This is a genomic window from Phyllobacterium sp. P30BS-XVII (assembly GCF_014138335.1).
Taxonomy (GTDB): domain Bacteria; phylum Pseudomonadota; class Alphaproteobacteria; order Rhizobiales; family Rhizobiaceae; genus Phyllobacterium; species Phyllobacterium meliloti.
Map to the genome: position 1 here is coordinate 1 of NZ_JACGXO010000010.1, position 112,745 is coordinate 112,745.

Below are 112,745 nucleotides of genomic sequence, written 5' to 3' on the forward strand. Positions count from 1 at the left end.
GTGGGCGATCCGCAGATACCAATCCTGTCAAAGCCCATCCGCCCGGCCGAACTGCGCTCAACCATTCTGGCGCTGAAACTTCAGACAGAGCAACAACCCATCCACGCGTGAGTATCAGCCAATTCATGCTCCTTTGAAAAGCTGAGATTCTGTCGCGATCCAAGGCAAGTGTGTCGACATCTGAATCGACGCGCCGTCCGAGATTGTTCCAGTCCTGCCGGTTTAGACAATCAATATAGGCGCGGTAGAGTTACGAGCAGGCGCAAGCTGCCATTTCATTGGATAGGGTGGAATTTATTTTTTCAATGAATGTCGGATTGAGGGATTCTCAAACGTCCTTTGCAAGTTAATGGATCAAAGGAGGTTGCAATGACCATTCGCACGCGCATTTCGCCGAATCTCTGGTTTGATTTCAACGCGAAAGAAGCGGTAGATTTCTACGTTTCAATTTTTCCCAATTCTAAAGTGTTGCGCACGTCGCATTATCTGAAGGACAGTCCGGGGCCGGAAGGCGAAATCATGACTATTGAGTTTCAACTCGATGGTTTGATCTTCACGGCTATCAATGGTGGACCGCAGTTCAAATTCAACGAGTCCGTGTCATTCCTGATCGAGTGCAAGGATCAGGCCGAAGTTGATCGCTATTGGAATGCTCTTCTTGCCGATGGTGGTGAGCCGAGTGTTTGCGGCTGGCTAAAGGATCGCTTCGGTTTGTCATGGCAGGTCAACTGGTCACCGATGATAGATATGCTGCTCGATGCCGACAAACAGAAGGCCGGACGCGCAATGCAGGCGATGCTCAAAATGCGCAAACTGGATGTTGCGACCCTGCAGAAGGCCTATGCCGGAGACTAAGGTCAGATATCACGGATGCCCCGCTGTGCTCAGGGATGGCGGGGCGTTACCGTAATGGCAGCTTTAGGAATCCACATCACACAGCACATCGGCTTTAGATGCGGCTGGATTGTTCCACGTCAATTGGCCGAGCGTCTTTCGTGCGGCGTATATCGACAAGAGCGCACCATGCTTGTTTGCAATGTGTATCCGCAGGACCCCGTTTTCCAACACTGTGCGAACAGTCCATTCGGGGTCCTTTAAATCCTCAAAAAGTGTAATCTCTGGGCCCACAAGTTGGGTCAGCGTTGCATTGCCCTTATCATCGAGCGAAAACTCAAGGCGATTGCCGCCCTCCCAGCATTTCAAAGTGCGAACCGGGTTCTTCGTTTGCGCAAGAGCGGGGCCTATCGATCCGAACGTGACGGCCAATATGAGAGTGACGGACAAAGAGGTATACATTCTCATGTGCGCTCCTCATTGACGGGAAAGCGAGAAGGAAACCCAGACTATCAGCTTCGCTGCAACCTGAGTTCAGGCCGAGCCATCATCCAGAAATACGTTGTCCGAACCGGTCTGGGCAACGCCGCCGCAATCAATAGCGTCACCTATACGGCCTGCCGGTCTGCCATTGATGAATACCGTTGGTGAGCCCACCGCCAATGCGCGCCCATGGGATGGCGCTGGGCATGACGGACACCCGTGCGGCGCATAGGCGTCACCAACGCGCACCGCATTCTTGCCGTTGATAATAACATCAGGACTGCCCTCAATCGCATTGGTCGGAGGGAAATGGCAATCATGGCCGGAACCGATGTCGTCTAAACGCGCTTGTGCTGGCATTCTGTTTCCATCGTGTAAATTGTAGTTTGACAATTGCCAATTGGCATAATGACGTTTGCGCTTCTATGGCCAATCCGTTCAGTTGAAGACACGGCACCCCGCTCGCATTTATGTGAGCGTACATATACAGAATTTAGGGCAAACGTTCTCAATCATTGGCAACTTCTATGAAGCTCTCAACTTTAGTGAGCTTCCAAAAAAGATAATGAGCAGCTTCCGTAAACTGGTCGAACTTACATACCCTCTTTTGCACGCCTCTTTCTTCATAATATACGTGCCACCATACTTCATCATACTTTCTCAAAACGTACTGATCTTCGCCAAATACGTCTTGTCCGACTATATCAATTTTATACTGCTCTTTACGCACATTTTTTAAATCTAGCGCTTTTATAAGCAGATCAAAGTCATCATCAATCACGGAAGGGACTCCCTGTTTCTTTCAGATATTCTTTTTGAATCAAGTAATCTATATCCTTGTTGTCGGGAACCATAAATTGCTTTCCACCACCAATCTGGTCAAACCACGGCTGAGCGGGACCAGACCACAAATCAAGAGGCTTGAGAACTTCGTATTGACGTAATGTTCGGTTTACATCGTTTGCGGGCAATGCTCGTTTTCCAAATGGTGTTCCAGATGGTGCTAAATACCCACCATTATTGTCTCCGTAACGATCAAGCATTGTTCCTTTGGGCATAGTCTCCATAATTTTTGGCCCATCAAAGCCGTCATTGGGCGGCCAGTTAATCCTGCCATCCGGTTTAACCCATTTTGGATCGATGCCTTTTTCCTTGGCCGTTGCTAGTTGCTGGTCTGTATATTTACCATTGGGCTTTGCACCCGGCTCGTCTTTATCAGTCTTTCCCTTAATTCCGTTTTGTGTGTCATCCATAAGATTACCGGCATGAACATCATCCAGCTTGAATTCAGCATGCAGATCGCCGGCCCGATAGGTACGCTCCAGCTTACGCATAGCAGAGCCTGCAACGCCGATAGTTGCTCTTACAGTGACGAGTGTGTCTTTTGTAACCCTTGCGCCAGTTTTAGCTGCGCTACCTACGGCTTTTGTGATCGCTGGAAGACTAACGTGGGCTGTGAATTTGACGGATTTAAGCAGCGCCATCGCCCCGGCTGAAAGGCCCGCCCCAAGCGCCAGTTCTCCAACTAGAAACACCGCATCCGTTGCCGTCGTGGCAACGGCATAAAGGATCCCGCATTCACGCCAACGCTTCTCTATGGCTTTCCATAGGGATACAAAAAACTCTTTAGCCTTTTCTTTTGCCAAAGCATATTCAAAATCTGCGGCTTTTTGGGCGGTTGCAGCACGTTGGGTTTCGTCTGCAGCCAAGCGTTTGTGATAGATTTCCCGACTGCCATCTTTTGCCCATGGCAGGGTATACTCATTGGAAAACCAGTCATGCCCGAATTGGTTGATTGTATCTTCCCAAGATCCATTGACGGCAGCATCTGCATGGTCGGCGGCTCTTGATCTAGCTGTCTTGGCGATACCGGAAAGAACGTCACCCTTAATGAGATGCCCTGCGGCGCTATCCATAAAACCATCAAAAAGCGATTGGCGCGCTGCCTCGCTCGTCGCAAGCTCCTTGATCAACTTAATAACGGCAACGTACTCATAAAGCTTGTTGCCGACATAATCGACATAAGAACAGTTGGACGGCAATTGGCTGCCATCCATTGTAATGTCAGGATTAACCATATTCTTTGTCAGCCGATCTTTGTCAGGTCATATGTCGGGACGACATCGGAAACGAAAAATGCCTTACGGGCAGATGCAATTAGGTCTGTAATGTAAATCGGATTGATCAGACTGGAAAAATCCATCGATCCTGGGCCAATTGCATTCAAAGTTACCAATGCCGTAGCAGCAATGGACAGAATTTCTGCATCGTCGGTTCTGTCCCCAGCTTTACTAAGCAGCGTTGCGATATTGGCAAGGCGTTCTTGCGGGGCAATATCGATATCCGCCATGTCCCGGCTTCGCGTAACAGCAAGTCCTGACCAGAATTCTTCGCGCTTTACATTGCGCAGTGCCTTGTTTTCCTGTTCTGCCGCCAGCCATTCCTCAGACAAAAGCTTCATCACGATCAAATACCTCTGTCAGTTTAGATTGATCTTGCCTGCTTTGACAGTCAGTTCGGCCTCTTCCTTGATGAGCAATTTAACACCTTCTATAGTGATCGTCCCATCGCGCTCCATCAGAATCCGAGACTTGCCGCATACGATTTCGTATTTATGGCCAATAACTGTAACCTTGGTTTGGCCAACTTCTTCCCAAGAACCTATGGCAACGCTTTCATTTTTGACACCGCCAACGGTAAGTTGATAGCCGCCGCCAACAGTAGTCGCTTTTGCTGCTCCCACCACTTCCGTCGAACTCACCATCACGGTCTCAGCCTTGTTCTTACCCACACCAATAACGAGATTGCCCTCGCCCATGGTGGCGTCGGAGAGGAAGCCCAGCTTGTCGGTGAATGCACCAAGATTGGATGACAGCAGATCGCGGGCCTTGGAACGCAGAACCTGCATGGCTGCCGTTACACCCTTTTGAAGGATATTCGGCCCGACCATCAACGTCATATTGCCGCCGATCACCTCGTGATGGTTGTTGCCAACCTCGATTGTTTTATTGTGACCGACACTTTCAGCCTGATTGTTATCAACGCGCTTCGAGCGGCTGTTACCCACATGGATTCGGTTATCCCGCTGGGCATGCATATAAATTTCTTCCTGACCATTCTCATCTTCAAAGCTCAGTTCATTGAAGCCGTCACCCTTATGGGTGTTTGTCCTGAATGTGCTCTTGGTTTTGTTGTCAGGTAACGTATACGGCACTTTCGTGCTCGGATTAGGCACGATGCCTGTGACGACGGGTCTGTCCGGGTCGCCTTCGAGATAGGTAACCATCACTTCCATGCCGATGCGCGGGATCACCTGTGCGCCGAAACCGCCGCCCGCCCAGGATTGCATCACGCGAATCCAGCAGGTGTCGGAACCGTCTTTCTTGGCGCGGTTGCGCTGCCATGGGAACCAGACTTTGATGCGTCCATATTCATCCGGATGGATTTCTTCACCCGGCGGACCGGCGACGATGGCAACCTGCGAGCCATCGATCCGCGGAGTGGTAGTATGGCGATGCGGTGTTGCCGGTAATCGGCTGGGAAGGGCTATGAACGAATTGGCGTATTCCAGCTTGCCATCGCCCGTCTCGTAGGATGAATCAACGATCTGGTGGACGATGGCGGTGACAACATATTCTTCGTGCTGGTGATCCGCATGCGCCACCTCGTAAGGCTTGAATCGCCGACCCGCCGCCAGCGTTCTGACCGTCGATGATCCTTCGATCTGCTCATGACCCGCTTCCACCGCCTGCATGCGCAGTCTGGAAGCTTGATCATTGGCCGATTGATCCATCGCTTTTGATGGATAGTGGAACAGCTCATATTCGGCATTTTTGGGCAGCGAGACAAGCGAGGGCGTCGTTGCCCCCTGCGGTCCTTGCGGCTTTTCAAAGTTCCAGTCGCCGCCAGCACGTTTTCCCGGCGTGAACTGATAATTGCGGGCAAACTCGCTGATGTGGTTTCTGTCCGTGGAACCCGCTGCAAACCTGACATCGGTATCAGGACCCTTCGTATAACCGAAGGGATGGCTTGCCACATGCAGCGTATGCTGGCCTTCCTCATGTTCAAACCAGTAGAACAGGCCGTCGGCTTCCAGCCGCCGGGTGAGATAGGCAAGGTCAGTTTCGTTCCATTGCACCGAGTAGTGCATCGGAGCGGGCGGCGTGACAACGCCGCCTGTGACCGCGGCCTTGATGCCGTGTTCGCTCAAAAGCGTTTCCACGATCTGCACCGTGGTCATGTCCATGAAGATGCGGCAGTCGGAGCGTTGCGACAGCAGCCACAATTGCGGGCGGATGATCAAGCTGTAGGACCGCAACCCACGCGAGACAGGCGGGCCTTCCTTCAACCCCGTGACAAGACCATTCCACGGCCGCCGCTGGCCATAGGCGATTTCCAGCGATAGATCGATAAGCGTTCCCACAAGCTCTTCCGGCTTGATGTCGGTACGTTTGGATTTGACGTCGACCGCGATCTCGAACAGGCCGTTGATTTCCTCGCGGATATTCATTTTCTCGGCCAGAAGAACATCTGTCCCCAGTGACGTTGAAATGCGAAGAATGCGGTCGGCTTGAATCAAGCCTGCGTCGGTGAAGTCAAATTCCATCCATTCCTCAACTGTAATTGGTCTCGAACCCACAACCTTTTATTGTTTTTAAGTTGCTTGAAAAGCGACGTCGAGTGTTTATTCGTCTATAGTGATTATTAGGCTGGTATAAACCTTCTATTCTTGAATAATCACCAGGTGAATTCAGTATCATTTTGAACAAATGCTGTTTTGGATATGGGTGTGTTCCACCGCGACCATCTTGAAACCGACAATCCAATTGCTTGAACCAGATCGCTAATCGCCATATGTGAAGGGGATCGCAGCTGTTGCCGCCCTATCACCGGAGTATCGATGTCAGACAATATAAACCGTTTTCTGGGAGACACGCCCGGCCGCATCTTGCTCAAGCTCGTTGTCATCTCGCTTTTTGTTGGCGTGGTCATGAGTGCGTTCAACTGGTCGCCACTCGATATTCTCTACGGTTTTGAGAACTTTGCCCGCCGCATCTGGAATCTTGGCTTTGGTGCCATTGAGCGTTTCGCTGACTATTTCTTGCTTGGTGCCGTCGTGGTCATTCCCTGTTTCATCATCCTGCGGTTGTTAAGCTTTCGACGCTGAGCGCAAAAATATCTCTCTGGCCTGAATGAGCCACAATTGCTGGGTATCGGCAGTGTGTCTCATTCAGGAATTGCCTATGCCAGCTTCAGAATTTCGTTTGTCACGCCGCAGCTTTCTTGGTTTTGCAACTGTCTCGGTACTCTTGCCGTTGGCAGCGTGCCAGACGGTGACAAGCCCGCCCGGAAAGGGAGAAGGCGTTTCGTCGTCAGCTACTTCTCTCGTTCAGAATATACGGTCTTCAAATGGCCTTGCCGGTTTGACTGCGGATTCCACTCTGGAGAAAGCCGCCTTGCAGCAGGCGGGTTTTATGGCAAGCGCAGGCCGGATGTCGCATACGACGGGCTGGGGTCGCGATTTTGCAACTCGGGTGAGAAATAATGAAATTCATGGTCTTGCTGCAGAAAATATTGCGGTGGGACGTATGGAATTGGACCGGCTCTTTGCGATGTGGATGGCTTCGCCTCCGCATCGCCGTAATATGCTTGATCAAAAATTCACCCGGTTTGGTCTTGCCTATTCCGAAGCATCAAGCGGCAGTACCCAGCGCTATTGGGCGCTCGTTCTTGCAAGCTAATCTTTCGGCTGCAATTGGCCGATAGTGCTGGAAAAGAACGGCGTCCAATGGCATAGAACACCGCTAGCCTTCTGGCCTCTTTCTCCGGTGTTTCCATGTCAACGCAAGTGTCAAATCCTGATGGATCAAAGATTGTTCGCCCATTCGAGGTGACCAATCGCTTGATGCTGGCGATTACGATTCCGGTGATGCTGGCATCGCTGACGACACCTTTGCTTGGCCTTGTCGACACAGCTGTTATTGGCCAGCTTGGCGATCCGCATTTGCTGGGCGGGCTTGCGATCGGCGCATTGGTCTTTGATTTTCTGTTTTCGACTATGAATTTTCTGCGTGCCGGAACGACAGGGTTGGTGGCGCAGGCCATGGGACGCCATGACAATGTCGAGCAGCAAGCCGTGTTCTGGCGGGCAATCGGCATTGCAGTGGTTGTCGGCTTTGTTTTTATCGCTATCACGCCTTTGGTTCTGACCGGGACAATCAGGTTTATGAACCCGGATTCAGCCGTCGCCAACGCCATGTCGACTTACGTGTCGATCCGGCTTTTTTCTTCGCCGATGGCGCTCGGGAATTTCGTCGTGCTTGGTCTGTTGCTGGGGCAGGGAAAGGCGATGCAGGGGCTTTACCTGCAATTCCTGCTGAACGGTGTCAATGTCATCATGACTTATTGGCTGGGCCTCGTTCAGGGTTGGGGTGTTGCGGGCATTGCCTGGGGAACAGTTCTCGGCGAAAGCGTGGCGCTTCTGGTTGGCTTGACGATGGTCTACTGGCAGTTTCGCGCGGTGCCCAACCCCTCTCTTGCGCGTATCCTCGATATGCATGCCATTCGACGGATGTTTGCGGTCAACCGCGATATCATGTTGCGTTCTTTCTTTCTGCTTATCGCCTATGCCTATTTCACCCGCGCTGGTACCGAAGCGGGTGCAGTAACATTGGCGACGAACGCCGTTTTGATGAATTTTCTGCTGATTTCAGGCTATCTGATCGATGGCGTAACCACGGCCGCAGAGCAGATTTCCGGCCGTGCCGTAGGCGCACATTATCGCCCGGCCTTTGATCGCGGCATCAAGCTGTCATTCCTGTGGGGACTGGTTCTGGCTTCGCTGATGGCACTTTTCTTCCTGACCTATGGCAACGCCATCGTTGCCCTGCTGATCAAGTCGGCCGATGTTCAGGCCATGGCAGCACTTTACATGCCATGGGCAGCTTTGGCTCCTGTCACCGGCCTGTTGGCCTTCCATATGGACGGCGTCTTCATCGGTGCCACATGGTCGCGCGACATGCGCAACATGATGATCCTGTCACTCCTCGGTTATTTCGCCGCCTATTACGTCCTGCCGCAATTTATGGGCAATCACGGTCTCTGGCTGGCGCTGCACCTTTTCCTCGGATTGCGGGGACTGTCGCTTCTGGCAATCCTGCCACGGCGGGCAAGGTTGCAGTTCGCCAACTAGATCAATGAGCTGGTTTGCCGTTCAGCGCGATCAATCGCATGCTGGATCAATCGGTCCACAAGTTCGGGATAGGGGATGCCAGTCGCTCCAAGCGCCTTCGGATACATGCTGATATTGGTGAAGCCCGGTATGGTGTTGACCTCGTTGACGACCATGCTCATATCGGGCCGAACGAAGAAATCAACGCGGGCCATGCCTTCACAGCCCAAGGCCCGGAATGCGCGTCCCGCCATATCCTGCAACTGCCCTGCGACAGCGGTCGGGAGATTGGCTGGAATAGACAGGGCAGCACCATCCGCGTCGATATACTTGGCTTCATAGGTATAAAACCCGTGGCTTGCCGCCGGAGCGATCTCGCCGGGGACTGAGACAGTCAATGATCCATCGCCATGTTCCAGCACGCCGAATTCAATCTCGCGCGCCTGAACGAATTCTTCTACGATGAGCTTACGGTCGTGCTTGAAGGCCTCTTTGATGGCCGCATCAAAGGCTTCCGCAGTCGCTGCCTTGCCGACACCGACGGATGAGCCCTGCCGGGCAGGTTTGATAAAGACCGGCGTCCCCAGATCGCGTGCGATATCGTCGAAAGAGGCCGCTTCGCCAAACTGGATCGTCACGCCTCGCGCGACTGGCAGTCCTGCCTCTTTGAGCAGGCGCTTGGCAATGTCCTTATCCATAGCCGCAGCGGACCCGAGAATCCCGCAGCCAACATAGGCCACATCAGCGACTTCGGCCAATCCCTGCACAGAGCCGTCTTCACCATAGAGGCCATGCAGCACTGGAAAAACCACATCGACAGGCGGCAGTTCATGCGGCGCGCCACTTGCCGGAATAACCAAAAGACGACCTTTACCACCCGGCAGCAGGCTGACCTCTGGTCCGGTTGTCGGCACTACCTTTGGAAGGCCACCATCTTCAAGCTCAACCAGCAGCCACCGCCCGCTGCGTGTAATGCCGATAGGCACTATTTCGTATTTTGACGTATCGATGGCCTTGACGACATTGCTGGCAGAAAGAAGGGAAACCTCATGTTCGGCTGAACGTCCGCCAAAGAGAACTGCAACCCGTCTTTTGCTTGTCATCAATCTGTTTCCATGTGGTTGGGAATATCGCTGCTCCTTTGGATTGAGGAACAATGGCAAAATTACGCTTCAAGATCAGGCTGGGATGTCTTTGACAGCCCACTCTGCAACATCGCGGTCACGCAGTTCAGCAATGTTGCTCACGCCGTCGCGTTTTAGTGCCGCTGACATATCCTTGATAATCTCGGCAGCAAGCCCGGGGCCGCGATAGATCATACTCGTGTAGAGCTGGACAAGATCAGCGCCCGCGCGGATTTTTGCGATTGCCGTCTTGGCGCTGTCAATGCCACCAACACCGATGATTGGCAGATCAGGTCCAACGCGCTGGCGCATTTTAGCCAGAACAATTGTTGAGCGGGTAAAGATCGGTGCACCTGAAAGTCCACCAGCCTCGGCTGTGTTTTTCGCGCTGCGCAAGCCAGTGCGTGATAGCGTGGTATTGGAGATGATCAGACCATCAAGCGGATGTAGTCCAACCTCGGCCGCAATATTGTCAAGGCTTGCATCAGGCAGGTCAGGTGCGATCTTCAGAAATACGGACCGCCTTGCACCCGATTGTGCAGCAACTTCATCGCGCGCTTCCAGCACCTTGCCGAGCAATTCCTTGAGGCTGTCGCGCGCCTGCAGGTCACGCAGACCGGGCGTGTTCGGCGAAGAAATGTTGACGGTGAAGTAACTTGCAAGCGTATGGAATTTGCGGATACCGGCGACATAGTCTGCCACGCGATCAGCCGAATCCTTGTTGGCTCCGATATTGACCCCGACAATTCCCGGATGGTTCTTGCGTGATGAAAGGCGCTGGAACGCAGCCTCATGACCTTCATTGTTGAAGCCGAGACGATTGATTACAGCATTGTCTTCAACCAGACGGAAAATGCGTGGTTTCGGATTACCGGATTGCGCCAGCGGCGTGAGAGTGCCGATTTCAGCGAAACCGAAGCCAAGTTTCAATAAAGCGTCCGGCACCTCAGCATTCTTGTCGTAACCCGCAGCCATACCCAATGGATTTGGAAACTTCAGTCCCGCAATCTCGACACGCAAGGCTGGATCCTTTGTTGAGGCACAGGACGGAACGAGTCCCGTTTTCAAGGCCTTGATCGACATGCCGTGGGCATCTTCCGGGTCGAAGGTGAAGAGAACTTTGCGGCCAATCGACTGAAACAGCCCGCTCATGCATCCATCTCCGGAAACTGGTGTTTGCCGTCGGCATCCAGCGGCAGAGGCTTGACCCATAGAACGGCATCCATGGGGAGCGATGCATAGAGATGCGGGAAAAGATCACCGCCGCGAGAAACTTCGTACTTCAAGGCTTCGCCAAGTCGGTCAGCCTCGACTGCAATCAGCAGCAGGTCATTCTGTCCAACAAAGTGTTTGGCTGCCGTTTCCACCGCCTGTGCGGCGGTCGAAAAATGAATATAGCCGTCGGCATGGTCAATCGGTGCGCCATCAAACACACCGGCAGCTTCTGCCGCCTGCCAAAGTGCCCTTGGGGCAATCTTGTAAATCAATTTGCTCATGCGGTTTTACTAGACGCAAAACCGCAATGCGCAAAGAGTAGACTGACATCGGTAACAGAAATCTCGACCCGAATTCCTATTTTCGGCGTATTATCCGCTCAAGGTGGATGTTCTGCATTTCGGAGGTCAGTCATGTCACGCACACGAACTCTCTTTGCCGCCGTTACGGCTGTACCACTTCTGGCTATTGCTGGCTCAACGAGCGCTTTTGCTGAAGACACGGTGAGCTATTCGCTGGAAAAGACCGAAACCGGTTATATCAGGCTGAACAATAAAACAGGCGAGATGTCCATCTGCCAGGAAAAATCCGGCCAGCTGGTCTGCAAGCTCGCTACGGAAGAGCGCAAGGCTTATGAGGAAGATCTGGCTGATCTGAAAACCCGCGTCGCCAAATTGGAAGAGGCGGTGGCGAGTATAGGCAAAATCCCGCCTGTTATACGCGATGCGCTGCCTTCCGATGAAGAATTTGAAAAAGGCTTGAGCTACATGGAGAAATTCATGCGTCGTTTCATGGGCATTGCCAAGGAATTCGAGAACGACGACAAGGGCTCGAAGGCAGAACCACAAAAGACCTGAACCCCACGAATTTCCGCATGATTTTCCGGGTCTGTTTTCCACGGATAATAGCAAATCCTTGCCTCTCCGCATCATTTTGTTCTTGATTTGTTCACGCAATTATACGACTTTAGTCGTTCAATAATTGACGCTGGAGGGACAGGATGAACGAGGGCCCAAGATTGATCGGTGAGATTTCCATCCGGCTTTTTGTGCGCCACGGCGACCAGCAAATGGCCCTGGATTTCTATGAGAATGTGTTTGGTGCGCGGATTGTCGGGCGACCTTATCTGCACAATGGTGAATTGATTGCAGCGGAAATGCGCATGGGCGCATCCGTGATCATGATTGTGGGTGCAAATCCGAAACGCGATGCGGATGCTTCAATGGGCGGCCCGCGCTCTGTTCACGCCATTGGTGCGACGCCTGTCATGCTCGACATCCATGTGGATGATGTGGATCGTGTCATGCACCATGCCACGTCGGAAGGCGGCCATGTGCGCAATGCCGTTGAGGAACTTGACAATGGTGATCGTGTCGGCGTGCTTACCGATCCGTTTGGCCATTTGTGGGTGGTTAAGTCACGGCGCAAGCATCTGGCTGCGTAACGCACGCATCTGCCGCGTGAAGTGGCAACCGGCAATTCTGCTATGCCGGTTGCCAAAGTGGAATATCAGGCAGCGAACCTCTTGGTTGCTGCAATGAGTTCATGAACAATGCCCGGCTCCGTGACTGAATGACCGGCATCTTCAACAATCCGCAAATCGGCTTCGGGCCAGACCTTTTTCAAATGCCAGGCGTTCAGCAACGGCGTACACATATCATAGCGGCCATGCACCAGAACGCCCGGAATCTCGCGGATCAGATGGGCATTGCGCAGGAGATGATCATCCGTGTCGAAAAAGCCCTTGTTCTGGAAATAGTGGCACTCGATCCGCGCAAATGCGATGGCAAAGTGGTCTCCGGCAAAAGCCTCTTCTCGCGCTGGATCTGGCAGAAGGGAAAGCGCCGAGCCTTCCCAGCGCGCCCACAATTTGGCCGCAGCCAAGCGAACGGCCGGGTCCTCGTCGGTAAGGCGTTTGTAATAGGCGGCAATCATGTCGCCGCGCTCTGCCTCCGGAATATGCTCCTGATAGGCCTCAAAACGGTCTGGATAGATGATGCTCGCGCCGTTTGAGTAGAACCATTCAATCTCAAATCGACGGATCATGAAGATGCCGCGCAAGATCAATTCGGTGACGTGTGCCGGATGCGTCTGGGCATAGGCGAGTGCAAGGGTCGAACCCCATGAGCCACCGAAAACCTGCCATTTCTCGATACCGAAATGCTCGCGGATGCGCTCCATATCGGCCACAAGATCCCATGTCGTGTTCTCACGCAGTTCAGCATAAGGCGTTGATTTTCCACAACCACGCTGGTCAAAGAGAATGATGCGGTAAAGCTCCGGATCATGCAGGCGGCGCATGGTGGGATTAATTCCGCCGCCTGGCCCGCCATGGATCATGATGACCGGTTTACCATTGGGATTGCCGCATTCCTCCACATGAATACTGTGCAAATCGGACACAGCAAGCATCTGCTCGGAATAGGGCTGAGTCTCGGGGTAAAGAGTATTGGTGATCATGCATCTTTCTTTCGAAGATTGTGCGTCATGTACGTATGATTGCGCGGGATTATGGTTTTGCCAAGTCAATTCATGTGTTTAGCAGATATCAACGAACATGCCGCACGGGTTTGGAGCTTTTATGTGGACTAAATTTGTCTTGATATATCAGGTAAATACGCTTTAGTCGAAAGCATTAAAATCAATAAATTACAGTTGCTGATATTTTTCGAAATAAGGACTTTTCAATAATGAAATTTAAGTTTGTCATTGTGGACGATCATCCACTTTTCCGCGGCGCATTGAAAGCAGCTCTTGGCATGCAGCCATGGGATGCGGAAATTATTGAAGTGGGCGATCTGGAGAGCGCCAAGAAATTGTTGCTCGACATATTTGATGTTGATCTGGTGCTTCTTGATCTTGCGTTGAATGGGGTTAGTGGCCTGACTGGCTTGATCACCTTGCGCGCGCTGTGTCCAGCCATTCCGATTGCAGTCGTTTCGGCAACTGATGATCTGTTCACCGTTCGCGCAGCTCTTGCACTGGGTGCATCGGGTTTTATTTCCAAATCATCGACGCCGGATAAAATTGGCCTTGCGGTCAGCAAAATATTTGACGGTGAAATCTGGTCGCCGCCCGCGTGCGAGGATGAAAGTTCTCTTGATGCTGAGCATTATGAGTTGATTGCTTGTTTGCGCCGGCTCACGCCCCAGCAGGCGCGCGTTCTCGGTATGATGGCTGGCGGTATGCTGAACAAGCAGATCGCCCACGAGCTTAATGTATCGGAGGCGACCATCAAGGCGCATGTGTCGGCTGTTCTGAATAAGCTCGGTGTTGAAAGCCGGACACAGGCAGTCATTCGTTTTTCGCGTTTCAAGTCCGACACGGCGACCTTGAACACTGAACTTGTTGAATTTTAGCAGACCTGAATGCAATTCAACCGCAGCTATCAGTTAGCTGAAAGTGCGAAAGGAGCGCTCTGAGGGCTGCGGGTTTGACGGGTTTGTTGATAACAGAAACATTGGCGGACATGGCGTCGTCGCGCAACTGGTTGGATCGCTCGGCGGTAACGAGCGCAGCCCTTATCTGACAATCATAATGGCTACGAGCATATTCAACGAGATCAAGACCGGTTGCATCACCGAGATTGTAGTCAGCAAGGATGACATCTGGCGGCGCCGTGTGATTTTGGCAAAAGCTGCTTAAAGCGCCGCTGTGGCTCAACATGTCCACTTTGCATCCCCAGCTTTGCAAGAGCGCTTTCATCGCGGAAAGCGAATGCTCATCATCGTCAATGCAAAGAATTGCCAGGCCATCCAATGAACTGGGGTGCCGTAGGGCTGGGATCTCATTGACAGGCGTTGATGCTCTGGTTTTTGACACCGGCATCTGCACCGAGAAAACCGAGCCTTTTCCAAGGCATGAACGAACCTCGACGGACATGTCCAGAGTTTTGGCTATGCGTTCAACGATCGATAGACCAAGGCCAAGACCATCCGATTCCTTCATGCCCTCGCAGAGCCGGGAGAATTCACGGAAGATGATGTCCAGCTTTGATCTGGCAATACCAATACCCGTATCAAGGACCTGAACCTCAAGCATTTGGCCCCGGCGGCGCACCCCGACCAGTATCTTGCCGGACTTACAGTACTTGATCGCGTTCGAAACGAGGTTCTGAAGCAAGCGGCGCAGGAGGTTGCGATCTGTCGCAACGATGGCCGAACTCTCGACCAGTTTGAGTTCAAGACCCTTCCGGAGGGCCGCAGGCAAAAAATCCCCTATCACCTGCTGTAAAAGCGTGTTCAGCGCAAAGACAGAGATAGCAGGCTTCACAGCACCCGCGTCCAACCGTGAAATGTCCAGCAACGTGTTGAAAATCGACTCTACGGCCTCGAGAGACGAATCGAGGCTGGCCGCCAAGGATCTCTGATGCGGATCGCCCAATTGCTCGGTCAGTGCGGACGCATAAAGACGGGCAGCATTGAGCGGTTGCAGGATATCGTGCCCCGCATCCACCAGAAAACGTGTCTTGCTGATATTGGCTTCCTCGGCCCGGCGCTGTGCTTTTGCCAGTTCCTCATTCGCATGCGTAAGCTCTGCTGTCCGTTCGCGAACACGTGCATCGAGATGCTCATCTCCCCGACGTAAACCCAAGGCACGGATGAGCGGTCGGCCCCTGCTGTTTTCGCTGTCAGCATGCCGGTCAATTGTCTTGGTACGCACATAGTGTGCCATGAGATATAAAAGTGCGACGAGCGCGCCAGTCCAGCCCACCATGGGCCTCAACCTTCCGTTAAATAGCGGCAAATGCCTTCATGAAAATGGATCGATCTCAAAATGGGAATGCGGAAAAATCTGCGGTAATGAATGCGTATCTACTTATAAAACAAAACTTTTTGTTAATAATTTAGGAACATCTGTTACTGTCAATCTGTGTTGCACGTCGCATCACTGGGGACTGACAGCTTCCAATTAACACGGAATACTGGAGAGTGGTATATCATGCTAAAGGAATTCAAAGAATTTGCCTTGAAGGGAAACATGGTCGATCTCGCCATTGGTGTGATCATCGGCGGTGCTTTTGGCAAACTGGTTGACTCGATTGTTAACGACATCCTGATGCCGATTATCGGGCTTATTACAGGTGGCGTAGACTTTTCCAACATGTATATCCAATTGGCGGGAGCGCCCGCTGCTACACTGGCTGCCGCACGCGCCGCCGGCGCAACGCTTGCTTACGGCAACTTCATCACCCTGGTGATCAACTTCCTGATTATCGCCTGGGTTCTCTTCATGGTGGTGAAAGCCATGAACAGGCTCAAGAAGAAGGAGGTGGTTGCTCCTGAAGCCCCTGCTGCGCCGACCAAGGAAGAAGTATTGCTTACTGACATCCGCGATCTGCTCGCCAAACGCTAAGGCGTTTCGCACATATTTTAAAACCCCGGCCCCGTGCCGGGGTTTTTGTTTATACCTGTCGGTAAGTCGTCAGCAGACTATCAGCGGCGGTGATGGGAACATCACAAATATCCACGTGATTATTAAGTTTCGTTGCGTTACGTCTGGCCTCTGGCATTGGAGAAAATCATATGGGTCTGATCGAACATTTGCGCCACGAAGCGGCTGTCGCTCCCGAAAGCGGCATTGTTGCCGTGATGAACCACGGGAGGCGACAGGAGGGTGTCATCCCTTTATGGGCAGGCGAAGGCGATCTGCCCACGCCGGATTTCATCCGTGACGCCGCAAGTGCTGGCTTGGCCAATGGCGAGACCTTTTACACCTGGCAGGCAGGCATTCCGGAATTGCGGCAGGCGCTGGCTGATTATCACAAGCGCCATTTCAATGTTGATCTGCCTGTAGATCACTTTTATGTCACGGGCTCCGGCATGCAATCGATCCAGCTTGCGATTCAGGCCACTGCGGGGGCAGGGGATGAAGTGATCTATCTGTCGCCCGCATGGCCGAATTTTGCCGCCGCAGCCGGTATTGCCGGTGCAACGCCGGTTCCTGTCATTCAGGATTTCACCGGAAATGGCTGGACACTTGATCCCCAGAAAATCCGCGATGCAATCACGCCAAAAACAAAGGCGCTGTTCATCAATTCTCCATCCAACCCATCAGGTTGGACTGCCGATATCGAAACACTGAAAGAGATATTGCAGATTGCGCGCCAGCATGGTCTGTGGATCGTTGCCGATGAGATCTACACCCATTTTTATTACGGTGCGCAGCGGTCGCCGTCTTTCTTTGACGTCATGGACGCGGATGACCGCATCATTTTCGTCAACAGCTTTTCCAAGAACTGGGCCATGACGGGTTGGCGGGTAGGCTGGATGACCGTCCATCCTTCCCTTGGCAAAACTGTAGAAAACCTCATTCAATATTCAACGTCGGGCGTCGCGCAATTCATGCAGCGCGGTGCCGTTGCTGCGCTTGATCATGGTGACGAATTTATCCGAATGCAGGTTGATCGTGCGCACAAGGCCCGCGACATTCTCTGTGCCAAACTTGCGGCCACCGGCAGGGTGCGGCTGTCGCCGCCCGCAGGCGCTTTCTACCTGCTCTTCGGTATTGAGGGTGTCATGGATTCATACCGTGCCGCCTTTGATATTGTCGATCAGGCAAAGGTAGGCCTTGCGCCCGGCACAGCTTTTGGGGATGGTGGTGAAGCCTTCCTGCGACTGTGTTTTGCCCGGCGAATCGATCAGGTCGAGGAGGCTGCCGATCGCCTCGCAGACTGGATTCGGAAACGTTGAATCGCATACATCTCAATAATACCCAGGCCACCATTCTTTCCCTATTCATTGCCTCGGCTGGCGCTTTCAGCGCCGGTTTTGTCGGTCTGCCTATCCCCTTTCTGCTTGGATCAACGCTCGCGGTTACGGCCGCATCGCTGTCGGGTGTTCGTATTCATTTGCCCGACTGGCTGCGGGTCTTCGTCTTCTTCATGCTGGGTATTCAGGCTGGTTCCGGTGTTTCGCCTGATACGATCAACCAGATGGTGCTGTGGCCGGTGAGTTTTTTCATGCTCTTTGTCGCGCTGGTCGCTGTGACGGGGCTCACCTATCTGATGCTGCGTAAAGGGTTTGGCTGGGATGGGCCCACAGCCCTGTTTTCGTCGCTGCCGGGTGCGCTTTCCTTCGTGCTGGTTGCGGCGATGGGAACGCAGGCCAATATGGTCAAGATCACCGTGGTTCAATGTATCCGCCTGTTATTGCTGATCGGCTTTCTCGCGCCACTGCTGGCGATCATCGCAAAGAACGCGCCGCACGTTGTTGTTGAGATGAATTATAACTGGACGGTGCAGGAGGCACTTATCCTGTTTGTCTGCGGCCTTGGGGGTGCGCTTCTTGGTCACTTCACCCGTGTGCCCGGCGGCATGATGCTGGGGGCTCTGCTGGCGAGCGCCTTGCTGCACGGGGCATCCTTGGTGACAGCCGTAGTGCCACGCTCCATCGCTGATATCGGATTGATTATTCTGGGTGTTCTGATTGGCTCGCGAGTCGGAGCGGAGCATCGCACCCAACTCGTGCGCTATCTGCCCGCAGCTCTCTGTGCGTTCGTCATTGGAACCGTCGCATCATTTCTTGCCGCCTTTGCCGTCTGGTACATGCTGGATATCCATCCGGCCCAGATCGCGCTTGCCTTCGCGCCCGGCGCGCTGGAAGCTTTGACCGTGATCGCCTTCTCTCTGGGTGTTGACCCTTCCTATGTGGCATCTCATCACGTGGCGCGGTTCCTGATGATTGCGCTGGCTGTCCCATTTCTCGCTCGTTGGTTGAGTAATGCCGACGCAAATAAATAAGCCCGCCATATCGAACGAAATGACGGGCCTCTTCTAGCTTCAGAAAATGGGGTTTTAGCCGCCCGCCTTGGATACGGCGAGTGTGACCACGCGCTCATCTTTCTTGACCAATGGTGCGCTGTCCTTGGCAAAGGGGATGCCAAGAGCCGTCCAGACTTCAACCAAGGCGTCCTTCAACTCAAGCACCAGCTCATCGGAATGGAACGGTGTTGGAGTGATGCGCAAACGTTCGGTTCCGCGCGGAACAGTGGGGTAATTGATCGGCTGGATATAGATGCCATGAACTTCAAGCAGCCGGTCGCTTGCCATCTTGCACAACTCGGGATCGCCGACATGGATCGGGACGATGTGCGTTTGCGAGTGCATGACAGGCAGGTTTGCCGAAGCCAGAATATCTTTGGTAAGCTGCGACTGACGCTGATGCAGTCTGCGCTCTTCCTGCGATACTTTCAGATGGCGAATTGACTGGGTGGCAGCCGCCGCAATGACCGGGGGCAAGGCCGTGGTGAAAATGAAGCCGGGCGCATAGGAGCGAACCGCATCAATCACTGTCTTGGCTCCAGTAATATAGCCGCCGAGTGTGCCGAAAGCCTTGGCCAGTGTTCCTTCAATAATATCAATACGGTCTGAAAGGCCTTCCTGATCGGTGATGCCGCCGCCACGATTGCCATACATGCCAACCGCATGGACCTCATCGATATAGGTCATGGCGTTGTATTTTTCCGCCAGATCGGCAATCGCTGCAATCGGCGCGATATCGCCATCCATCGAATAAACAGATTCAAACACGATCAGCTTGGCGCGCTCCTTGCCTGCTGCTTTCAACAGGTCTTCGAGGTGCGCCACGTCATTGTGACGGAAAATCTTCTTCTCTGCACCGGAGCGACGAACGCCTTCGATCATCGAGGCATGGTTCAACTCATCGGAAAGAATCAGGCAATTGGGCAGAAGCCGTGCGATGGTTGAGATCGACGCTTCGTTGGATACAAAACCTGACGTAAAGACCAGACCAGCTTCCTTGTTGTGAAGATCGGCCAGTTCGTTTTCAAGCTCTACAAGCGGATGGTTATTACCTGAGATATTACGCGTGCCACCAGCGCCGGAGCCCATGCGGCTGGATGCATCATGCATGGCAGCGATAACGGATGGATGCTGACCCATTCCGAGATAATCATTGGAACACCATACGGTTATTTCGCGTGTGGCATCAGCGGTACGCCAAAGCGCACGCGGAAATTTTCCCACGATCCGTTCCAGATTAGCAAAGACCCGATAGCGCTTCTCAGCGTGCAATTGGTCGATCGCGTCTTCGAAAAACCGACGATAGTCCATGTACTGCTCCTGTATCACAAACTTACTACCGTTTTTGCTGCTTAAAATCCATGACGGGAAGGTGGGCAATTTGCCACGCTTGGTAAATGACAGCGTTCAAGTTCAGCATGCCCTATAGTGCCAAGGATTTGCGGAACACGGACGCCGTCGTTCGCGATGATGTTCAGTCTGAGGTTTCCTTGCTGCATAAAGCGTTTTGGCTGAAGAATTTTTATGCTGTCGCTTCAAGGCTTTGCACTCTTGCCGAAATACGGCAAGATGATAGCTGAGAGCTGTATTCATGGTTCAGAGGTTAACAGATGACAGTACTCGTAACCGGCGGCGCCGGATATATTGGCAGCCACATGGTCTGGGAATTATTGGATTCGGGGGAGTCTGTTGTTGTCATCGACCGGCTATCCACCGGATTTGAATGGGCAGTGCCCCCGGAAGCCAAACTCATAGTCGGCGATATTGCGGATCAGCACCTTGTCCGTGAAACCATCGAGCGCAATTATGTTGATGCGGTCATTCATTTTGCTGGTTCGGTCGTCGTGCCGGATTCGGTTCGCGACCCGCTCACATACTATGAAAACAATACCTCAAAATCCCGCTCCCTTATCGCAGCGGTCATAAAATCGGATGTGCGGAATTTCATTTTTTCATCGACGGCAGCTGTGTATGGCGACGGCGGTATGGAGCCCGTCACCGAGGATACGACGCTTCAGCCGCAATCACCCTATGGTGTTTCCAAACTGATGACCGAATGGATGTTGCGTGACACGGCAGCAGCCCATGATTTCCGCTACACGGCGCTTCGCTATTTCAATGTTGCTGGCGCTGACCCCAAGGGCCGGTCCGGCCAATCCACGAGAGGGGCAACCCATCTGATCAAGGTTGCTTGTGAAACAGCGCTTGGCAAACGGCCCTATATGGAAATTTACGGCCACGACTTTCCCACGCCCGATGGTACGTGCGTGCGTGATTATATTCATGTGAGCGACCTCGTTGCAGCCCACCGCCTTGCACTTGATCGCCTGCGCACAGGCGCCAGCAGCCTCACCGCCAATTGCGGTTATGGCCGGGGATATTCCGTGCGTGATGTGATTGAAAGCGTCGAGCGAGTTCACGGTGCGCCTATTGACGCTCGCCTCACGGATCGGCGTCCAGGCGATGCGGCGTCCATCGTCGCTGACAGCGCACGAGCCAGAAAAGATCTGGGCTGGGAGCCGCGTCTCGACAATCTAGATGCCATCGTCGAATCGGCCCTGATGTGGGAAAAAGCTCTTGGAAGCCGCAACTCGGGCCGCTAGTTATTTTCCCTTGGTTTCCTTTTTGAGTGGCAGCATTAATCTCAATGTCAGGAAGGTGACAAGGGAGATGATAAAAGCCACATCATAACTCTCCAGGCCAACCGCAACGCCGATGGCCCCTGTCGCCCAAATGCTGGCGGCGGTAGCCGTGCCGCGCACGGAATCTTTCATTTGCAGGATCGCGCCGCCGCCGATGAAGCCGACGCCAGTGATCAATCCTTCGATGATGCGCGCCGTGGCTTCCGGGTGCTCTCCCATGACACCTTCGGTGCCCTGAATAAAGCCGCAGCTGGCAAGTGCGACAAGGGGAAATGTGCGCATGCCTGCACTACGCTCTTCGATTTCCCGTTCCCACCCGATTGGAAAGGCAAGCACATAGGCAACTGCAAGAGTGATCACGTGCTGCACGATGGGCAAGGAATTAAGATATTGAAATATTTCGTACAAAACATACCCCATTGGCCGGAGGAAAGGTTGCTTTACAACGCCTGCCGACGCGGACAGTTCCCGATGGGGTCACGACATTTGTCCTTCCGGAGGCCATGCGGCGGAGAGACACATTGTCTTAACGCACATAAGTCTAGAAAAGGGGAACCTTCTTCGCTGGGAAGGTGTTTAAGACCACGAAGTAGAGTTGGAGTAATGCGATGGACGGCGCCAACCGGACCAACGAAAAACAGTTATCAAGAATCTTGCGACGACAGATATCGCAGTCGTCCTACAGGACGGCAATACGTGCTGCAGGTATCTACAAGGTGGAAGACACCGTGCCTGAGAGCTTGCTTGATCAGCTCCGCCGGCTTGACGAAGCCGAACACAAGGCATTGAAGTAGCAGATCGCTGATAAGCGGATCGCTCTTCTGTTCCAAAAATCCATATCATTACATGGGAAAAGAGGTGGATTGCTATCCACCCCCTTACTGGTTTGATCCGTTAGGCCGCAAGGGCCAAATGGCTGGTTTGTTCTTCGGCTGTCGCAATCGCCTTGGCTGCTGCTTCTGGCCCCATGCCAACGCCTTCGATACGAACAACGTCAACATCCGTCATACCAAGGAAACCGAGCACCGATTTGAGGTACGGCGTAGCATAATCCATACCTGAAGCTGGTCCTTCCGAGTAAACGCCGCCGGATGCGATCACAAGGTAGACTTTCTTGCCTGTAACAAGGCCCTTGGGGCCATCTTCGCCATAGCTGAATGTCTTGCCCGCACGGGCGATGTGATCAATCCATGATTTCAGCGTTGAAGAGATGCTGAAATTGATGAAGCCTGTCGAAATTACAATGCTGTCTGCTGCAAAAAGCTCGTCGACCGCCTTATCCGAGATAGCAACAGCGCGCTGCTGCTCAAGTGTGCGTGCCTCAACCGGTGTATAGATACCAGCCGTGTATTCGGCATCAATATGCGGCAACGGATGGCTGGCAAGATCGCGGGTGACAATCTGGCTACCGGGCGTTGCCCGCTGCAGCTTGTTTGCAAACTCTTTGGCAACCGCGGTTGAATGCGATGCCGCACCGCGAGGGCTGGATGTAACGAGAAGAATGGATGACATGATCTAAGTACCTTCTAAAAGGATGATTGATTTCGTGCCTGCAATTTGGCCCTCGACATCCATTTAGAAAACTGGGAAAATATCTATCAAACTCATCTAAAAAGTAGATAGATCATGCAGCCGAACCCAACACTCGATCAGCTCCAGGTGTTTCTGGCCGTTGCCGACACGGGCAGTTTCTCCGCCGCTGCCCGGCTCCTCAATCGCTCCCAATCGGTTATCAGCTATACGATTGCCAATCTTGAATCCCAGCTCGAACTGCAGCTTTTTACCCGTGTGGGAACCAAACAGCCGCGATTGACCGATGCGGGTCTCGCCATGCTTGAGGATGCGCGGCGCATGGCGTCAGCCCTGCAAAGCTTGAGGGCGCGGGCTGAAGGCCTCAAAGCGGGCCTCGAAGCGGAAATCTCGATTGCCGTTGATGTGTCCGTACCTTCTCCGGTTCTCATCCATGTTTTGAAGGCCTTTCAGCAGCACTTTCCGACCGTCAGTCTGCGTCTGCATGTTGGCGCGCTGGGTATGGTGTGGGACCTTGTGTTGAAGAAGCAGGCAGATATCGGCATTGGCGGACCGCCGCTTCAACCAAGCGATGATCTGGTGACGATGAAGGTTGGGGAAATGGCTATGACGCCCGCCGCTGCGCCTGATCATCCGCTTGCCCTGTACAAGGGACCAGTTCCCTTATCATTCATCCGCGATCACGTTCAGCTTGTTGTCACCGATCTTTCCGAGCAAACGAAAGGCCGGGATTTCGGTGTTTTCGCTTATAAGACGTGGCGGATGACCGATGTCGGCATCAAACACAACTTGATGGTCGCTGGTCTGGGGTGGGGCGGTCTACCCAAATGGATGATAAGCGATGATGTTGCCGAGGGTCGGTTGGTTAAGCTTGATCTCGAACCCTATCCCGAGGGGAGTTATCCGCTTTTTGCGCTTCATATGGCAGACAGGCCCCTCGGGCCCGCCGCTACATGGTGGATCGAACGCTTCAAGCAGGAAATGGATTCGTGCAACTATTGATCTAGGAAGATCTGTCGGATCACGCCTTTTTTCCGATGCGCCCGAGATGCGTGTCCTGAAACGCGCTGTAGAATTTCAGGCCGTACCCAAGAGCGCGATCAATGGCGATGTGGAATACCCATATCAAACCAATGGACAAGACGAGTTTGGAGCCGGACCACCAGCCAGCCGCCAGAAGAATGATAGGCAGAGCATAAAGATGCACCGCATTATAGCAGATCGCACCAATCTTCGGACCTTTGAGATAGGCCAGCATTGAGATATCGGGCACGAGGAAGAGCACAATAAAAAGCCACCAGCTAAGGCCAAAAAGCGAATAAGCTGTTATGGCAAGCACAGCCACCATTGCTCCTTCAATCCGCAGCAGAATGGTCATAATGGTATGTGGCTCCCTTGCACTGCGTCAATTTATATCCCGAATTTTGGCGGCGGCAATCCAGCCATCATCTTGGAGATGTATCTGATTGCCGAGAATCAGATTATTTCAGACATTCGGTGATTATTGCGCTGAAAAAGGCACAATTGATATGTCCACTATACGGGAAGCAGGCCTGCTATATCCCACTTGTTTCAGAGATTTCAAAATGCCCCGATTTTCATTTGAGCTTATGTAAAATGCCAATACCCATATTGATGTACCATCAGATCGATAAGCCAGCAGGACGGGGCAGCCCATTCCGCTATTTGACCGTCGACCCCGGCAATTTTCAGCGCCAGATGAAATGGCTCAAACGCATGGGCTATACGGGGTTGTCGATGCGCGATTTGCAGCCTTACCTCGCAGGTGAAAAGACCGGAAAGGTGGTTGGCGTTACCTTTGATGACGGTTTCCGGAATGTCTATCTCCACGCACTGCCCGTCCTTAACGAACTTGGCTTCACCGCAACGAATTACTTCGTCAGTCGGCAGATCGGGGGCTTCAATCAATGGGACGTGCCCGTAGGCGTTCCTCATGCGCCGTGCATGTCCAAAGCGGAAATGCTGGAATGGGCCGCAATGGGGCACGAAGTTGGTGCTCATACGCTTGATCATGTGCATCTGGCACAGGTCGATCTTGATGAAGCCCGGCGCCAGATTACCGGTTCACGACGCGAACTCGAAGACATGCTTGGCAGCACTGTGGATGCCTTTTGCTATCCCTATGGCGATTTGTCCGGCGATGTCAGGACGATAGTTGAGGAAGCAGGCTTTACGACTGCCACCACAACCCAGCGGGGCCGGGCAACACCCGAGGATGACAAACTGCTCTTGCCGCGCAAGATCGTCCGCCGCACCGATGGCTGGCTGAATGTTTTGCGTAAATCCGTGACCGGCTGATCATGGCGGGCATATCCGGAGAAATTACACGCAAGCGTAGCATCTGTATTGGCACGATCACCCGTAATCGGCCTTTGATGTTGCAAAACCTTTTGAAATCCTACGCCCATATGCGCGTGCCGGAGGGGACACGCATCCATTTCCTCATTGTTGAGAACAATGATCAGGCTACGCTGCAGGACGTCGTGGCCGCATTTTGCAGGCAAGTCCCGCAATGTTCCGTCCGGTATGAGATAGAACCGCGTCTTGGCATTGCGTTTGTACGCAATCGCGTTCTCGAATGTGCGATTGATGCAGGCGATGATTTGCTCACCTTCGCGGATGACGACGAGACAGTGGAAATAGATTGGCTGGTACAATTGCTTGCTGAGCGGGACGCCTATGATCTGGACATTGTCGGATCGCCTGTTCGTCTCGCCCCGCCTGCACCTGACGCAACCCTGTGGCAGAAAATGATCTGGTCCGGCATGGAACTGGCCAACCGGAAGAGTGAGGCAAAATATCTAAGCAAGCGTAATAGCGGTCAGATGCATCGCATAAGGATCGCAACCGGAAGTTGGATGGGAAATCTGGCGTTCTTCCGCCGCACCGGCGTGCGTTTTGACAATGGCCTTGCACTGGCAGGCGGCGAGGATTGGCGGCTTTGGGCCGATGCCAGCAAGCTTGGCGCCAAAACAGGCTGGACACCCCAGGCAATTGCCTATGAAACCGTGCCGCAAGACCGGCTAACTTTTGCCTATCAGTACCGACGCAGCCGCGATATCAGCACGATAGAGATGCGAGCCAAATTGCGGAAAAGACGAATCATAACGCTTCTGCGTTTGCCGGGCTCACTTGTCGGCAGGATCTTGTCTGTTTGTCTTTACCTGATTGCTGTGCCTTTCACGAAGGGAAGAACTCTGGTGAAGGCAGCTTCGCGTCTTGGCAGCATCGTCGGCCTCCTGCGGGCATGTTTTGGCAAAGAATCATCGCACTACCAACGCGTCAGCGGTGCATGACATCCAACAGTCAGCCTTGCCGGTCTCATCAAAACTATCTGTGGATTACCTGTGGATAATGTTTCACGAACAATGATCGTATGCATGACGGAGAACTGCGCCCGTATTCTAGCACGATACTTTTCAGGCATACTTAACAAAAATTTTTATGAGATAAAATATACTTGACGAGTACCATTGCAATTTCCGATGCTTGTTTTGAGAGACTCCACGAAAACACTAATCGGAAGAAAAGTTATCATGAATCTCTATAATTATTTCATCAATAATAACGGCAGTAAGATCATAAAGTACGCCCATTACTTCCCGATATATGAGAGATATTTTTCGCGATACCAAAATCGTCCAGTTACTTTCCTGGAGATTGGAACTGGTTATGGTGGTTCGGCCAAAATGTGGAAGTATTACTTTGGGCCGATGGCCCGCATTGTTTCAATCGACATTCGGCCAGAATGTAAAAATTATGAGGAAGAGCAGATTGCGGTAAGGATCGGGAGTCAGAGTGATCGGCAATTTTTACAGGGTTTGCTGAATGAGTTTGGTCCATTCGATATAGTCATGGATGACGGAAGTCATCACCACGACGACATCAACGTATCGTTTGATTTCCTATATCCTCGCATGGCTCGCGACGGCATCTACCTTGCTGAAGATCTGAACGGTGGCTATTGGTCGAAGCTTGGCGGCGGATTGCGCTCGGAAAATTCGTTCATCAACAGGTGCAAAGGCTTCGTCGATGAAATGCATGCGCGACACACTATTTACGGTGAAAACGGCGACGAGACCGTGCCGGAAACCAACATAACTCGCACGACGTCGGCAATTCACTTCTATGATTCTATCATCGTTTTGGAGAAGACGCCGTATATCAACAAGCAGATGTTGCAGACCCCTGAATAGTCAGGTTGCGAGGTCATCACCAAGAACGTTGCCAGGATTACATGACAGCTACACAGCGGCTGCAACCCATATCGTTGATTTCTCAATAGTTTCAAAGGGTTGCGCTGGTGCTGCGAGAGAGGATTGAACTCTCGACCTCTCCATTACCAATGGAGTGCTCTACCACTGAGCTACCGCAGCTGATTTGCGAACGCGGCGGACTTCTGCCATATCATTGCTTAAATCGCAAGCAAGCAATCGTAATCTCTTGGGCAAAATATCAGGATTCGCCAAAAGCCTAGCATTCCCAAGGAAAATATCGCGATTGGCGGATACGGATTTTGAAAGATCACATATGACATCGCCGTCTTCGAAAAACCCGAATTCCGAGCAAACAAGTCGTGAGAAGCGGCGTTCGGAACAATTACGGGCGAATCTGGCGCGGCGAAAACAGCAAATACGTTCCCGGCGCTCCGGGGCTGCAGATGAACGCGACGAGGGAATCACCGCTGCAGAAAAGACCTCCTCCGATACCCCGTCTTCGGAATCTTGACCGGTCGCACTGCGATCGAAGCATTTCTTGAACCATTGTCTGCGATGGTTTAGATCAACCGGCTCTGCAAAGGGCTCAACGACAGGACGGGTATATCCCGCGAAAGTGACACATTATGGATCGTATCAAGATTGTTGGCGGTAATAAGCTGAATGGCATCATTCCGATTTCCGGTGCCAAGAATGCGGCCTTGCCGTTGATGATCGCGTCGCTTTTGACGGATGATACGCTGACGCTCGAAAATGTGCCTCATCTGGCCGACGTAGAACAGCTGATCCGCATTCTCGGCAATCATGGCGTTGATTATTCCGTCAATGGCCGCCGTGAACGTCAGGATGGGGCCTATTCCCGCACGATCCATTTCACCGCTCGCAATATTGTCGATACAACAGCGCCCTACGAACTCGTATCCAAGATGCGTGCAAGCTTTTGGGTCATTGGCCCGCTTCTGGCGCGCATGGGTGTAGCGACCGTATCGCTGCCGGGTGGCTGCGCCATCGGAACACGTCCGGTGGATCTGTTCATTGATGGTCTGCGCGCGCTTGGTGCCGAGATTGAAATCGAGAATGGTTACGTCAAGGCAAGCGCAAAGGGCGGCCTTGTCGGTACACGCTTCACCTTCCCGAAAATATCGGTTGGCGCGACCCATGTGTTGATGATGGCAGCAACCCTTGCCAAGGGCGAGACCATCATCGAGAACGCCGCACAGGAGCCCGAGGTCGTCAATCTTGCCGATTGCCTCAATGCGATGGGCGCACGCGTCAGCGGTGCGGGTACGTCGACAATCACCATTGAAGGCGTCACCAGCCTTTCCGGTGCGCGTGTTCGTGTTATTCCTGATCGTATTGAAACCGGCACCTATGCGATGGCTGTGGCCATGACCGGTGGCGACGTGATCCTCGAAGGTGCCGATGCCAGCCTTTTGAGCGCGGCACTGGAGACACTGGGTCAGGCCGGTGCTGAAATTTCCGAGACAAATTCAGGTCTGCGTGTCGTTCGCAATGGCCACGGCATTATGCCAGTGGATGTTACCACGCAGCCATTCCCCGGCTTCCCGACTGATCTGCAGGCACAGTTCATGGGCCTGATGACCATGGCCAAAGGCACATCGCACATCACCGAGACCATTTTCGAGAATCGCTTCATGCATGTGCAGGAACTGGCTCGTCTTGGCGCGAAAATCTCCCTGTCCGGACAGACGGCAAAGATCGAAGGTGTGGAACGGCTGAAAGGTGCGCCTGTCATGGCAACCGACCTGCGTGCATCCGTATCTCTGGTTATTGCCGGTTTGGCTGCGGAAGGCGAAACAACCGTCAATCGCGTTTATCATCTTGATCGCGGATTTGAGCGTCTGGAAGAAAAGCTGTCCCGTTGTGGCGCTGTTGTGGAACGTATCAGCGACTGATGCGCGCTGTTTTTCCTGTTTGTGTATTTTCGCCCAACAGTAGAATTCCATTTGCCTGAACTTTCCTCTAACAGGGAAAGGAATGTGGCGCGTCCCGCGCGCCATGATCCTGATAAGTCATGCAAAGGGTAGACATGGACACTCTCAAACTCATCGCGCTTGATGAGGAAGATCTGCAAATCCTTTCTGCGCATCTGCAGGATTCCGTGCTGAAAATAGCCGATATCGATTATCTGCCTGCCGAACAGCGTTTGGTTCTGGCTGTCAATCGCTTCGTCTGGGAATTGGCCGCCGATGGCAAACGCCACCGCACGTTTGAACGCCGGCGCACGGCATTGCATTTTGCGCGGGTGACGAGCCTCAAGGCGACCGGTATCGAACGCCGCTACAAGGACGATGTACTGTCACTTCTGGCAATCCGGTTCATCGCCGGGGATGCCCCTTCAGGGACGATCGAACTGACATTCGCCGCCAACAAGGCGCTGCGTTTTGAGGTGGAAGCTATCGAAGCACAGCTTACGGATCTCGGACCTGTCTGGGAAACCGAGTTCAAGCCGGAACATGATGCCTGACGGGCAAAAGGAGTGGTTACATTGGCATTGGTGTTGAGGCAGTCCGATCCTGATTTTGAATCCCGGTTTGCCGCGTTTCTTCTGACGAAGCGCGAGGTATCGGAAGATGTCGATCGCACAGTTGCCGATATTATTCATAGAGTCCGGACCGAGGGTGACGCAGCGCTAATCGAATATTCCCAGCGTTTTGACCGGATTGATCTCGTTCAGCACGGTATTGCGATTACATCGGCGGAAATCGATGCGGCCATGGCCGCAGCGCCATTGGAAACTGTCGAAGCCCTCAAGCTTGCGCGTAACCGCATTCATTCGCACCATCAGCGGCAGATGCCGCAGGATGACCGCTATACCGATGCCTTGGGTGTCGAGCTTGGCTCGCGTTGGACAGCAGTGGAATCGGTCGGGCTTTATGTGCCCGGCGGCACGGCGAGCTATCCAAGCTCTGTGCTGATGAATGCCGTTCCGGCACAGGTGGCAGGTGTTGAGCGCATTGTCATGGTCGTGCCGTCTCCGGATGGAAAGCTTAATCCACTGGTTCTCGTGGCAGCGCGGCTTGCAGGCGTATCCGAGATTTATCGTGTTGGTGGCGCCCAAGCGATTGCTGCTTTGGCCTATGGCACGCAGACCATTGCTCCCGTGTCGAAGATCGTTGGTCCGGGCAATGCCTATGTGGCGGCTGCCAAACGCCGCGTTTTCGGTCAGGTTGGCATTGATATGATTGCCGGGCCTTCCGAAGTGGCTGTTCTTGCGGATGGCGACAATAACCCTGACTGGATCGCCGCTGATCTTCTGGCGCAGGCAGAACATGACACCGCCTCGCAATCCATATTGATCACCGATGACGAAACGTTTGGCGATGCGGTTATCGCGGCGGTGGAGAGGCAACTGGCAAACCTGCCGCGAACTGAAACCGCAAGTGCCAGCTGGCGTGACTATGGTGCCGTGATTCTGGTGCAGGATCTGGAATCGGGGCTGCCGCTCGTCAATCGTATCGCTCCCGAGCATCTGGAAATCGCCACAGATGATCCCGAAATACTGCTAGCGGGTGTGCGTAACGCCGGTGCCATATTTCTTGGCCGCTATACGCCTGAAGTCATTGGCGATTATGTCGGTGGCTCCAACCACGTATTGCCAACGGCACGGTCAGCACGTTTCTCCTCCGGCCTTTCTGTACTTGACTATGTCAAGCGAACGTCCATCCTGAAACTGGGTGTGGAACAGTTGCGCGCTCTGGGGCCGGCGGCGATAGAACTCGCGCGCGCCGAAGGTCTTGATGCGCATGGCAATTCCGTCGCGATCCGGTTGAACCTATAGGACAATAATGACAGCAACGGGCAATACCGATGCGCGATTGATTGATGTGGAGTTGGACGAGACCATCGGCCGCTCCACGCCTGATGTTGAGCATGAGCGGGCCGTTGCCATTTTTGACCTCATTGAGGAAAACAGCTTTCGCCCTGTGAGTGACGAGGGAACAGGCCCCTATCGCTTAAAGCTTTCCCTGATAGAAACACGGCTGGTCTTTGCCATTTCCCGGGAAGCGGGTGACGATGTTGTCACCCATATTCTGTCCCTGACGCCGCTGCGTAAGGTTGTGAAAGACTATTTCATGATCTGCGAGAGCTATTACGAGGCAATCCGGTCTTCCAGCCCGAGCAAGATTGAAGCGATTGATATGGGGCGAAGAGGGCTGCACAATGAAGGGTCGCAAGCGCTGATGGATCGCCTGAGTGGCAAGATCGAGGTGGATTTCGACACGGCCCGCCGCCTCTTTACGCTGGTATGTGTGCTGCATTGGCGGGGGTGATCGGGCCAGTGAGCGTCGAACCGGAAAAGCTCCCGGACGAGCAGGAGCCTGCCAAAGGCAGCATGCCAACCGCCGTGCTTTTTATTTGCGGGATGAATTCCATCCGCTCGCCTATTGCCGAAACACTGGCCCGCAGCCTTTTGCCGCCACGGGTCTATGTCGCTTCGGCCGGTGTGGAAAAGGGTGAGCCCGACCCATTTGTCGACGCGGTGCTGGAAGAGCTGGGTTTGAAACGCATTTCCACCCATCCGCGTACTTTCGAAGAACTGGAAGACGACTATTTTGACCTGATCATCACATTGTCGCCCAAGGCTCATCATATGGCACTGGAACTCACCCGCACCACATCGGTTCACGTGGAATATTGGCCGACACCTGATCCAACGCTGGTGCGTGGCCGCCGGGATCAGATCATGGAAGCCTATCGCGATGTCAGGGATAACCTTAAACATCACATTCAGGAGCGTTTCGGCTAGGCAATTTGAGTGTTTGTCAGGCCGTACACAATTGCTTCCAACTCCCTTGTTCACAAATGGCGCGCAATACTATAGGTTCCGCGCAAAATTGCGGTCGAGTGTGACCGCAAATTCCTTTTTTGGAGATAGAACTACGCATGGCGAAAGAAGAAGTACTAGAGTTTCCTGGTCTCGTGACGGAGCTGTTGCCCAACGCGATGTTCCGGGTAAAACTCGAAAATGATCATGAAATCATTGCTCACACGGCTGGTCGTATGCGCAAGAACCGCATCCGCGTTCTGGCAGGTGACAAGGTTCTTGTTGAAATGACTCCATACGATCTGACCAAGGGTCGCATTACCTACCGCTTCAAATAAGTCCCATTGGCCTCCGGCCGGACTTGTCCGCAGGACACGAATTTCCAGGAAATGCGTTCATGAGCGATCAACACAAACTGGTTCTGGCATCCGGCTCGCCGCGCCGTCTGGCGCTTCTGGGCCAGATCGGCCTGGAGCCCGATCGCCTTTTGCCCGCCGATGTGGACGAAACGCCTCTGCGTGCCGAACATCCGCGTTCCCTCGCACGCCGCCTGTCGCGCCTGAAAGCCGAGAAAGTTGCGGGTGAGTTGAAGGGCGATGCCGAGCTTGGCAATTCCTATATTATCGCCGCCGATACGGTCGTGGCGGTTGGTCGGCGTATCTTGCCGAAGGCCGAAATTCTCGATGATGCAACAAGCTGCCTGCGCCTTTTGTCCGGCCGTTCGCACCGCGTCTATACGGGCCTGTGCCTTGTTACGCCGAAGGGCAAGATTCGTCAGGAATTGATTGAAACGCGTGTGCGCTTCAAACGTCTTTCGCGCGAGGAGCTGGAGAGTTATCTTGCGTCAGGTGAATGGCGCGGGAAAGCCGGTGGCTACGCCATTCAGGGGCTTGCAGGCGGTTTTGTCGTCAAGCTGGTTGGTTCCTACAGCAATGTGGTTGGCCTGCCTCTATACGAAACTGCCGGCCTCCTGCATGGCGAGGGTTATCCCGTCTATGCCAATTGGCAATCATCGGCACATTAGAGCCTTTCTGTTTAACAAAAGCTCTGAGGTTTTGGACTGATGGATGAAAACAATAGCTCGGCGAAAGTAACGCCATTGCGGCCACCAAGGCCATGCCCGGAATGCAAAAGACAATCGCAGCGCGAGCATTACCCGTTTTGCTCAAGCCGCTGCCGCAATGTCGATCTTAATCGCTGGCTGACCGGTGCCTATGTCCTGCCTGCTGTCGAAAGCGCTGACGATAGCGAGGATGATTCGGAGCGCTGAGGCCCGACCCTTAGATTTTGATAACCCGCGTGGTGGCAGGCTGTGCCAGCACGATGTTAATCGCGCGCAACACGTTGATGCTGTCACTAAGGGGCATAATCTTCGAGGTTTTCTCGCCTTTGCGGATGGCATTCATTACCGCCATAGCTTCAAACTGCAGTCCACTGCCTTCAAAGGGATAGTCTTCCATCCAACGGCCGGGAATCGGCAACCGGTCAAGCAGCCTGCCGAACAGGCCGCTTGGCGGTTTTAACGGGCCAAATGGAGTTGCAACGACGAATGGTCGGTAAAGCGTCAGTCTTTGCGCCTGGAGAAAGGGTGCATCGAGCCGCAATGCGCCCTGCGTGCCTTCAATGACGAAATGATTCGCACCATCCCGATCAAACCCGCAGGAAAGATTTGCTTCTGCCCCGTCATAATGCAGGGTCATTTCCGAACTCATATCGACGCCGCTTGGCGCGGCATGCCATAGGCCGGAGACTTTCTGCGGTTGGCCGAGAAAGTACATGGCAAGGGATACACAATAAACGCCGAGATCGAGCGTCGCACCGCCTCCCAGTGATCGTTTGAAAAACCGGCTTTCGGGATCGTAGTCATGGGCATAGGCAAGTTCTGCTGTGATTCGGCGGATTGTGCCGATTTCACCCGCATCGATCTTTGTTTTGGCCGCCACCGCAGCTGGCAGGAAGCGGGTCCATAGGGCCTCCATGGCAAAGACCTTGGTCCGCGTCGCTTCGCGCTGGATTACCGAGGCTTCCGTATGCGAAGGGGCAATAGGCTTCTCTGTCAGAATTGCCTTGCCTGACCGTACGGCCTTCAGCGCCTGGGCCAGGTGAACGGAATTGGGCGTGGCAATGTAAACGGCGTCAACTGCCGGATCGGACAGGAAGGAATCGAGATCGACATAAGCCCGCTTGCCACCGAATGCGCCGCGAAACTGTTCGGCGCTGGCAAGTGAGCGGGAGTGATTGGCGACAAGAGTTGCGTCAGGCACAAAAACCAGATCGGCGGCGAATCGCTGGGCGATTTCGCCGCTCCCGATGATTCCCCAGCCAAAATCACTGCTCTTGGCAGCCTTCTCCCCCGTTTCATCCATGGAATACGAATCCTGTCTCTCGATGGTTTAAACAAACGCACCAATGCATGCCGTTTGCAAGAGGCAGAAAAACGGCAAAAAAATCGTTAGTTGATGCTGGACAGGGGGATTTTTAGTGTTATAACCCACCCGCTTCCGACAGAAAGTCAACGCTGTCAGAAAGGCTTGCCGGATAACGGAAATGCCTGAAGTGCCCAGATAGCTCAGTTGGTAGAGCAGCGGATTGAAAATCCGCGTGTCCGTGGTTCGAATCCGCGTCTGGGCACCACTTTTCACTCATTTTTTCATGCAGAATCGTCGAGCCAGCGTTTGATAAGCTGGGATAAACGACACGCGGAAATGAATTTGCGGCAGGTGGAACGATCATTCCTCAAATCACTTCACCGCATTTTCTGGTCCTATCTTTTTGATCCAATCAGCACTAAAATTTGCCGCGGAATTGATCTAAAGATCACGCGGCAGTCTGGGATGGCTGCGAATCGGGGTAAACCGCGTAGATGGCGTATCAGAGTAAAAAGCGATTTGTGGCGGTGCTTCTAAGCGCTGCTTGTCTTGCTGCGTGCTCTGGCGCTGCCCTTGCAGCGGATGCAGGAGCGGTCGCCACCGATGGCAAGCCTGTTAATCCTGCCCGCTGGATCGTAACCGTCGGTGCCAGTGTTGAATATGGCAGCAAGTTCGAAGGCGCCCGCACAAGCGGCTTTGGCTTCATGCCTTCCTTTGACATCCGCAGTGCTGACGAGCCCGAGGGCATGAGTGCCCCCGATGACAATATCGACTATACGCTTCTGACATTGGGCGGGCTGGAGCTTGGTCCGGTGATCGGCTTCCGGTCAGGCCGTGATCACTCTGATGACAAAGCCTTTGTCGGCCTGCGCCATATCTCGTTTACTGTCGATGGCGGCATGTTTGCGCAATATTGGCCGATTCCGGATCGCCTGCGTGTGCGTGCCGAGGTGCGGCAGGCCTTCAACAACTCAGGTGGTCTTGTCGCCGATCTGTCAGCCGACGTATTCCAGCGCTATGATAAATTCCTGTTTTCGGTTGGTCCGCGGCTGTCGATCGCTGACAGTACCTATATGCGCAACGCATTTGGCGTGACGGAAGATGAAGCCCGTCACAACCATCGGGTTGAGGCCTATACGCCCGGCGGCGGCATCAAGTCGTACGGCATCGTCGCTGCAACAACCTATTCGTTCTCGGATGCTTGGAGCGTTCAGCTGTTTGGCCGCTACGACCGACTGGCCGGAGATGCAGCTGAAAGTCCTGTTGTGCCAAGGCTCGGGTCCAAGGATCAGAAAGCCGTGGGCATTACCTGGAATTATTCGTTCGGTGTTGGACACTAAAGCAGGCCACTATCGGCCTGCTCAAACAATCTGACATTTAAAAATAGGGATAGTTGCTTAACTGCAGGCCTGCCATGCGAGGCGGCGGATGTCCGAGCGCGCAATGCCAAGATCAGCAAGATGGCGATCGGTGCATAATTGGAGTTCGTACAGGTTCTGACGGTACTGGCGCCATTTTTGGATGCGGTTGCGAAGGCTCATTTGGTATTCCCCTTAATTATATTTGCCCTCCCAAGGTGATAGTGTGGTGCGTTGCCTGTCTTGAAAATTGCCAATGTTGCATGGCAGCAATGATCATGTTGCATAGCAATATCATTGATCTGAGTAGCCTTCTTTTGATTTTCGTGCCCACCGCGTTATAGACATGGCAAGTCATGTTTTCTGAGGGGAGATGCCATTGTCCCGGTCAACCTTATCCGCACGCGATAGACTGGAGCAGAGCCTGACAGCCATAGCCGCTGGAGGCGGGCATGCATTTGTAAAACTCTACCCTGATACTGCGCGGGAGGAGGCAGATGCATCGGACGGGCGTGCGCGCGAAGGACGCCTGCTTGGGCCGTTGGACGGCAAGATCGTTTCAATCAAGGATCTGTTCGATGTGGCGGGGGAATCAACCCTTGCCGGTTCGACCATGCGCCGGAATAAGCCGGTAGCGGTCAGGGATGCAGTGATTGTTGAGCGTCTGCGCAAGGCCGGTGCGGTCATCCCAGGTAAAACCATCATGACCGAGTTCGCCTTCACGGCCGTGGGGCTCAATCCGCATTACACGGTTGCGGGAAACGCTGTTGATGCCAGTCGCGTCGCCGGTGGGTCATCGACCGGCGCGGGCATTTCCGCCGCCGATGGTACAAGCGATATTTCGATTGGCTCGGACACGGGCGGGTCCATTCGTATTCCGGCATCGCTCAACGGCGTCGTGGGTTTCAAACCCACGGCAAAGAGAGTGCCGCTGCAGGGTGCGTTTCCTTTGTCACCGAGTCTTGATTCCATTGGCCCCTTGGCGCGTTCTGTTGCCGATTGCGCTCTGGCGGACGCGGTTATGGCAGGTGAGGGTGTAATCCTCCCAGAACCCATATCTTTGACCGGCTTGCGTATAGCCGTGCCACGAGGAGTGGTTCTTGATGCAATGGAACCTGAAATTGCCAAAGCATTCGAAAACAGTCTGCGACGTTGCGAAAGATCAGGCGCTATTCTGGTTGAATGCACGCTGGATGATCTGATCCACGAAATGGCCGAAGCCACATCGGTTGGTTCAATCGCAGGCATAGAGGCCAGCCGTGTTCACGCTGATTGGCTTAATGATACGGGGCTCGATGTCGACCCTCGTGTCCAGAAACCTTTGTTGCGGCGCTTGGCTGTATCGGAAGCGGATTACATCGAACTCATGCAAAAACGGCGTGACCTGATGCACAAGATGGACGGTTTCATCGCGTCCCATGATCTTCTCGCGATGCCCACATCGCCGATCACAGCTCCTTTGATCGCCTCTGTTGTCGAGAATGATGAATTCTACAGACAGACCGAGGGCCTGTTGCTGCGCAATCCACAGATAGCCAATCAATTCGATCTGACGGCTATCAGCCTTCCCATGCCCGATCTGGCTTTGCCTGCTGGCTTGATGCTGTTTGCGCGCCATGGCGCCGATGCCAGACTTTTATCGATGGCCATGTCTGTCGAGCGACTGCTTGGCTAGGATATTTCGGGAGAAGCAGAATTAGCACTCGCAATTTCCGGTAATCCCGTCAGGATGCGCCTCGACCATTCGACCAATAGGAAAGCTCCCCGTGATCCGCCATTGTGTTTTCATTCGTTTTCGTGACGAATTCCCCGCTTCTGATCGACAACAGATATATAGCAATCTTGAAAATCTCTGTGGCAAACTGCCGGGAGTATTGTCGTTCGTTGCACGGCCAAACGTCAGTCCGGAAGTGGGTATGGACAAAGGCTATTCGGAGGGCTTCATAATCGATTTTGCCGATGCGGTTGCCCGTGACACCTATCTTGAGGATGCGGAGCACAGAGCCATCGGCGGGCGTATCGTTGCCTCTGCTATAGCTGGGGTTGAGGGTGTTTTTGTTTTTGATCTGGATATGTGACGCGAATGCAGGACAAGGAATTTTTCATAAAGCTGTTTCAGGCTGCTGTTGAGGCTGCTGATCCATTACACACAATCGCCGCGCATTTGCCTGCCAAGCCCAAGGGCCGCACCATAGTGGTTGGAGCAGGCAAGGGGTCTGCGCAAATGGCCAGTGCATTTGAAAAGGTGTGGGATGGTCCGCTCGAAGGTGTGGTTGTCACGCGCTACGGTTTTGGTGCGCCATGTGAGCACATCGAGATAATCGAAGCGTCCCATCCGGTGCCGGATGCGGCTGGGCTGATTGCCTCGAAGCGTTTGCTTGAAACAGTCTCGGGTTTGACCGCAGACGATCTTGTGGTGGCACTGATTTCGGGCGGCGGTTCCGCATTGTTGCCATCACCACCAGATGGCATGACACTTGACGATGAGATAGCCGTGAATAAGGGACTGCTTGCCTCAGGAGCGCCGATTTCCGCGATGAATGCGGTACGTAAACATCTCTCCACCATCAAGGGCGGAAGGCTCGCCGCTGCGGCCTATCCTGCGCGGGTATTTTCGCTGATCGTTTCCGACATACCGGGCGATAATCCCGCCTTTGTTGCTTCCGGCCCGACAGTTGCTGATGAAACAACCCGTGAAGATGCATTGCGCATTGTCGAACGATACAACCTTGATCTGCCGCCTGCTGCCTTGAAGCATTTGCAATCGCCAGCCGCTGACGCGCCAAAACCCTCTGATCCGGAATTTGCCACCCATGAGCACCGGGTCATCGCCTCAGCTGGCGTTTCACTCGAGGCATCGGCCAAAGCCGCGCGTGCGCTTGGTGTTGAAGCCGTTGTACTTTCCGATGCGATTGAAGGTGAGGCGCGGGAAGTGGCCCATGTGCATTCGGCGTTGGCCAAGCAGGTACTGAGCAAAAACCAGCCCTTCTCACGACCTGTCGTCATTCTTTCCGGAGGTGAGACGACGGTCACGGTCCGCGGCAAAGGCAAAGGTGGACGCAATAGTGAGTTTCTGCTGTCGCTGGCCATTGATATTGATGGCTATGACGGGATCACCGCTTTTGCCGCCGACACGGATGGCATTGATGGCTCGGAAGACAATGCCGGCGCTTTTGCTGACGGGAGCAGCATAGCGAGGTTATTGGCAAAGGGACTTGATGCATCGGCCTATCTCAATGGCAATAACGCCTGGTCGGCGTTCAATGCCATCGATGATCTCTATGTGCCGGGACCAACAGGGACCAACGTCAATGATCTCAGGGTAATCCTCATCCGCTAGTGGCACGAATTTGCCATCACGCTGATCACGTGAATCTCAGAATTGGACCGCTAGAAAGTCATGCGCATTTTTCAAGGACAAGGTTGACGCTTTATTTGACCTGCAATCGCCATGATTGGGTGGTCAACCCTCTGCGATTGTCTTAAATGTCGCTTGGGCGGCTCTCACATGTAAACGAAGGAACGTCGTATGCGCATTGCATTTCCCATGGCTATCTTGTCCCTAATGGTGCTGACGGCCTGCAACACAAGCACAGCCACAAGTACGGGCACGAGCAAGAGTCCGAAATCGGAAGCTTCTGCCATGTCACCGGCGAAGGACACGCATTTTGTTCCGCCACCAAAATCCTTGACCCAGAAGGCCACGCCGTCAAAGGTTCCGGAAACGCCCGGTGCTCAAAACGCAGTTCAGTGATCGGCTGAACGGCCAATATCCAGATTACCATTTCAAACACCGTTCCAATGCAGATGATGCTTGGGGCGGTGTTTTTGTTAATGGGTAAAGTTTGTGGGCTTGGAAAAGGCCTGAAAACAACAAAACCCACCGCGGGAGGAGGTGCGGTGGGTTTCGTTGGTTATGGAAGGCCTTCTGGGAGGAGAAGAGGCCAACCGTTTCGACAGGGCCGGGAGGAGGTGACGCTGTCGAAAATTCCTAATCTAAGAATAACTCCATTAGTCTGATTTAATATAGATAATATTGCATAGCAGCATTGCGTCTGGTGCAATGCAGCATAATTGCGTTCAATTATCACCTCTGCATCACAGCCTGTTGAGAACGAGGTCGGGAACTTCTTGGCTGCCGGTTTCGTTAATCATGTGTGAAGAGGCCGCTTGTCCGGTTATTGGCCTCTGCAATCGAGGCCAAAGAGATGCGTAAATTATCTGCGTCAGTCCTTATAATGGCAGTTGTAGCGTCGGCGTTGTCAATCCAGCCTGCTGCGGCCTTCAGCATGAAGGGCCAAATGGCTGCTCCATCCGAGAGCAATGACATCAGCAATAAAAAATTTGAGAAAGCTGCGCTGCTGGAAGCACAAGCCTATATTTGCGGAACGGACAGCGATGCCAGTGTGCAGGCTATGCGGGCCGGGATGGCAGAAACAGGCATGCCTGAAGATATTGCCGTCGAAGTGGTTTCAGACCTCGCATCCGGTCTGATCGACAAGGCTGTGAAGTCTGGTTCAAAAGAAATCTGCGGAAAACCACGCGTGCAAATCTCACGACTTTGACCGGTAATCTGCGGATGGAATAAAATAAATGAATGCATTCATGGCGTTGTGTATAGATCGATATAATTTTAAGTAAATTTGAATCAAGACAAGAAACCAACATCAAAAGTTGTGATCGCTTCGGGGCTTTCCAAGTCCTGTATTTTGCTAATAATAGCGGATGGAAACTTTCATTATAATCTGCAAGAACAATTAACTACTGGGAAAAATATCCACCAAATGCACGGCGGAATTTGTTGATCCTGCCGTCTGCAACATGGATTTTTATCTGCGATAATGTGAATGTTTCAAAGAACAAGAAAATAGTAATGCCGCTCGTGGGACCTGGAGAGAGAAGCATGAACAAGAGAGTTCAGACGCTGAAAGTATTGAAAACAGAACTCTCGAAGTTGTGTGCTATTGCCGATGGTGAAGGATTTGAAATGATTGCCTATTTCATTGAAACTGCCATTCGCGAGTCTGACGAACAATTGTCTCAGGAAACGCGTGCTCTTGTGGGAATGGAGTTACGTGCTGAGGCCGCCGGATTACGTGTTCTGAAGAACTGATTGTTAGTTGCTCGAACCATCAATTTCTTTCATTGAACAGAACTTCAAATTTTGTGAATCATGAATCGATTGCCACGCATTGTGCCCGGTGATCGAGCGCCTATATCTAGGCAATGACCCCGCTCTCAGTTCTCGATCTCTCACCGGTTTCCGTTGGCAGTACGCCCGCGCAATCACTCCGCAACTCGCTGGATTTGGCACAGAATGCCGAACGCCTCGGCTACAATCGATTGTGGCTCGCTGAGCATCACAATATGCGTGGCATCGCCAGTGCGGCCACGGCTGTTGTTATTGCGCATGTTGCTGCTGGCACATCGACCATTCGGCTTGGCGCGGGTGGTATCATGCTTCCCAATCACGCGCCGCTGATGGTGGCGGAAGCTTTTGGTACCCTTGCTGCCTTGCATCCCGGACGGATTGATCTCGGCGTCGGCCGCGCGCCCGGTACGGACCAGATCACCGCCCACGCCTTGCGCCGCAATCTTGAACAGGACATTAATGGCTTTCCGCAGGATGTCGTTGAACTCTTAAGCTATTTCCGCGAACCGGAACCGGGTCAGAAGGTGCAGGCTGTGCCGGGCGCCGGACTTGACGTCCCCGTGTGGATACTCGGTTCAAGCCTGTTTGGCGCGCAACTCGCGGCGGCGCTGGGATTGCCTTATGCTTTTGCCTCGCATTTTGCCCCGGCCGAAATGGAACGCGCAGTCGAGATTTACCGTGCAAGGTTCGAACCATCTGAGTATCTGGCAAAGCCCTATGTCATGCTTGGCCTCAATGTTTTTGCAGCCGACACCGACGCGGAGGCGAATTTGCTGAAAAGCTCGCAGCAGCAGGCCTTTGTCAATCTGCGGACAGGCAATCCGGGGCCTTTGCCTGCGCCTCTGGAAGGCTATGAAGAGACACTTGATCTCCACGCGCGGGCGATCTTGCGGCAGTCATTATCCTGCACGGTCGCGGGTTCACCTTCTACTATCAAGGCAGGCGTCGAAGAGTTCATCCAGCGCACCGGTGCCGATGAGATCATGGTGACGGGCCATATATTCGATCACAAGGCGCGCATTCACTCCTACGAAATTCTCGCAGACGTGATGATTGCTGATAGTCAGGCAAAAGCCGCGAGAGCGAGCGCCTAGGCGGCCTCTCTAAGGCCTCCGGCTGCTTCGATAAACGCGATTACCTCGTCGAGACCATTGCGTCGCAACATATCGGTGAAAACGTAAGGCTTTCCTCCGCGTTGAACCTTCGTGTCCGCCTCCATGACATCGAGATCGGCGCCCACATAGGGCGCCAGATCCTTTTTGTTGATGATCAAAAGGTCGGAGCGGGTAATGCCGGGCCCACCTTTTCTCGGTATTTTCTCTCCTTGGCAAACCGAAATCACATATACAGTCAGATCAGCCAGATCAGGTGAGAAAGTCGCGGCGAGATTATCGCCGCCAGATTCAATGAAAACAATGTCGAGATCGGGGTGGCGCTTGTTCATCTCGGCTATTGCCTGCAGATTGATCGTGGCATCCTCGCGAATGGCCGTGTGTGGACAGCCGCCTGTTTCCACACCCATGATCCGGTCTTCGGGTAGCGCCTGCAACCGGTTGAGGATCAGGGCATCCTCCTTGGTGTAGATGTCGTTGGTCACGACGGCGACCGAATAGCGATCACGCATTGCCTTGCAGAGCATTTCGGTGACAGTGGTTTTGCCTGAGCCAACAGGCCCGCCAATCCCGACGCGAAGTGGTCCATTTTGCGAGATCATGACCGGAAAATCCTCGAATATTGCGTTTCATGTTGCATGGCCATGATGTCAGACTGGATTGCTGCCGATCCGAGATCATCAAGGCTTGATATGGCGGCGCGTTGCACAGCCGCGATGATTGGTTTTTCAAACGCTGCCATCAGCGCGACACCGTGGCTTTGGCCAAGCGGTATGAGCCTGACGGCACCTTGAACAAGGTTGGAAAGCACCCCATGCACAAAGGCTGCAAGTCCGGCTTCCAGTCCAACGCCGTTGCGTGCCGCGATGATTGCAACCGCAACAGGGTAGGGTATTTCACCGGCAAGCTCTGAACTATCCGGACTCCAATGCCCTATGGCTTGCAGAAATGCGCTGCCTTGCAACATGGTTTCCATGTGGCGTTCTTTCGATCCCGCCATGGCTTCGCCAAGAGCCGCAATGTGCCCATAATCCTTGCCTTCGCGTTCATCCTGCCAGCTGGCGGCAAACAGCACCGCGTCATTCCAGATCGAGCCGTGGTGCAGCAGATCGTTCAGCCAGTTTTGCAGCGAAGCCTTGTCATGGATCAATCCATTGTGGATCGCCCGTTCGACACCATGACTGTAGGAAAACGCACCGACAGGAAAAGCCGGAGAGAGCCAGGTCATCAGACGCAAAAGCGCTGTGTTTGAACTCAGATCAGTCATGGGAATGGTGATGATGCCCATGACTATGATCGTGATCGTGATCATGCGCATGGCCATGGCCGCTGTGATAGGCACCGCGCAGCGGATGGAATGGCGCGACAATCTCGGCAACCTTGGCTCCAAGGCCTTCGAGCATGGCTTTGATGACATGATCGCGCAGGATGACGATACGATCTTCTTCCAGTTGCGCAGGAAGATGGCGATTGCCCAGATGCCATGCCAGTTCGGTCAGATGTTGCCGGTTGCGTGGGGTGACTTCGTAAAGCACCTCGTCAGCCGCAATGATCTCGGCCATCCGCCCGTCTTCCAGAATGAGGACATCGCCATGGGTGAAAGCAATGGGATCGGGCAGATCGATGAGTATCTGCTCGCCCTTTTGCAGCGTTAGCACCTTGCGGCGCAAATGGCGCTCGTCATGAGCAAGCACAATCTGGTCAAACGGTGTGCCGTGATAGTGACCGGCGTGGTCATGGCCTGTGACGCGTTTCATGGGTTCATTCTCCTCAAAACAGGAAATAGCGCTGCGCCATGGGCAGTACTGTGGCCGGTTCGCATGTCAGAAGTTCGCCATCCGCCCGCACTTCATAGGTTTCCGGGTCAACTTCCACATGCGGCGTGGCATCATTGTGGATCATCGATGCTTTGGAAATGCCGCCGCGGGTATTTTCGACACCGATCAGTTGCTTGTCGGTACCGAGCGACTGGCGCAGACCTGCTTCAATCGAGGCCTTGCTGACAAACACAACCGACGAATTGCTGACATTTTTGCCAAAGGTGCCAAACATCGGGCGATAATGCACGGGTTGCGGTGTCGGGATCGACGCGTTGGGATCACCCATCGGCGCGGCGGCGATCGATCCGCCCAGCAATACCATATCGGGTTTGACGCCGAAGAAGGCCGGATTCCACATCACCAGATCAGCGCGTTTGCCCACTTCTATCGAGCCGATATGTCTTGAAACACCCTGCGCAATCGCCGGATTGATCGTATATTTGGCAATATAACGTTTCACACGGAAATTATCATTGTCGCCGGTTTCCTGCGGCAGGCTTCCGCGCTGGCGCTTCATTTTATCGGCGGTCTGCCATGTGCGGATCAGAACTTCGCCGACACGGCCCATGGCCTGACTATCCGACGAGATAATCGAAAAGGCGCCGATGTCGTGCAAAATGTCTTCCGCAGCAATCGTCTCCTTGCGGATACGGCTTTCGGCAAAGGCAACATCTTCCGGGATCGATGATGACAGGTGATGGCAGACCATCAGCATGTCCAGATGTTCGGCAATGGTATTCTTCGTGTAGGGCCGTGTTGGATTGGTTGATGATGGAATGACATTCGGCAGGCCGCAAATCTTGATAATATCAGGCGCGTGACCGCCGCCCGCACCTTCTGTATGAAAAGCGTGGATTGTACGGCCTTTGAATGCCGCAACCGTATCTTCGACAAATCCGCTTTCGTTCAGCGTATCCGTATGGATCATCACCTGCACGTCGAACTGATCAGCCACGGTGAGGCAATTGTCGATGGCTGCCGGCGTCGTCCCCCAATCCTCATGCAGCTTTAGTGAACAGGCACCCCCAAGGATCATTTCCTCAAGTGCCTTGTGTTGTGAAGCATTACCCTTGCCTGACAGGCCGAGATTCATCGGAATGGAATCAAAGGCCTGAATCATCCGCCCCAGATGCCATGGTCCGGGCGTACAGGTTGTCGCAAGCGTCCCGTGCGCTGGTCCGGTCCCGCCGCCAAACATGGTGGTAACGCCCGACATCAGCGCTTCGTCGATCTGTTGCGGGCAGATGAAATGAATATGTGCGTCCATACCTCCAGCGGTCAGAATTTTGCCCTCGCTGGCGATGATTTCGGTGCCGGGGCCGATGATGATCGTCACACCCGGTTGGGTGTCTGGATTGCCCGCCTTGCCGATCGCAGCAATCAGCCCGTCCTTCAATCCGACGTCAGCCTTGTAGATGCCTGTGTGATCAACAATCAGAGCATTGGTGATGACCGTATCGACAGCACCATCAGCACGCGCAATCTGGCTTTGGCCCATGCCGTCGCGGATGACCTTGCCGCCGCCGAATTTCACCTCTTCGCCATAGACGGTGAGATCTTTCTCCACCTCGATAAACAGCTCCGTATCGGCAAGGCGAACCTTGTCACCCGTGGTTGGGCCAAACATACGTGCATAGGCGGAGCGGGTGATTTTAGCGGGCATGATATTTCCCTCTTGAACTGTACGTCTTGCATGGCGCTAAAGCCGACTGCGGTCGCCACATTTCTGCCGTGATATAGCCCCGAAAAAACCCGATCATCGACCGCTTGAGATCGAATTCCGCATGTGAACTGCGCCAGTCATCAAGCGATGATCGTTCGCCAATCATTTGAAAGGAAAAACGATGCGAAAACTGATGATTCTGGCCCTTTGTGCCGGTTTCCCGCTGGCAACTTCGGTCGCCTACGCCCAGACCGCTACGCCTGCCACTCCAAGCGCCCAGCAACCGGCAAGCAAGGGTGAAACGCCTGCGCAGTCCGATGCGGTTCCCATCAAGACGATCAACATTGTTGATATCAACGAATTGCCCGAGGGGACGAAAACTCAGGTTAATGAGGCCGTGGCCAAACGAACCGATAAGGATATGACGCAGTTGCGCACTTCGATCGACGCCTCGCCGCAAGTCTCGGCTGCGTTGAAGGAAAAAGGGCTGACTTCCGCTGCGGTGGTCGTTGCGAGTCTCGATTCCAAGGGCCTGCTGACCTTGGTCACCAAGAAGCCAAGCTAATCCCGCTGCATAGGACGATCTCGTCAATCCAGCTTTAAACCAGCGGGGACGACCGGAAATTTGCCGGTCGTTTGCTTCGCTGGATTTCGGGGAAGGCTGACTGGTCAAAGCTTTCCCATGATCTTTTGCTGAAATCCGTAAACGATCCTGTTGCCACCGAGCGGGACGAGCGTCACGTCGCGCTCTTGGCCCGGCTCGAAGCGCACGGCGGTTCCTGCGGCAATATCAAGTCGCATGCCGCGTGCCTGCGCGCGGTCAAAAATCAGCGCATTATTGGTTTCAAAGAAATGGTAATGCGAGCCAACCTGCACGGGACGGTCCCCGGTATTGGCGACCTTCAACGTCACGGTGATCGCACCTGTGTTCAGTTCAATCTCGCCCTTTGCTGGGATGATTTCACCCGGGATCATATCGTCTCCTAACGGATTGGTTCATGCACGGTGACGAGCTTGGTCCCGTCAGGAAAAGTTGCTTCCACCTGAATGTCGTGGATCATCTCGGGAATGCCCTCCATCACCTGATCGCGGGTGATGACGTGCGCTCCGGCTTCCATGAGGTCAGCGACAGAACGGCCATCGCGCGCACCTTCCACGACAAAATCGGTAATGAGAGCAATAGCTTCCGGATGGTTGAGCTTTATGCCACGTTCGAGACGGCGGCGGGCGACCATAGCCGCCATGGAGATCAGGAGCTTGTCTTTTTCACGGAGTGTCAGATTCATTTTGTCCTCTTGGCCATCCCATGTTTGTTGTGTGTGACTAAGTTCCGATCTTAGATTGACCAGACTTTAGGCACGCCTGCCTTTTGATTCAGCAGTTCGATCAGTGGTATCAGCCGTTTCCGCAGGGAATAAGCATCCTCATCCACCAGCCTCGCAAGAAGCTTGCCAGACCAGACAGAAGCCCCGCCTTTTTCGCCAATTATTTTTCGAGTGCGCTCCAGATCACGTTCGGCATCGGGATCAAGCAGTAGAATAGTCGCCATTGTCCGCATACCGCCAAGCAGCGCGGGGCGGGCAAGCATGGACGCTGTATCCGAACCAATTGCAAAGTCTTCCGCGTGAACAAGCTTGTCTTGCCGGTAAATACGCCAGCGGTCGCGGAAGAGGCAGTTCTGCACATCTTCGCCCATGGCTTTACGGCCAAAAACCACTGGTTCAACGATCAATGCCCGGCTTGTTTCGGCAAGATGCACCGTCAATGTCCGTTTCAAAGCCGAACGCTCGAACAGGATCGTTTCTTGAGGAAGCCACGCAAGGCTGGCATTCTCGCCGATTGAGAGCGTCGTCTCCACATTGGCAACGGCCGATGAAGCCTTGTAGATACGTTCGCAGGCTTGTGTGGTTATCTGCGCATGGCAATCATTGCCCGCGTCGAACTGCCAGCGCATTTCATCGCCGCCGGTAAGACCGCCGGATGTGTTGATCATCACGGCTTCAAGCCGGGCATCGTCCCTGTCAGGCAGGCGAATTTTTGCGCAACCCTCCTGATAGAGCGTTGCGATGCGTGTTCGTCCGCCGGACGCTTTTACAGTAAGCCGCGCGTGACCATAGGCGCGCTGCGGCTTGGCTTCAGGCATCAAATCAAGCGACGGGTGAACGTTCATACCTCACGCTAGCGCAGCCTGATGAGCTGTGAAAGCTCAAACTTTTCCAAGCTCAATGGCGCGCTGGTGTGCCGCGTGTACGGCCTCGGTCAGAAGGTTTTTCAGCCTGTCCCCGCTCATGAGAACTTTCAGGGCCGCCGCCGTGGTGCCATTCGGACTTGTCACCTGCTCGCGCAGCGTTGTTGGTGTATCGGAACTGGCCGCTGCAAGCGCTCCCGCGCCGTAAACCGTCTGCATTGCCAGAAGACCGGCGATCTCACGCGTCAGGCCGGCGGCAACCCCGGCTTCCGTTAGACCTTCGATGAAATGGAACACATAAGCCGGGCCAGACCCGGAAACCGCTGTCACTGCATCAATCAGGCTTTCATCGTCCACCGATGCAACGGCTCCGCTTGTTTTCAAAAGCGCATCCACAAATGCTGCATCATTGTCGCTAACATTGGGATTGCGGAAGGTGACGATCATGCCCTTACCAATGGCGGCGGGTGTGTTGGGGATCGTGCGAATAATGGCCGTATGGCCACCAAGACGCTGTTCAAAGAAATTCACCGTAATACCCGCGGCAACACTGACGAATGTCGCCTGTTCGGCAAAGCGCCTGTAGGCAGGCAGCACATCGCCCATCACCTGCGGCTTGACGGCAACAAGGATCACGCGGGGTTCGAGATCGGCGGGGAGCGAGGCGGCATCGGCGACTGCATTGACCCCGAGCGACGCCGCACGGTCCCGCAAAGCATCGGTCGGTTCGACGACATGGACCTGTTCCGGCTTCAATATGCCCGCGTCGAGCCACCCCTTGAGCATGGCAAAACCCATATTGCCGCAACCAACCAGAACAACGCTATCAACCATTCGTCTTCTCCCAAATCATATGGCGGCACTTTGATCTGCTCCATTGTGCCGGGTCAACTGCCTCAAGGAGATTTTAGCTGCGGGTCAGAATGGGAATACGCGCCGTCAAACGCAGGCCAAACACGGCCATGACCACCAGAAGCCACACGGGATCAACACGGCGGAAAAAGAAGCTTTCGAGAAATGCGTTCATGAGCGAAAAGGTAAGTACCATCATGAAGAAATCGGAGAGATAGATATTCTCCCGTTTCTTCAGGCAGCGGGCATAATCAATCAGCGGAAAACCCACGAGGATGATGATACCGCACACCATTGCCGGATAGCCCATGCCAACGGCGATATCGAGATAGCCATTATGCGCATGGACGATACCGCGCACGTCCCAATCGAGATAGTAGCTCGGATTCTCCGCTTCACGCACGACGGGCGCTTCCCAGAAGCTTTCAAAACCAAATCCGCGCCACGGCGTGGCTGAGAGCTTCTCCAGCGCAAACGTCCAGATGGACGTGCGCCCGGTAAATGTCGGATCTGTTCCGAAATCTACGAGAAGATTGTGACTGGCGGGTATGAAAAGGCTGCCTATCGTAAACACAAAAAAGCCGATGAGAGCGGCTGCTATCGTCAGTGATGCCAGCACACGAAGACCGAACAGGCCGGGGAACATCACAAGGAACATGACAAGCGGCACAAGCGCCGTGCTTGTCTTGGACCCTGTGTGAGCGACAAACCAGAGTGCGAGAACGAGTACCGTCCAGCCCACCACGCGCCAGCCGCGCCGGATCAGGTAAATTCCGCCGAACGAGAATGCCGCCATCACCGGACCGGCAATGTTCTTGTGCGCATAAATACCGCGCCAGAGCCCCGCATGTTCGGACTCAATCTCGCTGGCCGTGTGTTTTGCAAGGTCCGGGACAATAGCAAGGCCAATATAGGAGAGGATGAGTACGGCAAGCGCTGCGATAACAAAGGCGAGCGAAAAGCCGTCGGCATCTCGCGGTACAGACAGAACCGCGAGAACGCAGATAATGCCGATTAGCGTAAAAATGACGGCTCTTTGCGCCGATGAAGGATCGACAGCGATGAAAGTCGACAGAATGAGAAAGCCGAACATGACAAGCCACATCGGGCTGATCAGCGCCAGTAATGTGCGTGGCTCGGAGAGTGTCAGCATCGCAAGGATAGACACGGCACCAAGAGCGCCAAATCCCAGCTGATTGACGATATCGCCGCCGCCATCTGTGCCAGCAGCGCTTACCGCCTGAAATGGCCGGAATGAAACCAGCAGGCAACAGAGGATAAATGCCGCAGCAAAGCTGGCGATCAAGCGAACGGGCAGGTCCCTGATCGCGTCAGTTCTTTTCAGGTTGCCGATACTGCTCATTGGAATATCCAAATTCCGCAAGAATGCGGCCAAGGCCAATATAGACCTGATAGAGCCCGATGGACAACGAGCCCGTCTGGGTAATTTTGACGATCGCGCGGAAGGGCGACAGGGCCAGCAGGGCAATGCTTTTCAGCACTGTCTTCAATCCGCCAAAGGGTTCCTGTGCCCGCTTGCGTTTCTCGATCAGCGTCGAAATCACGCCGTTGCGCAGCGCCCGGGCCCTGATCCAGTCCGCTTGTACGCGCCGTTCGGGAATGGTTTCGAATACAGGCGCTTCGGCGCACCACGCGGCGGTGAAACCTTTAACAACGCTCCGGCTGATAAAGTCAGAATCGCCGCCACCCATGAAATTGAAGGTGATATCCAGAAATGGAAACGGCATAGCTTCCAGCACCTTGCGGCTGACAAGAAGATTGCCCGAGGAATAGATAATCGGGACACGACCAGTCTGCGAATAATGCGGGCTGAACACCGGATGCTTGGCCCAGACCTGATGCTCCGGCTTGGCAAAGACAGGAACCTGCGGCCCGCCGACAAAATCGACACCATAAGTTTCCTGTGTTCGCAGTAAATTCTCCAACCAGTCCGGACTGGCTATCTCATCATCATCGATGACAACCAGCGATTTGAAATTCGGGAAGGTTTTGAGCGCCGTCAGCCAACCGGCATTGTAAGCGTTACAATTGCCGCGATCATGCGCGATGATCACAAGCCCTTTATAATCGCCACTTTCGAACAATGGCCCGGCAACCTTCGCTCCATCTTGCTCTTCTGCCTCGTTTTCCATGACGATAATTGCAAAATGACGTGGGGTGTTCTGCTCTTTCAGCGAGCGCAGCGTCTTCAACAAATGCTCAGGGCGTTTGAACGTCGGCAGGGTGACGACAACGTGAATTGTCTCGGGTGCAAGCTCGGGGGAGCAGGCAAAAACCGTTATGTTGTCTGGAAGGTCAATTGCCATAAATGGATTTGTGCCCGTTGCCTGATATAATCAACCTATATGTGTCATTTGTTCAAGATTTCATTACATTGTTCATACAATTCCATTAGTGAGAAGCCAGACCTCAGCTTGGGCCAGTCATGCATCTTCTATTTGTAACATCGCTGGTTCCTGATGGAAAACCAACCACAGGCTATGAGATTGCCAATGCGGCAATCATTGATGGATTGGTGCGGGCCGGTATCCATGTGACTGTATTGGGTTTCATCTGGCCGGGCAGTTCACCATCAGACCCGGACAACACCATCGTTCTTGGTGAAGTCGATGTGCGGAACGACACCGCAAGCCTTACCCAGAAGCTGCGATGGCTTGGCAAAGCTCTTGTAACAGGACTGACTGTCTCTTCGGCCAAGCTGCGAATTATTTCGCAAGACAAGTTGCGTGCCGCCATCGGATCATCGGGCAATTTCGATGCCTATGTGCTGAATGGTGTTACGCTATCAGGTGCATTTGAAGGCTGCTTTGCTGACAAGCCGCAAATCTTCGTTGCTCACAATGTCGAACATCATTCGGCTTGGGAGAATGCGCAGGCAGCCACCAGTCTCGTGCAAAAGATTCTGTTCCGGCGAGAGTCGCGGTTGCTGGCCGGACTGGAAGGACGTTTGTGCCGCCGGGCTTCGTTTGTATTCACATTGGCTGAACAGGATATCAAGGCGTTGGGCCTTGCTGACACTGGCCGGGCTGCAGAACTTCCGCTGGTAACAGGCGCCGACACCGGCAAAATGGCCCATCGCAAAATCGAGCATGATCTTGGTCTGATTGGCACATGGACGTGGCAACCAAACCGCATTGGCCTTGAATGGTTTCTGCGTGAAGTCGCGCCGCACCTCGACAAGGACATAAGAATTACGGTTGCAGGCAGCATTCCGGCTGATTTGAAAGCGGCGTGGCCAAACGTTAATTTTGCCGGTCGGGTGCCGGATGCGACCGAGTTTGTCCGTTCTTGCGCATTGGTCCCGCTGGTGAGCCGTGCCGGAACGGGTGTCCAGCTCAAGACCATCGAGACGTTTGAGATGGGACTGCCCAGCGTTGCGACATCCCTGTCGGTGCGAGGCATAGCTAGTATTCCGGAAAATTGTGCTGTGGCCGATGATCCGCAAGCCTTCGCCAAAGCGATTGGGGCTATGGTGGCTCGGGTGCGCGCCGGTGAGGATCTGACCTGTTCGGGTGAAGCGTTTCGCGCCGCGCAATTGGCCCGGTTTGATTCACAGCTTCGTCTCGGGCTTGATGCGCTTGGCGCTTCTTTGGGAAGAGTTGGACCATGAGCCCGGCTCTTCTCTCGATGCACCACGCACTTCCGCAACATATTATCCTTGGTGTTTCCGTGCTGGCGCTTTCATGGGATGACGCCATCCAGCATCTGCACACTTTAATCGATGAGAAGCGCTTTACACTTGTCACATGGCTGAATGCGCACAATTCCAATCTGGTGGAAGACGATATTCGTTTTCGCAATGCATTGGATGAGTTCCTCGTTCTGCCCGATGGCGTCGGTGTCGACATTGCCGCGAAGCTGCTTCATGGCAAAACCTTTCCCAACAACTTGAATGGCACCGATTTCACGCCCGCGCTGCTCCGAGCACTGACCCCGCCTTTGCGGATCGGGCTCCTCGGCACACGCCCCGGCGTGGTCGAGAAAGCGGCGGAAAGCCTGAAAGAAAACGCCCCGCAGCATGAATACCGCGTTATCAGCCACGGTTTCTTTGCGCCATCCGATGAGCCGCGCATTTTGCAGAGCCTTGCGGACTATCATCCCCACATCCTGCTGGTTGCGATGGGGGTGCCGCGTCAGGAACTCTTCATGCGGGAAAAGCTGACTGCGGAACATTGTGTCCTGGCATTTGGCGTTGGAGCCCTCCTGGATTTTCGTGCCGGAGCTGTGTTGCGGGCACCACGCTGGATGCAGAAACTGCGTCTGGAGTGGCTGTACCGGTTTTCACAGGAACCGAAACGGCTTTGGCGTCGCTACGTTTTGGGCAATCCGCGTTTTCTGTTCAGGGTGCTTCGCACGCTCGCGACAGGCGTAAGGGTCAGTCGATGAGAACCGCAATCGTCACAGCCAGCTATGCGCCGGATTTTGAGCGCTGCAAATTGCTTTGCGAGACGATTGACCGGTTCGTCACCGGCTATACGCGCCATTACATTCTGGTTGAACATCGGGATATGGCATTGTTTCGCCAGCTTGAAGGGCCGCGCCGGATCATTGTGGATGAGAACGATCTGCTGCCCGGCTGGATCAAACCATTTCCCGATCCGCTCAGTTTTGGCCGCAAGCGCATCTGGCTGTCGCCGCGAACAATGCCATTGCGTGGCTGGCACGTACAACAGTTTCGCCGCATCGCCATTGCCTCGCATGCCGATGAAGACGCCTTTTTTTATGTGGATTCCGACGTGGCTTTTCTGCGCCCGTTCGATTGTGCGTCCAACTGGCACGGCGATACTTTGCGGCTGTTTCGGCGGGATGCTGAATTGCTGCGCCCCGTTGCGGACGATCAGCGCATCTGGTCAGAGCAGGCGGGTCGCCTGCTTGGGATCGAACCCGTAAGCCCTGTTGGTCATGATTATATCAGCACATTGATTGCCTGGCGTCGTGATGCCCTGTTGTCCATGTGCGGCCACATCGAAAAGCTGTCCAGCAGGCACTGGATTGCCGCGATTGGTCGCGAGCGCCGTTTTTCCGAATGCATGATTTATGGCCGCTATGCCGATGAAGTGCTCATGGCAAAGGGGCACTACCATGATAGCGCCGAATTCTGCCGGATATACTGGGTTGAGCCCGCCCCGACGGAGGAAGAGTTTCAGGCCTTTGTGGAAGCCATGACGCCAGAACAGGTCGCTATCGGCATACAATCCTTCATCGGCTTTGACACCGCCCGCATCCGCAAATTGGTCAACGGTTAAATCACACGCGCCGCGCCGGCTTCCGGATGGCTCGATAAGTCAGCCATGTGGAGAGCAGGTAAATGGCTGCGAACATGGCATTGAGCCATATCAGCCAGTCATTGACTGCGGTGAATGTGAGCAGCAGCCATGAGAGCAATCCCGCTTTGGCAAGTGCAAGCAATCCGAGATTAAGGGCGCGCAAGCCAGATTGTCCGCGCGCATAAAGCAGCTCAGCCTGATATTCGATGAGATTGCGCAGTCCGGGAACCAGAACAACGAGCGGCAGAAGTGCGACAACCGAAGCAACATTCGAGCCCAGGGCGCGTGGAAAAATATACAGAAATACGGCAAGCGCGATGAGACCCAGTGTTGAAACGGCGAAAACACCAGCCTCTAAACCGCCGCGAATTTTCAGCGATCTCAACATATCAGGCGTGCGCATCAGTTTCTGCACCAGCATCATGTTGAATGAACGGACGGGCAGGGCCGTCAGGTCTACAAGCCGCATAACGATGGCATAGACACCTGCGGTCTGTGGTCCGCCCACGGCGAGCACCAGAAGCTTGTCGAGTTCCATCTGGATATAGAACAGGATTTCAGCACCCGCGACGGCAAACGAATCCGCAAGACGCCTGTAATAAAGCTGAGGAATGAGCCGCAGTTTCACCCTTGGGTAGAAGAACACGATAGCGATGATGAGCGCGACGCCGTTGGCACCCGCATACCACCAGCTCCATGCGCCCAGAGTAGTCAAACTGGAGAATGCAAAAAGAACTGCCGCAATCGCGCGCAAGGCAGTGCCAATGATAACGAGCAAGGCCGCGCGGCCAAAACGGTTGAGGCCATTATTGACGACCACGACAACCTCAAGCGAACGCCAGAGCAGGGCCTCGGTTGCAACGATGACGGCAAAAACCCCAAACGCCAGATCCGCCCCGAAAAACACCAGATGTGTGAGGAAAGCGGCCAACGCAAAAATGGGCAGGGAAATCACGACCGCTGCCAGATAGCCGCCGGTATAGGCACCAAGCAATTGGGGTTTGACCGTCGAAATGCGGTAAAGCGGCGATACGAACCCAAACGACACCAGCCGCGACAGGACCACACCGGTTGCCGATGCGGTGGCAAAGAGGCCAAATTCGGCAATCGACAATGTGTTGGCAAGCGCGACGAAGTAGGCAAGAGAAATAACAAGCCGTCCCGCTGATCCGCTGATCACCGAGAAATAATTGCGAATGAGCGCCGCATTGGCCTTCACATGACGCGCTATCAAATCTTTTCCCCTGCGGGTGTTAAACGTCCCGCACAAACTTCCGCCGTTCTATACTGAAAAGCCTTAATGGCTCGTGTTGGAACGGGATATCGTGGTCTGATTAAAATGGGTGATAGCAGAGTGTTTCATGGATGATTAACGATTTATTTTCCATAGAACTTTAGGTTGGGTTAACCGTGGGCCGTTCGCTCGGGGTTGAGTTGTATTGAACGGTTGTTTTGGAGTGCGGATAAAGATGGGTGATCGGGACAACGAGACAGGAAAGCGGCCTCGGCGCTCGCTTCTCTCGTTCGCCAGCCAGCCGGAAACGGCGGGTGAGGCCTCCCCGCGTGCCGATTTTATTGAGCCGGACCAGTCACCAAGGCGGGTCGAGGACCTGGAGCACTATCAGCGCATGCGTGCCCTGCGACTGGCAGCGAGCAGTGAGATTACACCAGCGATTGAACCTGAACACACATTCAAAGATGAGGAAGCCGAACAGGATGCGGTAAACCGCATGCGTGCCGATATGGCTGCAATCAAGGCCGAACTCAACCGGCGCATTGATGACAATCCGCCAACCGAGCCAGTTCCTCCCGCTGCGCCTGCGCAAACAGCTGTCTTGCGGAATGAGGCACCGGCAGAGCCTGCACCCACAGTCGTTTCTGTCGCAAAGCCTGTTCGCCGGATTGAAAATGACAGCGACGAATGGAAACCGCTGGTTGATCCGCGTATTGTTCTTACGCACATCGTCAATTCCAAAAAGCTGATCATTGCGACGACGCTTATCGGCGCGCTGCTGGGCGCCGGTTATGCCATGACCGTGCCAAAACTCTATTATTCCAATGTGGAATTGCTCGTTGATCCGCGCGATCTCAAATTGACGGACAAGGAAATCGCGCCGGGCCAATTGCCTATTGATGCGTCGCTTGCCATTGCCGAAAGCCAATTGCGGATTATTCAGTCGAGCAGCGTTCTTTCCAAGGTGATCGATCGTGCAGGTCTGGCCAAAGACCCTGAATTTAATGGCGATCTCAAGGATAAGGGAATATTTGCCGCTCTCCGCGAGCTTTTCTCGACCGATAGTACGCCCGATGCCACAGCCCGCGAGACACTGCTTCTGCGCAATCTGAACGAACATATGGATGTTGCGCGGAGTTCGAAAAACTTCATTTTCAACATCACCGTCAATTCGCGCGATCCGGAAAAATCTGCATTCATCGCCAACACGGTTTCTGATGTTTTCAGGGAAGAGCAGGGCAATATCCAGTCCGACTCGGCCAGACAGGCGACGGATTCGCTCACGGCCCGGCTCAACGATATGCGCCTCGGTGTGGAATCGGCTGAAAACGCCGTTCAGAAATACAAGGCGGAGAATGATCTTGTCGACGTACAGGGTCGTCTGATCAGCGATGACGAGGTTTCAAGAACCAGTGACGAACTGACGGCGGCGCGCAACCAGACCATAAAGCTTAATGCACAGGCGGCTTCCATTCGTGGCACATCGGTTGAAGGTGTTCTTGGTAACAATACACTGCCCGAGGAATTCCGCTCCGGGGTCATTGTTGCGCTTCGCTCGCAATATGGCGCTCTGAAACAACAGGCCGATGGGTTGGCCACCAAGCTTGGCCCGCGTCATCCGCAGCTGATTCAGGCGCAGACGCAGGTTGACGGTATCCGTAAGGAAATCCGCAACGAACTTGATCGCATTGCCTCCTCTGTGCAGGTCGAGCTGAAGCGTTCGGTGCAGCAGGAGCAGGACCTCGCAAGCAGACTGGCGCAGTTGAAGTCGCGCATGGCTGGTACGAATGAAAATATGATCAAACTGCGCGAGCTTGAGCGGGAAGTTACCGCCAAACGTGCAGTTTACGAGGCTTTCATGCTGCGCGCCAAGGAAACCGGCGAGCTTGAAGGGATCAACAGCACCAATATTCGCGTCATTTCGCCAGCGCGTCCGGCTCTCGAATCCACCGGTGGTTCACGGAAAATTATCGTCATTGGCGGTATTCTGGCGGGGCTTCTTGCCGGGCTTGGCATAGCGATGCTGCGCGGCATGATTGATAGTTTCCGCAGCAATGGCGAATTGAAGACAGCCCGCACGGAGAACGACGCGCCTTTTGATCCGGATTCGCCTTCTGGCGCAAAGCGACCATTGCGCAGTGAAGCCGATACGCCAGCACCCGCATTGGAATCGCGGTTGGGCGCGGCAATCAAACAGGCGCAAACACGTAGTTTCGCTCCGGATTTCGATGAGACATCAGATGGGGACGAAACAACGCCCGATGAAGATCAGGTGGCGGTTGCACAGTTCCTCTATGAATATGCCGATCTTCAAGTCGCCAAACGCCAGCATGCCAATTCCAATATTGAGGATATGCTCGCGGACATCGCTGAAATTCGCGATGTCCTGCGGCAACGCTCCGGCGGCGAATGATGCTAGTGCAGGCGGGGCGTCGGTCCCATGCCTTTGTCATCGATGACATAGCCCCGATAGAAACGGTCGAGTGTAAACGGCGCCGATAGTGGATGCGGCTCGTCCTTGGCGATGGTCCATGCAAAGCACTTGCCCGAAATGGGTGTCGCCTTGAAGCCGCCGTAACACCAGCCAGTGTTCAGATACATGCCCGGCAGTGGTCCCGTCGTGATGATGGGCGAGCCATCCATAGACATATCCATGATCCCGCCCCATGAACGCAGCAGCTTGACGCGGGCCAGCGCGGGCATGAGAGCGACAAACTCACTCATCACATCTTCCACAACAGGCAGGTTGCCGCGCTGCGCATAGGAATTGTAGCCGTCAATATCGCCGCCAAAGACGAGGCCGCCCTTGTCCGATTGGCTGAAATAGAGGTGTCCACCACCGAAGGTCGCAACGGTATCGACCACGGGCTTCAATGCTTCCGAGACGAATGCCTGCAGGACATGGGATTCAAGCGGCAACCGGTCGACACCCGCCCGGCGCATCAGTTCGCTGGTATGGCCAGCCACGGCGCAGGCGGTCTTCTTGGCATTGATCGGGCCACGCGTCGTCATGACGCCAGTAACTTTGTCGCCGTCTTTTATAAAGCCGGTGACTTCGCAATTCTCGATAATATCGACGCCAAGCTGGTCCGCTGCACGGGCATAGGCCCAGACCACCGCATCATGGCGTGCTGTACCAGCACTGCGCTGCATCAAGCCACCAATGATCGGAAACCGGGCCGATCCGCTGATGTCGAGGCCGGGAATAAGCTTTTCCAGCTGCTTGGGATTCATCAACTCGCAATCAATGCCATTGAGCCGCATCTGATTGCCGCGCCTGACATAAACATCAAGCTGCGGCAGATTATGCGCAAGGTTGACCACGCCGCGCTGCGAGAACATCACATTATAGTTGAGGTCATGGGACATTGTTTCCCACAGCTTCATCGACGCTTCGTAGAAATGCTGGTTCTCAGTCAGAAGATAATTTGAGCGCACCGCAGTTGTATTGCGGCCAATATTGCCGGAGCCGAGCCAGCCCTTTTCCACAACTGCAATATTGCGAATACCGTGTTCCTTGGCAAGGTAATAGGCCGTTGCAAGTCCGTGTCCGCCGCCGATGATAACCACATCATAGGCGGGTTTCGGATCGGGTTTACGCCATGCAGGCTTCCAGTCCTTATTGCCGTTGAGGGCGTTCTTGAGAAGGGAGAAAGCGGAATAGCGCATCGACGAATCCAGTTTGCAGGCGGAGTAGTGTGATCATGCGTGGATTTGGCACATTCGCAAGCCCCAGCGTGCTCCTTGGGTCACATCATCGCATTGCCCTTATCGGCTGCTTTCGTTATTGCGTCAGTGAACGCCGTTCTGGCGGTATTGTATTGCCAAAGAATCCTCAGAATGACGTCCATTCCCGAAGCGAGATGCCCAGGAGCAGCACATGGCAGTGACGATTGATGGCAAGCAAATTGCCGAGGACGTGGTTTCCAAGGTCAAACTATCAGCCGCCGAGCTGATTGAGGCCACCGGCGTTACACCCGGTATTGCTGTGGTGATCGTGGGTGAAGACCCGGCCAGTCAGGTCTATGTCGCCAATAAGGGGCGTAAGGCGAGGGAATGCGGCTTCCATTCCGTCCAGCATACCTTGCCTGAACAGACAAGCGAGGAGGAACTGGTCAAGCTGGTGGAAACGCTGAATGCCGATCCGGCGATTCACGGCATTCTTGTGCAGCTGCCTCTCCCCAAGCACATTGATTCCGGCCGCATCATCCAGACCATCTCGCCCGATAAGGATGTCGATGGCTTTCACTTCATCAATGTCGGTAAACTCGGCACTGGCGAACTCGAAACCGCATTCGTTCCCTGCACGCCTGAGGGCTCAATGCTGCTGATCGACCGTATTCTGGGCCGTGATCTTTCCGGTCTGAATGCCGTGGTCGTTGGCCGCTCCAATATTGTCGGCAAGCCGATGTTCAACCTGCTGCTGGCGCACAATGCGACCGTAACCATTGCGCATAGCAAGACAAAAGACCTTCCGGGCCTTTGCCGCAATGCCGATATTCTTGTGGCCGCCGTTGGCCGCCCGCAAATGATCAAGGCCGATTGGGTAAAGCCCGGCGCAACAGTCATCGATGTTGGTATCAACCGCATTCCTGCTCCCGAGCGCGGTGAAGGCAAGACGCGCCTCGTTGGCGATGTGGATTTTACGGATGTTGCTCCGGTGGCTGGTGCGCTGACCCCGGTTCCCGGTGGTGTTGGACCCATGACGATTGCCATGCTGATGGCCAATACGCTGGTCGCTGCCCATCGCAGTGTCGGTAAAACACCACCGCGCTTCTAATTCATTGGTTTATAAACGGATTGTCGTTAGAACAGCATATGCCCGAAGCCCTCAAGGTCAGTAGAACCTTCGCTTTTCTGCTTGTCGACAAATTTCCGATGTTCAGCCTTGCCGCTGCCATCGACACGATGCGCACGGCCAATCGCATGGCGGAAGAGCCATTCTATGCCTGGACAACCGTGTCTGCCACGGGCGCGGCTGTTACCGCGTCAAATGGTTTGCAGATCAATGTGCAATATTCACTGGCAGAGCTTCCCGTTGCCGATATTTTCTTCATCTGCGCCGGATTGACCACGGAGTTTGAAGAAAAGCCCAAGGTCATTGCGACATTGCGCAATCTCGGACGACGCGGCGCTGCTCTGGGTGGCTTGAACATCGGCAGCTACATCCTTGCCGAGGCGGGGCAGCTTGAAGGCCATCGTTGCACGATCCATTGGGAAAACCGTGCAGGCTTTCAGGAGCGTTTCCCGCAGATTGAATGTACCGGCAATGTGTTTGAGATTGATCGTAAGCGTTATACTTGTGCGGGTGGAACCACGTCCATCGATCTGATGCTGGAGATTATCCGGCAGGATTTCGACCCAAGCCTTGCCAATGAAGTAGCGAACCAGTTCCACCACGAACGCATCCGCTCGCAAACCGATCGCCAGCGTATCGGTCCGGAACGGGATCTCACCGGAAAATCGGAAAAGCTGCGCAAGATCGTCGAGTTGATGGCCGATAATCTCGAACAGCCGAAATCAGCGGTGCGTCTGGCCAAGGCCGTTGGTCTGTCGGTGCGGCAGGTGGAGCGGCTATTTCTGCGTCATCTCAATATGACACCCGGCCGCTACTATATGAGCCTGCGGCTGGAGCGGGCGCGGGAACTGCTGCGGCAGACCCATTCGCCTATTCTTGATGTGGCGCTGGCAACGGGCTTCACATCCCATTCCTATTTCGCCCAAAGCTACCGGGCGCAGTTTGGGCGCTCACCCTCCGATGAGCGCCGTACCACCTATTGATCAGCTGAAAACCGAAGCGCCTTCATCAGCACGGCCAACGACGTTGCGGAACGCTGCAAACAATTCGCGGCCCATGCCATAGCCATTGTGGCTGAGGTCGACAACCGGATCGGGGCGAGCGGCGAGAACGTCAGGGTCTTCGAGTACATCAAGCGTTCCGATTTCCGCATCGAGCCGCACAATATCGCCATCTCGGATCTTGCCGATAATGCCGCCACTCAATGCTTCCGGGGTTACGTGGATTGCCGCCGGTACTTTGCCTGACGCGCCGGACATGCGCCCGTCCGTTACCAGTGCAACCATATGGCCACGATCCTGCAAAACACCGAGCGGTGGTGTCAGCTTGTGCAATTCAGGCATGCCATTGGCCTTTGGGCCCTGAAAGCGGACGACAGCCACGAAATCACGATCGAGCTTTCCCGCCTTGAAGGCATCCTGCAATGCAGCCTGACTATCAAAGACTAGTGCGGGGGCTTCGATGATTCGCCGTTCCGGCTTGACCGCTGATGTCTTGATGACAGCAGTACCGAGATTGCCCTTGAGCATCTTCAGGCCACCGGTTGACTGAAACGGCGCCTTGACGGTGGAAAGAACCTTCTTGTCGGCACTTTCCGCAGGGATAGGATCGCGCTGCACAGTGCCATTTTCGCCGAGCTTGACCTCGATCGTATAGGCGCGCAGGCCTTCGCCCCAGACGGTTTTAACGTCTTCATGCAACATGCCCGCATCCAGCAACTCGCGGATAATATAGCCCATGCCACCAGCTGCGTGAAAATGGTTCACATCAGCAAGACCGTTTGGATAAACGCGAGCAAGCAGCGGCACCACATCGGAAAGATCAGAAATATCCTGCCATGTGAGCTTGATACCCGCAGCGGCAGCCATGGCAACGAGATGCATGGTGTGGTTGGTCGAACCGCCGGTTGCATGCAGGCCGATGACGCCGTTGACGATTGTCTTCTCGTCGATCATCTCACCAACAGGCGTGTATTCATTGCCGAGCGCCGTAATGGCGAGCGCGCGTTTTGCCGCTTCGCGCGTCAATGCTTCGCGCAGAGGCGTGCCCGGATTGATGAAGGATGAGCCCGGCGTATGCAGCCCCATGATTTCCATGAGCATCTGGTTGGAATTGGCCGTGCCGTAGAAGGTGCAGGTACCCGGTCCATGATAGGATTTCGATTCCGACTCCAGCAGTTTGTCGCGGCCAACCTTGCCCTCCGCATAGAGCTGGCGTGTTTTTGCCTTCTCGTCATTGGGAAGGCCTGTTGTCATCGGTCCGGCAGGAATGAAAACCGCAGGCAGATGTCCGAATGTCAGCGCGCCGATAACAAGGCCGGGCACGATCTTGTCGCAAACGCCGAGATAGATAGCCGCATCGAACATGTCATGCGAGAGGCCAACGGCGGTTGCCATGGCGATCACATCGCGGGAGAACAGCGACAGGTCCATGCCCGGCTGTCCCTGTGTGACGCCATCGCACATGGCGGGAACCCCACCAGCAACCTGCGCCACGCCGCCCGCTTCCTGTATCGCTGCCTTGATCAGTTGCGGATAGTTTTCGAACGGCTGATGCGCCGAAAGCATGTCGTTGTAGGAGGTGATGATGCCGATATTGGCCAGCACATCGCCAGCCAGCGCCGCTTTGTCGGAAGGTCCGCAGGCGGCAAAACCATGGGCGAGATTGGCGCAGGCGAGAGCGGTGCGTTTTGGCTTGTGGGAGGCAGCCTCGCGCAGACGGTCGAGATAGACATCGCGGGTCGGGATCGACCTCTCACGGATGCGGTTGGTAATGCTTTTGACCCTTTGCAGGACGGTCATTGGTTTTCTCCTTATGGAGCCCAGAAAATCTCAAGATTGATCGGCGTGTGGCGCAGGATTGCGCGAATAGGCATGTCTTCGGTTGCTCCATCGCCAAGCGCCTTATCGAGAACAGCTTTTTTGCCGTCGCCTTCAATATGCAGCACAACGAAGCGGGATTTGACGATAACCGGCAAGGTCAGGGTCAGGCGCGGCTCACCGGCCCCATCAGCCTGCATCGGCAAAACAAGCGCTGATTGCTCCGGCGAAATCGCATCGGCAAGCCTGTTGCCCCCGGGGAAGAACGAGGCCGTATGGCCATCGCCGCCCATGCCGAGAATTGTCACATCGAAAGGCTGCCCCAACGCGGCAACGGCTGCGGTTGCTGCTTTCACCGCATCGTCCGTAGTTGCGGCGGGGTGATAGAGACCGACAAAATCGGCTTTTGCGGCTGCGTTCTGCAGGAGCAGGTCTGTCACGAGTTTCTGGTTGGAACGGTCACTGGATGGCGGCACGAACCGCTCATCCACCAAGGTAACAGTGATCTTCTCCCAAGGCAGGTCCTTCACCGACAATGCTTGGAAAAAGCGGGCAGGGGTTGTTCCGCCCGATACCGCCAGAACCGCCTTGCCACGCATATCGCAGGCGGCTTGCAGATGCTCCGCAACGCTTGTTGCCAGAGCTTCCGCAAGAGCGTTGCCGTCGGCAAAACTGTTCAATGTCTGTTGCATGATCATGTCTCGTGCCATGTGCGTCCGTCGCGCTCAATCAAGGCAATAGCGGCGGATGGGCCCCATGTTCCGGCGGTGTATCCAGCGGCAGGCTGATCATTATCCGTCCAGGCCTTGAGGATTGGGTCGACCCAGCGCCATGCCGCCACCACTTCATCGCGCCGCATGAACAGGGTCTGGTTGCCGCGCACCACGTCCATCAACAAGCGCTCGTAAGCATCGGGACTGCGTACCTGAAACGATTCCGCAAAGCTCATATCGAGCGGAACGTGACGCAGGCGCATGCCGCCCGGACCCGGGTCCTTGATCATCATCCACTGCTTGACGCCTTCGTCTGGCTGCAAGCGGATAACCAGCTGATTTGCCACCACGCGGCCCGCGCTTTCACCGAAGATCGAATGTGGGATCGGCTTGAACGAAACCACGATTTCCGATGCACGTGTTGCCAGACGTTTTCCTGTCCGTAGATAGAAGGGAACACCGGCCCAGCGCCAATTGGCGATTTCGGCCTTGATGGCAACAAAAGTCTCCGTGTTGCTCGTTGACCCCAGTTCTTCCTGATAACCCTTGACGGCCCCACCCGCCGAAGCACCGGCGCGATATTGGCCGCGTACAGTCAGTTCTTCAGCGTTCTTTGTATCGATACGGGCGAGTGAGCGCAGTACTTTCAGTTTTTCGTCGCGCACCGCATCGGCATCCATGGATGCAGGCGGCTCCATCGCAACGAGACAAAGAAGCTGCAGCATGTGGTTCTGCACCATGTCGCGCAGCGCGCCCGCCGTGTCGTAATAACCGGCGCGGCCTTCAAGCCCGACCGCTTCTGCCACGGTAATCTGGACGTGGTCGATATGAGCCGAATTCCACAGGGGTTCGTACAGCGCATTGGCAAAGCGCAGCGCCATCAGATTTTGCACCGTCTCCTTGCCGAGATAGTGATCAATACGGAAAATCTGCTGTTCGTTGAAAACGCTGCCAATCGTATCATTGAGCGCGATAGCGGATTTGAGATCACGGCCAATCGGCTTTTCAACAATGATGCGGGTCTGATCGGTGATCAGATCGTATTTCTTCAAACGGCTGGCAATGTCACCGAAGAGGTTCGGGCTGACGGCGAGATAAAAGGCCCGGATGTTCTTGTTTGCATCGCCGATTGCTGCCTTCAGATCATCCCAGCCATTGTCCGATGTCGCATCAACGGCGACATAGGCGAGCCGGGCAAGAAATTGTTCGACCTGCTTTTTGTCGATCTCTTCAGGCTTTACATGTTCCTTGATCGCGGCTTCCGCAAATTTGCGGTAGTCTTCGTTGGACATGGCGGAACGGGATGCGCCGATGATACGGGTAGGCTCGGACAACTGACCGTCCCGCTGGCGCTGATAGAGCGCCGGGATCAGTTTGCGCTCGGCAAGATCGCCGCTGCCGCCAAATACGATGCAGTCGAAAGGGTCAACCGGGATAATCTGACTTGTCATTAGAATGAGTCTCGCTATGCCAAAATTGTGCGTTCGCAGATGCAGGTCTATATAATCTAATCGATTTAAAAAGGCCAGTCCCGATCCGACTTCTGCGTCAAAATGCATTCCCAAGCGGGCGCAATTCCAATACGATTGCTGTGAAGCAGGAAGCAGTCATGGATCAGAATCTCTCCAGAATCGTCGCGCAGGATAAGAATTTCCTGAATGTCATTAATGGTCGGCGTGTCGCCGCACTCTCGCAAGAAACGATCACTGTTTTGTGTCCGTCCGATGGTTTGCCCTTTGCAACCATTCCGGCAGGCAATGCCAGTGATGTGGATCGTGCTGTCCGCGCTGCACGGGACGCATTTGAGCATGGCCCATGGAGCAGAATGCCAGCGTTCGAGCGTGGGCGATTGTTGACACGGCTTGGCCAGCTTGTTGAAGAACATGGCGATGAACTTGCCGCGCTTGAATCGCGTGATACCGGAAAGCCCGTGCGTCAGGGCAAGGCGGATGTTGCCGCGACCATGCGCTATTATGAGTTTTATGGTGGCGCTGCGGACAAGATCCACGGCGATACGATCCCTTTCCTTGATGGCTTTACCGCACTCACCCTGCGCGAGCCGCATGGCGTGGTTGCTGGGATCATCCCGTGGAACTATCCGATGCAGATCATGGCGCGCGTGGTTGGTGCAGCGCTGGCCATGGGCAACACGCTGGTTATCAAACCGGCTGAGGATGCTTCACTGGCGGCCATCCGCATTGGGGAACTCGCCATTGAAGCGGGCTTTCCCGATGGCGTTCTCAATGTGATCACCGGTTATGGCCGTGATGCAGGAGCGGCGCTCTCATCGCATCCCGGCATTGATTATGTCACCTTCACCGGCTCGCCCGTAACCGGCACAGCGATCCAGCAGGCCGCCGCCACCAACAATCGCGGTGTGACCATGGAGCTTGGCGGCAAATCTCCGCAAATCCTGTTTGCCGATGCGGATGTGGAAAAAGCCTTACCGGTTCTGGTCAATGCCATCATCCAGAATGGTGGCCAGACCTGTTCAGCTGGTAGCCGTATCCTGATCGAGCGCCCGATTTACAACGACGTTGCCGCAGCACTTGGCGAGCGTTTCAGCAAGCTGGCGGCCGGGCCGCACGACATGGACCTTGATCTCGGGCCCATGGTCAATCCGGCCCAGAAGAACAAGGTCGAGAATTTTATCACTGCCGCCGCAGCGACAGGTATTGAAGTGGTTGCCCGTGGCTCCATTCATGTCGATGCGCCTCTGGAAGGTTATTACGTCGCTCCGGTGCTTTTCGGTGCGGTTGATCCAGTTTCTGTTCTGGCGCAGGAAGAGGTGTTTGGGCCGGTTCTGTCGCTCTTTGCATTCGACGATGAAGCCGATGCTGTCAGGCTTGCCAATAGCACCGTATATGGCCTCGTTGCGGGTATCTGGACCAAAGATGGTGCGCGCCAGCACCGTGTTGCCAAAAAAGTTCGCGCCGGACAGGTTTTCGTCAACGCCTATGGCGCCGGTGGCGGGGTGGAATTGCCGTTTGGCGGCTTCAAAAAATCCGGCCATGGACGTGAAAAAGGCTTTGAAGCGCTCTTCGATATGTCCGCAACGAAAACGATCGTGTTCCGGCACGATTGATTGGACCCGCTCCCCAATAATCAATCCAAGATCACAAGCATGAGGAAATGACATGGCCCGTTTGGCAGGCAAGACAGCAATTATCACCGGTGGAGCATCCGGGTTTGGTGAAGGCATGGCGAAGCGCTTTGCCGAGGAAGGGGCAAATGTCGTTGTCGCCGATCTTAATCACAAGGGCGCTGAAACTGTTGCCAATGCCATTGGCAAATCAGCGATTGCCGTTCAGGCTGATGTGTCACGCAAGGAAGACGTGGACGCCATGGTCGCCGCTGCCATGGATACGTTCGGCCGCGTCGACATCATGGTCAACAATGCAGGCTTCACCCACCGCAATGGCTCCATGCTTGATGTGGACGAAAGCACGTTCGATCTCATTTCAGCCGTGAATATGAAGGCGATTTATTATGCAACGCTTGCTGTCGTGCCGATCATGGAAATGCAGGGCGGCGGTTCCATCATCACCACTGCTTCCACGGCGGGTCTGCGCCCGCGTCCCGGATTGACCTGGTACAACGCATCCAAGGGGTGGGCGATCACAGCAACCAAATCCATGGCCGTTGAACTTGCGCCCAAGAATATCCGTGTCAACTGCCTCTGCCCGGTCGCGGGAGAAACAGGGATGCTCAGCCTGTTCATGGGCGAAGATACGCCGGAAAAGCGCGCGCAGTTCAAGGCTTCGATCCCACTCGGTCGCCTCTCCACACCGCTTGATATTGCCAATGCCGCGCTTTGGCTGGCGTCCGACGAAGCCGGGTTCATCACCGGTGTGGCGCTTGAGGTGGATGGCGGTCGCTGTATTTAAGTTCAGATATCACCGTTGTAGTGTGCCTGTTGCGTGGTTTGTGGTGAGCTTGTCGAACCACGCACCACAAACCACGCACCACACCACAGCAACCTATTTAAGGGTCACAACTCCCATTAAATCACACGCTTTTGTCTTGAAACGAGCCCATATTGGCCTACATCAAAAATGTCGTCCAATTCACGCAATGGCTGCTTTTGGTTGATCGCACGCCGATCAACGGTGCAACCCATCTTTCAAGGACACTGTCATGACATCGAAACCCGTCTGGTTCATCACTGGCTGTTCAACCGGTTTTGGTCGCGAGCTTGCGCGCCATACGCTTGAACTTGGCTATCCCACTGTTATCACTGCGCGCAACACGGCGCAGATTGAAGATCTTGCCAAGGGCAATGAGGAGAATGCCCTTGTTCTCAAGCTTGATGTGACCAAGACCGAGGATATTGCGGCTGCGGTCAAGGCGGCAGAAGCCCGGTTTGGCCGCATTGATGTGCTCGTCAACAATGCCGGTATCGGCTATTTCGGTTCGCTTGAAGAAAGCGACATCGATGAAGTCCGCAAAATGTTCGAAATCAATGTCTGGGGTCTGGTTAACATGACCCGCGCGGTCCTGCCGGTCATGCGCAAGCAACGCTCTGGCATGGTCGTCAATATTTCGTCGATCGGCGGACTTGTGGCCAACCCTGCCGTCAGTTTCTACAACGCAACCAAATTCAGTGTCGAAGCGATTTCGGAATCCCTGTCGAAGGAAGCCGCTCACCTTGGCATCAAGGTTCTGATCGTCGAACCCAGTGGCTTTCGTACGGATTGGGCCGGACGTTCGGCCAATGAAGCACCGAGAACCATCGAAGATTATCGTGAGACATCCGATCAGCGGGCAGAGCAGATCAGAAATTCCAGCGGTAATCAGCCGGGCGATCCAGTACGCGCTGTAAAAGCTATCATTCAGGCGGTCGAAGCGAAAAAGCCGCCTTTGCGGCTGTTGCTCGGCAAGGCGGCGCTGGCTGGAGCGCGTAATAAGATTGTTGAACTCCAGCGCGATTTTGTGGCCTGGGCTGACGTTACGGAAGGTGCCGACGCGCCAAAGGAATAAAACAAAATGGCCGGCAAATGCCGGCCATTTTTATTTCGTGCGCCTAGATAATATGGCGCAGGATCAGGAACAACGTGAATGACAGCGCGATGGAGACTGGGAGCGTCAGCACCCAGGCCATCAGCAGATTACGGACTGTCGACATCTGCAAGCCCGAACCATTGGCAACCATCGATCCGGCGACACCCGATGAGAGGATGTGGGTTGTGCTGACGGGCAGACCCAGCGTATCGGCAGTGAAGATCGTTCCCATGGCAACCAGTTCAGCCGACGCGCCTTGCCCGTAGGTGAGGTGCGTCTTGCCGATCTTTTCACCGACGGTCACAACGATACGCCGCCAGCCGACCATTGTACCAAGGCCGAGGGCCAGAGCGACGGCAACCTTCACCCATGTCGGGATGAACTTCGTCGCGTTGTCGATGGCCTGATGATAAGTCTTGATGGTAGCAATATCGGCAGGCTGCATTGGCAACAGCTTGGCCTTGTCGATCAGTTTCAGCGCTTCACCGGTCAGGTACATGTCGTTACGGGTATTGCTGACCATGCCAACCGGTACTGAGGACGCGGAACCATAAGGCGAAATGCTTGTATTGGTCTTTTCGATGAACTGGCGCAGTGCGACAGTGGTCTCATCGCTCCATGTCTTGCTGCGCACCGCATTGCTGACCACTGCATTGGCATCGGTCACGGTGATGCCGGGTTTTTCATAGGTGCGCAGTGTGGTTGCTGCGGCAGTTGCGGCAGATTTGTAGGCTTCGAGATAGTTGATATCAGGGGTGCGGTTCAGCGCAAAGGAAGTGGGCACGACACCGATCAGGATCAGCATGATCAGACCCATGCCCTTCTGACCGTCATTGGAACCATGGGCAAAACTAACGCCGGTGCAGGTGAAAATCAGCAGACCGCGAATCCACAAAGGCGGAGGTGTCTGGCCCTTCGGCGCTTCATAGAGCGCTTTGTTCTTCACAAGCACTTTCATGACGATGAGCAGCAGTGCCGCCATGCCAAAGCCGACAAGCGGCGAAATCAACAGGGACATGCCGACCTCAGTCGCCTTGGACCAGTCAACGCCGCTGGTAGCAGTGCCGGATGGTGCCAGAAACTGGTTTGCCAGACCGACACCGACAATCGAACCGATCAATGTATGCGAACTGGAAGCGGGCAGGCCGAGATACCAGGTGCCAAGGTTCCATAGGATGGCTGCGGTGAGCAGCGAAAACACCATGGCAAGACCGGCGCTGGAGCCCACCTGCATGATCAATTCCACTGGCAACAGGGAGATGATGCCAAAGGCGACAGCGCCGCTTGCGGTCATGACCCCGAGGAAATTGAAAATGCCGGACCAGATCACGGCGATCTCGGCGGGCAGGGAATTGGTATAGATCACCGTCGCAACGGCATTGGCCGTGTCGTGGAAACCATTGACGAATTCAAAGCCGAGTGCGGTGACGAGTGCAAGACCGAGAAGAATCCACGGTACGGCAACCGAACTGGTCAGATCCTGGGTAAGAGAATATCCTACATAAAAAAGGCCGCCGATCAGGATGGCAACCACAGCATAATTCGGCCAGTTCCCCAAATTGTTTGGCTTGTCGAGCGGGTGTTCGTCTTTCACCAGACGTGCGTCAGTCGCATTGCTTACCGTCATCAGAAAATCCCCAGTATTGAATTCAAACACCGGGGAAAGCTAAGACTCGCCCGTGAACTCTTGATGACAGCGCAAGATAGCTTGCGCGGGAACAATTGAGCGTCTAACGCTTGAGACAGATAAAAACTATGGAAACGCCATGCATAAGGTCGTCATAAGCGGTACCGGTGTGTTTACACCGGAACTCTCCATCAGCAATGCCGAGCTCGTTGAGGCATTCAATACCTATGCCACCAGGCAGAATGAAATCCATGCCGATGAGATTGCGGCGGGCACGCGTGCGCCGCTGACAATGTCCGCTGAAGATTTCATTTTCCGCGCATCGGGTATCGAACGCCGCTATGTGCTCAACAAATCAGGTATTCTCGATCCTGAGATTATGCATCCTGTTTTGCCTGAGCGGAGTGACGACGAAATATCTGTCATGGCCGAGATGGCAGTGAAGGCGGCAACCGATGCTTTGGCCAAGGCAGGCCGCACTGCGGCTGATGTGGATGCAGTGATCTGCGCAGCATCCAATCACGAGCGTGCCTATCCCGCTATCGCCATCGAAGTACAGGAAGCGCTGGGTATTCAGGGTTTTGGCTTTGACATGAACGTCGCCTGTTCATCGGCGACATTCGGCATTCAGGCGGCTGCCGATATGATCCGTTCGGGTTCTGCCCGGGCAATCCTGATGGTCAATCCGGAGATTTGTTCGGCCCACCTCGAATGGCGTGACCGCGACTGCCATTTTATTTTCGGTGATGTTTGCACCGCCGTGCTTCTGGAGCGTGACGATCTTGCAACGGCATCTGATCGTTTTGAGATCATCTCGACCCGCTGCCTCACCCAGTTTTCCAACAATATCCGCAATAATAACGGCTTTCTGCGCCGCACCCGCGAAGGCCATATGACCGACCGCCGTGACATGCTGTTCCGTCAGGAAGGCCGCAAGGTGTTCAAGCAGGTCGTGCCGATTGTGTCTGACCTTATTCTCACCCACCTCGCCGACGAGAACATTGCACCCGCGCATGTTTCAAGGCTTTGGCTGCATCAGGCCAACAAGGGCATGAATGACCTGATCGGATCAAAAGTATTGGGCCGCGAGCCCGACGCTGGTGAACAGCCGAACATTCTGCAGGACTATGCCAATACATCCTCTGCTGGCTCTATCATCGCATTTTCAAAGTATTCCGACGATCTCGCACCGGGCAGTCTTGGTGTTATCTGCTCCTTTGGCGCAGGTTATTCCGTCGGCAGTGTTATTTTGAAGAGGCTTTAACGGCTGGGTCAACTTGAAAGCGGGGCGGGCATGGTTGGCAAATGGGCGAAATGGTTCACGGCTCCGACGCCATCTCGGCCAGTTCCAAGCGTAAAGCCGGATTCCGGTATATATTTGCCGTTCACAACAGTATTTGATGAGATCATCGACGCTGATAAGATTCCCGCTGTGCTGGGAAATTCACTTCCGGGTGAAGTGACAAGTTTTGAAGATGCTGCCAGACGTTTTGACAATGAATTTCAAGGCGAGCGCATAACCATCGGTGCAGCGGCTGGTCGTCTGGTTGCTCACCTACATAAAGAGCTCAGCGGCGAGCAGAGATCGCAAACGGTTGTTTCGTTTCTCATTGACCATTCTGGTTCAATGCGTGGTCTGAGGATGTTGTCCGCCCTTCTTGCCGTTGAAGCCGCCACGGGCGCGCTGACTCAACTAAATATCAAATCAGAAATACTTGGCTTCACGACGACCAGCTGGAAGGGTGGGAAATCCCGGCGTTCCTGGGTCAAGGCTGGTAAACCCAGAAATCCGGGCCGCTTGTGTGATCTGAGGCATATTATTTATTCCAGCGCGGATTCCATCAACGGATTTCCTTGGCATGTTCGTCATGCGCTTCGTTCGGATCTGCTTCATGAGAATATTGATGGCGAAGCATTGGAATGGGCTGCGTCCCGTTTGGATGCAATACGTTGGAAAAATCGCATTATATGCATTGTTTCTGATGGTGCACCCGTTGATGATTCAACGTTACTTGCCAATGACAACAGGAACATTCTGATTGATCATCAGAAGAAGGTTGAAACAGAACTTAAACAACAAGGGTTCGTTGTCGGCTATTTGCTGGTTACAGATGAGCGCTATCGTGAGCCTGAACTGATTGAACGGGCCATTGAACCTGAAGCTTGCGCACTATCATTATTGATGCTGGTGCAACGAGCATTGACGAGCGCCTTGGCGGCGGCACCTGCCGCCTCGACATAACTGGCGTCGCGGTGAACGAGCATCACGGAAAAGGCTCCGTCCATCAAAAGAACAATTTGACGGGCAAGGAGTGATGGCTCGTTTGACCCGGCAATATCCAGCATCCCGGCCAGCCATGCCTCGAATTTCTTCTTGTGCGCCGAGCCAATCTTGATAGCCGGATGTCCAGGCATGTTTGCCAGTTCGGCAGCCGTTCGCAGAAAACCACAGCCTTTCCATTTCCTGTGCCGCGCGGCTTTGGCCAGTTGAATGAAGATTGCTTCCACTTTGTCAGCGATTGTTCCGCCCGCTTCGTTGAACCATTTGGCAAAGAGCGCAAGGTTTGGTTGATCGCGTGCCTCCAGATAGGCTGCGATCAGATCGTCCTTGCTTTTGAAGTGGTAATACAGTGTCCGCTTCGTCAATTGAGCGGTTTCAGCAATGGCATCGACACTCACAGCACGAATACCTTCCGCATAAAACAGGCGGTTCGCCGCATCAAGGATACGCTCGCGGGTTGGGTCTGATGTCTTTGCCATGTAAGAAAAGTATACCAACCAGTGAATATACACAATCCGGGTACCGTTCTAAGTTTTCGGGTGAGGCCTCAATTATGAAAGGTTAACCCATGTCTGATCCCGTACTGTTTGAAATGAAGGGCAATATCGCTTTCCTGACGCTGAACCGGCCGGAAAAACTCAACGCCCTCAACTATGCGACCAATGATCTGCTGCTGCAGTTTCTTGACCACCTTGAAGATGATCCTGAAATCCGCGTCGTCATAATCACAGGTGCTGGCGACCGGGCGTTTTCCGCCGGGGGTGATATCCACGAATTCTCTGGCAGCATCAGCGAGGGAACAGAAATTGCCGTCAAAGCGTTCGTACGACGCGGGCAGGTTATGACCGCGCGGATGGAGGCGTTTCGCAAGCCGATTATCGCTGCGGTCAATGGTATAGCCTTTGGTGGTGGCTGCGAAATCACCGAAGCGGTGCATCTGGCCATCGCCAGCGAAAGGGCTGTTTTTGCTAAGCCGGAGATAAATATCGGTATCCCGCCAACATTTGGTGGTACTCAGCGGTTGCCACGCCTTGCAGGGCGCAAACGGGCGCTGGAACTTCTGCTTACCGGTGACACGTTCTCGCCCATAAGAGCTTTGGAACTGGGGCTGATTAACAAGGTCGTACCGCATGACGAACTGCTACCTGCAGCAGTTGAATTGGCCAACCGGATTCTGCGCCATTCTTCGGTAACAGCCGCGGGGATCATCACGGCCGTCACACGCGGATTGAATGTGACAATTGCTGAGGGGCTGCAGATGGAAAGCGAACAATTTGCCCGCATTGCTTCGTCGCGGGATACGCGCGAAGGGCTGGATGCATGGATTGAGCGGCGAACCCCTGTTTATACGGGCAATTAAATCCGATCCATCAGCGCATACCAGCTCAATGCCAGAAACAGCAGCGGCGCGCGGAATGTACGTCCGCCGGGGAATGAGGGTATTTTCAGCTCTTCCAGCAATTTCAGGCGGTCGCGATTGCCCGCAACCGTTTCCGCGTAAAGCTTTCCGACATAGTTCGACAGCATCACGCCATGGCCGGAATAGCCGCCCGCCGAAATGACATTGGGCATGACCTCACGCACAAAGGGCTGGCGTGGCAGGGTAATGCCGACTGATCCGCCCCAGGCTTGGGTGATTTCCACGTTCGCGAGTGCCGGATAAATCTCGGCGATCTGTCGGCGGATATGTGTGCTGATATCGAGCGGGTTGTCAGCCGTATAGGCTTCGCGTCCGCCAAACAGCAGCCGGCCATCCTTCGAGCGGCGGAAATAGCGCACGACAAAGCGGGAGTCGTCAACACTCTCGCCGCCGGGCAAAACAGGACTGTCACTGCCCAATGGCACTGTTGCGCCAATGAAGGACCGGATCGGCATTACGTGGGAGGCGCTGACCGGTTCAAGATTGCCACCATAGGCGTTGACCGCGATCAGGCACTTTGCAGCGGTGACACTGCCTTTGGCCGTTGCAACAGTGACGCGGCCATTTTCAGAGCGAATGCCTGTCACCTTGGTGTTTTCATAAAGATGGGCCCCGGCCTTGGCCGCAGCCTTTGCGGTGCCGACAACAAGCTTCATGGGTTGGATATGACCGGTGCCTGCGTCGTAAACACCGCCTAGATAGCGTGTCGAGCCAAGCCGTTCCGCCGTTTCCGTGGCATCCATGTAGTGAATATGCGGATAACCGAAACGCGTGGTCATCAGCTCCGCGTGGGCCTGATAATCTTTCAGATAACGCTTTTTATGTACCACGGACATTTGTCCGGGCACGAATTCGATATCGATCTTGTGTGTCTCGGCGAATTGCAAAAGGTGCGCCTTGGCTTCCTCGGCAAGATCGAAAAGTGCCTTGGCGCGGGTGAAGCCATATTGGCCTTCCAATTCCTCCGCCCAACTGCGTTGACCCGTGCCAAGCTGACCGCCATTGCGACCGGAAGCACCGTCGCCAAAGCGATAGGCCTCCAGCAAAACCACATCAACACCCGCCGAGGCGAGATGGACAGCCGCCGAAAGCCCGGTAAAGCCGCCGCCGACAATGACGACATCGGCGGTTCGCGAGCCATCCAATGCCGGATATTCGGTGCGATCATCAATGGTTGATTCATACCAGGAGATGCCGGGAGAGATGGGGGATTGATATGCCATGTTATCTTGCAATCCAATCTGGAAATACAGGCGCCGCTTATCTCTCCCCTTGTAGGAGAGAAAGGATTTTCTTGGATTTAGCCCTTTGCTAAAACTTTAGAAAATCCAAGTGAGGGGGATAGCTCTGATTTCAAATCCCCTCTCTTGCGATTTCTAGCACTTGAGCTGTGCTTCGCTATGCTCGCTCGCTAAGTGCTGAAATCGCTTTCTCCCCCACAAGGGGGGAGATAACCGAAATCTCAAACATTCAGCAGCAGATATTCGCGCTCCCAGGGGCTGATAACCTCCATGAACGTCTCGAACTCAGCGCGCTTGATGGCCGCATAGGTAATCGCGAAGGATTGCCCCAGCATGGCAGTCAGGTCCTTGTCGTGCTCGAACAATATGGTCGCCTCGATCAGCCCGCGCGGCAATTCAATGAGATTGTCATTGACCGTCGTGGAAGCTGGAGCATCAGGCTCGATCTTGTTGTTCATACCGAGCAGCCCGCAGGCAAGGGACGCCGCCAACGCCAGATAGGGATTGGCATCTGATGAAGGAATGCGGTTTTCCACGCGCCGAGCCGCCGGGTCTGAACGTGGAACACGGAATGCCGTTGTGCGATTATCATAACCCCACTTTACGTTAACAGGCGCCGAGGCTGCGGGCGTCAATCGGCGATAGGAGTTCACGTAGGGCGCAAACATCACCAGTGAAGCCGGGACGTGCTTCTGCATACCGCCGATGAAATGCCTGAATGCTTCGCTCTCCGTACCGTCAGGGTTGGAAAACACATTGCGTCCGGTCTTCTTGTCAACAATCGACTGATGAATATGCATGGCCGATCCCGGCTGACCCTGAATGGGCTTGGCCATGAAGGTGGCGTACATATCGTGTTTTAGCGCCGCTTCGCGGATCGTTCGCTTGAACAGGAAAACCTGATCGGCCAGTTCCACCGGATCGCCATGACGCAGGTTGATTTCGAGCTGCGCGGCACCCTCTTCGTGGATCAGCGTATCGATTTCAAGGCCCTGACCTTCGGAGAAGTGGTAGATATCATCGATCAGCTCGTCAAATTCATTGACGCCCGCGATGGAATAGCCCTGACCGCCACCAATAGCGCGGCCCGACCGGCCAACCGGCGGTGTCAGCGGATAATCAGGATCGGGGTTTTTCTTGACGAGATAGAATTCAATTTCCGGCGCGACAACAGGCTTGAGGCCCTTCTTGTTATAGGCCGCCACGACGCGCTTCAGAACGTTGCGCGGTGTAAATTCTACGGCTTCCCCGTCCTTGTTCACGAGATCGCAAATGACCTGCGCGGTCGGATCACTTTCCCAAGGCACAACGGACAGGGTGGAAAGATCCGGCATCAGTTTCAGATCGCCATCATCTTCCGGATAGGAGAAGCCATGACCGTCTTCAGGATAGTCACCGGATATCGTTGCCATGAACACGGCCGAAGGCAGCGCCAATGATGTGTTGGAGGTGAATTTCTTCGACGGCATCATCTTGCCGCGCGCAACACCGGCCTGATCGGGTGTGATGCATTCAATGTCTTCGATATCCCGCCAGGCCAGCCATTCGGAAGCTTCTCGCCAGTTTTTCACGCCCCGCGTGGATTTGACATAAGCAGGCGTGCGCCGCCGCGTTGAAGTCTTTGCGGGTTTCTTTTCAGGGGTTTCAGAAGGCATCAATCACCAGAATTTATTGCACTTTTAGGATGATAGATGAAAATTGCGCGCTATGGGAGGGTGGGCAAAAGAAAATTGTGAGTGAGAGGTTTGGGTGTTGCGCGGCCAAAATCTTCCCCTCCGTCATCAGAGCCCCCACCTCTCCGTCATCCTCGGGTCAAGCCCGAGGATGACGGAGAGGTGGGGGCTCAGGATTTTGTGGAAAGCGTTGCGAGTGTACGGGTTTTTCTTGCGCTTTGGGCCATATCTCTAGCCCTAACAACTACACCGCGAGCGTCCGCTATATAGCTCGCGTCACCCGTTTCAAACGTATCTTTCAATAGTTCAGCTTGTGACGCCAGACTGCCGAGATAGCGTGCCAGATCGAAAGCAGTTGTTTTGAGAGGTATCATTGTTTCTCAGACTCCAGTGCAGAGTTGCAGATCACCAAGTATCAATCAATCCAGACTTTCGTCTAACCCGTTTGCGAAAACCAAAACCGTCCGCAATTGCTCGCGGACGGTTCAGCGCGCCGTGCTGGTTCCAGACCGAAACCAGAGAAGGCCACGGTGAGCTTATTGCCGGGTCACAACAACCGGGATCAGAAGGTCGCCCCAGTTGCCGTCGCCGCCATGGTGGCGGGCAGAGCGAACCAGCTCCACGGACACGCCGGCGTCAACCGCCTTCATGACGGATTGGTTGAGGCGATGCAGATCATTCGCGACCATGCGAATGACAGCCTGCTGGTCTGCATTCATGGCCGATGATTGCTCCTCGGCCCGTTCCTTCACGCGTGTCTGCGGTGCCATGATCATGCTCCTTGTTTCTGGCGTTGCAGTGGGACAATCGAGATGATTGTCCTGAGTGGACCGGCGGCATGTAAGGGCCTCGCCGACGGTCCGGATTGGTTGCCTGTTACTCGGCAGCTGGACGGAACTGTGCCGTCTCGGTCGATTCACCCATGGCCGTTGTCGAAGACTGTCCGCCGGTGATAGCCAGCGAAACCGCATCGAAATAACCCGTGCCAACTTCGCGCTGGTGCTTGGTCGCGGTGTAGCCATTTACCTCCGCTGCAAATTCCGCTTCCTGCAACTCGGAATAGGCGGACATCTGACGGTCCTTATATCCGCGAGCCAGCTCGAACATGCCGAAGTTGAGCTGATGGAAACCAGCCAGCGTAATGAACTGGAATTTGTAGCCCATCGCTCCCAGTTCGCGCTGGAACTTGGCAATCGTCGCTTCGTCCAGATGCTTCTTCCAATTGAACGAAGGCGAGCAGTTATAGGCAAGCAGCTTGTTTGGATGTTCCTTGCGCACGCCTTCGGCAAAGCGCTTGGCCTGTTCCAGATCGGGCTTTGACGTTTCGCACCAGATCATATCCGCATGCGGTGCGTAAGCGATTGCCCGGGCGATACAGGATTCGAGACCGTTCTTGACCTGATAGAAGCCCTCTGTGGTCCGTCCGGCATCATAGTCAACAAAAGGCCGGTCGCGCTCGTCAATATCCGAGGTCAGAAGCTTCGCAGCTTCCGCATCTGTGCGGGCGATAACCAGCGTCGGTGTCCCCATGACGTCGGCAGCAAGACGCGCCGCGTTCAGGTTGCGAATGTGCGCAGCGGTCGGGATCAGAACCTTGCCGCCGAGATGGCCGCACTTCTTTTCCGATGCCAGCTGATCTTCATAATGCACACCCGCAGCACCGGCCTCGATGAAAGCCTTCATGATCTCGAAAGCGTTGAGCGGGCCACCAAAACCGGCTTCCGCATCCGCAACGATCGGCGCGAACCATGTGTCAACCGACAGGCCTTTGCCTTCTGCTGTTTCAATCTGGTCGGCGCGCTGCAACGTCTTGTTTATGCGCTTTGCCAGTTCTGGAGCAGCGTTTGCAGGGTACAGCGACTGGTCAGGATACATGGAGGAAGCGGTGTTTGCATCCGCAGCAACCTGCCAGCCGGAGAGGTAAATCGCCTTGAGGCCCGCACGCACCATCTGCATCGCCTGATTGCCCGAGAGCGCGCCAAGGGCGTTGACGAAATCGTCTTCATGGATGAGCTGCCAGAGGCGGTTGGCTCCGTTTTCAGCAAGAGTATATTTGATCTGAACGGAACCGCGCAGCTTTTTGACATCGTCAGGCGTATAGGGACGTTCAATACCATCGAAACGACCTCCAGGGGCATTTGGTACCAGGTTGTAAAAATCAGTCATTATCTTTCTCCAAGCTCTGTTGAGGCGATCGCAGACAGTCCAAATGGGAGTTTCGATGGCTGCGTTCATGTGACTGAATTTACATTGCAGCGCAGTAATTCCAATAAATATCGCCATATTATGTGGATTTATCGAGTTAGCATGTCGCGGCTTTGACAAATATGGTTTGTAAATTTGTAAACTTTGTAATAGTGATTATCACGGTACGATTGTGTAAATCTTGTCAATATTGCTGACATAAGGGGCTGATATGGCCGAGGGAAAGATATTTGCCGGTCCACGCATCCGGCGCATTCGCAACGAGCAGGGGCTGACGCAGACGGCCATGGCCGAAGCTCTGGGTATTTCTCCGTCCTACCTCAATTTGATCGAGCGCAATCAGCGCCCGCTGACTGTTCAACTGCTTCTGAAATTGTCATCCACATACAAGATTGAGCTTGATACGCTGCAGGTTGAAACCGGCTCGTCCATGGCTGCGCTGAAAGAGGTCTTCTCTGATCCCCTGCTCAATGGTGAATTGCCCGGCGATCAGGAATTGATCGAGATTGGTGATGCCGCGCCCAATGCGGCGGCGGGCATCGTCAAACTTTACCGCGCCTATCGGGAATCATTGGAGCGCCTGTCTGACCTTTCAGGCATGTTGGCAAAAGAGGGGCATGCGCCTTCCTTATCGGCCACACGTTTGCCGCTGAGTGAAGTCCGCGAAGTGCTTGAACGCAAACCCAACCATTTTGCCCGGATTGAAGGCGAGGTGGATAGTTTTCTTCATCTGATCAAGCCCGGCGACGATCTGGCCGGTGCCTTGAAAGCATGGCTGAAGAGCGAGCACGGGATCACCGTCCGCGTTTTACCTGTCGCGACCATGCCCAATTGGCGGCGGCGTTATGACCGGCATTCGCAGCGCCTTTTCATCTCGGAGCGCCTGTCGCCATTCGATCAATTGCGTGAATTGGCCATCGAGGCCGTGCTCATTCGCATGCAGGTGGTGATCGCCGCGGAGATTCAGGAGCTGAAACTATCCTCCGATGAAGCGCGCCGTATCGCGCGGTTCGAACTTGCCCGTTATGCGGCGCAAGCCTTGATGATGCCGTATCAGGCGTTTCAGACTGCTGCCCTGCGTGCCCGCTATGATGTCGATGTGCTGCGCTCACGCTTTAATGTTTCCTTTGAACAGGCGGCCAATCGGCTGACAACGCTGCAAAGGCAAGGGGCCGCCGGAATTCCGTTTTTCATGCTTGAAGTTGACCATGCGGGCAATCGTTTTCGCCAGGCAGGGGCACAGAGCTATCCGCAATCGCGCTTTGGCGGCGAATGCCCCAAACTGGCGGTGCATGCCGCCTTTGCCCAGCCGGGGCAGATTCTTGTAGAAGCCATTGAAATGCCCGGTGGCGCCGAATTCATGACCATCGCCCGCACTCTGGAAGGTCCGCAAGGCGGTTTCAATGAGCGGCCGCGCCGCACGGCGATCCTGCTTGGCTGCGATATCGGCTTTGCCGATGAAACTGTTTATGGGGCGGCCCTTGGTGGGAAGGGCATCGGCGCAACGCCGGTCGGTCCTGCCTGCCGCCTGTGTGAACGCTCGGCCTGTCTGTCGCGCGCCGAGCCGCCAGTTACCCGCCCGCTCGGGCTGGACGAAATGGTGACGGGTCTCAGTGCCTTCGATTTTCAGTGATACCACTGGATTTGCTGGCGAAGACAATGCAAAAAGCGACAATCTCCAGTCGTTTCCCAAGCTCAACACGGGCTTGAAATTTGGCATTCTGCGCTCATGAGTGTTTCGTTCGTTCCGCTGCCGCCTGTCGCCGCACCTGATCCCGCCAAAAGCGCGTCGGATGCCATGATTGGCTGTCTGCTTGTTGCGGGCTCGGCAATAGCCTGGAGCACCGGCGGCGCTCTCACGCGGTTCCTTGAAACCACCGATAATTGGGCCGTTGTTTTCTGGCGTTCCGTGTTTGCCGCGCTTTTCCTTCTCTGCTTCATGCTGGTGCGCGATGGTCCGCGTGGTACGCTGGTTCTGTTTCGGAATATGGGACTGGCGGGAATAGGCGTCGGCATCTGTTTTGCCATTGCCTCCTCCTGCTTCATTGTCGCTCTGTCCTATACAACAGTTGCCAATGTTCTTTTGCTTCAAGCGGCAGTGCCGCTTCTCGCGGCGCTGATTTCCTGGGTCTTGTTCCGCGAGCGGGTAAGCTTTGCAACCTGGGGTGCGATTGCAGTTGTGATTGCCGGTGTCGCCATCATGGTTTCCGATTCGCTTGATGGCGAGGTTTCACCCATTGGTGATCTTCTCGCATTGCTGATTGCCATATCCTTCGCCTCGGCCACAGTTATCACACGGCGCAAGGCCCATCTGCGCATGACACCAGCTGTTTTTCTCGGGACTGTCATGGCGGCCTGCGCGGCATCCCTTATGGCGGGATCATTTTCGGTAAGTATGGGTGATTTTGGCTACCTGATTGCCCTTGGTGCGGTCAACCTCGGTCTTGGCCTCGCGCTTTTTGTCAGCGGAGCACGCCTCATTCCGTCGGCGCTGGCTGCACTGATCGGCACACTCGAACCAGTGCTTGGGCCCGTCTGGGTCTGGCTTTTGCACAATGAAGTGCCAGCCCAGCGCACCATCATTGGTGGCGGCATTATTCTGACCGCACTGCTTTTCCATCTTGGCTGGGAATATCGTCGCCAGCGTTCCGTTTCAGCGAGAAACCGGGCTGCCTGACGGCCCCGTGCGCCAAAATGCTGCATTCAAAATTTCGTTCATCTGCAACTTTCAGCAAAGGAGTTGCTGCAACCCAGTTGACGAAGTGATCGCAATCTAAAAAGGTAGGATAAACTTGGGAACCCCTGACACGGCTGAAAGATCAGGTGTCAGTAGCATGGAGGCATTTATGGGTATCAAATCCATTCTTTTAACGGCCACTTTTGCCCTTGGGCTTGCCACGGCGGCAGGCGCACAGGAACGCGTCGTCAACGTGTATAATTGGTCCGATTATATTGATGACACTATCCTTGCTGATTTCACCAAGGAAACCGGCATCAAGGTTGTCTATGATACCTTCGACTCCAATGAAATCCTCGAAACAAAGCTGTTGGCTGGCGGTACGGGGTATGACGTTGTTGTCCCGACGGCATCTTTCCTCCAGCGCCAGATTGCTGCCGGCGTTTTCCAGAAACTCGACAAGTCGAAGCTGCCGAACCTGAAAAACACATGGGACCTGATCAACCAGCGCATTGAGAAATACGATCCGGGCAATCAGTACGCAGTCGACTATATGTGGGGAACCACCGGCCTTGGCTATAATGTCGACAAGATGAAGGAAATTCTCGGTACGGACGAACGTCCGAACTGGGACATCCTGTTCAAGCCGGAAATGGCCGCCAAGTTCAAGGATTGCGGTATTCATGTTCTTGATTCCGCATCGGACGTGTTGCCATCAACGCTCGCTTATCTTGGTCTTGATCCGGACAGCAAGAATCCTGATGAACTCGCCAAGGGCGCTGATCTGTTGACGGCGGTTCGCCCATCTATCCGCAAGTTCCATTCGTCCGAATATATCAATGCGCTGGCCGCAGGCGATATCTGCCTCGCGCTCGGTTATTCAGGTGACATTCTGCAGGCCAAGGATCGTGCAGAAAAAGCCAATGCCGGTGTGAAGGTCGACTATGCGATCCCGTCGCAGGGCGCGCAGATGTGGTTTGACGTGATGGCTATTCCTGCCGATGCGCCGCATGTGGCTGAAGCACACGAATTCATCAACTACATCCTGCGCCCGGAAGTGGCTGCCAAAGCTTCAAACGTCGTTTCCTATGCCAACGGCAACAAGGCTTCGCAGGAATTCATCGACAAATCCATTCTGGAAAACCCAGCGGTTTATCCGGATGAAGCCACGCTGAAGAAGCTCTTCACCGTGACGCCTTACGATACAAAAACGCAGCGGACAGTAACGCGGCTCTGGACCAAAGTTGTAACGGGCCAGTAAATTTCGAGAAACCCCGGCAGAAAATGCCGGGGTTTTTAACATCAAGACCAAAGAAACTGCCGGGGCAAATCATGAAATCACTGGGAAGCTTTCGCCGTAAATTCGCACCTTGGAACGATCCTGAAGCAAAACCCTATATTTCCTTCGAAAATGTAACCAAGAAGTTCGGCGACTTCACCGCTGTCGATGATTTGTCCCTGACGATCTACAACAGGGAATTCTTTGCCCTTCTGGGCGCTTCGGGCTGTGGTAAGTCCACGCTGTTGCGTATGCTTGCCGGGTTTGAAGAGCCAACCTCCGGTCGCATCCTGCTTGACGGACAGGATTTGCGCGGCATCCCGCCCTATAAGCGGCCCGTCAATATGATGTTCCAGTCCTATGCCCTGTTCCCGCACATGACGGTTGAGGGCAATATCGCTTTTGGTCTCAAACAGGACGGCATGCCGAAGAATGAGATCGAGGCGCGTGTCGCCGAAATGCTGAAGCTGGTGAAACTGGAGCAGTTCGCCAAGCGCAAACCGCATCAGCTTTCCGGCGGTCAGCGTCAACGCGTGGCGCTTGCCCGCTGTGTTGCCAAACGGCCAAAAGTTCTGCTGCTGGATGAGCCTCTTGGCGCGCTCGACAAGAAGCTGCGCGAAGAAACGCAGTTTGAGTTGATGGACCTGCAGATGAAGCTTGGCCTTACCTTCGTGGTCGTGACACACGATCAGGAAGAGGCCATGACCATGGCTGACCGTATCGCCGTTATGGACAAAGGCAAGGTCAAGCAGGTGGCAACACCGGCGGAAGTCTACGAAGCTCCGAATTCGAAATTTGTTGCCGACTTCATCGGTAATGTGAATATGTTTGAAGGCACGGTTTCGACCACAGTTCCCGGCAAGGTCGATATCAACGTGCCTGCCGACAAGATAACCATCCGCACTGACGCAACGCGTGATTGCTCTGCCGGGCAAACAGTCGGCTTTGCCATCCGGCCCGAAAAAATCCGCCTCAGCCGCAAAGAGCCCGCTGATACCAGCATCAATGCCGCCCATGGCGAACTCTATGATATTGCCTATTTTGGCGACATGACCGTTTTCCATGTGCGGCTTGAAAGCGGCCGCATCATCAAGGCGGCCAGCCTCAACGCGGTGCGCACGGTCGAAAATCCGCTTGGTTATGACGATATGGTCTGGGTCAATTTCGATACCGATGCCGGTATCCTGCTGACAGCATAGGGGGCGATGTCATGCAAAAATTGATAGCATCGGTCGTCAGCAGGCTGGTTATCAGCGTTCCCTATCTGTGGATGCTGATCTTCTTCCTCATCCCCTTCATTATTGTTTTCAAGATTTCGCTGTCACAGGTGACGATGGCGATCCCTCCCTATACGCCAACGATTGATATTTGGGCTGGCTGGCAAGGGCTCATCAACAGCATCTCGCAGTTCTCCTGGGACAATTATACGTTCCTCGGAAGCGATCCGCTTTATGTCAAAGCCTATCTTTCCAGCGTGATCATTGCTGGTATTTCGACGTTTCTCACGCTACTCGTCGGTTATCCTATTGCCTATGGTATGGCGCGGGCGCCTGCCACCGTCCGCTCGACCCTGTTGATGCTGGTCATTCTGCCATTCTGGACAAGTTTCCTTATCCGCGTCTATGCGTGGATCGGTATTCTCAAACCAGAGGGCCTGCTCAACCAGTTTCTGATTTGGGCCAATATCATCGATACACCGCTGAATATTCTGAACACGAATACCGCCGTACTGATCGGTATTGTCTATTCCTATCTGCCATTTCTGGTTTTGCCGATTTATTCGACGCTGGAAAAGATGGACTATTCCCTTGTGGAAGCGGCTGAAGATCTTGGTTGCCCGCCCATCACGGCTTTCTGGAAAATCACCTTTCCGCTCTCGCTGCCCGGCGTCGTCGCCGGATGTTTCCTTGTTTTCATTCCGGCTGTCGGCGAGTTTGTTATTCCCGATCTGCTCGGTGGTTCTGAAACGCTGATGATCGGCAAGACGCTATGGAACGAGTTCTCCGCCAATCGTGACTGGCCATTATCTTCTGCGGTTGCAGTCGTTCTCTTGGCGCTGCTTGTTGTGCCGATTGTGCTGTTCCAGCGGTCGGAAGCCAAAGCCCAGGAAAGCGAGAAGTGATATGAACACAACTTGGTCCCGCTTTAATATTGTCTCATTGGTTATTGGCTTTGCATTTCTGTATTTGCCGATTGTCCTGCTGGTGGTGTTCTCCTTTAACGAGTCGCGCCTCGTCACTGTCTGGGCGGGGTTCTCGACCAAATGGTACGTGTCCCTGTTCAACAATAAGAGCTTCATCGATGCAGCATGGGTGACCATCCGCGTCGGCCTGATCTCGGCAACAGTTGCAACAATTCTGGGAACACTCGGCGCACTGGCGCTGACACGCTACACCCGCTTCCGTGGCCGGATGCTGTTTTCAGCGATGATCTATGCGCCGCTGGTTATGCCCGAAGTGATCACCGGCCTGTCGCTGTTGCTGCTGTTCGTGGCTATCGGCTTTGACCGCGGCATCTGGACGGTTACGCTCGCCCATATCACCTTCACCATGTGTTTTGTGGCAGTGGTGGTGCAGTCGCGTCTCGTGACGTTCGACCGTTCGCTTGAGGAAGCGGCGATGGATCTGGGTGCAACGCCTGTTACGACCTTCTTCAAGGTGACGCTGCCGGTGATCCTGCCAGCTGTTGTTTCAGGCTGGATGCTGGCCTTTACCCTGTCACTTGATGATCTGGTGATTTCTAGCTTCACCTCCGGGCCGGGTGCCACCACCTTGCCGATGCGCATTTACTCACAGGTTCGCTTGGGGGTAACGCCGGAGATCAATGCCGCCTGTACCATCCTGATTGCCATTGTTGCGGTGGGTGTGGTCATCGCGTCGCTTGCCAATAAACGCCGCGAGGTGCAGAAGGCGCGCGACGAGCAGGCAGCGGCCCGTCATTAAATCCGGCTTCAATTCGCCGGTGCAATAATCGGCGAAATGAACGGGTTGTCCCATGAACCGCCGATAAAGAAGCGCGTGTGGTTGAAGGTCTGCACGGGCTTCTGGTCCGCAGGCGCCGCAGCCTGAGGCGCAGTTTCTGCAGGTGCTGGCGTTGTTGCCGGGGCAGGGGTTGTCGTCGCCGGTGCGGGCGCTGGTGTTGGGGCTGGAGCAGGCGCGGCGACCGGCATTGCGTAGTCTCCGGTCAGAGCCAGACTCTTACCGATCAGCGTGACAATGCCGGCAAAGTTCAATACGCCTGATTTCATCTGGACCTGCGCCGTATCGAGCGCCGCCACACCATCCATGATATTGGCCTTGATCTCGATCCGGTCAAATGCGAGCCATGCATCCGTTTTCTCGTTCAGGCTGAAAAACCGGTCGGTTTTGGCCTTGTTGAGCAGGTTGTTGAAATCGAGGCTTTTGATCTGCCCGGTGCCAAAACGCATGCTCAGCGTCCCCTTGGCGTTTTCCATTGCCGATGACCACCGGGTGATCGGGCCTTTAAGAACTACGGAGATTGTGCCTTTGCCAAGCTCAAAACGGTTGCCCAGACCCAGCAATGGGGCGATGGATGCGCTGTTCACGTCGGTTCCATTGAGGCGTAATTCGCCTGTGGCGCCGCCGTCACCTTCTTCAGCCAGCTGAAAACTCGCCGCGACAGAACCGTTAAACGCCGATGCCTCGCCAATATCAAAAATGGCCCGGCCGTTGCGCACCTGCGCCGTTGCCGCAACATTGGTAAGGTTGATCGAGCCCGCCGTCGCCTTCTGGGTGGAAACACGCAGATCAACATTGGCCTGTTTAAGAAAACGGGTGTCGATAACCGCATTCGAATTGGCCGAACCATCCGGCAGCGGCATGAAGCCTGAAAGAACGGAGCGAAGATCAAGTGTTTCGAAAGCCAGCGTTCCGGTAATGCTCGGCGTCCCATCATTCAGGACGATCTCAATACCGCCCTTGGCCGGATTATCGTTAAGTGTTGCGGTCAGTCCGTCCATTTTCATACGGTTGGCTGAGCCTGAAACCGTCGCATCAAGCGCAAAGCTGCCGATGGGCGCGCCGGGAATTGACGGTGTTTTCGACCATTCCAGGGTTCGGCGCAGGGAAGGCGAGGTCAGAGACAGGGTGCCCTGAAAAAACTGGTTCTTCGAGATATTGGCTGAACCGTTAAAGGCAAGGGTCAAAGGCGTCGATGTGAGGTTGACCTGTAGCGGGCTCGTGCCGCCGGCCAGAAGCAGCAGGGCCTTGCTTGCCGAACTGTCTATTTCAGTCTCTTCACCGTGCCAGATGGCATTGCCGCGAAAACTCGCAACCCCAGATGTTTGCGGCCATTCGAAAACACCGCTGATGCTGGAAATCTGTTCTTCTGCACCATTGAGCGGGCGTTTGAACGTCACCACAGCATCTTCCAGTCGTATGCGGCCGAAAGGCTGTGACGATACATTACTCATATCAGGTTTTGCTGGATTGGCTTCGATAGCGGCACGGGCCTCGCGCATGACATCGCCAACGCGGCCATCGGTTTTGGCCAGCGATTCGCCGATTTGCGAAAGACTCTTGATCGGTTCATCGATAACAAAACGCGGGCGGATAAGCTTTGTCTCGGTGAATTCGGTGCGTCCCATCAGCGCCGAGATCAGCGACAGGTCGACCTCGATGCGTTCAGCTTTCATGAAGGGCGTGCCTCCACTCTGCCATGGGTTTCGTATTGTCACGTCGCCAAGCGAAGCGGAAAAGACCGGAAAGAAAGAGATTTGCGGCGTTTGGCGGGATTCGACGCTATAGCCCGTCCAGTTGCTGAGTTCCTGGATCAGTCGGGCGCGAATAACATCCGTGCTGACGAGGTAAGGTATGGCGGCAAGGAGACCCGCGGCAACGAGAGCCAATAGAATGATCGTTGCGAGAATGTTCCTCGGCCTGTACCAGGACATGAATATTTCCGATGTCTACACTGCTTCCGGGTGCGCGCCGGAAAGGTTTCACGCTTCACCTTCTACGGTTTAGCGATCATCCGTTGCAATTCAAGGCCTAGGCACTATTTGCCGCCAATTTGTTGCAGAGCGTTTGCCATCACATTGAGGGTTGAATGAGGCAAGCGGTGATTGCCTCAAACTTTGTCATACAGCCAGAGCTAGGCGTGCTCAACGACATTCATGTGGGGTATTGATGCGCGTGACAGCCATGACGCGTAGGATGCCCCGGCTTTTCGCAGCGTTTCGTCATCCGCTTTCATGGTCTCATACACGACAAACGGTTCGGCGAGGGGAAGGCCACAACGGTTGGCCATGGAGCGCAAGGGGTTGAGCAGCGCACTGACAGGCATCAGATTGACGCCCTGCGGCGTGTAGGCTGCTGGTGTATTGCCCGCCGTCGTCGCGATGAACAGGGGTGTTCCCTCCAGCAACCGGCCCTCATTCTCGTAATTGATGTAGTACATGCGGGTCAGTACGGCATTTTGCCATGCCTGCAGGATCGGCGGTGCAGCGTACCACTGGATCGGAAACTGATAGACAATGCGGTCAGCCGAAAGCAGGCGCTCGACTTCTGCGTCACTGTCGATCTTCCCGTCCGGATAGGCGGCCTGAACGTCGAACACTTCCGTGCCGGGGATCTGCATTGCTGCGTCGGCCAGAGCGCGATTGGCGCGTGACTGTTTGAAATCAGGGTGAAATATGAGGATCAATGTTTTCATGATTGGCTTCTCCTTTGTCTGGAGAATGCCAATCCGGCCTAAATCAATCCAACAGATGATTTATATATCAGATTATTTGTCTGGTCGATTTCAGTCGGCGAGAACGCGGGTCGACGGAAAGCTGATTTCGACCATGGTTCCGCGTCCCGGCGTCGAGTCGATAGAGAAGCTCGCCCGGTTTGCCTCAGCCATAGCCTTGGTCAGCGGCAGGCCAAGACCAGTCCCATCCGTGCGCGCATGCTTTGGCGTGGTGATCTGCTTGTAAGGCCGCAATGCCTGCTCGACTTCCTGCCGTGTCATGCCGATGCCCGTATCGCGCACGCGCAGGAGCACATCGCCACTCGGCTCGTAGCTGGTCGAAATGATCACCTGCCCGCCCGGTCCTGTAAAGCGGATGGCATTGGACAGAAGATTGAGGGCGATCTGCGTGATTGAACGCTGATCCGCGACGATATCCGGTAGACGCGATGTCAGGCTGGAACGGATGATTACCCGCTCGCGATTGGCCTGTGGCTGCATAATTGCCACGGCTTCGGTCAGGGCCTCGTTCAGCGATACCGCCTGGAAGTCGAACTCAACGGCACCCGCTTCGATCTTCGAAATATCGAGTAGATCGTTGACAAGCGACAGCACATGATTACCGGAACGGCTGATATCATTGAGATAATCGCGATAGCGCTCATTGTCGATAGGGCCGAATTTCTCGTCCGCCATCAACTCCGAGAAGCCGATAATGGCGTTGAGTGGTGTGCGGATTTCGTGGCTGATGCGTGCGAGAAATTCGCTCTTCTGGCTAGAGGTGCGCTCCGCCTCGCGTTTGGCGCTGACCAGTTCTTCTTCGGCCTGCTTCCAATGCGTGATGTCGCGCAACACGACACAAAAGCCTTTTGACGCATCAAGCTTGCCAATGGTCATGAACAGCGGAATAAACCGTCCCTTGCTCTCGCGGCCGATAACTTCGCGTCCATCATTGAGAACACTGGCAACGCCATTGTCCGAGAGACTGCTGACATAGTCCATCGCGGCCCGCTGGCTTTCAATGGCGAAGAGCAGGGAAAATGCCTTGCCTTCCACTTCTTCCGGCTCATAGCCAAACAACGCAGCCGCTGAATGATTGACCGAGCGGATTGCACCGGCGGAATCAAGCAGGATAACTCCGTCCGTTGCCGTATCAAGAATCGCGTTAAGCTCATCGATCCGCGTTTGCAGGAGCTGCCGCTCGCTGTCGTCAAAGCGCTGTTCCTGTGTCTGCACAACTGGAGCCTGTGCTTCCGGCGAAAGAGCGAGCATCAAGGCACGTTCGCCGTCTTCGTCCCAGCGCACCGCCTGCAAATGAGCCTGCACGCGCTTGGTCGTGTCGTTGCTGAGGCGCAGGTTCACACCATCAGTATCCTCGCCGTCGGCCTGATCAGGGTTCTCGGCAAAAAGCGCATTCAACCCGCCGGCTGCATTGATGGCTTCATGCGATTCATAAAGCGTAGCATCGAGCAACGCCTTATTGGCATAAAGAAGAATGCCATGGCGATGGATCAGAACGGGAAGGGGCAGCGCCGCCAGAATGGCGGTATCCACGCCCTGCCGCGCCTTTGTCCGGATGTTCTCGGCAAAATCCTTTTCCGGGGCAATTGCTGTTGCAGCTTTACCAGCCGATGCGTCATACCCCGGACCAACAACTTCAGCAGCAGGAACCGGCGGCACAACTCGAGCAGGAACCGGCGGCGTAACTGGCTCCGATTTCGTCAATCCCGTGGCGGGCCGACCTGATGTCGTTTCAACATCCGCGACAACAGGTGCAGGAATAGGGTCCAATTCCTTTGGATTATCAACAAGAACTTCGCGACGAAGGCGCTCTGCGATCTCCCTGAAAGCATTACGCTCCGCATCATTCAACCGGCCATCATCTCGTGGAAGACGATTGGTCTTCAGGGGAATGACATTTCCTTCGATCAATTCGGGTCTGGCTTCGTCGCGCGGTGTTTCGACCTGTGCTTCAGGTGTAACGGCAATGGCAGGTTTTTCGCCGTTGAATGCATCAACTGGCATGGCTGGTTCGGGAGCCAGCACCTTGCCGATGGCCTCAGGGTCGGTTGTAACATCGCCCATCCGGGCAACGCCAAAACCACGAAAGCCCATGAAAACCCGCTCGCGCGAGTAAATCGGCAGGGCCGCTAACTCGATGGGAACGCGTAAATCGGTGCCCTCAATGGGCCATTGAACTGTCCGGCCTGACCACGTATCACGCCGTTCCAGCAGATCGGCTATCTCGCCACCACTATCCAGCCCGTAAACCTTGGCGACATCGCGGAAGGACTTTCCGATAACATCAGCCGAATTGGGTCCAACGGCGCCAACAAACTCCGGCGATACTTCATTGAATCTGGCATCCGCATCCACTTTCCAGACAAACCGGACAGGGGTGTCAGATGGCCTGTATTGAAAAGCACCGCCTTCCGGCTCCGTTTCAGCCTTTTGCTCGGCTATCGGTTCAGGGACAGTTGCAGTGATTGGTTCAACAGCCGCAGCAATGTTTTGCGGTGCGCCGGTATCCGGTGCGACCACCTCTTGCGGCGTGAGAACAGGCTCCGGCAGCTTCTCATCAACCGTTGCGGATTGTCCGGTGTTTCGGTTGATGTCCTCAATGGCGAACAGCAGGTGCAGGGCAGGGCTGTCGGTCAGCCGCGCAATACCTGTCGGCACGAAACCGCCCGATGCCTGCACTGGTCGTTTGACGAGCCGGTTGCGTTCCAGCCGCACTTCGCGCACCAGATCGCCCAAAATCTTGTCGCTGAATCCGATAACGCGAAATTGGTCCGATGCCGCCAGCACCTTGCCTGTGGCATCAATCATCGCCGCATGGGTCGTGCTGTCACCGAACCCCTTGATCGCGAGGGTGGCAATTTCCGCTTCTGATGTCATTCGCGACGTGTTGGCGATGGAGAGCAGGATAGCCGGTTCACCGCGTGGCAGGGTCAGATCGCTTGCCTGAAATGTCAGGATGCGGCTGGCCAATCCAAAGGCCACGCGCAGGGAAACCGTGCGGCCATGGCCAATGGCAGGGAAACCATCGAGCGCCATCAGCTGGCGCCGGGCCTGAACGTTGAGCACCGATCCGGCGTCCAGAATGTCATCAATGGTCGGATAGCCGAGAGCAGCTGCGCCCTGACCATTGGCCCATATGACGCTCTCCAGATCCGGCGAAATAACCACAAGCGCATCGCCATTGGCAAAATGCTCGCGAATTTCATCCAGAACGGCAATATCGATGAAGGGGTAGGTTCCAGACGTCATCGGTTGACCGGTGTACTCCACAATGAAAGACCCGCTGTCTGCGGACTGTCTTAATACTCTGTTAATAAAGCTAAGGCGGTCAATCGTCCACTCACACTCATCTACCTCACACGTCTTTCTCTTGGTTTAGTTAACTTCAAAGACGCTCCACAAAAATATTTCGATGGAAAATCAGGCCCTTGATTGTGCGTTGCAAAAGAAATGTTGCAATGCACAATAAATGCAGCTATATACAACCCATGAATTCACAAGCAGTCGCGTAGACAGGCTGCAACCGGAAGGAACATATTATGAGCAAGACAACCAAACAGACTGCTGATGCGTTCTCGATCCCTACATTTGATGCAACCGCTGTAACCGATCAGGTTCGCGAATTCACCGAGAAGGGCGTTGCCCAGTCGAAGGAAGCTTATGCCAAGATCAAGGATCAGGCTGAAGCTGCACAGAAGACACTCGAAAGCACTTTCGAAACTGCACAGTCGAACACTGCTGCTCTTTCGCTCAAGGCATTGGCTGCGCTGCGCGCCAACACCGAAGCAAGCTTTGCTCATATCGAAGCTCTGATCGGCGTTAAGTCTTTCGGCGAAGTTATCGAACTGCAGAGCGCATTCGTTCGCAAGCAGGCTGAAGCCCTTACAGACCAGGCCAAGGAATTCCAGACGGTTGCTACCAAGGCTGTTGAAGAAATCTCCGCTCCAGTCAAGTCGGCTGTTGAGAAGGCAATCAAGGACGTCAAGGTCGCCTGATCAGACGCTTTTGATCAAAAAATACTCCGGCGGCACTCCTCCTCCCAGCCGCTGGACAAGCAAGACCCAATAGTTCCTCCCGTATGGGTCTTGCACTAATGGAAAAGGCCGGGTCCTCCCCCGGCCTTTTCTTTTTTGTTTGTTTTTACCTTTCTGTTGCATCGGGTGCTTGCCAAAAGCATCAATCTTACGTATGTGACCCCTGTCGAAAAGAAGACGGTGCGCGGTCGTAGCTCAGTTGGTTAGAGCGCAGGATTGTGGCTCCTGAGGTCGGTGGTTCGAATCCACCCGTCCGTACCACTTCTTTACCCACTAACTATTTGATTTTATTGTGTTTTTTGGCGTTTACACGGCCGGTTTGTTTGGGTTATGTGGCGCGTCACTTATTTTTGGGCCACATAATGCGCCACAAACAGTAACATAAGCGGGCATTTCCAATGTTTCTGTCTCGGCACGCAAAGACAGTTCACTCCGGTCGAAAAGCCAAGATTTTTTAATATCTCTAAAGCTTAGACGCTGCTGGCGGCATGCTTGTCGCTAAGCATGCATCAGTATAAATTCCGAATCATGAATATCAATCTGACCCAAGAAAAAGCACTCATTTTTAGAATTGTCCATAAGGACAATATAGCGAAAACGTTGGGCAATGGTTGCCATTGCAAGGCGACTATGAACGGTCAGAACTATACGGCCATCGGTAATCCTGAGCTAATCGTAAAACGGGATATGCGGGAAGTGCCCTGCGCGCCCGGTGGGACTTTGAGCGACTATGTGCCGTTCTATTTTACGCCGTGTAGCCCGATGCTGTACAACATAAAAACGGGATTTAGCGGCATAACGAAACGACCCATGGAAGATATAATGATTTTGGTCTCTTCGTTGCCCCATTTGGTGGAACACAAGATCCCATTCGTATTCACTGATCGGCACGCCTATCTTAGGACTGCGCAGTTCTCGAGTAGTTTGGTCGATTTGGGTTGGATCATTTGGCCAACTTTGCAGGCTAAGAATTTCAAACGTGATGACGCAGACAAGTTCGAGAAATACCAAGCTGAAGCACTTGTGCATAAACATGTCCCGCTTGGGGCGCTGCTCGGCATTGCTTGTTATAATGCAAACGTGAAGGCGGTTGTGGAAGCGGAAGCTAAGAAGCATAACGCTGAAATAAAAGTCGTCGTACAAAGAGAATGGTTTTTTTAATGATCAAGTTCGTACAGGGAAATCTGCTCGACGCAGACGCTGAAGCCCTCGTTAACACCGTAAATACGGTGGGCGTTATGGGTAAAGGCGTTGCCTTGATGTTTAAGGAGGCTTTTCCAGAAAATTTCAAACTATATGAAGCGGCATGCGCCGCGAAACGTGTTCACGTGGGCGAAATGTTCGTAACGGAACGAAAAGATTTATATGGCCCAAAGTGGATAATAAATTTTCCTACTAAAGCTCATTGGCGGTATCCATCTAGACTGGATTGGATTTCCAAAGGTTTGGACAACCTCAAGCACGTCTTGATATCCAACGATATTCGATCGATTGCATTGCCGCCCCTGGGGGCAGGCAACGGCGGCCTCGATTGGCATGAAGTGAAGAATTTAATCATATATAAGTTGACGCCTTTAGAGGACGTCAAGGTTATTGTTTACGAACCAACTGCTAAATACCAGAATGTTGCTAAACGAGAGGGGGTCGAGAAGCTTACTCCTGCGAGAGCACTCATAGCTGAATTAGTTCGCAGATATTCAATATTAGGGATAGATTGTTCACTGCTTGAAATTCAAAAACTTGGTTATTTTGTTGAGCGCTTTGCAACAATGCACCAACTTCCTTCAATGAAATTCGAGTTTGGGGCGAACAAATATGGTCCCTATTCGGACAGGCTAAAACATTTGTTGGACTCTCTTGATGGCAGCTACCTACATTGCGACAAACGGCTGGGCGATGCCGGACCATTTGAGCCTATCCACTTCGATGACTCAAAAAAAGACGTAGTTGCGGTATACTTCACCACACCAGAGGCAAAGCCCTATCGAGCCGCTTTAGATTCGACAAGCCGACTGATCGATGGATTTGAATCGCCACTAGGTATGGAATTGCTGGCGACAGTGGATTGGTTGATTCATCGTGAACATACACAGCCTGTGGTCAGTGAAATTAAAGCCAGGTTGCCTAGTTGGCCTGGCGGTAAAGAGTCCGCTGAACGCAAACTGGAACTCTTTGAGGATCGAATCATTGGAATCGCTCTAGACGCCCTTCAAGAAAACTCACTTACGCAAGCTTGAATCCCAGAAATTAAGTCCTCTGACCCAATTCAGAATATGTGACCTAGGTGTGCGAACATGAACATTGGCTTGAAGGTGGGTGAGTTTCTGTAGAGAATAGAAACGTTGAGCGGCATAGAGATTGTTTGCAACGTTGTGAAAAATTGGGGCGAAATATGCAATGAAATCGACCAGTACCGTGAGCCACGTTCTGCGCCACATTTTACGCCACAAAGAAATTTGCTATGGTACTAACTAGTTGAAATTGTTGACCCATAGAATCGACGTGAAGCGACCCGTCCGTACCACTTCTCAATCTCGCAGATTTCTCTCTATTTAAATATTTTCATAATTCAACAATGCGCGCCGTGCTGGCGTTCTCAATTTTGCACTATATGTCTGGTGTTGGATGCCATGGCGGTTTCGTGGAGATGGATGGTATGTGGCAGCACATTCATTGTTGGGCCCGGAACCAAGCGCCCAATACTTCTGCGCCTTTTTGATACATTCAACGGCTTTGGGCCTCATCGTTCCATTATTAAGTGCGCATAATAATGCGTACTATTATTGCGTGATTATGCCGTAGTGTGTATATATTGACACATTCGATTGGGATTGAAATGGAGCGTGACAGCCGCAAGATCATTAAGAGACTGAAGGACGAAGGTTTCGAACTGGTCTCTGTCAGTGGTTCCCATCACAAGTTTCGCAAAGGCACCCTTACTTTGATCGTGCCTCATCCAAAGAAGGATCTGCCGATCGGCACGGCCCGGTCAATAGCGAAAGATGCAGGCTGGCTCTGACCTCCTCCCACATCAGATGATCCGGAAAGGGTATAAGATGCGTCACTATTTTGCATTGGTTCACAAGGATGAAGACAGCGCGTTCGGCATTCAGTTCCCTGATATCAAAGGGGTCTATTCGGCTGCAGATAAAGCCGACGATATCGTCCGCAATGCTGTCGAAGCACTCCGCCTATATGCCGAGGATGCGGAGCTTCCAGCCCCATCGAGCCATGGGGACATTTTAGCACGGCAAGACATCAGGGATGAACTCGCGGCGGGCGCCTATCTGGTTTTCGTACCACTGATTGACAATGATACGGCGGTTGTCAGAGCCAACGTCACGTTTGAGCGCGGCCTGTTGCGTGCTATTGACGATACCGTCAAGGCGCGAGGTACGACACGCTCCGCCTTTCTGGCCAGTGCCGCCAAGCGCGAGATTGAAGCTTGAGGGTCTATCCCGATAGAACAAGCACTCAGGCTGGTTGTTGCATGTGAATGAGCGGGAAGGGGCGCCCTGACCCGTCAAGTTCAGAGCGGCCAATTTCGACAAATCCATATTTGCGATAAAAACCGTGAGCATCCGGGTTCTGCTCGTTAACGTCGACACTGAGTCGGCCTTTCAGCGTTCTTGCATGATCAAGAAGGCGCCTTCCGGTTCCCCGGCCATGGTTGGCCGGATCAACGAACAGCATTTCAACCTTCTCGTCTGACAAGCCCATGAAACCCAGAAGCTCGCCTGACAATGATTGTGCAACCCACACCTCAAGACCCGGAAGAGCCTCGTCGCGAACGAGTGGCAGGAAAAACTGGATGTCTTCCTCCGCAAGGAAATGATGCGTGGCTCTGACGGCACTTTCCCAGATCGCCACAAGCCTGGATATGTCGTCGCGCTGTCTTGGTCGAATAATCATCGTCTTATTCTCGGTTCATATGTGGGCGGCATTGAATATCGCCCGCATTCCCGTTTGCCAAGTCCATGTCATCTTCATTGATCCCGAAGGGCGTTCATGCCAATGAAAACCATGCGCATATTGCTGGTTGAGGATACGCATGATGTGGGGGAGGCTATCGCCAAGCGTTTCGAGGCGATCGGCCATGCTGTGGATTGGGAAACCAATGGCCGCGATGCTGCCGAGATCATCGATTTCACCGAATATGCGCTGATCATTCTCGATGTCATGCTGCCTGATATGGACGGTTTTGAGATTCTCAAGCGCCTGCGCAAATCCGGCAATACCGTTCCTGTTCTCGTGCTGACGGCGCGGTCAGAGATTGAAGATCGTGTTGGCGCGCTCGATCTTGGCGCCGATGATTATCTCGTCAAACCTTTCGATTTTCGCGAGCTTGAAGCCCGCGCCCGCGTGCTGATCCGGCGCCGCACCGGCGGAGAGGCGACCAATCTGATCAAGTGCGGCGACATTGCCATCGACCGGGGCGCGCGCTCTGTCCATGTGGGTAAGCGCGAAGTCCAGTTGAAGCGCCGCGAACTGACCTTGCTTGAGGTGATGGCTGCGCGTCCCGGCCGTGTTTTCAGTAAGGATGAACTGCTTGACCAGATTTTCGGCTTCGACGAGGCCGCCGCCAACGCCAATGCGATTGAGCTTTATGTGGGCCGGCTCCGCAAGAAACTGGAAGGTGCGCAGGCACGGATCGTAACGGTGCGCGGGCTGGGCTATCAACTGGTGGCCGGCGATGCATCATGAACCGTCACTTTTCGCGCGGCTGGCCCGGCGTATTTCGCTGGTGCTCGGCATTGGCGCGGCGTTGCTGGTCAGCGCCGCGTGGTACTATGCGGAAACGGCTGCTGACAAAGCCTATGACCGACTTCTCGTCGGTGCGGCACTGCAAATGGCCGAAAGCCTTTCTGTTGAAAATGGCGCTCTCACCGTTCGTTTGCCGACATCGGCTTTCGAATTGCTTGGTCTGGCCGAACGTGACAGGATTTTTTACCGCGTCATTGATACGAAGGGCAAAACCGTTACCGGCTATGATGATCTGCAAAGCCCCGACCCTCCTGATGGCAGCCGGGATGCGCTTGACATCAGTGAAGGCAACTATAAGGGCGAGGCGGTGCGCATCGCCCGCGCCACGCGTGTGCTGGCGGACCCGTCCGTTAGTGGGCGTGCCTATGTCATCGTGGCGCAAACCAATGAGGCACGCTCAGCCTTGACCCGCGAGCTTACTCTGCGCGCCACAATCCTTGTTGTTATCATGAGCCTTCTCGCCTTTGCCGGTGCAATGCTCGCCATCCGCTATGCGCTGCAGCCCGTCGAGCGGCTTGGCGCCGCGGTGCGCCGCCGCGATCCGCATGACCTGACGCCCGTAACGGTGGATGTTCCACGCGAGCTTGATCCGTTCGTCAGCTCCATCAATCATTTCATGGGGCGTCTCGACGAGCGCGTGGATTTGCTGCAACGGTTTATCGCCGACGCTGCCCATCAGATAAGAACCCCACTGACGGCCCTCTCGGCCCAGATTGATCTTCTCGGTCATGACAAACTCGACAAAGCCGGACGTCAGCATTTTGAGCGTGTTCAGCAGCGCACCGGCGAATTGGCGCGCCTGACCAATCAGTTGCTCAGCCATGCCATGGTCATCCACCGTGCCGACTCGATCCAGCTGGAGCCAATCAGCCTTGTGGACGTGGCACGCCGCGCCTATCGCGCTGCGATTCCAATCACGGTTGATCCGGATATTGTCATCTCGTTCGAAGCACCCGACGACCGTCCTTTTGTACTTGGCGACGCTGTCAGCCTGCGCGAAGCCATCGTCAATGTAATCGACAATGCTTTGCGCCATGGTACCGACCAGCGGCTCGAGGTGCGGGTGCGTTCCGATGCGATTGATGCCTATGTGGAAGTTGAGGATGATGGCCCCGGCATTCCACCGGAGGGTTGGGAAAAAGCTACACAGCGTTTTGCGACGTCAAAATCCCACGAAGGCAGCTCCGGCCTCGGTTTTGCCATTGCGCAGGAAGTGGTGAACGCCCATGGCGGCACACTTGGCTTTCGCGCACGCGATGAGAAAAGTTTTACGGTGGTTCTGACATTGCCATTATACAAAGGGGCCGTGAAATGATGAGAGTTTTCACGGCCATTCTCGCCACCATCTTCGGTGTATTTCCGGCTTTCGCCGCCGAAGACAACCGCACAGAGTTTCCCGCGCTTCAGACCGAAACCGGCAGGCTGACGATCTATTCAACCACTGATCTGGCGGCGATGAAGCCGCTCATTGATGATTTTCAGCAGTCCGCGCCCGGTATAACAATCGATTACATCGAGTATCTGACCAATGAGCTGCATGCATTGGCCAGTGAGGCCTGCCGTAAAAACCAGCCTCTCGGCGATCTCCTGTTGTCCTCATCCGTTGATCAGCTGTTGAAACTGGCCAATGATGGCTGCGCGGCCTCCCATACATCGCCTGAGACAGCGCGGGTCGCCGATTGGGCCAACTGGCGCGACGAGGTTTTCGGTTTCACCTATGAACCTGCCGTTTTCGTCTACAATACCCGCAAGGTGCCACCAGCCGAGGTTCCCCGAACCCATGTTGAGCTTGCCGACCTGTTGCGTGAAAAGCTTGATTATTACCGCGGCCGGGTTGGCACCTACGACATTCGTCTCTCCGGCATCGGCTATCTGCTTGCTTTCAATGATGCGCGGCAGACGAACACTGTCTTTGGCCGCCTGCTGGAAAGCATGGCGCGGGCTTCTGCGGTGGCACGCTGCTGCACCGGCGAAATCCTTGAGGAAGTAGCAAGCGGGCGTCTTTATATCGGCTATAATATGCTTGGCTCCTACGCCTATGATGCAGCGCGAAAGCATCCAGACCTCCGGGTCGTGGTGCCGCGCGATTACACATTGGTGCTGAGCCGTGGTGCGCTGATTCCCGAATCCGCCAAACATGGCGATCTGGGCGCACAGTTTCTCGACTATCTCTTATCAGAACGCGGGCAATTGATTGCCCGGAACAATGCTTTCTATTTTTCCGAGACGGGCAGCCTGCCGCCTGATGTCGACGGCCCGCAGAACCTGAAGGAGTCAGGTATTGCCCAGCCCATTCGCATTGGCCCGGCACTGCTCGCAGTTCAGGATTGGGCTCAAAGGCAGCGCTTCATCGAAGATTGGTCGCGCTCGTTGATTGAACTCAACAGCCCGGAATGGACACGGGAATAGCGAGACGTTGATCCGATCTAGTTTGTCGATGGTGCAAGCTGAAAGACGACGAACTGCGTAAACTGTGCCGGATTGAAATTGTTATCGGAGGCAACCACAAGGGTTTTACGCCCGTTGATTTCAGGGCCCCAGGTGATGGACTCGATATTGTCGATGTCGAGGCCAAAGTCACCTTCGCCCAGTTTCAACAGGAGTTCCTTTTTGAGTGGCAAAACTTGCTTGTCCTTGAGAGACGCCTCTCCGTTGACATTGGTTGCTCCATTGAAGCTCGCACGGTAGAAATTGATCTGATTGCCGACACCCATCGCAAATGCACGTTCAACCGTCAGCAGGTCGTCACCAGCGGCAACGAATTCTGACATGCCATTGTCGTTCCAGTAGGGCGCCTGTGTTGCCTTGGCAAATATCGGGCCGATGTCATAGGCATACTCGGCAGTTGCATTTCCCGATGCAATATCGAAGGCGAGAATGCGTGAGCGGCTGCCAGCGTCTAGCGTGGCTGCCTCACCGTCCTGAACGAGTGCATTTTCCGTACCCACCAGCAGGGTTTTGCCGTCAGGCGAGATGGTCATACTTTCAAAAGAGAGATTGTTCCGCACGCCGCGCGTCTTGAAAAAATTCGGCAGATAGGCATCGGGCAAAGCGAACTCACGGACAAGCGTGCCATCGGTGCGGGACTCGCGCACAGCTGGCTTGCCATTCAGGTCGCCCTCGCTTGTCCAATATATTGTGCCGGTTGCCGGATTGAAGCGGATGGATTCCGGATCGACATCTTTGGTGGCAAATGGCTTGCCCTCGGCATCCAGCAAAGTCCGGGTCGAGACGATGTCGAGGCCGTTGATACCTTTCTCATTCATCGCGATCTTGAGCGTGTAAAAGCGTGCGGGGGCCTTCTCTGAGCGGTCATCCGAAATGGCATAATAGATGTCATTGGCCGCGTCATAGTCCAGCCCGGAAATACCGCCGAACTCGACACCTGCGATTTTAAGGCCGGTGGGCAGAACGACCTCGCCCAGAAGCGAAAGTTTTCCGAAGTCCTCGGCAGAGGCCGGGAGCGCGCATGCTGCCCATAGCAGAACGGTAGCGGAAACGAATAATGTCTTCATTCTGGGCACTCGGGGGTTCAAGATAGATGCTGTCCTCCTAGCAGCCGGATTTGACGGCTGGATGAATGTTATCTCTCCACAAACTTATACTTTAGGCTAGAAAAGCGAACCTTGATCAGTGCCCGGCACCGGCGGTTTCTTGGCTGGCGCGGGGCGCTCCGGCTTGGGCCGAACAGGATTGGCATCGCCCTCACTGGCAACAGCCTGCACATCCCCATCCTGAAAGCGCAGGGTCAGATTGTCGCCACTGGCAACCGCCGCTGCGCGCTTCACCGGCGCACCTGATGTGTCGAGCACAATGGCAAAGCCACGTTCGAGCACGCTTTCATGCGAGAGTGTTTTCATCAACCGTTCAAGTTCGCCGCCACGCCGCTTGGCCCGGTCAAGGGTGAGGCCGATAGCCTGATCCTGACGGCGCTCCAGCTGGGTGAGGCTCTGGCGCCCTCGCACTGCAAGACGTGCAATGGGTTCCGGCGACAGGCGATGTGCGTAGCGAACGAAAACCGCACGGCGATCCCGCAGGAAAACGGCGAGGCTGCGCGGCAGACGATCGCCAAAAACCGTCACTTCCCGCTGCTTTTCACGGAAGCGCTGTTGCAGGACGCGCGGTGACAATTGCCGGGCGCGACCGTCAAAATGGCCACGTTTTTTCTGGGTGTTTGCCTGCAAGGCGCGGCCAAGCCGGGCGGCGGTTTCATCGAAATGCCGACGCGGCAATGCCAGCAACTGGTCTGCCGAGGGCAGCGCGCGTGCAAGGGCCCGCTGCGCCTGACGGCGATTGTCGAGATAGCGCGACATGCCAGCCGCAAGCCGTGCGCCATAAGCCGCAATATTAGCCTGCAGGTCGGCGCGTACAGGTACTGCCATTTCTGCGGCGCCCGTTGGGGTTGGCGCACGGACATCGGCGGCAAGATCGATCAGCGTCCAGTCCGTCTCGTGACCAACGGCTGAAATGACAGGGATGTGAGAGGCTGCGACTGCACGCACAACCACTTCATCGTTAAAACCCCAGAGATCCTCAAGACTGCCGCCGCCGCGCGCCACGATGAGCACATCAGGCTGGGGCAATGCACCGCCGGGCTGCAAGGCATTGAAACCATTGATGGCTGCGGCCACTTCCGCGCCTGATGTTTCGCCCTGCACGCGCACCGGCCAGACAAGCACATGCAGCGGAAAGCGGTCGGTAATGCGGTGGATGATATCGCGAATGACGGCGCCGGTCGGGGATGTGACCACCCCGATAATACGCGGCATGAACGGCAGCAACTGTTTGGACGCCGGATCAAACAGGCCCTCGGCACCGAGCTTGCGCTTGCGCTCTTCCAGAAGCGCCATCAGCGCACCTGCGCCAGCCGGTTCCATCTGCTCGATGACGATCTGGTATTTGGATGAACCGGGATAGGTGGTCAGTTTACCGGTCGCGATGACTTCCATGCCCTCTTCGGGCTGAAATTTCAGGCGGCTCATGCTGCCACGCCAGACGACAGCTTCGATGCGGGCTTTATCGTCCTTCAAGGAAAAATAGGCGTGGCCTGATGAATGCGGGCCGCGATAACCTGATATTTCGCCGCGTACGCGCACATGGCCGAACGTATCCTCAACAGTACGCTTTAGCGCTCCGGAGATTTCGGATACGGAATATTCAGCGACATTGGACGTCGATTCGGACTTTTCGGTCATTTCCTATTCCTACCGGGGTGGTGAATGGCGTCAAGTCTGGGAGGCCGATGTTGCGGGGATGAAAAGGGGAATGCCGATGACCGGACGTCTTAGCCTGCGCCACTATCTCATGATCGGCGCAGCGATGATTGCGCTTACAGCCATTATCCTGCTGTTGATGGGGCGTAATCCCATGTGTACCTGCGGTACGGTCAAGCTGTGGGTCGGCGAAGTCAACTCATCGGATAATTCCCAGCATATTTCCGACTGGTACTCCCTGTCGCACATCATCCACGGTTTTCTGTTCTATGGCATTCTCTGGCTTGTCGCTCGCAGCAAGCCGGTGGGTTTCCGTCTGCTCTTTGCCATAGCTGTTGAGGCGGCATGGGAGATTTTCGAGAACACCGATATGGTCATCAATCGCTATCGCGAAGCGACCATTGCGCTCGGTTATACCGGCGACAGTGTGCTGAATTCGGTCTGCGATATCCTGTTCATGGTAATAGGCTTTTTCTTTGCATCGCGCGCGCCACTGTGGCTGACGATTATCATCGCGACCTGCTTCGAGCTTTTGGCGGGATATGTCATTCGCGACAATCTCACCCTCAACATTGTGATGCTGGTCTATCCCTTGGACGCTATCAAGGCGTGGCAGGGCGGCCTCTGAGGATTACCAGCCGGGCACCAACTCGGTAGAGCGCACCTGTCGCAGGCGCTGGTTGACGAGGTTGGGCACAGCCGTTGCTGTCATGCTGACGGGTGTCGGCATGGACAGGTTATCGAGGCTTTCCACAATATGCTGGGCGAGGGCGTCGACAATGGCTGACGGCTTGGTGTGACCACGCATGATGCCGATGCCAAACTCCGGCAGGCGGCCAAAACCATCCGCTTCACCAAGCACACGCATGCCGGGGCGCAGGGCACATTCCGGCAGGATCGACACCGCAAGACCTGCGAGCACCGCCGCCGCGAGCACCGTTGCCGACCAACTGGTGAACAGGATGCGATAGTCATGGTGCATCGTGTCGAGCACATCGATGGCTGCTGCACGCCAGATACAGGTTGGGCGCCCAACAGCAAGCGGCAGAACCTTCTCTTCATGCACCGTATGGTGCGCCGATGTTACCCAAAGCAGTTGCTCGCTGCGCACAACTTCCGAGCGGCGCATATCATCGCATTGCGTGACAAGCGCGAGATCAAGCTGGCCCTTGCGGATCATCTCGTCGAGATTAACAGTGGGCTCGCAAACAACCGATAGCTCGACCCGCGGATTGGAGCGGGAAAACCGCGCCATGATTTCCGGCAGAAAGCGATCGGCATAATCATCCGGGGTGCCAATGCGGATATGGCCCTGCAATTGCGTATCATCGAAAGCCGCGATGGTTTCGCCATTGAGCTGCATCATGCGCCGCGCATAGGCGAGTAAACGCTCGCCATCTTCAGTCAGCTTGTTGGTGCGGCCATCGCGCTCAAACAGTGCCTTGGAAACCCGTTCTTCCAGCCGGCGCATCTGCATGGATACAGCAGACTGTGTTTTGTTGACTGCATCGGCGGCTCTGGTGAAGCTGCCGCTATCGGCAATGGCAATAAATGTCTGCAATTGGTCAAGATCAAGTGGTGCGCTCATGGCGTTGCTCCCGACACGGTTCGATCCATCATTATTATTGAACGTTTACATGAAAAACATTCGTTTGAATAATCAATTTTTGTGGATCATTCTACAGATGTTCAGGAAACGCTGGTGTTGAAACGATACCAGGCGTGATGCGTAGAAAATAGTTTCTGCGCGATTCAACCCTTCTGATCAGCGCCATTTACAAAAGGAGTAGGGCGATGACGACGACAACGAGAACGACTGAAGTAAATGGATTTGTGCCCGCGATCACTTTCGCGCTGGTTCAGGCCGCAGGCTTTGTCACCCGAATGATCGTCGCCCGCCGCAATCGCAAAACGATTTTGAGCCTCGGTGAGTGGAATGATCAAATGCTGCATGACATTGGTGTCACGCGCGGTGATCTGCATTCTGCCCTTGGCACTTCGCTGCTTGAAGATCCGAGCGAGAGACTGGGCGCATTGGCCGATGTCAGGGCCCGTGTGCGTGCAGCACGCTCGATCAGCTAAGCATCGATTTTGACTGTTTAGCAGGCGTCCCATTCACACCGGAATCCCCTCCCGGTGCCCCGCCTGCCCACTGCCCGGCCTTCTGGCCGGGCTTTTTCTTTATGGGCTTTAGATTTATTTGTTGCGGTCCATCCCGCGCAGATACTGGTCGAAAATGGTTTCCATGCCTTTTTGATATTGCTCGCTGGTCTTGCGCCCGGTTTCGAACATCTGGCCGAAAATATCCTTGTATGGATTATTGGGCGAGGATGGTGCAGCGGCCGGTTCATCCGGTTGTTTTGGCTCCGGTTGGGGTGCCGACTGCCGCTGCGCGCCACCGCCGAGCATTTCCTCGAAGATTTTGCCAAACGGATTGTCGCCAAACGGGTTCTGCGCCTGCGCATTTCCTGCGGGTTGCTGGCCCTGCGGTGTGGCACCGGGAAACCCGCCGCGTGTCATCTGTTCCAGAATCTGCCCAAGCGGGTTATTGCCCCATGGATTGCCCTGACCCTGTGGCTGTTGCGGAGCGGCAGCACCGCCACCCAGCATACTTTCCAGAATTTGCCCCCAGGGGTTGGATGCGCCCTGTTGGTTTGGCGCAGTCTGGCCGCCAATCCCGCCGCCCTGGCGCATCATCTGTTCGATGAGATCGCCAATGACATTGCCGCCGCCAAGACCCGCCGCTGCAAACTGGCCAGTTGACTGCTTGTAAAGCCCGCCCATCGTCATGGATGCCAACACAGGCAGCATCTGTTGCAAGGTGCTGACGGCAATGCCAGTCATCCGTGCGGCATGATCGGCAACCGCCCGTGACAGATCCTTGGAGCCGAAAAGATTATTGAGAATGGCATTCCCATCGGCAATGCCAGCCGGGTTGAAGGCTGCCTGCGGATTATCAAAATAATTGACGTGTTGGCCGGATGAGAGCGCCTGAATGAACGCGCCAACGCCCATTGGATCGGCAGTGTTGCGCTGCAAGCCTTGCGAAAAGGCTGGCATCAACGCCTCGATGGCTGCGATTGTCTGTTGTTGCGAAAGCTGAAACTGGCGCGACAGCGCCTCAACAGCCTGCCCACCCTGTCCCTTCAGGAACATGTCTACGAGATTCATGGCGCCGATCCTCCTTCGGGCTAATGCACGAAGAAAGAGTAGCCTTGCTGCTATTCAAAGTTCAATCTTTTTATCGGGTTAGGGTGTTATGGGCGTTGATGAGGTTTCACCCCCCTGAAACCTCACCGCGCGGCACAATCACCAATTAAAAATACTGTGCCAGATTCCCGCGAATACGCTCCAGTGGGTCAACAGCGGGATCACCGGGGGTAAATTTCTCACCGGTGATCGTTTCATAGGCCTGAATATAGACCTTGGTGGTGGCGTCGATCATATCCTGTGGAATCTCGGGAATATTGTCCTTGTACGGGTCGCAGCGCTCGACCACCCATGTGCGGATAAAATCCTTGTCGAAACTGACGGGACGCTTGCCGGGCGCGTAGCTGTCGGCAAACCAGTAGCGGCTGGAATCCGATGTGTGGATTTCATCGGCCAGAACAACATTGCCGTCCGCATCGGTGCCGAACTCATATTTTGTATCGGCAAGAATGAGGCCGCGGCTTGCGGCAATTTCCTGCCCGCGTGCGAAAAGCTTGAACGCATAGGCGGAAACCGTGTCCCACTGCTCCTGTGTGAGCAGTTTCTGGTCTAGTATTTCCTGTGCGGTCAATGGTTCATCATGGCCGCCGTCAAAGGCTTTGGATGTCGGCGTGATAATCGGGGCGGGTAGTTTTTCATTGTCCTGCAGCCCATCCGGGAAGGTGGTGCCATACATGGCGCGTTTGCCTGCCTTGTACTGCGTCAGGATCGATGTGCTCGTAGTCCCGGCGAGATAGCCGCGCACGATGATCTCAACCGGCAGAATATCCAGCCTGCGGGCGACCACGACATTCGGGTCAGGATAATCAAGCACATGGTTGGGGCAGATATCCTTGGTCTGTTCGAACTGATAGCGCGCCATCTGCGTCAGCACTTCGCCTTTCAGTGGAATGCAGGCGAGAATCCGGTCAAAGGCGCTGATCCGATCAGTGGCAATGATGATGCGCCGCCCGTCGGGCAGATCATAGTTCTCGCGAACCTTGCCCCGGTAATAGTTCGGCAATTCGGGAATGAAAGCTTCGGTAAGCGCTTGGTGTTTTGGCATGGGCTCTGGAATCCGCGTCAGACAATCTGGCTTTCGCATAACACATAAGTCTGCGAACGGGAGTCAAATTCTGGCCTAGCGTCCACCTGTTACATCAAGAAGTGCGCCGGTGACATAGGATGCGGCATCGCTGAGCAGCCAGACGATGGATTCGCCGACTTCCTCAGCCGTGCCGGGCCGTCCGAGTGGTGCGGACACGCCGAGGCGCTGGGCGCGATCGGGTTGACCACCACTGGCATGAATATCGGTTTCAATCAGACCGGGGCGAATGGCATTGACGCGAATGCCCTCTGGTCCAACTTCCTTGGAAAGACCTATGGTGAGCGTATCCATCGCGCCCTTCGATCCGGCATAATCGACATACTCGGAAGGGCCGCCAAGCCGTGCAGCGGCTGACGACAGAATGACAATTGATCCGCCCTTGCCGCCGCGTGAACGGGCCATACGGCGCACGCCCTCACGGGCGCAGACATAGGCGCCGAGAATATTCACATCGAACATGCGCTGCAGGCGCTCAACGTCGATATCCATTAGCTTCGAGGCGGACGCGACAATACCGGCATTGACCACAAGCCCATCCAGCGGACCAAGTTCTTCGCTCTGCTTGAACATCGAGATAACATCGGCCTCGCTGGCAACGTCACCCTGAATTGCTTTTGCCTTGCCGCCCACAGCGATGATCGCGGCAACCACTTCATCGGCGGCAGCCTTATTGCCCACATAGTTGACGCCGACGGACCATCCCTTTTTACCCGCAAGAATAGCGGCCGCCCGGCCGATACCACGGCTTGCACCTGTGATCAGAATGGTCTTGGTCATTACGGCGTCTCCTTAGTAGGCGTACTCCAGAAAAGCGGGTTCAACCGAACTGCCCCAGACGGTGTTATATTGGCTCAGCATCTGTTCGGCTGAAGTCGTGCCGCGCGCGACAACTTCCTCCAGCGAGGCGAGATAGTGGGTCTCGTCAAAGCCTTCACTGTTGAGCAGGGCGCGGTTCTTCAGGCCAAGGCGCGAAATCGCCAGCACGTCACGCGAGATTTCATGCACCGAGCGGTTGCGCAGCGTGGCGCGCAGGCCCTTTTGCGGTACTTCATCGCGCAGGGCCTGCACCTCGGGATAGGTCCAGTCGCGGGTGAGCGCTTCGGCTGCATCCAGCGCCTCGGCATCATAGAGAATGCCGACCCAGAACGCCGGGAGCGCGCAGATGCGCCGCCATGGACCGCCATCGGCACCGCGCATTTCAAGGAAGCGCTTCAGGCGCACTTCCGGGAACAGTGTCGAAAGATGGTTGGTCCAGTCGCCCATATTGGGCGTGCCTTCTGGAATTGAGTCTTTCAGCGCGCCGTTCATGAACTGGCGGAAGGTCACATGGGTGCAATCATGGTAACGGCCATGGCGCAGGACGAAATACATCGGTACATCGAGCGCCCATTCAACGTAATCAGCAAAGCCGAAATTCTCGTTGAAGATGAATGGCAGTACGCCAGAGCGGTTGTTATCCGTATCGCGCCAGATATCGGAGCGCCACGAAAGCAGACCGTTTGGCTTGCCTTCGGTAAAGGGTGACATGGCAAAAAGCGCCGTGGCAATGGATTGCAGTTTCACCGAAACCTGCATCTTGCGGCGCATGTCGGTTTCCGAGGCAAAGTCGAGATTCACCTGAATGGTACACGTGCGATACATCATGTTCAGCCCGTCCTTGCCGACTTTCGGCATATAGTTGGACATGATGTTGTAGCGCGACTTCGGCATGCGCGGCGTTTCAGCCAGCGTCCATTTCGGACTGCCGCCAAGACCGAGGAAACGAATACCCAATGGCTCGGCAATTTCACGCACCTGCGCCAGATGCGCATTGGTTTCGCGGCAGGTCTGGTGGATGGTGGAAAGCGGCGCACCCGATAGCTCGAACTGACCGCCCGGCTCAAGCGAGATCGCGCCTTGGCCTGTGGGTTCGACGAGGCCGATAATATTGCCCTCGTCAATAATGGGTTCCCAGCCAAGTTTCGACTGCATGCCTTCAAGGATCGCCCGGATACCGCGCGGGCCATCATAGGGAACCGGGCTGTTATCTTCGGTGTAGAACGGGAATTTCTCGTGCTCGGTGCCGATCCGCCATGCGGATTGCGGCTTGGAACCCTGAGCTAGATAGGTCGCCAGTTCTTCCGTACCGGAAAGGGGCGTCTCGTCTGTTGTGTCGCGCGCCATGGATGGTGCTTCCCCACTAGAATGTTCTTAACTGAGGCGTGATTGGCTGTTTTCGGAAACGAGCGCAAGCAAATTTCTCTGATGCACTCATCAAGAGAATTTGTATCTCACCAATCACCGATCGTCGCCTGAATAAGAGCGAGTGCGGCAACGGCAGCAGTATCAGCGCGCAGAATGCGCTGACCAAGCGGAATGGCAGTTACAAATGGCAGTTTGCGCAGGGTCTCGCGCTCTGCATCGGAGAAGCCGCCTTCCGGCCCGATGAGCACGCCGAGCGGCCCACGCGGCAGGCTTTGTAAGAGCGGCAACGGGTTATGGGTATCATGACCCTCGTCGCAGAAAATCAAGCGCCGCTGGTGGTCCCAGCTATCCAGCAACTTGTCGAGTTTAACCGGCTCGCGCGTTTGTGGAATTGCCAGAACGCCGCATTGCTCTGCTGCCTCGATCGCATTGGCGTCGATCCGGTCGGTGCCGATTCTTGTGACCTGTGTGTGCTGGGTAATAACCGGCTGCAAAACACCAGCACCCATTTCGACAGCTTTTTGCACAAGGTAATCGAGCCGCCCCTGCTTCAGCGGTGCAAAGCAATAGAGGAGGTCAGGCGAAACAGGCTGCTCCCGCGTCAGTTCAAGGGGTTCAAGCGCCAGTTTCTTTTTGCTTTCAAAGCGCAGGGCGGCGCGCCATTCGCCATCACGGCCATTGAAAACGAGGATTTCATCGTTCTCTTTCATCCGCAGGACATTGGCGAGATAATTGACGGCTTCAGTGGGTACTTCAGCCCGCCTTCCTGCAGCAAGATCAGCAGTAATATAGAGCCGTTGCATTTTGTAATTTGCGCGCATGGATGATGGATGCCAGAGAGGAGACAGGGTGGTCAAGCCGGGCGTGTCAGCCCAAAGGTGGCAGGCGCCGTTTTACCGGCGATGTTTTGACGATGGATGTGTTGGTTTCCGCCTTTTCCGCCAGCCTGTCGAGCAATGTGTCCAACTGTTCCATTGTACGGAAATGGATCTTGCCGATAAAGCAGTCATCGCCCGTCACCTTGTCGCATTCGGTGATTTCAGGCGTTTCCTGTATCAGCCGTTCGACAATGTGCAGCATACCGGGCAGGGGCCTGACGCGGACAATGGCAGTCAGGTTATAGCCAAGTGCCGCCGGGTCGATATCGACGGTAAAAGCGCGGATGACTTTCTTTTCTTCAAGTCGCCGCAATCTTTCGGAAACGCTGGGTGATGAAAGCCCGACTTTCTGACTGAGTTCCTTCAGCGAGATTCGCGCATCTTCGATAAGAATACCGAGGATTGTCTTGTCCATTTCGTCGAGCATATCCGCCTCATAAGGTGGTTCATAGAATTTGCCTTTATTAAATAGGCAGAGCGCACATTGCGCCTTTCTCTATGTATATCAAATTCGCGTTCCTCCGAATAGTCTCATCGCACGAGACAACAGGATGGATTGCATGGAACGGGATATTGTAAGAGGCAGCGTCGAAATGACCGCTGCAATGATGATTTCAGGCACGATTGGCTGGTTCGTGCTGATGTCGGGTCAACCTGTGTTGTCGGTTGTCTTCTGGCGCTGCGCCATTGGCGCTCTCACATTGCTTGGCGTCTGTGCTGCTATGGGTTTGCTGCGGCCCAATATCATTTCATGGAAGCTGTTCGGTCTTGCCGTGCTTGGCGGCGTTGCTATCGTTCTCAACTGGGTTCTGCTATTTGCTGCTTATTCCCGCGCCTCCATCGCCATCGCGACAACAGTCTATAACGTCCAACCATTTATGCTGGTTGGGCTTGGCGCCCTGATTTTCAAGGAAAAGCTGACTTTTACCAAGCTGTTCTGGCTCGCTGTTGCGTTTGCCGGCATGATTCTCATCGTTCAGGCCAAGCCGGGTGGGACCAGCTATACCGGCACTGACTACATGGCAGGTATTGGTCTGTCTCTGGGTGCTGCCTTTCTCTATGCCATTGCTGCCATCGTGGCGAAGCGCCTCAAGGGCACACCGCCACATCTGATTGCGCTCATTCAGGTCTGTGTGGGCATCGTACTCATGGCTCCGCTGGCGGATTTCAGCGTGATGCCAAATGGCGCGGTCCAATGGGGCAGCATCGTCACGATCGGCATTATTCATACGGGGTTGATGTATATTCTGCTCTATAGCGCGATCCAGAAGCTGCCGACGCATCTGACAGGCTCGCTTTCCTTCATCTATCCGATTGCCGCCATTCTGGTCGATTACTTCGCGTTCGGCCATCAGTTGCAGCCAAGTCAGTTTGTCGGGTCGGCGGCGATCCTGATTGCTGCCGCTGGTACCAGTCTTGGGTGGAAGCTGGGCAGATCGGTTCCCTCAAGCGTCAAAGTGTAGGATATGTCTTCCTGTCATTTGCCAGATGTCATTTTGTTCTATATGTGATGAAAGAGCATAAAATATTTGGTAAATACAGAGCAGAAGCATGGAAATACGCCCACTTACCCGCGAGCAGATCGAGAAGGTCTGGACTATCGACCGCAGCGAAATCATCAAGAATATCTATCGGTTGCAGGATGGTAAGCTGGTCCTGCATCCGGACTTTTGTGACGCGCCCGGATGGGAAGAGGGCGAGGCGGAAAAATATACGCCTTTGCTCCAGCAAAGTTTTGATCGTGGCGGGAAATTCTTTGGCATCTTTGATGGTGAAAAACTAGCCGGTGCTGCTGTTATTGACAATGTCTGGCTCGGTTCCAGGCGCGATTTGCTGCAACTTAGCTTCCTGCATGTCAGTAACGCCTATCGCGGTCAGCGCCTTGGTGTAAGATTGTTCGAACGATGCAAGGAAGCAGCGAAATTGCTGGGTGCAAAAGGCCTTTATGTCTCCGCTACTCCTTCCGAGCATACGGTGAATTTTTACCAGCATCTTGGCTGTGTCGTGACCAGCACGCCTGATCCCCAGCTCTTTGCAATGGAGCCCGATGACATTCATATGGAATGCATTTTCAATATAAATAACGCATAATGGTCTAAAGGGCAGGCATATACCGCGCGCGCAGGGCCTGCACAGTCGATGGCGGTGTAAGAAGACCGACATCCTGTATCGGTGGCGTATGGGGTACATAACCATCCCATGACCAGAGATAGGTCTGGCCGCCGCGAATGAGAAAAGCATTATCCCCTGAGGCGATCATGCTTCCGTCGGGTAAGTCCTCGATGGAACTGGTGAGTGGGTGACGCCTCTTGCCCCCCTCGGCATCAAGGCGTTCCTCGTGCAGGACCCTATCCATATCAGGTGCTGATTGCTTGGAGATACCATTGCCATCCGCCCACGCCGCCTGAAACGCTTTTGCCCTTTGCCGCTGGCAGTAAAAGCAGGGCCGATGACCGGCACTCAGCGCCGTTGCTTCATCGAGGAAAAACAGTTCGGTCCAGCTTTGCCGCGCCATTACATCCCGTCTGACATTCTTGAACTGACAGACGCAGATGATCCACGCTCTCGTCGTCCAACGCCGTTTCAGGAGAGTGCGCGTTAATGGATCGTGAATGATACCGCGATTTCCCATGAATGTTCCCCGCTGGGGAACAGACACGATCTCGCCAAAGGGTGTGACACGATTTTGCAGAGGCATTTGGTGGCTTCCGGCTGTGAAAGGTCCATGCTATCGCAAGATCACCTTTAATGCGATCAGCGGGCAGGCAGAATGCGGGTTCTTGTCATCCAGAATTATAAGCATACCGGGCTCGGGCTGGTTGGCCGGGCTCTGGCGGAAGCCGGTGCCCAGATTGATCTTGTGCAGGCACATCTTGGCGAGGCGCTGCCCTCCGATGATGCCGGTTATGATGCGCTGATTTCGCTTGGCGGAGATCAGAATGCGCTTGCCGATGAACAGTTTCCTTATCTTCCGCTGCTTGCCCGCCTGATCAGGCGTTTTGGCGATGCGGATAAGGCCGTGCTTGGTATCTGTCTTGGCAGCCAGCTGGTTGCCAGAGGCTACGGCGCTGAAAACATTCTGGGGCGCGAGCTGGAATTTGGCTG

The 112,745-nt window shown here is 54.5% G+C and carries 114 protein-coding genes, 3 tRNA genes and 1 pseudogene (1 of these 118 running past the window's edge); 65 read left to right on the forward strand and 53 right to left on the reverse strand.

What is annotated here, in order from left to right; translation table 11 throughout:
* Positions 1-369 precede the first annotated feature (369 nt).
* On the forward strand, positions 370-855 hold the full coding sequence (locus FHW17_RS22130; protein ID WP_112526941.1) for a VOC family protein: 486 nt from the start codon (positions 370-372) through the stop codon (positions 853-855).
* A gap of 63 nt (positions 856-918) precedes the next feature.
* On the opposite strand, the gene FHW17_RS22135 is transcribed toward FHW17_RS22130, so the two are convergent.
* The 6 genes from FHW17_RS22135 to tssI form a co-directional block, all read right to left on the reverse strand.
* Complete coding sequence (locus FHW17_RS22135; RefSeq protein WP_162700492.1) at positions 919-1,296, reverse strand: hypothetical protein; 378 nt, start codon at positions 1,294-1,296, stop codon at positions 919-921.
* A 72-nt stretch (positions 1,297-1,368) separates the two neighbouring features.
* Complete coding sequence (locus FHW17_RS22140; protein WP_112526945.1) at positions 1,369-1,677, reverse strand: PAAR domain-containing protein; 309 nt, start codon at positions 1,675-1,677, stop codon at positions 1,369-1,371.
* 148 nt (positions 1,678-1,825) lie between these two features.
* Complete coding sequence (locus FHW17_RS22145; RefSeq protein ID WP_112526947.1) at positions 1,826-2,098, reverse strand: hypothetical protein; 273 nt, start codon at positions 2,096-2,098, stop codon at positions 1,826-1,828.
* Positions 2,091-3,395 (reverse strand): TNT domain-containing protein, encoded by a 1,305-nt coding sequence (locus FHW17_RS22150; protein WP_112526949.1) that lies wholly within the window; start codon positions 3,393-3,395, stop codon positions 2,091-2,093. The genes FHW17_RS22145 and FHW17_RS22150 overlap by 8 nt, the downstream gene beginning before the upstream one ends.
* Before the next feature lie 8 nt (positions 3,396-3,403).
* Positions 3,404-3,781 (reverse strand): hypothetical protein, encoded by a 378-nt coding sequence (locus tag FHW17_RS22155; RefSeq protein ID WP_182510845.1) that lies wholly within the window; start codon positions 3,779-3,781, stop codon positions 3,404-3,406.
* Between the two features lie 15 nt (positions 3,782-3,796).
* Complete coding sequence (gene tssI / locus FHW17_RS22160) at positions 3,797-5,923, reverse strand: type VI secretion system tip protein TssI/VgrG (protein WP_182510846.1); 2,127 nt, start codon at positions 5,921-5,923, stop codon at positions 3,797-3,799.
* A gap of 294 nt (positions 5,924-6,217) precedes the next feature.
* On the opposite strand from tssI, the gene FHW17_RS22165 reads away from it, so the two are divergent.
* The 3 genes from FHW17_RS22165 (at position 6,218) to FHW17_RS22175 (ending at position 8,509) form a co-directional block, all read left to right on the forward strand.
* Positions 6,218-6,484, forward strand: coding sequence for a DUF6460 domain-containing protein (locus FHW17_RS22165; protein WP_091883242.1), 267 nt, complete (start codon positions 6,218-6,220; stop codon positions 6,482-6,484).
* Positions 6,485-6,560: 76 nt separating this feature from the next.
* Positions 6,561-7,058: a CAP domain-containing protein gene (locus FHW17_RS22170; protein ID WP_182510847.1), complete on the forward strand. Its 498-nt coding sequence runs from the start codon at positions 6,561-6,563 to the stop codon at positions 7,056-7,058.
* Positions 7,059-7,153: 95 nt separating this feature from the next.
* Positions 7,154-8,509 carry an MATE family efflux transporter gene (locus tag FHW17_RS22175; protein WP_112526957.1) on the forward strand — a complete coding sequence of 452 codons (1,356 nt, stop codon included), beginning with the start codon at positions 7,154-7,156 and terminating at the stop codon, positions 8,507-8,509.
* On the opposite strand, the gene FHW17_RS22180 is transcribed toward FHW17_RS22175, so the two are convergent.
* The 3 genes from FHW17_RS22180 to FHW17_RS22190 form a co-directional block, all read right to left on the reverse strand.
* Positions 8,506-9,591, reverse strand: coding sequence for a D-alanine--D-alanine ligase family protein (locus FHW17_RS22180; RefSeq protein ID WP_182510848.1), 1,086 nt, complete (start codon positions 9,589-9,591; stop codon positions 8,506-8,508). The two genes, FHW17_RS22175 and FHW17_RS22180, sit on opposite strands and share 4 nt — an antisense overlap.
* Positions 9,592-9,666: 75 nt before the next feature.
* Positions 9,667-10,764 carry a quinone-dependent dihydroorotate dehydrogenase gene (locus tag FHW17_RS22185; protein ID WP_182510849.1) on the reverse strand — a complete coding sequence of 366 codons (1,098 nt, stop codon included), beginning with the start codon at positions 10,762-10,764 and terminating at the stop codon, positions 9,667-9,669.
* The gene (locus FHW17_RS22190; protein ID WP_182510850.1) at positions 10,761-11,108 is read right to left on the reverse strand and encodes a DUF952 domain-containing protein; all 348 of its coding nucleotides are present in this window, start codon (positions 11,106-11,108) and stop codon (positions 10,761-10,763) included. Before FHW17_RS22190 ends, FHW17_RS22185 begins: the two co-directional genes overlap by 4 nt.
* 132 nt (positions 11,109-11,240) lie before the next feature.
* On the opposite strand from FHW17_RS22190, the gene FHW17_RS22195 reads away from it, so the two are divergent.
* Together FHW17_RS22195 and FHW17_RS22200 are read left to right on the forward strand one after the other, a co-directional pair.
* A complete protein-coding gene (locus tag FHW17_RS22195) occupies positions 11,241-11,684 on the forward strand; it encodes a hypothetical protein (protein ID WP_182510851.1) in 444 nt (147 codons plus the stop codon).
* A 143-nt stretch (positions 11,685-11,827) separates the two neighbouring features.
* Positions 11,828-12,271 (forward strand): VOC family protein, encoded by a 444-nt coding sequence (locus FHW17_RS22200; RefSeq protein ID WP_091883259.1) that lies wholly within the window; start codon positions 11,828-11,830, stop codon positions 12,269-12,271.
* 65 nt (positions 12,272-12,336) lie between these two features.
* Here FHW17_RS22200 and pip read toward each other — a convergent pair whose 3' ends face one another.
* The gene (gene pip, locus FHW17_RS22205; protein WP_112526966.1) at positions 12,337-13,287 is read right to left on the reverse strand and encodes a prolyl aminopeptidase; all 951 of its coding nucleotides are present in this window, start codon (positions 13,285-13,287) and stop codon (positions 12,337-12,339) included.
* A gap of 230 nt (positions 13,288-13,517) precedes the next feature.
* Here pip and FHW17_RS22210 point away from each other — a divergent pair, with 230 nt between their 5' ends.
* Positions 13,518-14,186, forward strand: a complete 669-nt coding sequence (locus FHW17_RS22210; protein ID WP_112526968.1) for a response regulator transcription factor — start codon at positions 13,518-13,520, stop codon at positions 14,184-14,186.
* A gap of 16 nt (positions 14,187-14,202) precedes the next feature.
* Here the strand turns inward: FHW17_RS22210 and FHW17_RS22215 are convergent, their stop codons facing one another.
* Positions 14,203-15,543: a hybrid sensor histidine kinase/response regulator gene (locus FHW17_RS22215; RefSeq protein WP_112526970.1), complete on the reverse strand. Its 1,341-nt coding sequence runs from the start codon at positions 15,541-15,543 to the stop codon at positions 14,203-14,205.
* Positions 15,544-15,768: 225 nt separating this feature from the next.
* On the opposite strand from FHW17_RS22215, the gene mscL reads away from it, so the two are divergent.
* From mscL to FHW17_RS22230, 3 genes are all read left to right on the forward strand, one after another.
* On the forward strand, positions 15,769-16,182 hold the full coding sequence (gene mscL, locus FHW17_RS22220; RefSeq protein WP_112526972.1) for a large conductance mechanosensitive channel protein MscL: 414 nt from the start codon (positions 15,769-15,771) through the stop codon (positions 16,180-16,182).
* Positions 16,183-16,352: 170 nt separating this feature from the next.
* Entirely contained in the window at positions 16,353-17,519 is a 1,167-nt protein-coding gene (locus tag FHW17_RS22225; RefSeq protein ID WP_112526974.1) for a pyridoxal phosphate-dependent aminotransferase, read from the forward strand.
* A complete protein-coding gene (locus FHW17_RS22230; RefSeq protein ID WP_112526976.1) occupies positions 17,516-18,568 on the forward strand; it encodes an AbrB family transcriptional regulator in 1,053 nt (350 codons plus the stop codon). Before FHW17_RS22225 ends, FHW17_RS22230 begins: the two co-directional genes overlap by 4 nt.
* Positions 18,569-18,622: 54 nt before the next feature.
* Here FHW17_RS22230 and hemA read toward each other — a convergent pair whose 3' ends face one another.
* Positions 18,623-19,900 (reverse strand): 5-aminolevulinate synthase, encoded by a 1,278-nt coding sequence (gene hemA / locus FHW17_RS22235; protein ID WP_112526978.1) that lies wholly within the window; start codon positions 19,898-19,900, stop codon positions 18,623-18,625.
* Between the two features lie 299 nt (positions 19,901-20,199).
* Here hemA and galE point away from each other — a divergent pair, with 299 nt between their 5' ends.
* Entirely contained in the window at positions 20,200-21,192 is a 993-nt protein-coding gene (gene galE, locus FHW17_RS22240) for a UDP-glucose 4-epimerase GalE (protein WP_112526982.1), read from the forward strand.
* Here galE and FHW17_RS22245 read toward each other — a convergent pair whose 3' ends face one another.
* Together FHW17_RS22245 and FHW17_RS22250 are read right to left on the reverse strand one after the other, a co-directional pair.
* Positions 21,193-21,651, reverse strand: a complete 459-nt coding sequence (locus tag FHW17_RS22245) for an MgtC/SapB family protein (protein ID WP_112526983.1) — start codon at positions 21,649-21,651, stop codon at positions 21,193-21,195.
* Between the two features lie 474 nt (positions 21,652-22,125).
* Positions 22,126-22,743 (reverse strand): FMN-dependent NADH-azoreductase, encoded by a 618-nt coding sequence (locus tag FHW17_RS22250; RefSeq protein ID WP_112526987.1) that lies wholly within the window; start codon positions 22,741-22,743, stop codon positions 22,126-22,128.
* 114 nt (positions 22,744-22,857) lie between these two features.
* Here FHW17_RS22250 and FHW17_RS22255 point away from each other — a divergent pair, with 114 nt between their 5' ends.
* A complete protein-coding gene (locus FHW17_RS22255; protein ID WP_182510852.1) occupies positions 22,858-23,763 on the forward strand; it encodes a LysR family transcriptional regulator in 906 nt (301 codons plus the stop codon).
* A 19-nt stretch (positions 23,764-23,782) separates the two neighbouring features.
* Here FHW17_RS22255 and FHW17_RS22260 read toward each other — a convergent pair whose 3' ends face one another.
* Positions 23,783-24,139: a DUF4260 domain-containing protein gene (locus FHW17_RS22260; protein WP_182510853.1), complete on the reverse strand. Its 357-nt coding sequence runs from the start codon at positions 24,137-24,139 to the stop codon at positions 23,783-23,785.
* 239 nt (positions 24,140-24,378) lie between these two features.
* Here FHW17_RS22260 and FHW17_RS22265 point away from each other — a divergent pair, with 239 nt between their 5' ends.
* From FHW17_RS22265 to FHW17_RS22275, 3 genes are all read left to right on the forward strand, one after another.
* On the forward strand, positions 24,379-25,080 hold the full coding sequence (locus FHW17_RS22265; protein WP_182510854.1) for a polysaccharide deacetylase family protein: 702 nt from the start codon (positions 24,379-24,381) through the stop codon (positions 25,078-25,080).
* 2 nt (positions 25,081-25,082) lie between these two features.
* Complete coding sequence (locus FHW17_RS22270) at positions 25,083-26,078, forward strand: glycosyltransferase family 2 protein (RefSeq protein ID WP_182510855.1); 996 nt, start codon at positions 25,083-25,085, stop codon at positions 26,076-26,078.
* A gap of 240 nt (positions 26,079-26,318) precedes the next feature.
* Positions 26,319-26,978: a class I SAM-dependent methyltransferase gene (locus tag FHW17_RS22275; RefSeq protein ID WP_182510856.1), complete on the forward strand. Its 660-nt coding sequence runs from the start codon at positions 26,319-26,321 to the stop codon at positions 26,976-26,978.
* 105 nt (positions 26,979-27,083) lie between these two features.
* On the opposite strand, the gene FHW17_RS22280 is transcribed toward FHW17_RS22275, so the two are convergent.
* A tRNA-Thr gene (locus FHW17_RS22280) sits at positions 27,084-27,158 on the reverse strand.
* Between the two features lie 154 nt (positions 27,159-27,312).
* Between FHW17_RS22280 and FHW17_RS25475 the strand changes: the two genes are divergently transcribed.
* The 9 genes from FHW17_RS25475 to yacG all read left to right on the forward strand — a co-directional run bounded on the left by FHW17_RS25475 (position 27,313) and on the right by yacG (position 33,058).
* Positions 27,313-27,510 (forward strand): hypothetical protein, encoded by a 198-nt coding sequence (locus FHW17_RS25475; RefSeq protein ID WP_091883711.1) that lies wholly within the window; start codon positions 27,313-27,315, stop codon positions 27,508-27,510.
* A 115-nt stretch (positions 27,511-27,625) separates the two neighbouring features.
* Positions 27,626-28,915: a UDP-N-acetylglucosamine 1-carboxyvinyltransferase gene (gene murA / locus FHW17_RS22285; protein WP_091883301.1), complete on the forward strand. Its 1,290-nt coding sequence runs from the start codon at positions 27,626-27,628 to the stop codon at positions 28,913-28,915.
* A 134-nt stretch (positions 28,916-29,049) separates the two neighbouring features.
* Positions 29,050-29,487: a DUF2948 family protein gene (locus tag FHW17_RS22290; protein ID WP_091883304.1), complete on the forward strand. Its 438-nt coding sequence runs from the start codon at positions 29,050-29,052 to the stop codon at positions 29,485-29,487.
* Between the two features lie 21 nt (positions 29,488-29,508).
* The gene (gene hisD, locus FHW17_RS22295) at positions 29,509-30,801 is read left to right on the forward strand and encodes a histidinol dehydrogenase (RefSeq protein ID WP_112527264.1); all 1,293 of its coding nucleotides are present in this window, start codon (positions 29,509-29,511) and stop codon (positions 30,799-30,801) included.
* 7 nt (positions 30,802-30,808) lie between these two features.
* The gene (locus FHW17_RS22300; protein WP_112526999.1) at positions 30,809-31,294 is read left to right on the forward strand and encodes a UPF0262 family protein; all 486 of its coding nucleotides are present in this window, start codon (positions 30,809-30,811) and stop codon (positions 31,292-31,294) included.
* A gap of 62 nt (positions 31,295-31,356) precedes the next feature.
* Positions 31,357-31,770, forward strand: a complete 414-nt coding sequence (locus tag FHW17_RS22305; RefSeq protein ID WP_227988202.1) for a low molecular weight phosphatase family protein — start codon at positions 31,357-31,359, stop codon at positions 31,768-31,770.
* Positions 31,771-31,907: 137 nt separating this feature from the next.
* Positions 31,908-32,126, forward strand: a complete 219-nt coding sequence (infA, locus tag FHW17_RS22310; RefSeq protein WP_008122731.1) for a translation initiation factor IF-1 — start codon at positions 31,908-31,910, stop codon at positions 32,124-32,126.
* A gap of 59 nt (positions 32,127-32,185) precedes the next feature.
* Positions 32,186-32,812 (forward strand): Maf-like protein, encoded by a 627-nt coding sequence (locus FHW17_RS22315; RefSeq protein WP_091883311.1) that lies wholly within the window; start codon positions 32,186-32,188, stop codon positions 32,810-32,812.
* 36 nt (positions 32,813-32,848) lie between these two features.
* Positions 32,849-33,058, forward strand: a complete 210-nt coding sequence (gene yacG / locus FHW17_RS22320; protein ID WP_112527003.1) for a DNA gyrase inhibitor YacG — start codon at positions 32,849-32,851, stop codon at positions 33,056-33,058.
* Between the two features lie 10 nt (positions 33,059-33,068).
* On the opposite strand, the gene FHW17_RS22325 is transcribed toward yacG, so the two are convergent.
* Positions 33,069-34,154 (reverse strand): Gfo/Idh/MocA family oxidoreductase, encoded by a 1,086-nt coding sequence (locus tag FHW17_RS22325; protein ID WP_112527006.1) that lies wholly within the window; start codon positions 34,152-34,154, stop codon positions 33,069-33,071.
* A 192-nt stretch (positions 34,155-34,346) separates the two neighbouring features.
* On the opposite strand from FHW17_RS22325, the gene FHW17_RS22330 reads away from it, so the two are divergent.
* Positions 34,347-34,422, forward strand: a tRNA-Phe gene (locus tag FHW17_RS22330).
* Positions 34,423-34,651: 229 nt separating this feature from the next.
* Positions 34,652-35,497 carry a MipA/OmpV family protein gene (locus tag FHW17_RS22335; protein WP_182510857.1) on the forward strand — a complete coding sequence of 282 codons (846 nt, stop codon included), beginning with the start codon at positions 34,652-34,654 and terminating at the stop codon, positions 35,495-35,497.
* 57 nt (positions 35,498-35,554) lie between these two features.
* On the opposite strand, the gene FHW17_RS22340 is transcribed toward FHW17_RS22335, so the two are convergent.
* A complete protein-coding gene (locus FHW17_RS22340; RefSeq protein WP_112527010.1) occupies positions 35,555-35,698 on the reverse strand; it encodes a DUF1127 domain-containing protein in 144 nt (47 codons plus the stop codon).
* 196 nt (positions 35,699-35,894) lie between these two features.
* On the opposite strand from FHW17_RS22340, the gene FHW17_RS22345 reads away from it, so the two are divergent.
* From FHW17_RS22345 to FHW17_RS22370, 6 genes are all read left to right on the forward strand, one after another.
* A complete protein-coding gene (locus tag FHW17_RS22345) occupies positions 35,895-37,190 on the forward strand; it encodes an amidase (RefSeq protein ID WP_281410763.1) in 1,296 nt (431 codons plus the stop codon).
* A gap of 91 nt (positions 37,191-37,281) precedes the next feature.
* Positions 37,282-37,593 (forward strand): Dabb family protein, encoded by a 312-nt coding sequence (locus FHW17_RS22350; protein ID WP_182510859.1) that lies wholly within the window; start codon positions 37,282-37,284, stop codon positions 37,591-37,593.
* Entirely contained in the window at positions 37,590-38,855 is a 1,266-nt protein-coding gene (locus FHW17_RS22355) for a glycerate kinase (RefSeq protein ID WP_182510860.1), read from the forward strand. The genes FHW17_RS22350 and FHW17_RS22355 overlap by 4 nt, the downstream gene beginning before the upstream one ends.
* A gap of 961 nt (positions 38,856-39,816) precedes the next feature.
* Positions 39,817-40,080, forward strand: coding sequence for a hypothetical protein (locus FHW17_RS22360; protein WP_112527020.1), 264 nt, complete (start codon positions 39,817-39,819; stop codon positions 40,078-40,080).
* Positions 40,081-40,418: 338 nt separating this feature from the next.
* Positions 40,419-40,628 (forward strand): hypothetical protein, encoded by a 210-nt coding sequence (locus FHW17_RS22365; RefSeq protein WP_091883335.1) that lies wholly within the window; start codon positions 40,419-40,421, stop codon positions 40,626-40,628.
* 113 nt (positions 40,629-40,741) lie between these two features.
* Positions 40,742-41,761, forward strand: coding sequence for an LLM class flavin-dependent oxidoreductase (locus tag FHW17_RS22370; RefSeq protein WP_182510861.1), 1,020 nt, complete (start codon positions 40,742-40,744; stop codon positions 41,759-41,761).
* Here FHW17_RS22370 and ureG read toward each other — a convergent pair.
* From ureG to ureC, 4 genes are read right to left on the reverse strand one after another with little or no spacing between them, the layout of a single operon-like run.
* Positions 41,758-42,381 (reverse strand): urease accessory protein UreG, encoded by a 624-nt coding sequence (gene ureG / locus FHW17_RS22375; protein WP_112527023.1) that lies wholly within the window; start codon positions 42,379-42,381, stop codon positions 41,758-41,760. The genes FHW17_RS22370 and ureG overlap by 4 nt on opposite strands.
* Complete coding sequence (locus FHW17_RS22380) at positions 42,378-43,067, reverse strand: urease accessory protein UreF (RefSeq protein WP_182510907.1); 690 nt, start codon at positions 43,065-43,067, stop codon at positions 42,378-42,380. Before FHW17_RS22380 ends, ureG begins: the two co-directional genes overlap by 4 nt.
* Entirely contained in the window at positions 43,039-43,536 is a 498-nt protein-coding gene (gene ureE / locus FHW17_RS22385; protein ID WP_112527028.1) for an urease accessory protein UreE, read from the reverse strand. Before ureE ends, FHW17_RS22380 begins: the two co-directional genes overlap by 29 nt.
* A 13-nt stretch (positions 43,537-43,549) precedes the next feature.
* A complete protein-coding gene (ureC, locus tag FHW17_RS22390; RefSeq protein WP_182510862.1) occupies positions 43,550-45,262 on the reverse strand; it encodes an urease subunit alpha in 1,713 nt (570 codons plus the stop codon).
* Between the two features lie 181 nt (positions 45,263-45,443).
* Between ureC and FHW17_RS22395 the strand changes: the two genes are divergently transcribed.
* Entirely contained in the window at positions 45,444-45,827 is a 384-nt protein-coding gene (locus FHW17_RS22395; protein WP_113096389.1) for a hypothetical protein, read from the forward strand.
* A 104-nt stretch (positions 45,828-45,931) separates the two neighbouring features.
* On the opposite strand, the gene FHW17_RS22400 is transcribed toward FHW17_RS22395, so the two are convergent.
* The 6 genes from FHW17_RS22400 to FHW17_RS22425 form a co-directional block, all read right to left on the reverse strand.
* Positions 45,932-46,237, reverse strand: a complete 306-nt coding sequence (locus FHW17_RS22400; RefSeq protein WP_091883353.1) for an urease subunit beta — start codon at positions 46,235-46,237, stop codon at positions 45,932-45,934.
* A gap of 8 nt (positions 46,238-46,245) precedes the next feature.
* Complete coding sequence (locus FHW17_RS22405) at positions 46,246-46,548, reverse strand: urease subunit gamma (protein WP_112527032.1); 303 nt, start codon at positions 46,546-46,548, stop codon at positions 46,246-46,248.
* A 50-nt stretch (positions 46,549-46,598) separates the two neighbouring features.
* On the reverse strand, positions 46,599-47,432 hold the full coding sequence (locus FHW17_RS22410) for an urease accessory protein UreD (RefSeq protein ID WP_112527034.1): 834 nt from the start codon (positions 47,430-47,432) through the stop codon (positions 46,599-46,601).
* A gap of 36 nt (positions 47,433-47,468) precedes the next feature.
* Positions 47,469-48,284: a pyrroline-5-carboxylate reductase gene (gene proC / locus FHW17_RS22415; protein WP_112527036.1), complete on the reverse strand. Its 816-nt coding sequence runs from the start codon at positions 48,282-48,284 to the stop codon at positions 47,469-47,471.
* A gap of 73 nt (positions 48,285-48,357) precedes the next feature.
* Positions 48,358-49,665, reverse strand: a complete 1,308-nt coding sequence (locus FHW17_RS22420) for an O-antigen ligase (protein ID WP_182510863.1) — start codon at positions 49,663-49,665, stop codon at positions 48,358-48,360.
* Positions 49,634-50,629, reverse strand: a complete 996-nt coding sequence (locus FHW17_RS22425; RefSeq protein WP_182510864.1) for a glycosyltransferase — start codon at positions 50,627-50,629, stop codon at positions 49,634-49,636. The genes FHW17_RS22420 and FHW17_RS22425 overlap by 32 nt, the downstream gene beginning before the upstream one ends.
* A gap of 119 nt (positions 50,630-50,748) precedes the next feature.
* Here FHW17_RS22425 and FHW17_RS22430 point away from each other — a divergent pair, with 119 nt between their 5' ends.
* Genes FHW17_RS22430 through FHW17_RS22440 form a run of 3 tightly spaced genes read left to right on the forward strand, consistent with a single transcriptional unit; the run spans position 50,749 to position 53,569 of the window.
* A complete protein-coding gene (locus tag FHW17_RS22430) occupies positions 50,749-51,933 on the forward strand; it encodes a glycosyltransferase family 4 protein (protein ID WP_182510865.1) in 1,185 nt (394 codons plus the stop codon).
* Entirely contained in the window at positions 51,930-52,709 is a 780-nt protein-coding gene (locus tag FHW17_RS22435; protein ID WP_182510866.1) for a WecB/TagA/CpsF family glycosyltransferase, read from the forward strand. The genes FHW17_RS22430 and FHW17_RS22435 overlap by 4 nt, the downstream gene beginning before the upstream one ends.
* Positions 52,706-53,569 (forward strand): DUF6492 family protein, encoded by an 864-nt coding sequence (locus FHW17_RS22440; protein ID WP_112527043.1) that lies wholly within the window; start codon positions 52,706-52,708, stop codon positions 53,567-53,569. Before FHW17_RS22435 ends, FHW17_RS22440 begins: the two co-directional genes overlap by 4 nt.
* Before the next feature lies 1 nt (position 53,570).
* Here the strand turns inward: FHW17_RS22440 and FHW17_RS22445 are convergent, their stop codons facing one another.
* Positions 53,571-54,824 carry a lipopolysaccharide biosynthesis protein gene (locus FHW17_RS22445; protein ID WP_112527045.1) on the reverse strand — a complete coding sequence of 418 codons (1,254 nt, stop codon included), beginning with the start codon at positions 54,822-54,824 and terminating at the stop codon, positions 53,571-53,573.
* A gap of 235 nt (positions 54,825-55,059) precedes the next feature.
* Here FHW17_RS22445 and FHW17_RS22450 point away from each other — a divergent pair, with 235 nt between their 5' ends.
* Positions 55,060-57,237: a GumC family protein gene (locus FHW17_RS22450; protein ID WP_112527047.1), complete on the forward strand. Its 2,178-nt coding sequence runs from the start codon at positions 55,060-55,062 to the stop codon at positions 57,235-57,237.
* Between the two features lie 2 nt (positions 57,238-57,239).
* On the opposite strand, the gene FHW17_RS22455 is transcribed toward FHW17_RS22450, so the two are convergent.
* Positions 57,240-58,493, reverse strand: coding sequence for a sarcosine oxidase subunit beta family protein (locus tag FHW17_RS22455; RefSeq protein ID WP_091883379.1), 1,254 nt, complete (start codon positions 58,491-58,493; stop codon positions 57,240-57,242).
* Positions 58,494-58,704: 211 nt separating this feature from the next.
* On the opposite strand from FHW17_RS22455, the gene folD reads away from it, so the two are divergent.
* Both folD and FHW17_RS22465 read left to right on the forward strand, forming a co-directional pair.
* Positions 58,705-59,604 (forward strand): bifunctional methylenetetrahydrofolate dehydrogenase/methenyltetrahydrofolate cyclohydrolase FolD, encoded by a 900-nt coding sequence (gene folD, locus FHW17_RS22460; RefSeq protein ID WP_112527049.1) that lies wholly within the window; start codon positions 58,705-58,707, stop codon positions 59,602-59,604.
* A gap of 38 nt (positions 59,605-59,642) precedes the next feature.
* Positions 59,643-60,605, forward strand: a complete 963-nt coding sequence (locus FHW17_RS22465; RefSeq protein WP_112527051.1) for a GlxA family transcriptional regulator — start codon at positions 59,643-59,645, stop codon at positions 60,603-60,605.
* On the opposite strand, the gene edd is transcribed toward FHW17_RS22465, so the two are convergent.
* From edd to zwf, 3 genes are read right to left on the reverse strand one after another with little or no spacing between them, the layout of a single operon-like run.
* Positions 60,606-62,423: a phosphogluconate dehydratase gene (edd, locus tag FHW17_RS22470; RefSeq protein ID WP_112527053.1), complete on the reverse strand. Its 1,818-nt coding sequence runs from the start codon at positions 62,421-62,423 to the stop codon at positions 60,606-60,608. It lies immediately after the preceding gene.
* 11 nt (positions 62,424-62,434) lie between these two features.
* The gene (gene pgl, locus FHW17_RS22475; protein ID WP_182510867.1) at positions 62,435-63,133 is read right to left on the reverse strand and encodes a 6-phosphogluconolactonase; all 699 of its coding nucleotides are present in this window, start codon (positions 63,131-63,133) and stop codon (positions 62,435-62,437) included.
* Positions 63,134-63,135: 2 nt separating this feature from the next.
* On the reverse strand, positions 63,136-64,605 hold the full coding sequence (gene zwf, locus FHW17_RS22480) for a glucose-6-phosphate dehydrogenase (protein WP_112527055.1): 1,470 nt from the start codon (positions 64,603-64,605) through the stop codon (positions 63,136-63,138).
* 158 nt (positions 64,606-64,763) lie between these two features.
* Here zwf and FHW17_RS22485 point away from each other — a divergent pair, with 158 nt between their 5' ends.
* The 3 genes from FHW17_RS22485 to FHW17_RS22495 all read left to right on the forward strand — a co-directional run bounded on the left by FHW17_RS22485 (position 64,764) and on the right by FHW17_RS22495 (position 68,134).
* On the forward strand, positions 64,764-66,239 hold the full coding sequence (locus tag FHW17_RS22485) for an aldehyde dehydrogenase family protein (RefSeq protein WP_182510868.1): 1,476 nt from the start codon (positions 64,764-64,766) through the stop codon (positions 66,237-66,239).
* A 52-nt stretch (positions 66,240-66,291) separates the two neighbouring features.
* Positions 66,292-67,041, forward strand: a complete 750-nt coding sequence (locus tag FHW17_RS22490; RefSeq protein ID WP_112527059.1) for an SDR family oxidoreductase — start codon at positions 66,292-66,294, stop codon at positions 67,039-67,041.
* A gap of 250 nt (positions 67,042-67,291) precedes the next feature.
* Positions 67,292-68,134, forward strand: coding sequence for an oxidoreductase (locus tag FHW17_RS22495; RefSeq protein ID WP_112527061.1), 843 nt, complete (start codon positions 67,292-67,294; stop codon positions 68,132-68,134).
* Between the two features lie 43 nt (positions 68,135-68,177).
* Here the strand turns inward: FHW17_RS22495 and FHW17_RS22500 are convergent, their stop codons facing one another.
* Complete coding sequence (locus FHW17_RS22500) at positions 68,178-69,782, reverse strand: inorganic phosphate transporter (RefSeq protein WP_112527270.1); 1,605 nt, start codon at positions 69,780-69,782, stop codon at positions 68,178-68,180.
* 139 nt (positions 69,783-69,921) lie between these two features.
* Between FHW17_RS22500 and FHW17_RS22505 the strand changes: the two genes are divergently transcribed.
* Both FHW17_RS22505 and FHW17_RS25395 read left to right on the forward strand, forming a co-directional pair.
* Positions 69,922-71,046 carry a beta-ketoacyl-ACP synthase III gene (locus FHW17_RS22505; protein ID WP_113096402.1) on the forward strand — a complete coding sequence of 375 codons (1,125 nt, stop codon included), beginning with the start codon at positions 69,922-69,924 and terminating at the stop codon, positions 71,044-71,046.
* Positions 71,047-71,076: 30 nt separating this feature from the next.
* A pseudogene (locus tag FHW17_RS25395) lies at positions 71,077-71,844 on the forward strand (cobaltochelatase subunit CobT); the annotation flags it as partial.
* 56 nt (positions 71,845-71,900) lie between these two features.
* On the opposite strand, the gene FHW17_RS22510 reads toward FHW17_RS25395, so the two are convergent.
* Positions 71,901-72,542 carry a TetR/AcrR family transcriptional regulator gene (locus tag FHW17_RS22510; protein ID WP_112527067.1) on the reverse strand — a complete coding sequence of 214 codons (642 nt, stop codon included), beginning with the start codon at positions 72,540-72,542 and terminating at the stop codon, positions 71,901-71,903.
* Between the two features lie 89 nt (positions 72,543-72,631).
* Between FHW17_RS22510 and FHW17_RS22515 the strand changes: the two genes are divergently transcribed.
* The gene (locus tag FHW17_RS22515) at positions 72,632-73,423 is read left to right on the forward strand and encodes a crotonase/enoyl-CoA hydratase family protein (protein WP_112527069.1); all 792 of its coding nucleotides are present in this window, start codon (positions 72,632-72,634) and stop codon (positions 73,421-73,423) included.
* Here FHW17_RS22515 and FHW17_RS22520 read toward each other — a convergent pair.
* The 4 genes from FHW17_RS22520 to aceA all read right to left on the reverse strand — a co-directional run bounded on the left by FHW17_RS22520 (position 73,420) and on the right by aceA (position 78,563).
* On the reverse strand, positions 73,420-74,706 hold the full coding sequence (locus FHW17_RS22520) for an FAD-binding oxidoreductase (RefSeq protein WP_182510869.1): 1,287 nt from the start codon (positions 74,704-74,706) through the stop codon (positions 73,420-73,422). The two genes, FHW17_RS22515 and FHW17_RS22520, sit on opposite strands and share 4 nt — an antisense overlap.
* A 239-nt stretch (positions 74,707-74,945) precedes the next feature.
* Entirely contained in the window at positions 74,946-76,379 is a 1,434-nt protein-coding gene (locus tag FHW17_RS22525) for a glutamine synthetase family protein (protein WP_112527073.1), read from the reverse strand.
* Between the two features lie 554 nt (positions 76,380-76,933).
* Positions 76,934-77,167, reverse strand: coding sequence for a hypothetical protein (locus FHW17_RS22530; RefSeq protein WP_027230260.1), 234 nt, complete (start codon positions 77,165-77,167; stop codon positions 76,934-76,936).
* Between the two features lie 106 nt (positions 77,168-77,273).
* The gene (gene aceA, locus FHW17_RS22535; protein ID WP_091883415.1) at positions 77,274-78,563 is read right to left on the reverse strand and encodes an isocitrate lyase; all 1,290 of its coding nucleotides are present in this window, start codon (positions 78,561-78,563) and stop codon (positions 77,274-77,276) included.
* A 250-nt stretch (positions 78,564-78,813) separates the two neighbouring features.
* Here aceA and FHW17_RS22540 point away from each other — a divergent pair, with 250 nt between their 5' ends.
* From FHW17_RS22540 to FHW17_RS22565, 6 genes are all read left to right on the forward strand, one after another.
* Positions 78,814-80,235: a helix-turn-helix domain-containing protein gene (locus FHW17_RS22540; RefSeq protein WP_182510870.1), complete on the forward strand. Its 1,422-nt coding sequence runs from the start codon at positions 78,814-78,816 to the stop codon at positions 80,233-80,235.
* Between the two features lie 165 nt (positions 80,236-80,400).
* On the forward strand, positions 80,401-81,279 hold the full coding sequence (locus tag FHW17_RS22545) for a DMT family transporter (RefSeq protein ID WP_182510908.1): 879 nt from the start codon (positions 80,401-80,403) through the stop codon (positions 81,277-81,279).
* A 169-nt stretch (positions 81,280-81,448) separates the two neighbouring features.
* Positions 81,449-82,540, forward strand: a complete 1,092-nt coding sequence (locus tag FHW17_RS22550; RefSeq protein WP_112527274.1) for a polyamine ABC transporter substrate-binding protein — start codon at positions 81,449-81,451, stop codon at positions 82,538-82,540.
* Positions 82,541-82,611: 71 nt separating this feature from the next.
* Positions 82,612-83,757 (forward strand): ABC transporter ATP-binding protein, encoded by a 1,146-nt coding sequence (locus tag FHW17_RS22555; protein ID WP_113096405.1) that lies wholly within the window; start codon positions 82,612-82,614, stop codon positions 83,755-83,757.
* A gap of 11 nt (positions 83,758-83,768) precedes the next feature.
* Entirely contained in the window at positions 83,769-84,680 is a 912-nt protein-coding gene (locus FHW17_RS22560) for an ABC transporter permease subunit (protein ID WP_182510871.1), read from the forward strand.
* Position 84,681: 1 nt separating this feature from the next.
* Complete coding sequence (locus FHW17_RS22565; RefSeq protein WP_112527080.1) at positions 84,682-85,500, forward strand: ABC transporter permease subunit; 819 nt, start codon at positions 84,682-84,684, stop codon at positions 85,498-85,500.
* A gap of 8 nt (positions 85,501-85,508) precedes the next feature.
* Here the strand turns inward: FHW17_RS22565 and FHW17_RS22570 are convergent, their stop codons facing one another.
* The 3 genes from FHW17_RS22570 to FHW17_RS22580 all read right to left on the reverse strand — a co-directional run bounded on the left by FHW17_RS22570 (position 85,509) and on the right by FHW17_RS22580 (position 91,519).
* On the reverse strand, positions 85,509-87,470 hold the full coding sequence (locus FHW17_RS22570) for an AsmA-like C-terminal region-containing protein (protein WP_182510872.1): 1,962 nt from the start codon (positions 87,468-87,470) through the stop codon (positions 85,509-85,511).
* A gap of 200 nt (positions 87,471-87,670) precedes the next feature.
* Entirely contained in the window at positions 87,671-88,231 is a 561-nt protein-coding gene (locus tag FHW17_RS22575) for an NAD(P)H-dependent oxidoreductase (protein WP_182510873.1), read from the reverse strand.
* Between the two features lie 90 nt (positions 88,232-88,321).
* Positions 88,322-91,519, reverse strand: a complete 3,198-nt coding sequence (locus tag FHW17_RS22580) for a histidine kinase dimerization/phospho-acceptor domain-containing protein (RefSeq protein ID WP_182510874.1) — start codon at positions 91,517-91,519, stop codon at positions 88,322-88,324.
* Positions 91,520-91,809: 290 nt separating this feature from the next.
* Here FHW17_RS22580 and FHW17_RS22585 point away from each other — a divergent pair, with 290 nt between their 5' ends.
* The 6 genes from FHW17_RS22585 (at position 91,810) to FHW17_RS22610 (ending at position 95,753) form a co-directional block, all read left to right on the forward strand.
* Positions 91,810-92,265, forward strand: a complete 456-nt coding sequence (locus FHW17_RS22585; protein WP_091883437.1) for a phasin — start codon at positions 91,810-91,812, stop codon at positions 92,263-92,265.
* A 223-nt stretch (positions 92,266-92,488) separates the two neighbouring features.
* Positions 92,489-92,565 (forward strand) — tRNA-His (locus FHW17_RS22590).
* Positions 92,566-92,832: 267 nt separating this feature from the next.
* On the forward strand, positions 92,833-93,465 hold the full coding sequence (locus tag FHW17_RS22595) for a DUF4433 domain-containing protein (protein ID WP_246706988.1): 633 nt from the start codon (positions 92,833-92,835) through the stop codon (positions 93,463-93,465).
* Positions 93,465-94,541: a macro domain-containing protein gene (locus FHW17_RS22600; RefSeq protein WP_112527088.1), complete on the forward strand. Its 1,077-nt coding sequence runs from the start codon at positions 93,465-93,467 to the stop codon at positions 94,539-94,541. The genes FHW17_RS22595 and FHW17_RS22600 overlap by 1 nt, the downstream gene beginning before the upstream one ends.
* A gap of 599 nt (positions 94,542-95,140) precedes the next feature.
* On the forward strand, positions 95,141-95,323 hold the full coding sequence (locus FHW17_RS22605; protein WP_113096410.1) for a type II toxin-antitoxin system HicA family toxin: 183 nt from the start codon (positions 95,141-95,143) through the stop codon (positions 95,321-95,323).
* A gap of 37 nt (positions 95,324-95,360) precedes the next feature.
* Positions 95,361-95,753 carry a type II toxin-antitoxin system HicB family antitoxin gene (locus FHW17_RS22610; protein ID WP_112527092.1) on the forward strand — a complete coding sequence of 131 codons (393 nt, stop codon included), beginning with the start codon at positions 95,361-95,363 and terminating at the stop codon, positions 95,751-95,753.
* 25 nt (positions 95,754-95,778) lie between these two features.
* Here the strand turns inward: FHW17_RS22610 and FHW17_RS22615 are convergent, their stop codons facing one another.
* Positions 95,779-96,216: an acetyltransferase gene (locus FHW17_RS22615; protein WP_182510875.1), complete on the reverse strand. Its 438-nt coding sequence runs from the start codon at positions 96,214-96,216 to the stop codon at positions 95,779-95,781.
* A gap of 111 nt (positions 96,217-96,327) precedes the next feature.
* Here FHW17_RS22615 and FHW17_RS22620 point away from each other — a divergent pair, with 111 nt between their 5' ends.
* Genes FHW17_RS22620 through FHW17_RS22630 form a run of 3 tightly spaced genes read left to right on the forward strand, consistent with a single transcriptional unit; the run spans position 96,328 to position 99,477 of the window.
* On the forward strand, positions 96,328-97,008 hold the full coding sequence (locus FHW17_RS22620) for a response regulator transcription factor (RefSeq protein WP_182510909.1): 681 nt from the start codon (positions 96,328-96,330) through the stop codon (positions 97,006-97,008).
* Positions 96,998-98,383: a sensor histidine kinase gene (locus tag FHW17_RS22625; RefSeq protein ID WP_182510876.1), complete on the forward strand. Its 1,386-nt coding sequence runs from the start codon at positions 96,998-97,000 to the stop codon at positions 98,381-98,383. Before FHW17_RS22620 ends, FHW17_RS22625 begins: the two co-directional genes overlap by 11 nt.
* Positions 98,380-99,477, forward strand: coding sequence for an ABC transporter substrate-binding protein (locus FHW17_RS22630; RefSeq protein ID WP_246706990.1), 1,098 nt, complete (start codon positions 98,380-98,382; stop codon positions 99,475-99,477). Before FHW17_RS22625 ends, FHW17_RS22630 begins: the two co-directional genes overlap by 4 nt.
* Positions 99,478-99,494: 17 nt before the next feature.
* Here the strand turns inward: FHW17_RS22630 and FHW17_RS22635 are convergent, their stop codons facing one another.
* Together FHW17_RS22635 and xseA are read right to left on the reverse strand one after the other, a co-directional pair.
* Positions 99,495-100,583, reverse strand: coding sequence for an esterase-like activity of phytase family protein (locus FHW17_RS22635; protein ID WP_182510877.1), 1,089 nt, complete (start codon positions 100,581-100,583; stop codon positions 99,495-99,497).
* Positions 100,584-100,679: 96 nt separating this feature from the next.
* Positions 100,680-102,263, reverse strand: coding sequence for an exodeoxyribonuclease VII large subunit (gene xseA / locus FHW17_RS22640; RefSeq protein ID WP_112527104.1), 1,584 nt, complete (start codon positions 102,261-102,263; stop codon positions 100,680-100,682).
* 76 nt (positions 102,264-102,339) lie between these two features.
* Here xseA and FHW17_RS22645 point away from each other — a divergent pair, with 76 nt between their 5' ends.
* On the forward strand, positions 102,340-102,909 hold the full coding sequence (locus FHW17_RS22645) for a DUF2585 domain-containing protein (RefSeq protein ID WP_182510878.1): 570 nt from the start codon (positions 102,340-102,342) through the stop codon (positions 102,907-102,909).
* 3 nt (positions 102,910-102,912) lie between these two features.
* Here FHW17_RS22645 and FHW17_RS22650 read toward each other — a convergent pair whose 3' ends face one another.
* Complete coding sequence (locus tag FHW17_RS22650) at positions 102,913-103,869, reverse strand: LysR substrate-binding domain-containing protein (RefSeq protein ID WP_112527106.1); 957 nt, start codon at positions 103,867-103,869, stop codon at positions 102,913-102,915.
* 206 nt (positions 103,870-104,075) lie between these two features.
* Here FHW17_RS22650 and FHW17_RS22655 point away from each other — a divergent pair, with 206 nt between their 5' ends.
* Positions 104,076-104,363 (forward strand): DUF1127 domain-containing protein, encoded by a 288-nt coding sequence (locus tag FHW17_RS22655; protein WP_091883454.1) that lies wholly within the window; start codon positions 104,076-104,078, stop codon positions 104,361-104,363.
* 114 nt (positions 104,364-104,477) lie between these two features.
* Here FHW17_RS22655 and FHW17_RS22660 read toward each other — a convergent pair whose 3' ends face one another.
* From FHW17_RS22660 to FHW17_RS22685, 6 genes are all read right to left on the reverse strand, one after another.
* Positions 104,478-105,452, reverse strand: coding sequence for a DUF937 domain-containing protein (locus FHW17_RS22660; RefSeq protein ID WP_113096415.1), 975 nt, complete (start codon positions 105,450-105,452; stop codon positions 104,478-104,480).
* A gap of 145 nt (positions 105,453-105,597) precedes the next feature.
* Positions 105,598-106,536, reverse strand: coding sequence for a phosphoribosylaminoimidazolesuccinocarboxamide synthase (locus tag FHW17_RS22665; RefSeq protein ID WP_182510879.1), 939 nt, complete (start codon positions 106,534-106,536; stop codon positions 105,598-105,600).
* A 75-nt stretch (positions 106,537-106,611) separates the two neighbouring features.
* Complete coding sequence (locus FHW17_RS22670; protein ID WP_182510880.1) at positions 106,612-107,355, reverse strand: SDR family oxidoreductase; 744 nt, start codon at positions 107,353-107,355, stop codon at positions 106,612-106,614.
* A 12-nt stretch (positions 107,356-107,367) separates the two neighbouring features.
* Complete coding sequence (locus FHW17_RS22675; protein WP_112527114.1) at positions 107,368-108,741, reverse strand: glutamate--cysteine ligase; 1,374 nt, start codon at positions 108,739-108,741, stop codon at positions 107,368-107,370.
* Positions 108,742-108,848: 107 nt separating this feature from the next.
* Positions 108,849-109,583 (reverse strand): 16S rRNA (uracil(1498)-N(3))-methyltransferase, encoded by a 735-nt coding sequence (locus tag FHW17_RS22680; protein WP_112527116.1) that lies wholly within the window; start codon positions 109,581-109,583, stop codon positions 108,849-108,851.
* A 46-nt stretch (positions 109,584-109,629) separates the two neighbouring features.
* Positions 109,630-110,067, reverse strand: coding sequence for an Lrp/AsnC family transcriptional regulator (locus FHW17_RS22685; RefSeq protein WP_112527118.1), 438 nt, complete (start codon positions 110,065-110,067; stop codon positions 109,630-109,632).
* Positions 110,068-110,200: 133 nt separating this feature from the next.
* Between FHW17_RS22685 and FHW17_RS22690 the strand changes: the two genes are divergently transcribed.
* The gene (locus FHW17_RS22690) at positions 110,201-111,103 is read left to right on the forward strand and encodes a DMT family transporter (RefSeq protein WP_112527120.1); all 903 of its coding nucleotides are present in this window, start codon (positions 110,201-110,203) and stop codon (positions 111,101-111,103) included.
* 88 nt (positions 111,104-111,191) lie between these two features.
* Positions 111,192-111,731, forward strand: coding sequence for a GNAT family N-acetyltransferase (locus FHW17_RS22695; protein WP_182510882.1), 540 nt, complete (start codon positions 111,192-111,194; stop codon positions 111,729-111,731).
* A 4-nt stretch (positions 111,732-111,735) separates the two neighbouring features.
* On the opposite strand, the gene FHW17_RS22700 is transcribed toward FHW17_RS22695, so the two are convergent.
* Positions 111,736-112,338, reverse strand: coding sequence for a hypothetical protein (locus tag FHW17_RS22700; protein ID WP_112527124.1), 603 nt, complete (start codon positions 112,336-112,338; stop codon positions 111,736-111,738).
* A 72-nt stretch (positions 112,339-112,410) separates the two neighbouring features.
* Between FHW17_RS22700 and FHW17_RS22705 the strand changes: the two genes are divergently transcribed.
* Positions 112,411-112,745: the beginning of a type 1 glutamine amidotransferase gene (locus FHW17_RS22705; RefSeq protein ID WP_112527126.1), read on the forward strand. It continues 364 nt past the right edge of the window; 335 of the gene's 699 nt are visible here — the first part of the coding sequence; it begins with the start codon at positions 112,411-112,413; its stop codon lies off the right edge, out of view.

Coding starts and splice junctions, on each gene's coding strand:
- FHW17_RS22495 (WP_112527061.1), top strand. CDS start 67,292: ATGACATCGAAACCCGTCTGGTTCATCACTGGCTGTTCAACCGGTTTT.
- FHW17_RS22525 (WP_112527073.1), bottom strand. CDS start 76,379: ATGCCTTCTGAAACCCCTGAAAAGAAACCCGCAAAGACTTCAACGCGG.
- FHW17_RS22180 (WP_182510848.1), bottom strand. CDS start 9,591: ATGACAAGCAAAAGACGGGTTGCAGTTCTCTTTGGCGGACGTTCAGCC.
- FHW17_RS22520 (WP_182510869.1), bottom strand. CDS start 74,706: ATGGCATATCAATCCCCCATCTCTCCCGGCATCTCCTGGTATGAATCA.
- FHW17_RS22650 (WP_112527106.1), bottom strand. CDS start 103,869: ATGAGCGCACCACTTGATCTTGACCAATTGCAGACATTTATTGCCATT.
- FHW17_RS22515 (WP_112527069.1), top strand. CDS start 72,632: ATGTCTGATCCCGTACTGTTTGAAATGAAGGGCAATATCGCTTTCCTG.
- galE (WP_112526982.1), top strand. CDS start 20,200: ATGACAGTACTCGTAACCGGCGGCGCCGGATATATTGGCAGCCACATG.
- FHW17_RS22370 (WP_182510861.1), top strand. CDS start 40,742: ATGACCCCGCTCTCAGTTCTCGATCTCTCACCGGTTTCCGTTGGCAGT.
- FHW17_RS22170 (WP_182510847.1), top strand. CDS start 6,561: ATGCCAGCTTCAGAATTTCGTTTGTCACGCCGCAGCTTTCTTGGTTTT.
- FHW17_RS22405 (WP_112527032.1), bottom strand. CDS start 46,548: ATGAATCTGACACTCCGTGAAAAAGACAAGCTCCTGATCTCCATGGCG.
- FHW17_RS22325 (WP_112527006.1), bottom strand. CDS start 34,154: ATGGATGAAACGGGGGAGAAGGCTGCCAAGAGCAGTGATTTTGGCTGG.
- FHW17_RS22625 (WP_182510876.1), top strand. CDS start 96,998: ATGCATCATGAACCGTCACTTTTCGCGCGGCTGGCCCGGCGTATTTCG.
- FHW17_RS22615 (WP_182510875.1), bottom strand. CDS start 96,216: ATGATTATTCGACCAAGACAGCGCGACGACATATCCAGGCTTGTGGCG.
- FHW17_RS22595 (WP_246706988.1), top strand. CDS start 92,833: ATGAATATCAATCTGACCCAAGAAAAAGCACTCATTTTTAGAATTGTC.
- FHW17_RS22210 (WP_112526968.1), top strand. CDS start 13,518: ATGAAATTTAAGTTTGTCATTGTGGACGATCATCCACTTTTCCGCGGC.
- FHW17_RS22620 (WP_182510909.1), top strand. CDS start 96,328: ATGCGCATATTGCTGGTTGAGGATACGCATGATGTGGGGGAGGCTATC.
- FHW17_RS22680 (WP_112527116.1), bottom strand. CDS start 109,583: ATGCGCGCAAATTACAAAATGCAACGGCTCTATATTACTGCTGATCTT.
- pgl (WP_182510867.1), bottom strand. CDS start 63,133: ATGCAACAGACATTGAACAGTTTTGCCGACGGCAACGCTCTTGCGGAA.
- FHW17_RS22685 (WP_112527118.1), bottom strand. CDS start 110,067: ATGCTCGACGAAATGGACAAGACAATCCTCGGTATTCTTATCGAAGAT.
- FHW17_RS22465 (WP_112527051.1), top strand. CDS start 59,643: ATGCCCGAAGCCCTCAAGGTCAGTAGAACCTTCGCTTTTCTGCTTGTC.
- FHW17_RS22395 (WP_113096389.1), top strand. CDS start 45,444: ATGCGAAAACTGATGATTCTGGCCCTTTGTGCCGGTTTCCCGCTGGCA.
- FHW17_RS22560 (WP_182510871.1), top strand. CDS start 83,769: ATGCAAAAATTGATAGCATCGGTCGTCAGCAGGCTGGTTATCAGCGTT.
- FHW17_RS22270 (WP_182510855.1), top strand. CDS start 25,083: ATGGCGGGCATATCCGGAGAAATTACACGCAAGCGTAGCATCTGTATT.
- FHW17_RS22540 (WP_182510870.1), top strand. CDS start 78,814: ATGGCCGAGGGAAAGATATTTGCCGGTCCACGCATCCGGCGCATTCGC.
- FHW17_RS22485 (WP_182510868.1), top strand. CDS start 64,764: ATGGATCAGAATCTCTCCAGAATCGTCGCGCAGGATAAGAATTTCCTG.
- murA (WP_091883301.1), top strand. CDS start 27,626: ATGGATCGTATCAAGATTGTTGGCGGTAATAAGCTGAATGGCATCATT.
- FHW17_RS22215 (WP_112526970.1), bottom strand. CDS start 15,543: ATGGTGGGCTGGACTGGCGCGCTCGTCGCACTTTTATATCTCATGGCA.
- FHW17_RS22165 (WP_091883242.1), top strand. CDS start 6,218: ATGTCAGACAATATAAACCGTTTTCTGGGAGACACGCCCGGCCGCATC.
- FHW17_RS22130 (WP_112526941.1), top strand. CDS start 370: ATGACCATTCGCACGCGCATTTCGCCGAATCTCTGGTTTGATTTCAAC.
- FHW17_RS22335 (WP_182510857.1), top strand. CDS start 34,652: ATGGCGTATCAGAGTAAAAAGCGATTTGTGGCGGTGCTTCTAAGCGCT.
- FHW17_RS22585 (WP_091883437.1), top strand. CDS start 91,810: ATGAGCAAGACAACCAAACAGACTGCTGATGCGTTCTCGATCCCTACA.
- FHW17_RS22455 (WP_091883379.1), bottom strand. CDS start 58,493: ATGCGCTATTCCGCTTTCTCCCTTCTCAAGAACGCCCTCAACGGCAAT.
- FHW17_RS22450 (WP_112527047.1), top strand. CDS start 55,060: ATGGGTGATCGGGACAACGAGACAGGAAAGCGGCCTCGGCGCTCGCTT.
- FHW17_RS22190 (WP_182510850.1), bottom strand. CDS start 11,108: ATGAGCAAATTGATTTACAAGATTGCCCCAAGGGCACTTTGGCAGGCG.
- FHW17_RS22250 (WP_112526987.1), bottom strand. CDS start 22,743: ATGTCATCCATTCTTCTCGTTACATCCAGCCCTCGCGGTGCGGCATCG.
- FHW17_RS22550 (WP_112527274.1), top strand. CDS start 81,449: ATGGGTATCAAATCCATTCTTTTAACGGCCACTTTTGCCCTTGGGCTT.
- FHW17_RS22630 (WP_246706990.1), top strand. CDS start 98,380: ATGATGAGAGTTTTCACGGCCATTCTCGCCACCATCTTCGGTGTATTT.
- edd (WP_112527053.1), bottom strand. CDS start 62,423: ATGACCGTCCTGCAAAGGGTCAAAAGCATTACCAACCGCATCCGTGAG.
- FHW17_RS22505 (WP_113096402.1), top strand. CDS start 69,922: ATGCATAAGGTCGTCATAAGCGGTACCGGTGTGTTTACACCGGAACTC.
- FHW17_RS22530 (WP_027230260.1), bottom strand. CDS start 77,167: ATGGCACCGCAGACACGCGTGAAGGAACGGGCCGAGGAGCAATCATCG.
- FHW17_RS22225 (WP_112526974.1), top strand. CDS start 16,353: ATGGGTCTGATCGAACATTTGCGCCACGAAGCGGCTGTCGCTCCCGAA.
- aceA (WP_091883415.1), bottom strand. CDS start 78,563: ATGACTGATTTTTACAACCTGGTACCAAATGCCCCTGGAGGTCGTTTC.
- FHW17_RS22185 (WP_182510849.1), bottom strand. CDS start 10,764: ATGAGCGGGCTGTTTCAGTCGATTGGCCGCAAAGTTCTCTTCACCTTC.
- FHW17_RS22290 (WP_091883304.1), top strand. CDS start 29,050: ATGGACACTCTCAAACTCATCGCGCTTGATGAGGAAGATCTGCAAATC.
- FHW17_RS22400 (WP_091883353.1), bottom strand. CDS start 46,237: ATGATCCCGGGTGAAATCATCCCAGCAAAGGGCGAGATTGAACTGAAC.
- FHW17_RS22410 (WP_112527034.1), bottom strand. CDS start 47,432: ATGAACGTTCACCCGTCGCTTGATTTGATGCCTGAAGCCAAGCCGCAG.
- FHW17_RS22500 (WP_112527270.1), bottom strand. CDS start 69,782: ATGACGGTAAGCAATGCGACTGACGCACGTCTGGTGAAAGACGAACAC.
- FHW17_RS22645 (WP_182510878.1), top strand. CDS start 102,340: ATGACCGGACGTCTTAGCCTGCGCCACTATCTCATGATCGGCGCAGCG.
- FHW17_RS22600 (WP_112527088.1), top strand. CDS start 93,465: ATGATCAAGTTCGTACAGGGAAATCTGCTCGACGCAGACGCTGAAGCC.
- pip (WP_112526966.1), bottom strand. CDS start 13,287: ATGATCACCAATACTCTTTACCCCGAGACTCAGCCCTATTCCGAGCAG.
- FHW17_RS22700 (WP_112527124.1), bottom strand. CDS start 112,338: ATGCCTCTGCAAAATCGTGTCACACCCTTTGGCGAGATCGTGTCTGTT.
- FHW17_RS22305 (WP_227988202.1), top strand. CDS start 31,357: ATGCCAACCGCCGTGCTTTTTATTTGCGGGATGAATTCCATCCGCTCG.
- FHW17_RS22635 (WP_182510877.1), bottom strand. CDS start 100,583: ATGAAGACATTATTCGTTTCCGCTACCGTTCTGCTATGGGCAGCATGC.
- FHW17_RS22555 (WP_113096405.1), top strand. CDS start 82,612: ATGAAATCACTGGGAAGCTTTCGCCGTAAATTCGCACCTTGGAACGAT.
- FHW17_RS22140 (WP_112526945.1), bottom strand. CDS start 1,677: ATGCCAGCACAAGCGCGTTTAGACGACATCGGTTCCGGCCATGATTGC.
- FHW17_RS22580 (WP_182510874.1), bottom strand. CDS start 91,519: ATGACGTCTGGAACCTACCCCTTCATCGATATTGCCGTTCTGGATGAA.
- FHW17_RS22300 (WP_112526999.1), top strand. CDS start 30,809: ATGACAGCAACGGGCAATACCGATGCGCGATTGATTGATGTGGAGTTG.
- FHW17_RS22425 (WP_182510864.1), bottom strand. CDS start 50,629: ATGGCAATTGACCTTCCAGACAACATAACGGTTTTTGCCTGCTCCCCC.
- xseA (WP_112527104.1), bottom strand. CDS start 102,263: ATGACCGAAAAGTCCGAATCGACGTCCAATGTCGCTGAATATTCCGTA.
- FHW17_RS22255 (WP_182510852.1), top strand. CDS start 22,858: ATGCAGCCGAACCCAACACTCGATCAGCTCCAGGTGTTTCTGGCCGTT.
- mscL (WP_112526972.1), top strand. CDS start 15,769: ATGCTAAAGGAATTCAAAGAATTTGCCTTGAAGGGAAACATGGTCGAT.
- FHW17_RS22565 (WP_112527080.1), top strand. CDS start 84,682: ATGAACACAACTTGGTCCCGCTTTAATATTGTCTCATTGGTTATTGGC.
- FHW17_RS22690 (WP_112527120.1), top strand. CDS start 110,201: ATGGAACGGGATATTGTAAGAGGCAGCGTCGAAATGACCGCTGCAATG.
- FHW17_RS22545 (WP_182510908.1), top strand. CDS start 80,401: ATGATTGGCTGTCTGCTTGTTGCGGGCTCGGCAATAGCCTGGAGCACC.
- ureC (WP_182510862.1), bottom strand. CDS start 45,262: ATGCCCGCTAAAATCACCCGCTCCGCCTATGCACGTATGTTTGGCCCA.
- FHW17_RS22695 (WP_182510882.1), top strand. CDS start 111,192: ATGGAAATACGCCCACTTACCCGCGAGCAGATCGAGAAGGTCTGGACT.
- FHW17_RS22605 (WP_113096410.1), top strand. CDS start 95,141: ATGGAGCGTGACAGCCGCAAGATCATTAAGAGACTGAAGGACGAAGGT.
- FHW17_RS22150 (WP_112526949.1), bottom strand. CDS start 3,395: ATGGTTAATCCTGACATTACAATGGATGGCAGCCAATTGCCGTCCAAC.
- FHW17_RS22675 (WP_112527114.1), bottom strand. CDS start 108,741: ATGGCGCGCGACACAACAGACGAGACGCCCCTTTCCGGTACGGAAGAA.
- ureG (WP_112527023.1), bottom strand. CDS start 42,381: ATGATCTCGCAAAATGGACCACTTCGCGTCGGGATTGGCGGGCCTGTT.
- FHW17_RS22360 (WP_112527020.1), top strand. CDS start 39,817: ATGGCTGCTCCATCCGAGAGCAATGACATCAGCAATAAAAAATTTGAG.
- FHW17_RS22260 (WP_182510853.1), bottom strand. CDS start 24,139: ATGACCATTCTGCTGCGGATTGAAGGAGCAATGGTGGCTGTGCTTGCC.
- folD (WP_112527049.1), top strand. CDS start 58,705: ATGGCAGTGACGATTGATGGCAAGCAAATTGCCGAGGACGTGGTTTCC.
- FHW17_RS22420 (WP_182510863.1), bottom strand. CDS start 49,665: ATGAGCAGTATCGGCAACCTGAAAAGAACTGACGCGATCAGGGACCTG.
- FHW17_RS22575 (WP_182510873.1), bottom strand. CDS start 88,231: ATGAAAACATTGATCCTCATATTTCACCCTGATTTCAAACAGTCACGC.
- FHW17_RS22275 (WP_182510856.1), top strand. CDS start 26,319: ATGAATCTCTATAATTATTTCATCAATAATAACGGCAGTAAGATCATA.
- FHW17_RS22195 (WP_182510851.1), top strand. CDS start 11,241: ATGTCACGCACACGAACTCTCTTTGCCGCCGTTACGGCTGTACCACTT.
- proC (WP_112527036.1), bottom strand. CDS start 48,284: ATGGTTGATAGCGTTGTTCTGGTTGGTTGCGGCAATATGGGTTTTGCC.
- FHW17_RS22340 (WP_112527010.1), bottom strand. CDS start 35,698: ATGAGCCTTCGCAACCGCATCCAAAAATGGCGCCAGTACCGTCAGAAC.
- FHW17_RS22135 (WP_162700492.1), bottom strand. CDS start 1,296: ATGTATACCTCTTTGTCCGTCACTCTCATATTGGCCGTCACGTTCGGA.
- FHW17_RS22510 (WP_112527067.1), bottom strand. CDS start 72,542: ATGGCAAAGACATCAGACCCAACCCGCGAGCGTATCCTTGATGCGGCG.
- FHW17_RS22610 (WP_112527092.1), top strand. CDS start 95,361: ATGCGTCACTATTTTGCATTGGTTCACAAGGATGAAGACAGCGCGTTC.
- FHW17_RS22200 (WP_091883259.1), top strand. CDS start 11,828: ATGAACGAGGGCCCAAGATTGATCGGTGAGATTTCCATCCGGCTTTTT.
- FHW17_RS22660 (WP_113096415.1), bottom strand. CDS start 105,452: ATGAATCTCGTAGACATGTTCCTGAAGGGACAGGGTGGGCAGGCTGTT.
- ureE (WP_112527028.1), bottom strand. CDS start 43,536: ATGAAACGCGTCACAGGCCATGACCACGCCGGTCACTATCACGGCACA.
- zwf (WP_112527055.1), bottom strand. CDS start 64,605: ATGACAAGTCAGATTATCCCGGTTGACCCTTTCGACTGCATCGTATTT.
- FHW17_RS22655 (WP_091883454.1), top strand. CDS start 104,076: ATGACGACGACAACGAGAACGACTGAAGTAAATGGATTTGTGCCCGCG.
- FHW17_RS22665 (WP_182510879.1), bottom strand. CDS start 106,536: ATGCCAAAACACCAAGCGCTTACCGAAGCTTTCATTCCCGAATTGCCG.
- FHW17_RS22245 (WP_112526983.1), bottom strand. CDS start 21,651: ATGGGGTATGTTTTGTACGAAATATTTCAATATCTTAATTCCTTGCCC.
- FHW17_RS22365 (WP_091883335.1), top strand. CDS start 40,419: ATGAACAAGAGAGTTCAGACGCTGAAAGTATTGAAAACAGAACTCTCG.
- FHW17_RS22670 (WP_182510880.1), bottom strand. CDS start 107,355: ATGACCAAGACCATTCTGATCACAGGTGCAAGCCGTGGTATCGGCCGG.
- FHW17_RS25475 (WP_091883711.1), top strand. CDS start 27,313: ATGACATCGCCGTCTTCGAAAAACCCGAATTCCGAGCAAACAAGTCGT.
- hemA (WP_112526978.1), bottom strand. CDS start 19,900: ATGGACTATCGTCGGTTTTTCGAAGACGCGATCGACCAATTGCACGCT.
- FHW17_RS22490 (WP_112527059.1), top strand. CDS start 66,292: ATGGCCCGTTTGGCAGGCAAGACAGCAATTATCACCGGTGGAGCATCC.
- FHW17_RS22265 (WP_182510854.1), top strand. CDS start 24,379: ATGCCAATACCCATATTGATGTACCATCAGATCGATAAGCCAGCAGGA.
- FHW17_RS22430 (WP_182510865.1), top strand. CDS start 50,749: ATGCATCTTCTATTTGTAACATCGCTGGTTCCTGATGGAAAACCAACC.
- FHW17_RS22440 (WP_112527043.1), top strand. CDS start 52,706: ATGAGAACCGCAATCGTCACAGCCAGCTATGCGCCGGATTTTGAGCGC.
- FHW17_RS22380 (WP_182510907.1), bottom strand. CDS start 43,067: ATGGGCATCATCACCATTCCCATGACTGATCTGAGTTCAAACACAGCG.
- FHW17_RS22435 (WP_182510866.1), top strand. CDS start 51,930: ATGAGCCCGGCTCTTCTCTCGATGCACCACGCACTTCCGCAACATATT.
- infA (WP_008122731.1), top strand. CDS start 31,908: ATGGCGAAAGAAGAAGTACTAGAGTTTCCTGGTCTCGTGACGGAGCTG.
- FHW17_RS22315 (WP_091883311.1), top strand. CDS start 32,186: ATGAGCGATCAACACAAACTGGTTCTGGCATCCGGCTCGCCGCGCCGT.
- tssI (WP_182510846.1), bottom strand. CDS start 5,923: ATGGAATTTGACTTCACCGACGCAGGCTTGATTCAAGCCGACCGCATT.
- FHW17_RS22570 (WP_182510872.1), bottom strand. CDS start 87,470: ATGTCCTGGTACAGGCCGAGGAACATTCTCGCAACGATCATTCTATTG.
- FHW17_RS22175 (WP_112526957.1), top strand. CDS start 7,154: ATGTCAACGCAAGTGTCAAATCCTGATGGATCAAAGATTGTTCGCCCA.